Origin of the sequence: Pseudomonas fungipugnans (genome assembly GCF_029955235.1) — a bacterium.
Taxonomy (GTDB): domain Bacteria; phylum Pseudomonadota; class Gammaproteobacteria; order Pseudomonadales; family Pseudomonadaceae; genus Aquipseudomonas; species Aquipseudomonas fungipugnans.
Genome location: NZ_JARBWL010000001.1, coordinates 3383620 through 3496110, shown reverse-complemented (window position 1 = coordinate 3496110; position 112491 = coordinate 3383620). Strand labels below are relative to the sequence as shown.

At 59.9% G+C, this 112491-nt stretch carries 110 protein-coding genes, 1 other RNA gene and 2 pseudogenes (2 of these 113 cut by a window edge); 63 read left to right on the top strand and 50 right to left on the bottom strand.

The features are described from left to right. From POF45_RS14960 to POF45_RS14950, 3 genes and pseudogenes are all read right to left on the bottom strand, one after another. Positions 1 to 1139, bottom strand: the 5' portion of a protein-coding gene (locus tag POF45_RS14960; RefSeq protein WP_282314678.1) for an ATP-binding protein. The gene continues 943 nt to the left of window position 1, outside the view; 1139 of the gene's 2082 nt are visible here — the first part of the coding sequence; its start codon is at positions 1137 to 1139; its stop codon lies off the left edge, out of view. Between the two features lie 38 nt (positions 1140 to 1177). Next, positions 1178 to 2398 carry an ApeA N-terminal domain 1-containing protein gene (locus tag POF45_RS14955; RefSeq protein ID WP_282314679.1) on the bottom strand — a complete coding sequence of 407 codons (1221 nt, stop codon included), beginning with the start codon at positions 2396 to 2398 and terminating at the stop codon, positions 1178 to 1180. A 123-nt stretch (positions 2399 to 2521) separates the two neighbouring features. Continuing rightward, positions 2522 to 3430 (bottom strand): annotated as a pseudogene (locus POF45_RS14950) (YifB family Mg chelatase-like AAA ATPase); the annotation flags it as partial. 173 nt (positions 3431 to 3603) lie between these two features. On the opposite strand from POF45_RS14950, the gene POF45_RS14945 reads away from it, so the two are divergent. Further along, positions 3604 to 3918 (top strand): HigA family addiction module antitoxin, encoded by a 315-nt coding sequence (locus POF45_RS14945; RefSeq protein ID WP_282315976.1) that lies wholly within the window; start codon positions 3604 to 3606, stop codon positions 3916 to 3918. A 53-nt stretch (positions 3919 to 3971) separates the two neighbouring features. Here the strand turns inward: POF45_RS14945 and POF45_RS14940 are convergent, their stop codons facing one another. After that, entirely contained in the window at positions 3972 to 4232 is a 261-nt protein-coding gene (locus tag POF45_RS14940) for an accessory factor UbiK family protein (RefSeq protein WP_282315974.1), read from the bottom strand. A 415-nt stretch (positions 4233 to 4647) separates the two neighbouring features. Between POF45_RS14940 and glnK the strand changes: the two genes are divergently transcribed. The 4 genes from glnK to sutA all read left to right on the top strand — a co-directional run bounded on the left by glnK (position 4648) and on the right by sutA (position 7428). Beyond that, positions 4648 to 4986: a P-II family nitrogen regulator gene (gene glnK, locus POF45_RS14935; RefSeq protein ID WP_002555808.1), complete on the top strand. Its 339-nt coding sequence runs from the start codon at positions 4648 to 4650 to the stop codon at positions 4984 to 4986. 35 nt (positions 4987 to 5021) lie between these two features. After that, positions 5022 to 6359: an ammonium transporter gene (locus POF45_RS14930; RefSeq protein WP_259497500.1), complete on the top strand. Its 1338-nt coding sequence runs from the start codon at positions 5022 to 5024 to the stop codon at positions 6357 to 6359. A gap of 214 nt (positions 6360 to 6573) precedes the next feature. Continuing rightward, positions 6574 to 6999, top strand: a complete 426-nt coding sequence (locus tag POF45_RS14925) for a secondary thiamine-phosphate synthase enzyme YjbQ (protein ID WP_282315973.1) — start codon at positions 6574 to 6576, stop codon at positions 6997 to 6999. Positions 7000 to 7101: 102 nt separating this feature from the next. Beyond that, a complete protein-coding gene (gene sutA / locus POF45_RS14920; RefSeq protein WP_259497496.1) occupies positions 7102 to 7428 on the top strand; it encodes a dormancy-specific transcriptional regulator SutA in 327 nt (108 codons plus the stop codon). Positions 7429 to 7529: 101 nt separating this feature from the next. Here the strand turns inward: sutA and POF45_RS14915 are convergent, their stop codons facing one another. Genes POF45_RS14915 through lptM form a run of 6 tightly spaced genes read right to left on the bottom strand, consistent with a single transcriptional unit; the run spans position 7530 to position 12146 of the window. Next, positions 7530 to 8234 (bottom strand): HAD family hydrolase, encoded by a 705-nt coding sequence (locus POF45_RS14915; protein ID WP_282315970.1) that lies wholly within the window; start codon positions 8232 to 8234, stop codon positions 7530 to 7532. Next, complete coding sequence (xerC, locus tag POF45_RS14910) at positions 8234 to 9130, bottom strand: tyrosine recombinase XerC (protein WP_259497493.1); 897 nt, start codon at positions 9128 to 9130, stop codon at positions 8234 to 8236. Before xerC ends, POF45_RS14915 begins: the two co-directional genes overlap by 1 nt. Positions 9131 to 9132: 2 nt before the next feature. After that, complete coding sequence (locus POF45_RS14905; protein WP_259497490.1) at positions 9133 to 9858, bottom strand: DUF484 family protein; 726 nt, start codon at positions 9856 to 9858, stop codon at positions 9133 to 9135. A 13-nt stretch (positions 9859 to 9871) separates the two neighbouring features. Then, positions 9872 to 10702 (bottom strand): diaminopimelate epimerase, encoded by an 831-nt coding sequence (gene dapF / locus POF45_RS14900; protein ID WP_259497489.1) that lies wholly within the window; start codon positions 10700 to 10702, stop codon positions 9872 to 9874. A gap of 4 nt (positions 10703 to 10706) precedes the next feature. After that, on the bottom strand, positions 10707 to 11954 hold the full coding sequence (gene lysA, locus POF45_RS14895) for a diaminopimelate decarboxylase (RefSeq protein ID WP_259497488.1): 1248 nt from the start codon (positions 11952 to 11954) through the stop codon (positions 10707 to 10709). 9 nt (positions 11955 to 11963) lie between these two features. Further along, positions 11964 to 12146, bottom strand: a complete 183-nt coding sequence (gene lptM, locus POF45_RS14890; protein WP_259497487.1) for an LPS translocon maturation chaperone LptM — start codon at positions 12144 to 12146, stop codon at positions 11964 to 11966. A gap of 318 nt (positions 12147 to 12464) precedes the next feature. On the opposite strand from lptM, the gene cyaY reads away from it, so the two are divergent. From cyaY to rnk, 3 genes are all read left to right on the top strand, one after another. Further along, positions 12465 to 12797: an iron donor protein CyaY gene (gene cyaY, locus POF45_RS14885; protein WP_282315967.1), complete on the top strand. Its 333-nt coding sequence runs from the start codon at positions 12465 to 12467 to the stop codon at positions 12795 to 12797. 4 nt (positions 12798 to 12801) lie between these two features. After that, a complete protein-coding gene (locus POF45_RS14880) occupies positions 12802 to 13020 on the top strand; it encodes a DUF1289 domain-containing protein (RefSeq protein WP_259497485.1) in 219 nt (72 codons plus the stop codon). Between the two features lie 267 nt (positions 13021 to 13287). Next, a complete protein-coding gene (gene rnk / locus POF45_RS14875) occupies positions 13288 to 13698 on the top strand; it encodes a nucleoside diphosphate kinase regulator (protein WP_259497484.1) in 411 nt (136 codons plus the stop codon). A gap of 7 nt (positions 13699 to 13705) precedes the next feature. On the opposite strand, the gene POF45_RS14870 is transcribed toward rnk, so the two are convergent. The 3 genes from POF45_RS14870 to POF45_RS14860 all read right to left on the bottom strand — a co-directional run bounded on the left by POF45_RS14870 (position 13706) and on the right by POF45_RS14860 (position 17522). Beyond that, on the bottom strand, positions 13706 to 16552 hold the full coding sequence (locus tag POF45_RS14870) for a class I adenylate cyclase (RefSeq protein WP_259497483.1): 2847 nt from the start codon (positions 16550 to 16552) through the stop codon (positions 13706 to 13708). A gap of 181 nt (positions 16553 to 16733) precedes the next feature. Beyond that, positions 16734 to 16979 carry a TIGR02647 family protein gene (locus POF45_RS14865; protein WP_007942381.1) on the bottom strand — a complete coding sequence of 82 codons (246 nt, stop codon included), beginning with the start codon at positions 16977 to 16979 and terminating at the stop codon, positions 16734 to 16736. A gap of 258 nt (positions 16980 to 17237) precedes the next feature. Further along, a complete protein-coding gene (locus tag POF45_RS14860) occupies positions 17238 to 17522 on the bottom strand; it encodes a hypothetical protein (RefSeq protein ID WP_259497481.1) in 285 nt (94 codons plus the stop codon). A gap of 124 nt (positions 17523 to 17646) precedes the next feature. On the opposite strand from POF45_RS14860, the gene POF45_RS14855 reads away from it, so the two are divergent. Next, positions 17647 to 18306 carry a glutathione S-transferase family protein gene (locus POF45_RS14855; RefSeq protein WP_259497479.1) on the top strand — a complete coding sequence of 220 codons (660 nt, stop codon included), beginning with the start codon at positions 17647 to 17649 and terminating at the stop codon, positions 18304 to 18306. Between the two features lie 131 nt (positions 18307 to 18437). On the opposite strand, the gene argH is transcribed toward POF45_RS14855, so the two are convergent. Then, on the bottom strand, positions 18438 to 19832 hold the full coding sequence (argH, locus tag POF45_RS14850; protein ID WP_259497477.1) for an argininosuccinate lyase: 1395 nt from the start codon (positions 19830 to 19832) through the stop codon (positions 18438 to 18440). A 458-nt stretch (positions 19833 to 20290) separates the two neighbouring features. Here argH and POF45_RS14845 point away from each other — a divergent pair, with 458 nt between their 5' ends. The 7 genes from POF45_RS14845 to rsd all read left to right on the top strand — a co-directional run bounded on the left by POF45_RS14845 (position 20291) and on the right by rsd (position 26701). Then, the gene (locus POF45_RS14845; protein ID WP_259497475.1) at positions 20291 to 21037 is read left to right on the top strand and encodes a LytR/AlgR family response regulator transcription factor; all 747 of its coding nucleotides are present in this window, start codon (positions 20291 to 20293) and stop codon (positions 21035 to 21037) included. 138 nt (positions 21038 to 21175) lie between these two features. Beyond that, on the top strand, positions 21176 to 22117 hold the full coding sequence (gene hemC, locus POF45_RS14840) for a hydroxymethylbilane synthase (RefSeq protein ID WP_259497473.1): 942 nt from the start codon (positions 21176 to 21178) through the stop codon (positions 22115 to 22117). Continuing rightward, positions 22114 to 22881: a uroporphyrinogen-III synthase gene (locus tag POF45_RS14835; RefSeq protein ID WP_259497471.1), complete on the top strand. Its 768-nt coding sequence runs from the start codon at positions 22114 to 22116 to the stop codon at positions 22879 to 22881. The genes hemC and POF45_RS14835 overlap by 4 nt, the downstream gene beginning before the upstream one ends. 16 nt (positions 22882 to 22897) lie before the next feature. Continuing rightward, positions 22898 to 24040 (top strand): uroporphyrinogen-III C-methyltransferase, encoded by a 1143-nt coding sequence (locus tag POF45_RS14830; protein ID WP_259497469.1) that lies wholly within the window; start codon positions 22898 to 22900, stop codon positions 24038 to 24040. Further along, entirely contained in the window at positions 24037 to 25275 is a 1239-nt protein-coding gene (locus POF45_RS14825) for a heme biosynthesis protein HemY (protein WP_259497467.1), read from the top strand. The genes POF45_RS14830 and POF45_RS14825 overlap by 4 nt, the downstream gene beginning before the upstream one ends. Positions 25276 to 25516: 241 nt before the next feature. Next, positions 25517 to 26020: a disulfide bond formation protein B gene (locus POF45_RS14820; RefSeq protein ID WP_259497464.1), complete on the top strand. Its 504-nt coding sequence runs from the start codon at positions 25517 to 25519 to the stop codon at positions 26018 to 26020. 222 nt (positions 26021 to 26242) lie between these two features. Then, positions 26243 to 26701 (top strand): sigma D regulator, encoded by a 459-nt coding sequence (gene rsd / locus POF45_RS14815; RefSeq protein WP_282315966.1) that lies wholly within the window; start codon positions 26243 to 26245, stop codon positions 26699 to 26701. A gap of 79 nt (positions 26702 to 26780) precedes the next feature. Here the strand turns inward: rsd and POF45_RS14810 are convergent, their stop codons facing one another. After that, positions 26781 to 27446, bottom strand: coding sequence for an FKBP-type peptidyl-prolyl cis-trans isomerase (locus POF45_RS14810; protein WP_259497460.1), 666 nt, complete (start codon positions 27444 to 27446; stop codon positions 26781 to 26783). A 193-nt stretch (positions 27447 to 27639) separates the two neighbouring features. Between POF45_RS14810 and POF45_RS14805 the strand changes: the two genes are divergently transcribed. Beyond that, entirely contained in the window at positions 27640 to 28740 is a 1101-nt protein-coding gene (locus POF45_RS14805; protein ID WP_282315965.1) for an AlgP family protein, read from the top strand. Here the strand turns inward: POF45_RS14805 and POF45_RS14800 are convergent. Continuing rightward, complete coding sequence (locus POF45_RS14800) at positions 28737 to 29201, bottom strand: TIGR02444 family protein (RefSeq protein WP_282315964.1); 465 nt, start codon at positions 29199 to 29201, stop codon at positions 28737 to 28739. The genes POF45_RS14805 and POF45_RS14800 overlap by 4 nt on opposite strands. Positions 29202 to 29251: 50 nt before the next feature. Here POF45_RS14800 and POF45_RS14795 point away from each other — a divergent pair, with 50 nt between their 5' ends. The 3 genes from POF45_RS14795 (at position 29252) to POF45_RS14785 (ending at position 32735) form a co-directional block, all read left to right on the top strand. Next, on the top strand, positions 29252 to 31162 hold the full coding sequence (locus POF45_RS14795; RefSeq protein WP_282315963.1) for an ATP-binding cassette domain-containing protein: 1911 nt from the start codon (positions 29252 to 29254) through the stop codon (positions 31160 to 31162). Then, positions 31162 to 31743, top strand: a complete 582-nt coding sequence (locus tag POF45_RS14790) for a mechanosensitive ion channel family protein (protein WP_259497453.1) — start codon at positions 31162 to 31164, stop codon at positions 31741 to 31743. Before POF45_RS14795 ends, POF45_RS14790 begins: the two co-directional genes overlap by 1 nt. A 359-nt stretch (positions 31744 to 32102) precedes the next feature. Then, positions 32103 to 32735 carry a LysE family transporter gene (locus POF45_RS14785; protein WP_259497451.1) on the top strand — a complete coding sequence of 211 codons (633 nt, stop codon included), beginning with the start codon at positions 32103 to 32105 and terminating at the stop codon, positions 32733 to 32735. A 160-nt stretch (positions 32736 to 32895) separates the two neighbouring features. Here POF45_RS14785 and POF45_RS14780 read toward each other — a convergent pair whose 3' ends face one another. From POF45_RS14780 to POF45_RS14760, 5 genes are all read right to left on the bottom strand, one after another. Next, complete coding sequence (locus POF45_RS14780; protein ID WP_259497449.1) at positions 32896 to 33642, bottom strand: penicillin-binding protein activator LpoB; 747 nt, start codon at positions 33640 to 33642, stop codon at positions 32896 to 32898. A gap of 3 nt (positions 33643 to 33645) precedes the next feature. Then, positions 33646 to 34236 (bottom strand): penicillin-binding protein activator LpoB, encoded by a 591-nt coding sequence (lpoB, locus tag POF45_RS14775; RefSeq protein WP_259497448.1) that lies wholly within the window; start codon positions 34234 to 34236, stop codon positions 33646 to 33648. Between the two features lie 39 nt (positions 34237 to 34275). Beyond that, a complete protein-coding gene (locus POF45_RS14770; RefSeq protein ID WP_259497447.1) occupies positions 34276 to 34647 on the bottom strand; it encodes a YcfL family putative periplasmic lipoprotein in 372 nt (123 codons plus the stop codon). Positions 34648 to 34662: 15 nt separating this feature from the next. Next, positions 34663 to 36060, bottom strand: a complete 1398-nt coding sequence (locus tag POF45_RS14765; RefSeq protein WP_259497446.1) for a COG3014 family protein — start codon at positions 36058 to 36060, stop codon at positions 34663 to 34665. Positions 36061 to 36266: 206 nt separating this feature from the next. After that, a complete protein-coding gene (locus tag POF45_RS14760; protein WP_282315961.1) occupies positions 36267 to 37667 on the bottom strand; it encodes a COG3014 family protein in 1401 nt (466 codons plus the stop codon). Between the two features lie 151 nt (positions 37668 to 37818). Here POF45_RS14760 and POF45_RS14755 point away from each other — a divergent pair, with 151 nt between their 5' ends. Then, a complete protein-coding gene (locus POF45_RS14755) occupies positions 37819 to 39717 on the top strand; it encodes an FTR1 family protein (protein ID WP_259497444.1) in 1899 nt (632 codons plus the stop codon). A 107-nt stretch (positions 39718 to 39824) separates the two neighbouring features. Then, positions 39825 to 40280, top strand: a complete 456-nt coding sequence (locus tag POF45_RS14750) for a YaiI/YqxD family protein (protein ID WP_259497443.1) — start codon at positions 39825 to 39827, stop codon at positions 40278 to 40280. A 117-nt stretch (positions 40281 to 40397) separates the two neighbouring features. Here the strand turns inward: POF45_RS14750 and elbB are convergent, their stop codons facing one another. Continuing rightward, positions 40398 to 41066, bottom strand: a complete 669-nt coding sequence (gene elbB / locus POF45_RS14745; protein ID WP_259497441.1) for an isoprenoid biosynthesis glyoxalase ElbB — start codon at positions 41064 to 41066, stop codon at positions 40398 to 40400. Positions 41067 to 41181: 115 nt separating this feature from the next. Between elbB and POF45_RS14740 the strand changes: the two genes are divergently transcribed. Then, entirely contained in the window at positions 41182 to 42417 is a 1236-nt protein-coding gene (locus tag POF45_RS14740; protein WP_259497431.1) for a sterol desaturase family protein, read from the top strand. Here POF45_RS14740 and POF45_RS14735 read toward each other — a convergent pair. Further along, the gene (locus POF45_RS14735; protein WP_259497429.1) at positions 42398 to 43021 is read right to left on the bottom strand and encodes a DedA family protein; all 624 of its coding nucleotides are present in this window, start codon (positions 43019 to 43021) and stop codon (positions 42398 to 42400) included. The two genes, POF45_RS14740 and POF45_RS14735, sit on opposite strands and share 20 nt — an antisense overlap. A gap of 206 nt (positions 43022 to 43227) precedes the next feature. On the opposite strand from POF45_RS14735, the gene hemB reads away from it, so the two are divergent. Continuing rightward, the gene (gene hemB, locus POF45_RS14730; protein ID WP_259497428.1) at positions 43228 to 44241 is read left to right on the top strand and encodes a porphobilinogen synthase; all 1014 of its coding nucleotides are present in this window, start codon (positions 43228 to 43230) and stop codon (positions 44239 to 44241) included. Between the two features lie 18 nt (positions 44242 to 44259). Then, on the top strand, positions 44260 to 46482 hold the full coding sequence (ppk1, locus tag POF45_RS14725; RefSeq protein ID WP_259497427.1) for a polyphosphate kinase 1: 2223 nt from the start codon (positions 44260 to 44262) through the stop codon (positions 46480 to 46482). Between the two features lie 207 nt (positions 46483 to 46689). Here ppk1 and ppx read toward each other — a convergent pair whose 3' ends face one another. The 5 genes from ppx to POF45_RS14700 all read right to left on the bottom strand — a co-directional run bounded on the left by ppx (position 46690) and on the right by POF45_RS14700 (position 51299). Further along, on the bottom strand, positions 46690 to 48192 hold the full coding sequence (gene ppx, locus POF45_RS14720; protein ID WP_259497426.1) for an exopolyphosphatase: 1503 nt from the start codon (positions 48190 to 48192) through the stop codon (positions 46690 to 46692). 254 nt (positions 48193 to 48446) lie between these two features. Then, on the bottom strand, positions 48447 to 49184 hold the full coding sequence (locus tag POF45_RS14715) for an amino acid ABC transporter ATP-binding protein (RefSeq protein WP_259497425.1): 738 nt from the start codon (positions 49182 to 49184) through the stop codon (positions 48447 to 48449). Continuing rightward, complete coding sequence (locus POF45_RS14710; RefSeq protein ID WP_282315960.1) at positions 49171 to 49821, bottom strand: amino acid ABC transporter permease; 651 nt, start codon at positions 49819 to 49821, stop codon at positions 49171 to 49173. The genes POF45_RS14715 and POF45_RS14710 overlap by 14 nt, the downstream gene beginning before the upstream one ends. Next, the gene (locus tag POF45_RS14705; RefSeq protein ID WP_259497423.1) at positions 49818 to 50492 is read right to left on the bottom strand and encodes an amino acid ABC transporter permease; all 675 of its coding nucleotides are present in this window, start codon (positions 50490 to 50492) and stop codon (positions 49818 to 49820) included. Before POF45_RS14705 ends, POF45_RS14710 begins: the two co-directional genes overlap by 4 nt. 21 nt (positions 50493 to 50513) lie before the next feature. Continuing rightward, positions 50514 to 51299 carry a transporter substrate-binding domain-containing protein gene (locus POF45_RS14700; protein ID WP_282315959.1) on the bottom strand — a complete coding sequence of 262 codons (786 nt, stop codon included), beginning with the start codon at positions 51297 to 51299 and terminating at the stop codon, positions 50514 to 50516. A 255-nt stretch (positions 51300 to 51554) separates the two neighbouring features. Here POF45_RS14700 and POF45_RS14695 point away from each other — a divergent pair, with 255 nt between their 5' ends. The 9 genes from POF45_RS14695 to POF45_RS14655 all read left to right on the top strand — a co-directional run bounded on the left by POF45_RS14695 (position 51555) and on the right by POF45_RS14655 (position 62742). After that, the gene (locus tag POF45_RS14695; RefSeq protein WP_259497419.1) at positions 51555 to 52262 is read left to right on the top strand and encodes a FadR/GntR family transcriptional regulator; all 708 of its coding nucleotides are present in this window, start codon (positions 51555 to 51557) and stop codon (positions 52260 to 52262) included. A 123-nt stretch (positions 52263 to 52385) separates the two neighbouring features. Beyond that, positions 52386 to 52715 carry a thioredoxin TrxA gene (gene trxA / locus POF45_RS14690; RefSeq protein ID WP_259497418.1) on the top strand — a complete coding sequence of 110 codons (330 nt, stop codon included), beginning with the start codon at positions 52386 to 52388 and terminating at the stop codon, positions 52713 to 52715. Positions 52716 to 52954: 239 nt separating this feature from the next. After that, positions 52955 to 54214: a transcription termination factor Rho gene (rho, locus tag POF45_RS14685; protein ID WP_007942421.1), complete on the top strand. Its 1260-nt coding sequence runs from the start codon at positions 52955 to 52957 to the stop codon at positions 54212 to 54214. A 326-nt stretch (positions 54215 to 54540) separates the two neighbouring features. After that, a complete protein-coding gene (gene tli1a / locus POF45_RS14680) occupies positions 54541 to 55053 on the top strand; it encodes a Tli1a family immunity protein (protein ID WP_282315053.1) in 513 nt (170 codons plus the stop codon). Next, positions 55041 to 57362: a T6SS phospholipase effector Tle1-like catalytic domain-containing protein gene (locus POF45_RS14675; RefSeq protein ID WP_282315957.1), complete on the top strand. Its 2322-nt coding sequence runs from the start codon at positions 55041 to 55043 to the stop codon at positions 57360 to 57362. The genes tli1a (POF45_RS14680) and POF45_RS14675 overlap by 13 nt, the downstream gene beginning before the upstream one ends. 67 nt (positions 57363 to 57429) lie before the next feature. Beyond that, positions 57430 to 57921, top strand: a complete 492-nt coding sequence (tli1a, locus tag POF45_RS14670) for a Tli1a family immunity protein (RefSeq protein ID WP_282316042.1) — start codon at positions 57430 to 57432, stop codon at positions 57919 to 57921. Between the two features lie 313 nt (positions 57922 to 58234). After that, the gene (locus POF45_RS14665) at positions 58235 to 60238 is read left to right on the top strand and encodes an acyltransferase family protein (RefSeq protein ID WP_282315956.1); all 2004 of its coding nucleotides are present in this window, start codon (positions 58235 to 58237) and stop codon (positions 60236 to 60238) included. A 69-nt stretch (positions 60239 to 60307) separates the two neighbouring features. Further along, positions 60308 to 61774, top strand: a complete 1467-nt coding sequence (gene ubiD / locus POF45_RS14660) for a 4-hydroxy-3-polyprenylbenzoate decarboxylase (RefSeq protein WP_259497416.1) — start codon at positions 60308 to 60310, stop codon at positions 61772 to 61774. After that, positions 61774 to 62742, top strand: a complete 969-nt coding sequence (locus POF45_RS14655; protein WP_259497415.1) for a CDP-6-deoxy-delta-3,4-glucoseen reductase — start codon at positions 61774 to 61776, stop codon at positions 62740 to 62742. Before ubiD ends, POF45_RS14655 begins: the two co-directional genes overlap by 1 nt. 40 nt (positions 62743 to 62782) lie before the next feature. Here the strand turns inward: POF45_RS14655 and POF45_RS14650 are convergent, their stop codons facing one another. Further along, positions 62783 to 63259 carry a sn-glycerol-3-phosphate transporter gene (locus POF45_RS14650; RefSeq protein WP_282315954.1) on the bottom strand — a complete coding sequence of 159 codons (477 nt, stop codon included), beginning with the start codon at positions 63257 to 63259 and terminating at the stop codon, positions 62783 to 62785. A gap of 353 nt (positions 63260 to 63612) precedes the next feature. Between POF45_RS14650 and POF45_RS14645 the strand changes: the two genes are divergently transcribed. Continuing rightward, positions 63613 to 64281, top strand: a complete 669-nt coding sequence (locus tag POF45_RS14645; RefSeq protein ID WP_282315953.1) for a gamma-glutamylcyclotransferase — start codon at positions 63613 to 63615, stop codon at positions 64279 to 64281. Here POF45_RS14645 and glpT read toward each other — a convergent pair. Further along, positions 64257 to 65606 (bottom strand): glycerol-3-phosphate transporter, encoded by a 1350-nt coding sequence (glpT, locus tag POF45_RS14640; RefSeq protein WP_282315952.1) that lies wholly within the window; start codon positions 65604 to 65606, stop codon positions 64257 to 64259. The genes POF45_RS14645 and glpT overlap by 25 nt on opposite strands. Before the next feature lie 209 nt (positions 65607 to 65815). On the opposite strand from glpT, the gene POF45_RS14635 reads away from it, so the two are divergent. Next, positions 65816 to 66445 carry a flagellar basal body-associated protein FliL gene (locus POF45_RS14635; RefSeq protein WP_259497411.1) on the top strand — a complete coding sequence of 210 codons (630 nt, stop codon included), beginning with the start codon at positions 65816 to 65818 and terminating at the stop codon, positions 66443 to 66445. Positions 66446 to 66480: 35 nt separating this feature from the next. Here the strand turns inward: POF45_RS14635 and POF45_RS14630 are convergent, their stop codons facing one another. Then, on the bottom strand, positions 66481 to 67458 hold the full coding sequence (locus tag POF45_RS14630; RefSeq protein WP_282315951.1) for an NADPH:quinone oxidoreductase family protein: 978 nt from the start codon (positions 67456 to 67458) through the stop codon (positions 66481 to 66483). 150 nt (positions 67459 to 67608) lie between these two features. On the opposite strand from POF45_RS14630, the gene POF45_RS14625 reads away from it, so the two are divergent. After that, on the top strand, positions 67609 to 68019 hold the full coding sequence (locus POF45_RS14625; RefSeq protein WP_259497409.1) for a flagellar basal body-associated protein FliL: 411 nt from the start codon (positions 67609 to 67611) through the stop codon (positions 68017 to 68019). Positions 68020 to 68058: 39 nt separating this feature from the next. On the opposite strand, the gene POF45_RS14620 is transcribed toward POF45_RS14625, so the two are convergent. From POF45_RS14620 to POF45_RS14605, 4 genes are all read right to left on the bottom strand, one after another. Continuing rightward, complete coding sequence (locus POF45_RS14620) at positions 68059 to 69177, bottom strand: ABC transporter permease (RefSeq protein ID WP_259497408.1); 1119 nt, start codon at positions 69175 to 69177, stop codon at positions 68059 to 68061. Further along, positions 69177 to 71900 carry a ribosome-associated ATPase/putative transporter RbbA gene (rbbA, locus tag POF45_RS14615; protein WP_282315950.1) on the bottom strand — a complete coding sequence of 908 codons (2724 nt, stop codon included), beginning with the start codon at positions 71898 to 71900 and terminating at the stop codon, positions 69177 to 69179. The genes POF45_RS14620 and rbbA overlap by 1 nt, the downstream gene beginning before the upstream one ends. Further along, positions 71897 to 72862 (bottom strand): HlyD family secretion protein, encoded by a 966-nt coding sequence (locus POF45_RS14610; RefSeq protein ID WP_259497404.1) that lies wholly within the window; start codon positions 72860 to 72862, stop codon positions 71897 to 71899. Before POF45_RS14610 ends, rbbA begins: the two co-directional genes overlap by 4 nt. A 128-nt stretch (positions 72863 to 72990) precedes the next feature. Beyond that, the gene (locus POF45_RS14605) at positions 72991 to 73443 is read right to left on the bottom strand and encodes an EVE domain-containing protein (protein WP_259497401.1); all 453 of its coding nucleotides are present in this window, start codon (positions 73441 to 73443) and stop codon (positions 72991 to 72993) included. A 195-nt stretch (positions 73444 to 73638) separates the two neighbouring features. Between POF45_RS14605 and POF45_RS14600 the strand changes: the two genes are divergently transcribed. Further along, positions 73639 to 73791, top strand: coding sequence for a hypothetical protein (locus POF45_RS14600; protein ID WP_008024268.1), 153 nt, complete (start codon positions 73639 to 73641; stop codon positions 73789 to 73791). Positions 73792 to 73826: 35 nt separating this feature from the next. On the opposite strand, the gene POF45_RS14595 is transcribed toward POF45_RS14600, so the two are convergent. The 4 genes from POF45_RS14595 to POF45_RS14580 form a co-directional block, all read right to left on the bottom strand. Continuing rightward, entirely contained in the window at positions 73827 to 74432 is a 606-nt protein-coding gene (locus POF45_RS14595) for a 5-formyltetrahydrofolate cyclo-ligase (RefSeq protein WP_259497399.1), read from the bottom strand. Between the two features lie 85 nt (positions 74433 to 74517). Then, a non-coding RNA gene (gene ssrS, locus POF45_RS14590) (6S RNA) lies at positions 74518 to 74696 on the bottom strand. Between the two features lie 30 nt (positions 74697 to 74726). Continuing rightward, positions 74727 to 75044, bottom strand: coding sequence for a cell division protein ZapA (locus POF45_RS14585; RefSeq protein WP_007942435.1), 318 nt, complete (start codon positions 75042 to 75044; stop codon positions 74727 to 74729). Continuing rightward, positions 75041 to 75250: a TIGR02449 family protein gene (locus POF45_RS14580; protein ID WP_003213954.1), complete on the bottom strand. Its 210-nt coding sequence runs from the start codon at positions 75248 to 75250 to the stop codon at positions 75041 to 75043. The genes POF45_RS14585 and POF45_RS14580 overlap by 4 nt, the downstream gene beginning before the upstream one ends. Positions 75251 to 75378: 128 nt before the next feature. On the opposite strand from POF45_RS14580, the gene POF45_RS14575 reads away from it, so the two are divergent. From POF45_RS14575 to gcvH, 9 genes are all read left to right on the top strand, one after another. Beyond that, a complete protein-coding gene (locus POF45_RS14575) occupies positions 75379 to 75936 on the top strand; it encodes a YecA/YgfB family protein (RefSeq protein ID WP_259497398.1) in 558 nt (185 codons plus the stop codon). 27 nt (positions 75937 to 75963) lie between these two features. Further along, complete coding sequence (pepP, locus tag POF45_RS14570) at positions 75964 to 77298, top strand: Xaa-Pro aminopeptidase (protein WP_259497396.1); 1335 nt, start codon at positions 75964 to 75966, stop codon at positions 77296 to 77298. Beyond that, positions 77295 to 78482, top strand: a complete 1188-nt coding sequence (ubiH, locus tag POF45_RS14565) for a 2-octaprenyl-6-methoxyphenyl hydroxylase (protein ID WP_259497395.1) — start codon at positions 77295 to 77297, stop codon at positions 78480 to 78482. Before pepP ends, ubiH begins: the two co-directional genes overlap by 4 nt. Then, positions 78475 to 78960 carry a DUF4442 domain-containing protein gene (locus POF45_RS14560; protein ID WP_259497393.1) on the top strand — a complete coding sequence of 162 codons (486 nt, stop codon included), beginning with the start codon at positions 78475 to 78477 and terminating at the stop codon, positions 78958 to 78960. Before ubiH ends, POF45_RS14560 begins: the two co-directional genes overlap by 8 nt. A gap of 9 nt (positions 78961 to 78969) precedes the next feature. After that, positions 78970 to 80187, top strand: coding sequence for a 2-octaprenyl-3-methyl-6-methoxy-1,4-benzoquinol hydroxylase (locus tag POF45_RS14555; protein WP_282316040.1), 1218 nt, complete (start codon positions 78970 to 78972; stop codon positions 80185 to 80187). A 229-nt stretch (positions 80188 to 80416) separates the two neighbouring features. After that, a complete protein-coding gene (locus POF45_RS14550) occupies positions 80417 to 81421 on the top strand; it encodes an extracellular solute-binding protein (RefSeq protein ID WP_259497392.1) in 1005 nt (334 codons plus the stop codon). A 233-nt stretch (positions 81422 to 81654) separates the two neighbouring features. Continuing rightward, the gene (locus tag POF45_RS14545) at positions 81655 to 83271 is read left to right on the top strand and encodes an ABC transporter permease (RefSeq protein WP_282315946.1); all 1617 of its coding nucleotides are present in this window, start codon (positions 81655 to 81657) and stop codon (positions 83269 to 83271) included. A 156-nt stretch (positions 83272 to 83427) separates the two neighbouring features. After that, positions 83428 to 84510: a glycine cleavage system aminomethyltransferase GcvT gene (gcvT, locus tag POF45_RS14540; RefSeq protein ID WP_259497389.1), complete on the top strand. Its 1083-nt coding sequence runs from the start codon at positions 83428 to 83430 to the stop codon at positions 84508 to 84510. Between the two features lie 51 nt (positions 84511 to 84561). Continuing rightward, entirely contained in the window at positions 84562 to 84945 is a 384-nt protein-coding gene (gene gcvH / locus POF45_RS14535) for a glycine cleavage system protein GcvH (RefSeq protein ID WP_259497388.1), read from the top strand. Between the two features lie 98 nt (positions 84946 to 85043). Here the strand turns inward: gcvH and POF45_RS14530 are convergent, their stop codons facing one another. After that, entirely contained in the window at positions 85044 to 86183 is a 1140-nt protein-coding gene (locus tag POF45_RS14530; protein WP_282315944.1) for a DegT/DnrJ/EryC1/StrS family aminotransferase, read from the bottom strand. Between the two features lie 145 nt (positions 86184 to 86328). On the opposite strand from POF45_RS14530, the gene gcvP reads away from it, so the two are divergent. After that, positions 86329 to 89202 (top strand): aminomethyl-transferring glycine dehydrogenase, encoded by a 2874-nt coding sequence (gene gcvP / locus POF45_RS14525; RefSeq protein ID WP_282315943.1) that lies wholly within the window; start codon positions 86329 to 86331, stop codon positions 89200 to 89202. Positions 89203 to 89313: 111 nt separating this feature from the next. On the opposite strand, the gene POF45_RS14520 is transcribed toward gcvP, so the two are convergent. From POF45_RS14520 to POF45_RS14510, 3 genes are all read right to left on the bottom strand, one after another. Continuing rightward, on the bottom strand, positions 89314 to 89631 hold the full coding sequence (locus tag POF45_RS14520; protein ID WP_409077909.1) for a DUF2388 domain-containing protein: 318 nt from the start codon (positions 89629 to 89631) through the stop codon (positions 89314 to 89316). Between the two features lie 69 nt (positions 89632 to 89700). Continuing rightward, positions 89701 to 90150 (bottom strand): NfeD family protein, encoded by a 450-nt coding sequence (locus POF45_RS14515; protein ID WP_259497384.1) that lies wholly within the window; start codon positions 90148 to 90150, stop codon positions 89701 to 89703. A 7-nt stretch (positions 90151 to 90157) separates the two neighbouring features. Continuing rightward, positions 90158 to 91078, bottom strand: coding sequence for an SPFH domain-containing protein (locus POF45_RS14510; protein WP_008150402.1), 921 nt, complete (start codon positions 91076 to 91078; stop codon positions 90158 to 90160). A 169-nt stretch (positions 91079 to 91247) separates the two neighbouring features. Between POF45_RS14510 and POF45_RS14505 the strand changes: the two genes are divergently transcribed. Beyond that, positions 91248 to 91475, top strand: coding sequence for a hypothetical protein (locus tag POF45_RS14505; RefSeq protein WP_259497383.1), 228 nt, complete (start codon positions 91248 to 91250; stop codon positions 91473 to 91475). Further along, entirely contained in the window at positions 91472 to 92200 is a 729-nt protein-coding gene (locus POF45_RS14500) for an ATPase (protein WP_259497382.1), read from the top strand. Before POF45_RS14505 ends, POF45_RS14500 begins: the two co-directional genes overlap by 4 nt. 9 nt (positions 92201 to 92209) lie before the next feature. Here the strand turns inward: POF45_RS14500 and tfpB are convergent, their stop codons facing one another. Together tfpB and POF45_RS14490 are read right to left on the bottom strand one after the other, a co-directional pair. After that, positions 92210 to 93994: a type IV pilus assembly ATPase TfpB gene (tfpB, locus tag POF45_RS14495; RefSeq protein WP_259497380.1), complete on the bottom strand. Its 1785-nt coding sequence runs from the start codon at positions 93992 to 93994 to the stop codon at positions 92210 to 92212. A gap of 90 nt (positions 93995 to 94084) precedes the next feature. Continuing rightward, positions 94085 to 94423, bottom strand: a complete 339-nt coding sequence (locus POF45_RS14490; RefSeq protein ID WP_282315942.1) for an ACT-like domain-containing protein — start codon at positions 94421 to 94423, stop codon at positions 94085 to 94087. A 126-nt stretch (positions 94424 to 94549) separates the two neighbouring features. Here POF45_RS14490 and POF45_RS14485 point away from each other — a divergent pair, with 126 nt between their 5' ends. Then, positions 94550 to 95020 carry an Lrp/AsnC family transcriptional regulator gene (locus POF45_RS14485; RefSeq protein ID WP_018927598.1) on the top strand — a complete coding sequence of 157 codons (471 nt, stop codon included), beginning with the start codon at positions 94550 to 94552 and terminating at the stop codon, positions 95018 to 95020. A gap of 147 nt (positions 95021 to 95167) precedes the next feature. Here the strand turns inward: POF45_RS14485 and POF45_RS14480 are convergent, their stop codons facing one another. Further along, positions 95168 to 96535 (bottom strand): CYTH domain-containing protein, encoded by a 1368-nt coding sequence (locus POF45_RS14480; RefSeq protein WP_282315941.1) that lies wholly within the window; start codon positions 96533 to 96535, stop codon positions 95168 to 95170. 157 nt (positions 96536 to 96692) lie between these two features. On the opposite strand from POF45_RS14480, the gene argE reads away from it, so the two are divergent. Next, positions 96693 to 97862: an acetylornithine deacetylase gene (gene argE, locus POF45_RS14475; RefSeq protein WP_282315940.1), complete on the top strand. Its 1170-nt coding sequence runs from the start codon at positions 96693 to 96695 to the stop codon at positions 97860 to 97862. 202 nt (positions 97863 to 98064) lie between these two features. Further along, positions 98065 to 99363: an amino-acid N-acetyltransferase gene (argA, locus tag POF45_RS14470; protein ID WP_259497371.1), complete on the top strand. Its 1299-nt coding sequence runs from the start codon at positions 98065 to 98067 to the stop codon at positions 99361 to 99363. Between the two features lie 168 nt (positions 99364 to 99531). On the opposite strand, the gene tauA is transcribed toward argA, so the two are convergent. Then, positions 99532 to 100518, bottom strand: a complete 987-nt coding sequence (gene tauA, locus POF45_RS14465) for a taurine ABC transporter substrate-binding protein (RefSeq protein WP_409077908.1) — start codon at positions 100516 to 100518, stop codon at positions 99532 to 99534. A 368-nt stretch (positions 100519 to 100886) separates the two neighbouring features. On the opposite strand from tauA, the gene POF45_RS14460 reads away from it, so the two are divergent. The 8 genes from POF45_RS14460 (at position 100887) to POF45_RS14425 (ending at position 108094) form a co-directional block, all read left to right on the top strand. After that, complete coding sequence (locus POF45_RS14460; protein ID WP_259497369.1) at positions 100887 to 102218, top strand: OprD family porin; 1332 nt, start codon at positions 100887 to 100889, stop codon at positions 102216 to 102218. 297 nt (positions 102219 to 102515) lie between these two features. Beyond that, positions 102516 to 103154: a peroxiredoxin gene (locus POF45_RS14455; RefSeq protein WP_259497368.1), complete on the top strand. Its 639-nt coding sequence runs from the start codon at positions 102516 to 102518 to the stop codon at positions 103152 to 103154. A gap of 263 nt (positions 103155 to 103417) precedes the next feature. Continuing rightward, positions 103418 to 104011 carry an NADPH-dependent FMN reductase gene (gene ssuE / locus POF45_RS14450; protein ID WP_259497367.1) on the top strand — a complete coding sequence of 198 codons (594 nt, stop codon included), beginning with the start codon at positions 103418 to 103420 and terminating at the stop codon, positions 104009 to 104011. 101 nt (positions 104012 to 104112) lie between these two features. Further along, positions 104113 to 105078 carry a sulfonate ABC transporter substrate-binding protein gene (locus POF45_RS14445; protein WP_259497366.1) on the top strand — a complete coding sequence of 322 codons (966 nt, stop codon included), beginning with the start codon at positions 104113 to 104115 and terminating at the stop codon, positions 105076 to 105078. Positions 105079 to 105103: 25 nt separating this feature from the next. Next, positions 105104 to 106252, top strand: a complete 1149-nt coding sequence (ssuD, locus tag POF45_RS14440; protein WP_259497365.1) for an FMNH2-dependent alkanesulfonate monooxygenase — start codon at positions 105104 to 105106, stop codon at positions 106250 to 106252. A gap of 8 nt (positions 106253 to 106260) precedes the next feature. Then, entirely contained in the window at positions 106261 to 107043 is a 783-nt protein-coding gene (gene ssuC, locus POF45_RS14435) for an aliphatic sulfonate ABC transporter permease SsuC (protein ID WP_259497364.1), read from the top strand. Next, a complete protein-coding gene (gene ssuB / locus POF45_RS14430) occupies positions 107040 to 107846 on the top strand; it encodes an aliphatic sulfonates ABC transporter ATP-binding protein (RefSeq protein WP_282315939.1) in 807 nt (268 codons plus the stop codon). The genes ssuC and ssuB overlap by 4 nt, the downstream gene beginning before the upstream one ends. 32 nt (positions 107847 to 107878) lie before the next feature. Beyond that, positions 107879 to 108094 carry a TOBE domain-containing protein gene (locus tag POF45_RS14425; protein WP_003229256.1) on the top strand — a complete coding sequence of 72 codons (216 nt, stop codon included), beginning with the start codon at positions 107879 to 107881 and terminating at the stop codon, positions 108092 to 108094. Between the two features lie 174 nt (positions 108095 to 108268). Here POF45_RS14425 and POF45_RS14420 read toward each other — a convergent pair whose 3' ends face one another. From POF45_RS14420 to POF45_RS14410, 3 genes are all read right to left on the bottom strand, one after another. Next, positions 108269 to 108907, bottom strand: coding sequence for a TetR/AcrR family transcriptional regulator (locus tag POF45_RS14420; protein ID WP_282315938.1), 639 nt, complete (start codon positions 108905 to 108907; stop codon positions 108269 to 108271). A 90-nt stretch (positions 108908 to 108997) separates the two neighbouring features. Continuing rightward, positions 108998 to 109747, bottom strand: coding sequence for a carbonic anhydrase (locus POF45_RS14415; RefSeq protein WP_282315937.1), 750 nt, complete (start codon positions 109745 to 109747; stop codon positions 108998 to 109000). Positions 109748 to 109955: 208 nt separating this feature from the next. Further along, positions 109956 to 111332 carry a glutamine synthetase family protein gene (locus tag POF45_RS14410; RefSeq protein ID WP_259497359.1) on the bottom strand — a complete coding sequence of 459 codons (1377 nt, stop codon included), beginning with the start codon at positions 111330 to 111332 and terminating at the stop codon, positions 109956 to 109958. Positions 111333 to 111610: 278 nt separating this feature from the next. On the opposite strand from POF45_RS14410, the pseudogene POF45_RS14405 reads away from it, so the two are divergent. Both POF45_RS14405 and POF45_RS14400 read left to right on the top strand, forming a co-directional pair. Beyond that, a pseudogene (locus POF45_RS14405) lies at positions 111611 to 111883 on the top strand (gamma-glutamyl-gamma-aminobutyrate hydrolase family protein); the annotation flags it as partial. An 81-nt stretch (positions 111884 to 111964) separates the two neighbouring features. After that, a protein-coding gene (locus POF45_RS14400; protein WP_259497358.1) for a glutamine synthetase family protein crosses the window boundary here: on the top strand, positions 111965 to 112491 show its 5' end (the start). Its footprint extends 832 nt past the window's final position; only the first 527 of its 1359 coding nucleotides appear in the window; it begins with the start codon at positions 111965 to 111967; its stop codon lies beyond the right edge, outside the window.

Sequence of the window (112491 nt, the reverse complement as noted above, 5' to 3'; positions counted from 1 at the left end):
TTGTTGCTGATGATATAAACATCACTAATTTCTTTAGTTGAATATCGAAACGGATGTTTTTCGATGTAGTTTAATGGTACTGATAGCGACAGCGTCCATAGCATGTTTAGATAGTTGTCGAAGACGATTGCTAGCTTAGGGTTTGTAGTTACATTTGTTAGTGAAAGTACCGAGTTGTATAATTTTAGTAGTTTGTCTTCGCTTTTATCAGTTTCATTCCAGGGTAGCTCTGGCTCTCTGTCTGTGCCATCGTAAAACTCAAATCCATCTTTGCCGAAATAGTTCCCAACATGAAATTTTGGTTTTTCTAATTTTGAGGAGTTAAGCAGGTCATCACTCGGAATACTCGACTCCAGCTCAGTTTCGGCGGCTTCTTGACCCCATATGTCGACACTTCTCAGTTGGTCTCTCGCACTCTTTTTTATATTTCTCAGTACAATGTCAGTGCCGTGCGCGTCAATATTTTCGGTGTTGTCTGTCCATATTTCTACCTCTCCTGTTTCGAAGCTTGCTCCTCTCGCTTCAACATCTCCGTCACCTCCGCCAGTCGCGGTGTTTTCATCGCTGGCTGAAACTTTGTCTTCAAACTCTTTTTCTTTTTCCCGGATATACTCTTCTGAGTAGTTATGAAGGCGTATCCGAGCTTTTAAATAGAAGTCATCGCCTTTTTGCTTTGTAATTATGTCGAAGTCGCGGGTTAGCTGAGCAACACTAAACAGGCCGATACCAATTTTGCCGATGAGCTTTCTTTTCTTGTTAAGGCTTAGGGAACTATCTTTCTCGTCTGTGACTTTTAATGAACCACCTTTGCCGCTTCTTTTGGCGCTTGCCCCGACATGATTGAGAAGATTAACTAACGTTTCAATAGACATCCCATTCCCATCGTCTCGGATAGTAATGGTTTGGAATCGAGGAACATCCGTGTTGATTGTGACGTTAACGGCGTCTGCGTCATACGCGTTTGATATAAGCTCTCGTATGGCTGAGCCGGGCAGCCTATAAATGCCATCTGTTACGCGTGCGAGTACTTTTTCATCTGTCTCTAGTTTGGTCTTTGCTGATTGACCCGTTTGACTATAATTTTTTATTTTTTCTACTAGATCTAGCTCACCCTTGTTAAGGATATCTTTAGATTCCATCCTGATTGCCTCCAGCTATGATCGGCTCTACATCATTATTAGTAATAACGTCGATTGTTCAGAAATTGTTCCAGTTTTTTCTTTCTCTCGAAGCGATCAGAGATCGAGTCGGTCTGAATTTTTTTAAAGTGCGCTCCATCGAAGCCTAATTTATCAAGCAAAAATAGATCTATAATTATATCGATCTTAGAATATAAGAATGGAAGATTTTCAGCATTAGCGGCTGCTGGAGGTTGTTCACGGCTGTAATGAGTGAAATAATTTCTCGAACGAGTGATGTCTCTACATAGTCCTTCAATCACTTGTGCTTCTTCGCTTTTTACGCGAAATAGGAGTGCCTTATATTTTTGCCTCGATACCACTTCGCGAACTCTTTCGAAGTAGTCCATTTCGTTATTGTTTTCTAGCTTCTTATGTAGCGCCTCTATGAGTTGGGCTCTTAATAAATACTTTGTATTTAGATCGGATTCACTAATTTTTGGTAGAAAGTACAAAATAATTAACGGAAGGATTTTGTTATACAATTTGTTCCAGCTGTTGAATCTATGTTGAAGTTGTGCGAGCGTGCTCCCGAATAATGGAGGGTTTTCCTCTTCGATTCGGGAACTAAAAAAAGCTGGTTTGTAATACAGACACCATTTTTCCTGTCCATCTGTTATTTCTGTTTTTCCTTGAAGTAAAATCTTTCCTGTTGCAAATGATATAAAAGTGACAGCTCTATGAAGAACAGTTTGAAACTGTTCAATTGTTGCAGGCCTGGGGCTGATTATGGTGGATTTTGTCGGACTATTTTCTTTAGCGGGCGAATATCGTAGATTTATTTTAAATCCAGAAAACATTAGAGTTGTTTCGTAACTTCCCTCAAGTGACGACGCATCTTCAAACCATGGTGCTAACCCTTTAATTTCAAATTCGAAGTTAGTGCCTTTTATGCTTTCTTTAGATTTTAGGTAAGTGTTACCAATAAATAAAATGGGAGAGCTTAATGTCGAAGGTGGTATCTCGCCCACACCGAAAGCTTTTTGATGGTACATCGCTTTATGTATTGATACGGCTTCTCCCGAGTCAAGCTCTCCATAGACCGTATCCTCAATGATGCAGTCGTCCCGGCTGAATGCTTTCTGTGTAGTTAAAATAAAGGACCCGTCGTGTTGGATCTTTATTTCTCCGGGGATCTTTCTATCGAGTTTTACGGGCACCCAAAACACGCCGTTTAAAATCTGGGCGGGTGTTTCTGTGCTTTCCACGCTTTTGTTCACGACTGCCACATCCTTTTGGGTCTTTGGGGACGGAGAGGATGAGTTTATAGCATGTTAGCGATCTGCCACCATCGACGATGGTAGTGGTACGAGGCGACAGTGTTGACATGTCCACCTAAGTTGGAGTTCGTCCAGAAACAGCACGCCATGGTGGGCGAGGGTGATCTCGCCGGGTTGTGGTTTCGAGCCGCCACCGACCAGCGCCGGCCCTGAGGCGGAGTGGTGCGGTTGACGGAAGGGGCGTTGCGGCCAATGGCTCAACGGCACACAACTGGCCACTGATTGAATCGCCGCAACCTCCAGCGCTTCGTTCTCGGCCAAGGGCGGCAACAGCCCGGGCAAACGGCTGGCCAGCAACGTTTTCCCGGTTCCAGGTGGCCCGCTGAACAACAAGTTATGAGCACCCGCCGCCGCGATCAGCAACGCCCGCTTGGCCGCGAGTTGGCCCTGCACCTCATTCAAGTCGGGGTAAGGTTTACTGGCGTGCAGCAAACCATTGGAAACATAGGGCTCCACGGGCGTATGGCCGTTGAAATGCGCCACCGCTTGCAGCAGGTGATCCACCGCAAACACCTTTAGCCCCGAGGCGAGACAGGCCTCCTCGGCATTGGCCCGCGGCACCAGCAGCGCCCGCCCGGCCTTGCGTGCTGCCAGCGCCGCCGGCAACACCCCGCGAACCGCCCGCACCTCGCCCGACAACGCTAACTCCCCCAGGCACTCCACATCATCCAGCGTCAGTGTCGGCACCTGCACGCTGGCGGAGAGAATCCCCAGGGCAATCGCCAGATCGAAACGCCCGCCGTCCTTCGGCAAATCCGCTGGAGCAAGATTCAGCGTGATGCGTCGCGCCGGAAATTGCAGGCCGGAGTTGATGATCGCGCTACGCACCCGATCTTTGCTTTCCTTCACGGCCGCTTCGGGCAGGCCGACCATCGTCAGCGATGGCAAGCCGTTGGCCAGATGAACTTCTACGGTGACGGCAGGGGCATCGACGCCGACTTGTGCGCGGCTGTGGACGATGGAGAGGGACATGGGTCGTTCCTTGAGCTGACAACGGGACCGCTTCCTGCGGGTATTTTCACGGTAGTCGAGCAGCGGGACGGCGCCTGAGTAGAGGTTTACAAGAAGTATCAATGACTGGTTTGCGGCCCGTCGTATGGAGCCTTAGCCTGCGATGCAAAATGTTCGCAGAGAACAGGGGAAGAATGAGCAAAAGTAAAATGCGACCGGTTCATCCTGCTGAAATCCACAAAGAGGAATTTCTTGAGCCGCCAGGTATCACCATTGCGGTGTTGGCTCGTTCGTTGAATGAGCAGGCGTGCGATCTGAGTGATCTGGTGATGCAAAAGGGAAGCGTCAGTCCTGAGCTGGCAAATAAGCGTTCGATTTACCTGAAAACTTCACCCGGGTTCTGGCTGAATTTGCAGTCGACCGACGATTTGCGAAAAGCCGAAAGCGAGCATGGCCATCGATTGGAAACCGGGTCTAGCCAACGTGGGACGGCAGATAGACCGAGGTGACGCTATTCGCGAGCAGGCTCGCTCCCACAGGGGGATTGCGTGGTCAGGTGGCGTTACTCGGCTGGCGGGTTCAGCCTCGCTTCCAGTTCTGCAACCTTCGTCTCGAGACTCTCCAGCCGTGCCCGTGTGCGCGCCAGCACAACCATCTGACTATCGAACTCTTCCCGGCTCACCAGATCCAGTTTGCTGAAGCCGCTTTGCAACAAAGCCTTGAACTGGCTTTCGATTTCGCTTTTCGGCAGTGGGGTTTCGCCGCTGAAGAGGCGGGAGGCGGTGCCGCTCAGGGCGTCGAGGAAGTCTTTGGGCGCGAGCATGGGAAATGTCCTGGAAACAATGGCGGGCAGTGTATCACGCAGTGTCTATAGTCATTTGCGCAGGCACGGATGCACGCTTTTCGCGCAGGCGGACGGACGGCAGCGCACTGTTGTTGTGCGTAACGGCGTCGGCATTGGCGGGAAGCGGCTTGCGGCAGCGACCAAAGGATTGAATTCAGTGGGTTCGGGCGAGATGGCAAGCTTTCTGCTTAGTCGCTAGTGACCCATGCACTGATGCAGTCGCTGTGACGAATGCAGTGCGCCGAGCGGAGCGGGGAAGTTTCGTGAGGAGTGGTTAGCTGGCGTCGGGCGGGCAATCAGGGCCGACGGTGCGTTACAAAGCCAGGCACTGCGCTTAGACTTGAGTCGGGTTTGTTTTCCTGGGGCAAGTCCACCAATTCGGGAGAGAGTTTTCATGAAGCTAGTCACTGCCATCATCAAGCCGTTCAAACTGGACGACGTGCGCGAGTCGCTGTCCGAGATCGGCGTGCAGGGCATTACCGTTACTGAGGTCAAAGGCTTCGGTCGGCAGAAGGGACACACCGAGCTGTATCGCGGCGCGGAGTACGTGGTCGATTTTCTGCCCAAGGTGAAGATTGATGTCGCCATTGACGACAAGGATCTTGACCGGGTTATCGAGGCGATAACCAAGGCAGCCAACACCGGCAAGATCGGTGACGGCAAGATCTTCGTGGTCAATCTGGAACAGGCGATTCGCATCCGTACCGGCGAAACCGATACCGACGCAATCTAAGCCGCCACAAACCCAACGCCCCAGGAGAAAACAATATGACTCTGCGTAAATTCGCAGGGCTAGGAGCCCTGTTGTCCATCGTAATGCCCGGCCTGGCTTTGGCGGCAGATCCGGTGGCGCCTCCAGTCCTCAACTCCGGCGATACCGCCTGGATGTTGACCTCTACTGCCCTCGTCCTGTTCATGACGATTCCGGGTCTGGCGCTGTTCTACGGCGGCATGGTTCGGTCCAAAAACATTCTTTCCGTGATGATGCAGTGCTTCGCCATTACCGGCCTGGTCACCATCCTGTGGTTCCTTTATGGCTACAGCATGGCGTTTGACACCACCGGGATGGAAGCCAACGTCGTCAACCTCAACTCCTTCGTCGGCAGCTTTGCCAAGGCCTTCCTCGCCGGTATCACCCCGGCCAGTATTACCGGCCCGACGGCGCTGTTCCCTGAAGCGGTATTCGTTACCTATCAGATGACGTTCGCCATCATCACTCCGGCGCTGATCGTCGGTGCATTCGCCGAGCGGATGAAGTTCTCCGCGATGCTGGTGTTCATGGGCATCTGGTTCACCCTGGTCTATGCGCCGATTGCACACATGGTCTGGAGCGGTCCGGGTTCGCTGCTGGGTGACTGGGGCGTACTGGACTTCGCCGGTGGCACCGTGGTGCACATCAACGCCGGTGTGGCGGGCCTGATCTGCTGCCTGGTACTGGGCAAGCGCAAAGGCTTCCCGACCACGCCGATGGCACCGCATAACCTCGGTTACACCTTGATGGGCGCGGCCATGCTGTGGGTCGGCTGGTTCGGCTTCAACGCCGGTTCCGCCGCCGCGGCCAACGGCACTGCCGGTATGGCGATGCTGGTCACCCAGATCGCGACCGCTGCCGCTGCACTGGGCTGGATGTTCGCCGAGTGGATCACCCACGGCAAACCAAGCGCACTGGGTATCGCATCGGGCGTGGTCGCCGGTCTGGTGGCAATCACGCCGGCTGCCGGCACCGTGGGCCCGATGGGCTCGCTGATCATCGGCCTGGCCGCAGGCGTGGTGTGCTTCTTCTGCGCCACCACCCTGAAACGCAAACTCGGCTACGACGACTCCCTGGACGCCTTCGGCGTGCACGGTATCGGCGGTATTCTCGGCGCGATCCTGACCGGTGTGTTCGCCGCACCGGCCCTGGGTGGCTTCGGCACCGTGACCGATGTTGCCGCGCAAGTCTGGATTCAATGCAAAGGCGTGGGCTTCACGGTGATCTACACCGCGATCGTCACGTTCATCATCCTCAAGGTACTGGACGCCGTCATGGGGCTGCGTGTGACCGATGAAGAAGAGGCGGTTGGCCTCGATCTGGCACAACACAACGAACGCGGCTACAACTTGTAAGACGCGTACCCAAAAACTTGCCCGGCTTGCCGGGCATTTTTTTGTCTGGCGTTTGTCACTGAAGGCATGGCTGGAAGGTTTTTTCTTACGGCTTAAGTCGCGTTTACAGCAGGTGTTTTTGTACGGCCAATGGCTTACATGATTGAAGGAATATTAGGGCCTTTGTTTTTTCCCAGAGCGCGCTAGAATGCGCCCCGAACGTGCGGAGAACTGTATGTGGCAACAGACTCTGATTACCCTGCGGCCAAGGCCTCGGGGCTTTCATCTGGTAACGGACGAGTTACTCGCCGGCCTGCCTGAACTCAAGGCTTGCCGGGTCGGTCTGTTGCATTTGTGGCTGCAGCATACCTCGGCGTCGTTGACCATCAACGAGAACGCCGATCCGGCGGTACGTCGCGACTTCGAACGATTTTTCAATCGACTGATCCCACAAGGATCAGACGGCTATGAGCATAACGACGAAGGCCTGGACGACCTCCCGGCGCACTTCAAGGCCAGCGTGCTTGGCTGTCAGCTCAGTCTGCCGATTTCGGCGGGCCGACTGGCGTTGGGAACCTGGCAAGGCGTTTATCTGGGCGAGCACCGTGATCATGGCGGTGCCCGTAAAGTCCTCGCCACCGTGCACGGTGAAGGGGCATAGGCCGCTGGTCAGCAGCGGTTGTTGAATTTTTTCCGGCAGCCTTCGACAGATGGCGAAGCTGGGCTATAACTAATCTGCTTTTCGCAAGTCATGAGGTAGAACATGAGCGACGATGATCTGGAAAACGACGACCTCGAAGTAGGCGACGAAGACGAGGCCGAAGAAGGCCTGGAAGCAGCAGCGGAAGACGTTGCTGAAGACGACGGTGGTGACGATACACCGGCCCCGACCGCCAAAGGCAAAGCCAAGGCAGCGGTGTCGGTTGACGAACTGCCGAGCGTCGAAGCCAAGAACAAGGAACGCGATGCCCTGGCCAAGGCCATGGAAGAGTTCCTGGCCAAAGGCGGCAAGGTGCAGGAAGTGGAGGCCAATGTGGTCGCCGATCCGCCCAAGAAGCCTGACAACAAGTATGGCAGCCGGCCTATCTGAGCCACTGCCCTTGCTTGCTGAAAAAGCCCGCCGTCGCTGCGGGCTTTTTCATGGGTGAAATAAAACCCAGGGCTGGGCACTGTTCCCCTGTGGGAGCGGGCTCAGTGCTGGGCATTCCACCGCGCCAACAACGCTGGCAAGTCGGTCAGGCTGCGAATCTCCGCATCCGGCAGTCGGTCCGCCTCCCAGGCCTTGCCCGCCGGGTTGAACCAGATGGCCCGTAACCCCGCCTCCTGCGCCCCGGCAATGTCATCACCCGGATGATCACCGATATGCACTGCCGTCTCAGCCGTCGCTGCGCCCCGGTGCAGCGCCTCGTGGAACAGGCGTGCATCCGGTTTGGCGATACCGATGTCTTCAGCGCACAACGCAAACTTGAAGTAATCCGCCAGCCCCAGCCGACGCACATCGGCGTTGCCGTTGGTAACCACGCCCAGTGCGTAGTGGTTGGCGAGTATTTCCAGGGTCGGCACGACCTCGGGGAACACGTCGATCTGATGCCGAGCATGCAAAAAGACTTCAAACGCCTGATCGGCCAAATCCGATGCCTGAACGTGATCGTAGCCGGCTTCTTCCAGTGCATGAAACAACACCCGTCGGCGCAGCGCGCTGATGCGATGCTTGAGACCAGGTTCATTGCTCAGCACCCGCTCGCGAATCGCCCACAGATGCTCCACCGGCACTGCGCCCAGATTCGGCGCCTGAACGCCCAGCCATTCACGCAATATCGCTTCGGCGCTGACGATCACCGGGGCGGTGTCCCACAGCGTGTCGTCGAGGTCGAAGGTGATCAGTTGCACAGTCATCAATCGTCGCCTTTCATGCGTTTGGCCCGTGGGTGGGCGCTGTCGTAGACCGTCGCCAGGTGCTGGAAGTCCAGATGGGTATAGATCTGAGTGGTCTTGATGTCCGAGTGCCCGAGCAATTCCTGCACGCCGCGCAGGTCCTGAGAGGATTCGAGCAAGTGGCTGGCGAACGAATGTCGCAGCATGTGCGGGTGCAGATTCTGGCCCAGTTCGCGCTCGCCAGCGGCCTTGACCCGCAGTTGAATCGAACGCGGACCGAGGCGTCGACCCTGCTGGCTGACAAACACCGCGTCGTCCGTCGGGTTGCTCATGGCGCGTAGCGGCAGCCACAGCTCCAGTGCTTCACGCGCTTTTTTACCCACTGGCAGCAGTCGGGTTTTGCTGCCTTTACCGAGTACCTGAACCATGCCGTCGGCCAGGTCCAACTGATCAAGGTTGAGCCCGGTCAGCTCCGAAAGGCGCAGGCCCGAGGAATAGAACAGCTCCAGAATCGCCTGATCCCGACGGGCGAGAAAGTCGTCTTCCACAGCGCCTTCCAGCAGTTGCAACGCCCGGTCGGTGTCGAGGGTTTTCGGCAGTCGGCGTTCACCCTTGGGCGGCGCCAGGCCATTGGCCGGGTCGTGATCGCACAGGCCTTCGCGGTTCAAATAATGATAAAGCCCGCGCACTGCGGACAGCAGGCGCGCCAGGCTGCGGGACGACTGGCCCTGCGAATGCAGGCGCGCAATCAGGCTGCGCAAGCGCTGGATGTCCAGTGCGGCCCAACTGCCGATATTCTGTTTGATGCACCAGCCCAGCACTTTGTCGAGGTCGCGGCGGTAGGCGTCCAGCGTGTGCGGCGACACCTGCCGCTCACTGCGCAGGTGTTCGCAGTAAGCGTCCAGTTGCCGTTCCATGGTCAGCGTACCGAGCGCAGGGAATTATTGACCCGTGGCAGCACGCGGCCCATGACCTCGGCGATGTAGCTGAGGAACAGCGTGCCCACCGAACTCTTGTAGTGCTGCGGATCGCGGCTGGCAATGGCCAGGACACCGTGGATGCCCTGATAGCTGATAGCGACGACAGCGGTCGAGCCGATCTGCTTGCGCTGGTCTTCGCCGAACAGGAAGTCCAGTTCGTGTTCGCGCAAGCTGCCGCACACACTTTTGTCTTCCGAGAGCAGCCCGCCGATGGCGGTTTGCGCGTCGGCGTGGGTGGCCCAGCGGCCCACGGGCAGGGCGTTGTCACCCAGCAGGATCAGGCTGACGAAGGGCACCTGGAAGTCTTGGCGCAAGCTGTCTTCGACACTGATCACCACTTCTTCCAGGCTGGTGGCGTCCATCAGCGCGAGAATCAGGCGGCGGGTCTTGTCGAAGAGCCGGTCGTTGTCGCGAGCGACGTCCATCAAGTGCGAGAGGCGATGACGCAGTTCGATATTGCGGTCGCGCAGGATGGTCATCTGGCGTTCTACCAGCGACACGGTGTCGCCGCGCTGGTGCGGAATGCGCAGGGCCGGGAGCAGTTCTTCGTGGTCGACGAAGAAATCCGGATGAGCCTCCAGGTACGCGGCAATCGCCGCCGCCTCAAGGCTTTCGGAAGGGGATTCGTCGGGCTGTCGGGCGGGGACCTGGGGCTTATCTTTCATGGATTTGGCTCTCTCAAAGACGCACTTGTCCTTCGTATACGCGCACTGCCGGGCCGGTCATCATCACCGGTTGGCCAGGGCCTGCCCATTCAATGGACAGACGCCCGCCGGGCAGGTCGATCAACAGCGGCGAATCCATCCACCCCTGGCTGATCGCAGCCACCGCAGCTGCACAGGCGCCGGTGCCGCAGGCCTGGGTTTCCCCTGCGCCACGTTCCCAGACGCGCAATTGCGCGCGGTTCCGGTCGATGACCTGGAGAAAACCGACATTGACCCGCGCCGGGAAGCGCGGATGGTGTTCGATTTTCGGTCCCAGTTCATGCACCGGTGCGTTGTTGATGTCGCTGACCCGCAGCACGGCATGGGGGTTGCCCATGGACACGGCGGCCAGTTCCACGGTGGTGCCATCGACTTCCAGCGGGTAGCTCAGGGCCTGGCCCTGGGCTTCGAACGGGATGTCGGCCGGCACCAGGCGCGGCGCGCCCATGTCGACGCTGATCTGACCGTCGCTGCGGATATCCAGTTCGATAATGCCGCTTTTGGTCTCGACGCGAATCTGCCGTTTGGCGGTCAGGCGTTTGTCGAGCACGAAACGGGCGAAGCAGCGCGCACCGTTGCCGCACTGTTCCACTTCGGAGCCGTCGGAGTTGAAGATCCGGTAACGGAAATCCACGTCCGGGTTGCTCGGCGCTTCGACGATCAGCAACTGGTCGAAACCGATACCGGTGTGCCGGTCGCCCCATTGCTTGGCGTGTTTGGGCAGGATGTGCGCGTGCTGGCTGACCAGGTCGAGGACCATGAAGTCATTGCCCAGGCCGTGCATCTTGGTAAAACGCAGCAGCATGGTTTTACTCCGGCAGCAGGCTTTCGCCAGCAAACAACTCGGCTACCGTTTCACGGCGACGCACTTCGAATGCCTGATCACCGTCCACCAACACTTCGGCGGTACGGCCGCGCGTGTTGTAGTTGGAACTCATGACAAACCCGTAGGCACCCGCCGAATGCACGGCCAGCAAGTCGCCTTCTTCCAGGGCCAGCTGACGATCCTTGGCCAGGAAGTCGCCGGTTTCGCAGATCGGGCCGACGATGTCGTAGGCGCGCGTCGCGGTATCGCGAGGGCGCACGGCAGTGACGTCCATCCAGGCCTGATACAGCGCCGGGCGGATCAGGTCGTTCATGGCCGCATCGACGATGGCGAAGTCTTTGTGTTCGGTGTGCTTGAGGTACTCGACCTGGGTCAGCAGCACGCCGGCGTTGGCGACGATGAAGCGGCCTGGCTCGAACACCAGCGCCAGGTCACGACCGTCGAGACGTTCGCGCACAGCCTTGATGTAGTCGCCAGCCAATGGCGGCTCTTCATCGCGATAACGCACGCCCAGGCCACCACCGAGATCGATGTGACGCAGGTAGATGCCGCAGTCGCCCAGCCGATCGACCAGACCCAGCAGGCGGTCGAGCGCATCGAGGAACGGAGGCAGGCTGGTCAGTTGCGAGCCGATGTGGCAATCGACACCGACGACTTCCAGGTTGGGCAATTGGGCTGCGCGGATGTACACGTCTTCGGCGTCGGCAATGGCGATGCCGAACTTGTTCTCTTTGAGACCGGTGGAAATGTACGGGTGGGTGCCAGCATCGACGTCCGGGTTCACGCGCAACGAGATCGGCGCGCGAACGCCCAGTTCGGCGGCGACCACTTGCAGGCGTTCCAGCTCGTCGGTGGATTCGACGTTGAAGCAGTGCACGCCGACTTCCAGGGCGCGACGCATGTCGTCACGGGTCTTGCCGACACCGGAGAAGACGATCTTGTCGGGGCTGCCGCCAGCGGCCAGTACGCGTTCCAGTTCGCCACGGGAAACGATGTCGAAACCGGCGCCGAGACGGGCCAGGACATTCAGGACGCCGAGGTTGGAGTTGGCCTTGACCGCAAAACAGACCAGGTGCGGCATGCCGGCCAGCGCATCGGCGTACGCCAGGTACTGGGCTTCGATGTGAGCGCGGGAGTAGACGTAGGTCGGCGTGCCAAAGCGTTCGGCGATGGCGGACAGGGCCACGCCTTCCGCGAACAGCTCCCCGCCACGGTAGTTAAAAGCGTCCATGGCGTTCCCTTAGTAAGAGGAGGTTTCGGCGTCGTGCTGATGTGCTTTCGACGGCGATTTCTGCGACGACTTGGCCTGCTCTGCAGGGTCCTGGCTGGGATCTGGCAGGTACAGCGGGCCTTTTTGACCACAGGCCGATACAAGGCAGGCAACCGCGACGAGCGCAGCAAGGGAAGAGATCAGGCGCTTCATGGCGAAATCCTTGAAAATGCGTTAATTGCGCCGGAGTATACCGGCCACCCGGCAGCTTGCCTATGTGACGCGGCTCCCGTCCGGCGGGCCTTGACTTGATGCGGATCGATCACTGTGGGAGCGGGCTTGCCCGCGAAGGCGTCGGTTCAGTCGACAAAGATGTTGAATGGGCCGGCCTCTTCGCGGGCAAGCCCGCTCCCACAGGTACACTGTTTGATGTACCGGCAGGCCCCTTGGTCGTTATCCTTTGCAATCGCCGGGGCTCGCCCGTATCTTGCGGCGCTTGAGCGTGATCAGACATTTTTTGAGGTTGCCACAATGAGTTTGACCGAAGCCCGTTTCCACGACCTCGTCGATGCCACCCAGCAAACGCTGGAGGACATTTTTGACGAGAGTGACCTGGATATCGACCTGGAGAGCTCGGCCGGTGTGCTCGCCGTCAAGTTCGAAAATGGCAGCCAGTTGATCTTCAGCCGCCAGGAGCCGCTGCGTCAGCTGTGGCTGGCGGCGGTGTCCGGTGGCTTCCACTTCGACTACGACGAAGAGAGCGAGCGCTGGATGTGTGACAAGAGCGAAGAGCAACTGGGCGAGATGCTGGAACGCATCGTCCAGCAGCAGGCCGGCGCCGAATTCGATTTCGAAGGCCTGTGAGACCGTGACTCAGCCTGCCACCGTTCGCCCGCCCAAGCCGCTTTACAGCAACGTCAGCCCTGCAGTTGCGTCGCCGTGCAGCGGTGTGTGTCGGCTGGATGAGCAAAAGGTTTGCCTGGGGTGTTTTCGCCATGTCGAGGATATTCGCGAGTGGCGTTCGGCGGACGATGAGCGTCGGCGGGTGATTTGTGCCCAGGCTGTGCAGCGCAAAGCTTCGGTATAAAGGGCTTTTGTGGTGAGGGGGCTTGCCCCCGTTCGGCTGCGAAGCAGTCGTAAGTTTATGGGGCCGCTTCGCGACCCAGCGGGGGCAAGCCCCCTCGCCACAGGGTTTCTCGATTCGCCTCGAGCTGCGCTTTGTGCCCCGCTTGTATATTTATTGAGCTGTGATAGTGTCCAGAAATGCCTCAACTCATCGAGGCCCGTGAAAACCCCGCCTGTTTCTGGCGGGGTTTTGCTTTTTCTGTGCAGAAGAAAGGAGTCTGCCTCAATCATGACCGCACCTTCCATCACCCTTACCCGTCTGGACGTGCAACGTCTGGAACGCCTGATCGACAGCCTGGATGACTCGCTGCCGGGCGTTATCGCGCTGCAAACCGAACTGGATCGCGCCGATACTCTGGTCGGTCACGAAGATGTGCCAGCCGATGTCGTGACCATGAACTCCACAGTGCATTGCCGTGAAGAAAGCAGCGGCAAGGACTACCACCTGACCCTGGTTTATCCAAAGGACGCCAATGCCGACGAAGGCCGGATTTCCATCCTGGCACCTGTGGGCAGTGCGTTGCTGGGCCTGAAAGTCGGCCAGCACATCGACTGGCCGGCTCCGGGCGGCAAGACGCTGAAGCTGACCTTGCTGGAAGTCGAGTCGCAGCCGGCCAATGGCGGCGAATTCCGCGAATGACCCTGCGTCAGACCTGTTCGAGCGCCTCGTTCAGTGCGCGCTCAAGGTCGGCCTTGTAACGCAGGTACAGATTGCTTGAACTCTGACCATCACCGAGCAGGCCCGACAGGTCCAGGTCGGTGATGTAGCAGCGATAGCGTTCGGTCTCCCGGCGTTGTTCGATGATTTGCCGGGCGACCACGCTGAACAGCTGGTCACCATGCTCCAGCTCTGAAAATTCCCGTTGATTGCAATACAGCGTGACCTGCACCTGTCCCGGTGCGGCTTTGCCGATGATCGCCTGTACGTCGTAGAACGGCTTGTTGACCGGCGTCTGCGGCGCTGGCCGGGCTTCGACTCGCCGCGCGCGTCCAGGGCCGGATGGCAACAGTTGGTAATACAACGTGTCGAGGCTCAGGGGCTGGGCGGCGTCCATTGGTAACAGCGCGTCCCGGCGATAGAGTATCGACTGCAGGAAACGTTGTAGCGGCACCAGCAGGCTTTGCTCATCGTGGAAGGGCAGGCGCTGTTGCCACAGGGCGTTGAACTCATCCAGTACATACAAATCGGCCTGCTGCTCGTTGATTCGGTAGAACACTTGCACGCACTCCGGCTGACCCATGGGCAGGATCAGCGCCAAGTCGTGTTCTTCCAGGGCCATCGGGTCCAGGTGCAGCGGGCTGTAGCTCGCCAGCTCTTCCCCGAGGTAATCGAACAGCGCAGGCAGGGTGGCCAGGGCGACGTGGTTGACCTGGCCGGGCACCAGTTCCAGTACGTGATAATGCTGCTGGACCTGCACCAGGTAGCGGTGATTGAGGTTGCTCAGCAGCAGATTCTGCGCAGTGTCGAGAATTTCCTCGACCCGCTGCGCGATGAATTGCGCGCGGTTGTGGCAAAAACAACGGACCCGCAAACGCGGTTGCTGGGCGCCCTTTGGCAAATTGTTGAGGTAGTCGCACAGGCAGTCGAGCAGGGCGTGAGGCCCGTCGAAGCGGTTGACCAGCACTTCGTTCCAGCTGTTAAGGGTGACCTGATCGAGCGTCAGCACCAGATTTTCCCGCACGCCGGCGTAGCTCAGGGAGTCGGTGCGTTCGGTGGTCATCAGGATATTCAGGTCGCGATGATGCTTGAGCGGATCAACGCCGACGTTCACCAGGATCAGCACTTCGCTCGGCACGCTGGCGCGCAGCAGCGGCTCTTCGGCGACAGTGGCCAGGGGCAGGGCGATGCTCTGTTGCAGGCTGCCAAGCAGGTTGAACAGTTCGAACTCGCTCAGGTCGCTGGTGCCAGGGTGCAAGGCCAGCCGGGTGCTGCTGTCGATCACGCCGTTGCGGTGACACCAGGTCAGCAGTTCCAGCAACTGACGGCTGCGCTTGATCGGCGCGAAGTGCTCCCATTCATGGGCACTCAGGCTGCCGTTGTACAGGCCCCACTGGGTTTGTCCCGGTTCCTTTTTGTTCGGCGCCTGTACCAGCGTCAAGGTGTCTTCGGCCAGGTCCGGGGCGATGCCGGGGTTGATGAATTCGACCTTGTCGGCCTTGCGCTCGAAAGCGGCGTACAGCCGGCGACCCAGCACATTGAGGTCGCGCTTGTTGATCAGGCTGACGGTTTGTTCGGTGCGGGCGAATTGGGTCAGGAAGCGGTAGCTGTAATTCAGTTCGTTGACCAGCGCCCGGCGCTCGGCGCTGACCTGGCGCACTTTCCACTGGCTGCGACTGTCGAGCAGCGCCAGTTGTCGCTGATCCCAATGCCACTCGTGGGCCAGGCGCTCCAGCAGCGAACGCTGCCAGCTCTGGGTGCGACTGCTGTTGCCGGTCAGCTTGCGATTGACCTTCAGGTACAGCGCTCGGCGCACCAGCTCCAGCCGCTCCGGCTCGCCACGGGCGGTCAGGTATTCCTCGATGCGCCGGTATACCACGATGTACGGGTCGAGTTCGTCGAGGTCCAGCTGGTTGGCAAACACCGCCCGTTTGAAGCGCAGGCTCAGGCACTGCACCTTGGGGTGTTCGCTGGCATAGACCTCGGTCAGCAGCAGCTTGAGCACTGACTTGTAGGGCGACTCGATGCCCTTGAACAACTGCCAGAGCCCGGCACCGATGAATTCGCCCGGCGGAATGTGCGCCAGATGCCCCAGATCGAGCGTTTCATCGGCGCGGATAAACCGCTTGGAAATCAGCGTGTGGGTGTACTGGTCGTAGCCGGACTCTTCGTAGACCGGCACCAGCCACCAGATCGGCGTGCGTCCGGCGAGCCAGATGGCCGTGCGGTAAAACTCGTCCAGCAACAGATAGTGCTGGGTGGTGCCGCAGTCTTCCGAACTCAGTTGCGTGTCGCGCTCGCCCCGCACGAAACGGCTCGGGTCGATCATGAAGAAATGCGCCTCGGCGCCCTGGCTGGCGGCCCAGACTTCCAGCAGTTGGCACTTTTTGCGCAGTTCGGCCAGTTCGTTTTCGCTGAGGTCCGGTGCATGGCAGACCCACACGTCCATGTCGCTTTGATCGGCCTGCGCCAGGGTGCCGAGGCTGCCCATCAGGAACAGGCCGTGGATCGGTCGCGGGGGATTGCTGCCGTGCCGGGTCTTGTAGGAGAACGAGCGGGTCAGGCGCTGGGCTTCGGCGAGGACGTTGGCGTCGGGCTCGAAATTCGACAGGCCCGCCGGGGTGCTGCCGGAGACGTAGCCGGGCAACAGCGGATGATTGACGTGGAAAAACAGCGGCAGCAGGGTCAGGACGCCTTGCTGACGGGTCGATAGCCCTTCCATGGCGCGGGCCATGCGGCCTTCGTTGAGCTTGAGAAAACGTGCGCGCAGTTGGCTGAGTACCTTGCGGTCGATTCCCTCGTCCAGATCGGGGCGGATTTCATGGGTGCGGGTCATGTCGGCTCAAACCGGCGCGTGAGGCTCGGACGTAGGGGCTCAGAATGACGGGCAGTTTAGCGCCTCGGCCCTTGGACTTTTAAGCTGTATTTGTATTTCTGGCGTCAGATTTCTATCGCGTGGCGACAGATGGCCCGCGGAAATCCCGTAACAGGGGTTTCCGTGGGCGATTCGGTATGGATCAGGCGGTTTCTTCGACGCTGAGAATGGTCAACAGGGTTTGCACATTTTGCGCGGCGTCACGACCCAGGCTGGTCAGATAACCACCATCGGGCTGGTCGATCAGCTCTTTCTCAAACAGGCGTTGGGCAGCAGCAATGGCTTTCGGGGCAGCGGTCTGATGAATTTTCAAACCTTCCTGGGAACTGTCCAGGTTGAAGAGTGCGAGGATTTCCAGTTCGGCAACCAGCTCAGGGGTAAGCGACATAAGGACTCCAGACTTTCTAGGAATTGGTCGATAGCGCTCCTAAGGTGAGCCCACTTGCGCGGCATGTCCAGTGCTGGAAGCAGGGTTTTTCGCCTCGGGATGCGTTCCCCGGCGGGAGGTGCGGCAGCGGGGTGCGTTGCAGTGTAGTCAGGGTCTGGGGCAAGGCAGGAAGGATTAGTGACAATCTGTGTGTGGATGGCCATCTGTGGCGAGGGAGCAAGCTCCCTCGCCCCAAGAGCCCGTTTTGTCAGGCAGGGCTTACTTCTTTTCCGGCGGCAACTCAGGCAGCGCACGCAGGGCTGTTTCATACCATTGGGTATTGAACGCGCGGTCTTCTTCGAGGATTGCGTCGATTTCCACTGCCAGCACGTGGGCCATCAGGTTGAGAATTTCTTCACGCTCGTAGCCGACCAGGGTCAACTTGTTGAACGTTGCCTTCGCCGCTGGTGGATTGTCACTTTCGATCTGGTTCTCAATCGCTTCGATCAGGGTGTTCTCGGCGAACTCTTCTTCGTCCATTTCGATATCAGTTGGCTCGCTCATGGCAGGCTCCTCAAGTTAAGGCAGCCAGTTTACCTGCATTCAGCGCTGTGATGCTGCTGGCAAGAAACGCTGCAGCGTTCTATAAACAGCCACTGCCAACCCCGCACGGCCTGGAGGCTTTGTGATGCTCAAGCTTTATGGATTTTCCGTCAGCAACTACTACAACATGGTGAAACTGGCGCTGCTGGAGAAGGGCTTGCCGTTCGAAGAAGTGCTGTTTTACCCGGGGCCAAGTCCCGAGGCGCTGGCCATCAGCCCGCGCGGCAAGGTGCCGGTACTGGGCATCGATCAGGGCTTTATCAACGAAACGGCGGTGATTCTCGAGTACATTGAGCAGAGCCAGGCAGGCACGCCACTGCTGCCGAAAGATCCGTTTGCTCGCTCGCAGGTGCTGGCGCTGGCCAAGGAGATCGAGCTGTATATCGAGTTGCCGGGCCGTGCTTGCTATGGCGAAGCGTTTTTCGGCATGCCGGTGCCGGATGCGATCAAGGACAAGACCAAGGCCGAGTTGCTGCTCGGGTTTGCCTCGTTGGGCAGGCACGGCAAGTTTGCCCCTTATGTGGCGGGCGACAGTCTGAGCATTGCCGATGTTTACTTTTTGTACAGCGTGCCGCTGGCCTGTGCCGTGGGGCAGAAGCTGTTCGGGATTGATTTGCTGGCCGAGATACCAGCGGCGAAGGCGTTGCTGGAGCGGCTGGAGCAGAACCCGCATGTGCAGCGGATTGCCAGGGACAAGGAGGCGGCGATGCCGGCGTTCCTGGAGATGGTTGCGAGCAAGAAGTAAGGTTTTGCAGCGTTCTCAAGATTGCATTCGCGAGCGGGCCCGCGCCCACATTGGATCTTCAGTGAACACAGATTTTGTGTACGACGCAGATCCAATGTGGGGGCGAGCCTGCTCGCGAAGCTCTTGGCGATTTAGCGGATTGCGATCAGCGCCTGACCGCGCGCCACAGCCTTCTTGACCTGCGCCGGCGCAGTCCCGCCGATATGGTCGCGCGCATTCACCGAGCCTTCCAGGGTCAGCACCGCAAATACGTCCTGATCGATCTGGTCGCTGAACTTGCGCAGTTCTTCCAGGCTCATTTCGGCCAGGTCCTTGCCGCTTTCCACGCCGTATTTCACCGCGTGGCCAACGATTTCGTGGCAGTCGCGGAACGGCAGGCCACGGCGTACCAGGTAGTCCGCCAGGTCAGTGGCGGTTGAGAAGCCACGCAGGGCTGCTTCGCGCATCACCGCGTGCTTGGGTTTGATCGCCGGGATCATGTCGGCAAATGCCCGCAGCGAATCGCGCAGGGTGTCGGCGGCGTCGAACAGCGGTTCCTTGTCTTCCTGGTTGTCCTTGTTGTAGGCCAGCGGCTGGCCTTTCATCAGGGTCAGCAGGCCCATCAGTGCGCCAAACACGCGGCCAGTCTTGCCGCGAACCAGCTCCGGCACGTCCGGGTTCTTCTTTTGCGGCATGATCGAGCTGCCAGTGCAGAAGCGGTCCGGCAGATCGATGAACTGGAATTGCGCGCTGGTCCACAGCACCAGCTCTTCGGAGAAGCGCGACAGGTGCATCATCGCGATGCTGGCGGCCGAGCAGAATTCGATGGCGAAGTCGCGGTCCGAGACGTTGTCCAGCGAGTTGCCACCGACGGCGTCGAAGCCCAGCAACTGCGCGGTGTATTCGCGATCGATCGGGTAGGTGGTGCCCGCCAGCGCGGCGCTGCCCAGCGGCATGCGGTTGGTGCGCTTGCGGCAATCCACCAGACGCTCGTAGTCGCGGCTGAGCATTTCGAACCAGGCCAGCATGTGATGCCCGAAGGTCACTGGCTGTGCGGTTTGCAGGTGCGTGAAGCCAGGCATGATGCTGCCGGCTTCGCGCTCGGCCTGTTCCAGCAGGCCTTTTTGCAGGCGAGTGATTTCGGCCAGGATCAGGTCGATCTCGTCGCGCAGCCACAGACGGATGTCGGTGGCGACCTGGTCATTCCGGCTACGGCCGGTGTGGAGCTTTTTACCGGTCACGCCGATGCGGTCGGTCAGGCGCGCTTCGATGTTCATGTGCACGTCTTCCAGGTCGATGCGCCAGTCGAACTGGCCGGCCTCGATTTCGCCCTGGATGGTCTTCAGGCCATCGGCAATGCTGTCGCGCTCTGCATCGGTCAGCACGCCGACCTTGGCCAGCATCGTGGCGTGGGCGATGGAGCCCATGATGTCGTGGCGATACAGGCGCTGGTCGAAGGTGACGGAGGCGGTGAAGCGGGCGACGAAGGCGTCCACGGGTTCACTGAAGCGGCCGCCCCAGGACTGATTGGTCTTGTCAGTGCTCATGAATTCGCTCGTATCGGCTGAAGAAAGATGGCGTTTAAAGCTGTTGCGAATAATAACAGGGTTGCCAATCCTGTCGCTGACACTGGTCGATACGTTTTTTTCTCATCACTGGGGCCATACTCGAGGCGAAGCCTGCGGAAAATGCGCAACGATATTTTTCAATTGAGCAATATCGTCCCGGCAACCGTCTACAGTTGGACAGTAGAACAGCGTGCGTTTAGAACGGCGGCTGACTATAAGAAGAGGGGGGTGTTCATATTGTGTATCGGCAAACCCTATGGCGACGCCTCGCGAACGCAGGCCCGGGCCGCCCAGTGCCCGGCAGATGAAAATTTAGCCGCTGGTCTCGCGGCACTTTTTGGCCCTCGCGCCAGTCTTAGCGTGGATCGCGGTGACGGATGTCACTTCACCTGTCTACGCTATCCTTGTGCGAGACTCACGCAGGAATCCAGCGCAATATGAATGTCCTGATCGTTGATGACGAACCCCTGGTCCGCGAGCGCCTGAACCGCATGGTCGGCGAGCTCGAGGGATACAGTGTCCTGGAGCCCAGCGCCACGAACGGCGAAGAGGCGTTGGCGCTGATCGACAGCCATAAGCCGGATATCGTTTTGCTCGATATCCGCATGCCCGGCCTCGACGGCCTGCAGGTGGCTGCCCGGTTGTGCGAGCGCGAATCACCGCCCGCCGTGGTGTTTTGCACCAGCCCCGAAGAATTTGCCATTGAAGCCTTGCAGGCCAGTGGCGTCGGTTATCTGCTCAAACCGCTTCGCGCCGAGCAACTGCTTGAAGCCTTGAAGAAGGCCGAGCGCCCCAATCGTATCCAGCTCGCTGCCCTGACCCGTCCAGCCGCCGAAACCGGTAGCGGTCCACGCAGCCATATCAGTGCCCGCACCCGCAAAGGCATCGAACTGATTCCCTTGGGTCAGGTGGTCTATTTCATCGCCGACCACAAGTACGTGACCTTGCGCCACGAAGGCGGCGAAGTGCTGCTGGACGAGCCGCTCAAGGCCCTTGAAGACGAATTTGGTGACCGTTTCGTGCGTATCCACCGCAACGCCCTGGTCGCCCGTGAACGTATCGAACGCTTGCAACGTACGCCGCTGGGGCACTTCCAGCTGTTTCTCAAAGGCCTTAATGGCGATGCGCTGATTGTCAGCCGGCGTCATGTGGCGGGCGTGCGCAAGATGATGCAACAGCTTTAATCCGCTGCTTATCGGCGGACTCACTACTCAATACCCGGACGTTCAAGGCCAGGGAGGCCGCGCAGTTTCTGATACAAGTCAAAGTGGATTTGGCTGAGCTGTTATTATCCGCCGTATCTATTCAGTACGGATTGATCCATGTCCTCTCGCGAAATCCGCATCGCCACCCGCAAAAGTGCTCTGGCCCTCTGGCAGGCCGAATACGTCAAGGCTCGTCTGGAACAGGCTCATCCTGGTCTTCTGGTGACGCTGGTGCCCATGGTCAGTCGCGGCGACAAGCTGCTGGACTCGCCGCTGTCGAAAATCGGCGGCAAGGGCCTGTTCGTCAAGGAACTGGAAACCGCGTTGCTGGAACACGAAGCCGACATCGCCGTGCACTCGATGAAAGATGTGCCGATGGACTTCCCTGAAGGCCTTGGCCTGTATTGCATCTGCGAGCGCGAAGACCCGCGCGATGCCTTCGTCTCCAACACCTATGCCAGCCTCGACGCCCTGCCAGAGGGCAGCATCGTCGGCACCTCCAGCCTGCGCCGTCAGGCCCAGTTGCTGACCCGCCGACCGGATCTGCAAATCCGCTTCCTGCGCGGCAACGTCAATACTCGGTTGGCCAAACTCGATGCGGGCGAATACGACGCCATTATTCTCGCGGCGGCGGGTTTGATTCGTCTGGGCTTCGAGGATCGCATCACCTCGGCAATCAGCGTCGACGACAGTTTGCCGGCCGGTGGCCAAGGTGCGGTGGGTATCGAATGCCGCACTGCCGACAGCGAAATCCACGCCCTGCTGGCCCCGCTGCACCATGTAGACACGGCTACCCGCGTCACCGCCGAACGTGCGCTCAACAAACACTTGAATGGCGGCTGCCAGGTACCAATCGCCTGCTACGCCGTGCTCGAAGGCGAGCAGATCTGGTTGCGTGGTCTGGTCGGTGACCCGAGTGGCGGCCTGCTGCTCAGTGCCGACGCCCGTGCGCCGCGCAGTGATGCCGAAGCCTTGGGCGTGCGAGTCGCCGAAGATCTGCTGAGTCAGGGCGCCGACGATATTCTGAAAGCGGTGTACGGCGAGGCAGGTCACGAGTGACAGACTGGCGCCTGCTGCTTACGCGCCCCGCCGACGAATCGGTGGCGCTGAGTAACGTACTGGCCGAAAACGGGATTTTCAGCAGTTGTCTGCCGCTTTTGGAAATAGCGCCAGTTGCAGCCTCTGACACAATGCGCAAAGTGATTCAGGATCTGGATCACTACTGCGCGGTGATTGTGGTCAGCAAGCCAGCAGCCAGAATCGGCGTTGAGCTTGTCAGCCAGTACTGGCCGCAGCCACCGCGCCTGAAATGGTTCACCGTGGGCGCCGCAACCGCGCAGATTCTTGATGATCATGGTCTGGATGTCAGCTTCCCGGCGGATGGCGACGACAGCGAAGCCTTGCTTGAACTTGCGGCTTTGCGCGAGGCTATTGCGCAGCCTGGGGCGAGGGTCTTGATCCTGCGCGGAGAAGGCGGGCGTGAACTGCTCGCTGAGCGTTTGCGCGAGCTTGGTGCTAGTGTCGAGTATCTGGAACTGTATCGTCGTAGCCTGCCGCACTACGCGACGGCGGTGCTGCCGGACCGGATCGAAGCGGAACGCTTGAACGGGCTGGTGGTCAGCAGTGGACAGGGTTTTGTGCACCTGCGGCAATTGGCCGGCGATGCCTGGCCCCGATTGGCGCAACTGCCGTTGTTTGTTCCAAGCCCCAGAGTCGCCGAGCTGGCACATGCCGCCGGGGCTCAAACAGTTGTGGATTGTCGTGGCGCCAGTGCCACGGCTTTGCTGACGGCGTTACGGGAGCACCCCGTGCCCGTTCTCTAATGCAAAGGATGGATACGTGAGCGAAACAGCCTTGCCGAAAGATGATGCCCAACCCGTGCTGGACGCACCCGTTGAAACTCCTCCACCTGCGGTCGTGCAGCGTCGAGGCAATGGCCTGGCAATCGTCGCATTGTTGCTGGGCGCCGCGGGTGTCGCGGTGGGCGGTTGGGGTGTCTGGCAGGTGCGTCACCTGCAAGCCGAGAGCCAGCAGCAGTTGAACCAGTTCCAGGCCTTGAATGATCAGGCCCAGAGTTTGAAGCTTAACGACCAGCGCTTGACTGCGCGCCTGGAGCAGCTGCCCGCCGCCGAAGAACTGGATGCCCGCAGTCGCCTGGTGACGCAGTTGCAAGGCGATCAGCAGCGCTTGAACCAGCGTCTGGAAACCGTCCTGGGTGCCAGCCGCAAGGACTGGCGTCTGGCTGAGGCCGAGCACTTGCTGCGTCTGGCCAGCCTGCGTCTGTCGGCCCTGCAGGACATCAGCAGCGCTCAGGCACTGGTGCAGGGCGCCGACGAAATTCTTCGTGAACAAAACGACCCCGGTTCCTTTGCCGCCCGCGAACAAGTGGCGAAAACCCTGGTGGCGCTGCGCAGCACAGAGCAGCCGGACCGCACCGGGCTGTTCCTGCAATTGGGCGCCTTGCGTGATCAGGTGATCAACCTGACGGAACTGGCACCCGAATACAAAGACCACGGCGAATCCCTGCTCGGCCTGACTGCCGACGGCGATGGCGCGAGCCGTTGGGAGCAGTGGTGGGACAAGATTTCACGTTACATCCGCATTGATTTCAACGCCGATAAAAATGTGCGCCCGTTGCTGGCCGGCCAGGGCCTGAGCCAAGTGCGTCTGGCCCTTAGTCTGGCACTGGAACAAGCGCAGTGGGCGGCGCTCAATGGTCAGGCGCCGGTGTACACCCAAGCGTTGACGGAGGCGCGGGATGTGCTCAAGGGCAACTTCAACCCGGACAACCCGCAAAGCAAAGTGATGCTTGAGCAGGTGGGCGAACTGGGCAAGCAACCGGTGACGGTGGTTACGCCTGATCTGACCGGCACGCTGAGCGCGGTTCAGGCTTATCTCGAGCGGCGTAACGTCAATGCCGAGGACTCCATCAAGCCAATGGCCAGACCCGCCACTAACACGGCGCAGGAGGCCACGCCATGAAACGCCTCTACGTGATCCTGTTCCTGGTCATCGCGGCCGCAGCGGCGTTGGGGCTGGCGATTGCCGAGCATTCCGGTTACGTGCTGATCGCCTACAAGAGCTTCCGTTACGAGTCGAGCCTGTGGGCAACCCTGGCGCTGGTGGCCGTGTTGTGGCTGGTGTTCTGGGGAATCAAGGCGCTGATCGAACTGGTCACGACCTCAAGTGGTGTGGTCAATCCGTGGTCGCGGCGCAACCGCAGTCGGCGGGTGCAAGTGGCGATTGAACACGGTCAGCTGGACCTTGCCGAAGGACGCTGGGCCAGTGCCCAGCGCCATCTGCATCGCGCTGCCGAGGCCGAACGCCAGCCGCTGCTGTACTACCTCGGCGCCGCGCGTGCGGCGAACGAACAGGGTCATTACGAGGAATGCGACAGCCTGCTGGAGCGCGCGCTTGAGCGCCAACCCCAGGCCGAACTGGCGATTGCCTTGAGCCACGCACAATTGCAGACCGATCGCGGTGACACGGATGGCGCCTTGGCAACCCTGCAAGCCATGCATGAGCGTCACCCGCATAGCGTGCAGACCCTGCGCCAGTTGCAGCGTCTGCATCAGCAGCGCGGCGACTGGCCGGCAGTGATTCGCCTGCTGCCGGAACTGCGCAAGGACAAGGTCCTGCCGTCGACAGAACTGGCGGAACTGGAGCGTCGGGCCTGGGGTGCAAATCTCAGCCTGGCCGCGCACCGCGAAGAGGACGGAGCCGCGCGGTTGCAGTCTCTCAAGCGTTCGTGGGAGCAACTTACCTCGCCCCAGCGTCAGGAGCCGCAGCTGGTGCTGGCCTATGCCGAGCAGCTACGGCAACTGGGGGCGCAGGTCGAAGCCGAAGAAGTTCTGCGGGCCGCACTCAAGCGCAACTACGACAGCCATCTTGCCCGCTTGTACGGTCTGGTTCGCGGTAGCGATCCGGCGCGGCAACTGCAAACAGCCGAGGGTTGGCTCAAGGCACATCCGGCGGACCCAAGCCTGTTGCTGACCTTGGGTCGTCTATGCCTTCAAAGCAGCCTGTGGGGTAAAGCCCGGGATTATCTGGAAAGCAGTCTGCGTTTGCAGCGTAACCCAGAAGCCTGTGCGGAACTTGCGCGGTTGCTGGCGCAGCTCGGTGACACCGAGCGCAGTAACCAGCTGTTCCAGGAAGGCCTGGTGTTGCTCGATGAGCGCTTGCTGGCAGCACCGCTGCCGGTGCCTACCCGCGTCTGACAACTGTCTTCACCGGTGGCGAGGGAGCATGCTCCCCCGCCACACAATGTGTGTTTTATTGTCGAGTGTTTAGCCTTTGCAGTCCTTGGCTGGCAATCTCCTACAAAGAATTACATTCAATCCTCTCGCTCCTGTCGGGAATTCCCTACGCCTCTGGTGAAGTGTCCGTGGCTGGCCGCCTTGAAAGGCTGGCGCGCTTTCCTCTACCGTAACTGCTTGTCTCTTTTGTTACGGATAAGCCATGTCTTTGGCCTGCTCACGCTCCTTGTTCTTCATGGTTTTCATGGCGGGTACCCTGGCCTTGGGAGCTTCCTGGTACCTCGAATATGCGATTGGCCTGACGCCGTGCGGACTGTGCCTGGTGCAGCGGGTTTTCCTGGTAGTGCTGACGGGTGTTTGCCTGCTGGCGTCGGTACACGGTCCGCAGCGCCTCGGTTCTTTTGTTTACTGGATGCTCGCTCTGCTGGCCTGCCTGGGCGGTACTGTTACGGCCTGGAGGCAGGTATTGCTGCAAAGTGACCCTGAGCAATTTGCCGACTGCTCGCCCGAGCCGGGTACGTTGTCTTCAAGCGCGCAGTGGATGTGTGCCTTGCAGCGCTGGTTCAAGGGGGACATCGATTGCGCGGAGATTTCCTGGACCCTGTTCGACCTGAGCATCCCGGAGTGGAGCCTGCTGTTCTTCGTTGCGCTGCTGATCCTGACGGTTTATCAGTTGCTGCGTCTTGTCTGGATCGCTTGCCGGTGACCGTCCAGCGGCGTGTCGTCGCACCGGGCGCGGGTGGGCGATTAAACACTTGTATGAACTTTATCTCCTGCGTACCTTGAAGCCACAGTCGCGCGGGCATAATCTGGCCCGCACGTGTCATTGGAATTATGTTGCTCGATGGCGCTCTGCCTGACCGGCTCTTGACCCTCAAGTGCGCGGCAGGTGTAGGGCAGCATGACCCACAAGGGAAGAGAGATCACCATGCTCGAAAGTTGTCAGAATGCTCAGGAACGCTGGGGTGGAGTGCATCTGCTGATCGATCGCTGGTTGCAGGAGCGTCACGAACTGGTTCGGGCTTATGATGCTCTCGGCGCCAAGCCTGAGGCACTGAGCGAGAACCGCACGCCGTTGCAGGAGTTCTGTGGTGTGTTGGTCGACTATGTGTCCGCCGGGCATTTCGAAATCTACGAACAGCTGACCGGAGAGGCCAAGGCTTTTGGCGATACCCGCGGTCTGGAGCTGGCCGAGACGATCTATCCGCGTATCGACGTCATTACCGAGAAACTGCTCGCGTTCAACGATCTGTGCGATGAAGGCAAGTGTGTGGCGGAAAAATTCAAAGAGCTGGGTGGCCTGTTGCACGAGCGTTTCGAGCTGGAAGACTGTCTGATCGAAGTGCTGCACACCGCTCACAAGGAAGAAGATACGGCTCAGGCTTGAACTCTTTCCTGCAAGATTGCGTCTTGCTGCAACAAACTGAAAACGGTGCGCATTGCGCACCGTTTTTCGTTTCCGTCGTTCAACTGGTAGCGCCGCGCAATTCCACTTCGAATACCAGCGGTGTGAACGGTGCGATCAGGTCGCCGGCACCGTCGGCGCCATAAGCCTGAGCCGATGGAATCACCAGTCGCCACTTCGCGCCCACCGGCATGTTTTGCAGCGCGGTACGCCAGCCAGTGATCACGCTATCGAGGCTGAACCATTGCGGCTGGCTGTTCTGGTCGAACACCGTGCCGTCCGGCAAGCGACCGATATAAAGCACCTGCACCTTGCCATTCGGCCCGGCCTTGGCGCCCGTGCCTGGCGTCAGTTCCGTCAGCAGAATCCCGTCGCCCAATTCGCGAACGCCCGGTCTGGCTTTTTCTTCGGTGAGAAAACGCTGCTCCTTTTCCATGGCCACTTCACTTTGCGGCACGGCGGGTTGCTCGGCGACCTGGGCTTCGTGCTCGGCCAGAATCTGTTCGATCTGCGCGTCTTTCAGTGCCAGGGGCTTGCCTTGATAAGCCTGTTGCAAACCTTCGATCAGCGCCGCCAGTTGCAGGTCCGGAACCTCCAGGCGCAAGCGTTCGCCCAGGCTTGCACCCAAGCTGTAGGCGAGATCGTGAGCGTTATTTTCCGTGGGTTTTTCGTCGGCCTGAGCGGCAGAAAAAAACAGGAACAGTGATAAAAAAAAGTAACGCGACATGGGCAATCTCCCCCCCTGAGATGCGGTGGATTATGCCAGTCGGAACGGCTTCAACGGTGAACTGGTTTTACCCAGGAGCAGAACATTTTCAATCCGTTGCAACGCAGTGCTTTGGATACTGTCAACATGACCTAGCGGCAGTAGCAGCAGAGGTCTAGTATGAGCCGCACCCACGTCAGCCAGGAGGTAAACCATGTCGGCCACCAAGAAGCCTGTAAACACTCCGTTGCACTTACTCCAACAGCTCTCGGGCAGCCTGCTCGAACATTTGGAAACCGCTTGTTCCGAAGCCTTGGCTGATGCTGAAAAACTGCTCGCCAAGCTGGAAAAGCAGCGCGGAAAAGCGCAGGAAAAATTGCACAAGTCGCGTACCAAATTGCAGGACGCTGCGGCGGCCGGCAAAGCCAAGGCTCAAGCCAAGGCCAAGGGCGCGGTGAAAGAACTTGAAGACCTGCTCGATGCCCTCAAGGATCGTCAATCCGATACTCGGGGCTACATTCTGCAACTCAAGCGTGATGCTCAGGAAAGCCTGAAACTGGCCCAGGGCATTGGTCGTGTACAAGAGGCTGTCGGCAAGGCGTTGCACCTGCGCTCGGCCAAGCCTGCTGCCGCACCTGCCAAGAAAGCTGCTGCCAAGCCGACTTCTGCCAAAGCACCGGCCAAGGCTGCTGCCAAACCGGCTACCAAGGCGCCGGTCAAAGCGGCTGCAAAACCTGCTTCGAAAAGAACGGCTGCTGCCAGCGTGGCAAAACCGGCCGCTAAAACCACTGCTGCCAAGCCTGTCGCCAAAGCGGTTGCGGCAAAAACCGCAGCTGCAAAACCGGCGGCGAGAACGGCTGCCAAGCCAGCGGCCAAAGCTGCCGCAAAACCGGCCGCCGCCAAACCAACTGCCAGAACCGCGGCGGCGAAACCTGCTGCCAAGCCGGCCGCCAAACCTGTCGCGGTTAAAACTGCTGCAAAACCTGCAGCCAAGACGGCGGCAAAACCTGCGGCCAAGCCCGTTGCAAAAACAGCTGCTGCCAAACCAGCGACCGCTGCAAAACCCGCAGCCAAGCCTGTTGCTGCAAAGCCGGCTGCAAAGCCAGCCACCAAACCCGCAACCAAGCCTGCCGTGAAAAAGCCGGTTGCCGCCAAGCCTGCCGCTGCTTCAACTGCCAAACCGGCTGCTGCCCCAGTTGCCAAGCCAGCGACAGCGACCACGCCATCTGCTCCAGCCTCCACCTCGGCATCGACCTCTGCGCCAACTCCGGCAGTTGCGTCGAGTACCGCTACTACGCCGACCAGCGCTTCCTAAGTGTCGGTTACCGCGATGCGCAGCTGATGCAGCGCATCGCGATTCAGGTTGGCGGCGCCTGCCGCCAAACCTTCAAGCCAGACCGATAGTCCGGTCGCCTCAGCCTGCGGCCAATCCTGTGCGCAACGTTCCAGTTGCAGTAACAGATGCCGTTCAGCTTCCAGCTCCAGCGATTTGACCCGTTCCCGTAATGCAGTGAGTTGCACATCATTCGCCGCGGCGGTTTTCCATTGCGTGCGTAAAAACCGAAGCGGTCGCACGACGTTCAGTTCCCAAGGGCTGGCCAACTGAAAAAGTTGCTGCAAGCGTTGTTCGTTGCAGGTGACGCCACGCTGCTCCAACCACAGTCCACACAACAACAGACACACATTGACTCCCGCCGCCTGCAAATCCAGGCAGGTGGCTTCGACGCCGGGGCGGGCGTACGTGTTCAGGGAAAAGCTCCACAGGTCAGAGGACATAGTGCTACTCGCGCCAGTTGCGAGCGAAGCTGGTAGACTCCGCCGCCATTATGATTCGACTTCAGAACCTGACTTTACAGCGTGGCCCGCAACGTCTGCTAGAAGACGCCGAGCTGACCCTGCACGCCGGCCACAAAGCCGGCCTCATCGGTGCCAACGGCGCCGGCAAATCGAGCCTGTTCGCCTTGCTTCTGGGTGAACTGCACCCGGACTCGGGTGACTGCTTCCTGCCGGCTGACTGGCGCATCGCCCACATGCGCCAGGAAATCGACACCCTCGATCGCCTCGCAGTCGACTACGTGCTCGATGGTGACCTGCGCCTGCGTGAGGTGCAACGTGACCTCGCCGCCGCCGAAGCGGCCCATGACGGTGCCGCTCAGGCCCGTCTGCATGCCGAACTCGACAGCGCCGACGGTTACACTGCCGATGCGCGGGCGCGCAAGTTGCTGGCCGGCCTGGGGTTCACCAATGAGCAGATGGATCGGCAAGTAGGAGATTTCTCCGGTGGCTGGCGGATGCGTCTGAATCTGGCGCAGGCATTGATGTGCCCCTCCGACCTGTTGCTGCTCGACGAACCGACCAACCACTTGGACCTCGACGCCATCATCTGGCTCGAGGACTGGCTCAAAAGCTACCCCGGCACCTTGTTGCTGATTTCCCACGACCGGGATTTCCTCGATGCCGTGGTCGATCACGTGGCCCATGTCGATCAGCGCAAGATCACCCTGTATCGCGGTGGTTATAGCGCTTTCGAACGCGCCCGCGCCGAACGTCTGGCCCAGCAGCAACAGGCCTACGAGAAGCAGCAGGTGCAACGGGCGCACATGGAAAGCTACATCGCCCGCTTCAAGGCGCAGGCGACCAAGGCCCGCCAGGCCCAGAGCCGGATCAAGGCCCTGGAGCGGATGGAAGAACTGTCTGCCGCTCACGTCGACTCGCCGTTCGACTTCGTCTTCCGTGAATCGACGAAAATCTCCAGCCCGCTGATCGATCTGTCCGATGTGCGTTTGGGCTATGGCGATAAAACCGTGCTGGAGAAGGTCAAGCTGCAACTGACTCCCGGCGCGCGGATCGGCTTGCTCGGCCCGAACGGTGCCGGTAAATCGACCCTGATCAAAAACCTCTGCGGTGAGCTGACACCCCTCTCTGGTCGCGTGACCCGTGGCGAGAACACCGTGGTCGGCTACTTCGCCCAGCATCAGCTGGATTCTCTCGACTCCAAGGCCAGCCCGTTGCTGCATTTGCAGCGTCTGGCGCCGACCGAGCGCGAGCAGACCCTGCGCGATTTTCTCGGCGGTTTCGACTTCCGTGGCGCGCGCATCGATGAGCCGGTGCTGAACTTCTCCGGTGGCGAGAAGGCCCGTCTGGCACTGGCGTTGATCGCCTGGGAGCGGCCTAACCTGTTGCTGCTCGACGAACCGACCAACCACCTGGACCTGGAAATGCGCCTGGCGCTGACCATGGCCTTGCAGGAATTCAGTGGCGCGGTATTGGTGGTCTCCCACGATCGTCATTTGCTCAAAAGCACCACTGACAATTTCTATCTGGTGGCGGACGGCAAGGTCGAGGAGTTCGACGGCGACCTCGAAGACTATGCCCGCTGGCTGGTGGAATACCGTCAGCGCAACGCGCCGGTCAGCAACACCCCGGTGAACCCGGACAAGACCGACAAGAAGGCCCAGCGCCAGGCAGCGGCGGCGTTGCGTCAGCAACTGGCACCGCACAAGCGTGAAGCCGACAAGCTCGAAGCCGAGTTGGGCAAGCTGCACGAGAAGCTGGCGAAAATCGATACCAGCCTCGGCGACAGCGATATCTACGAGCCGGCGCGCAAGAACGAACTGCGTGACCTGCTGGCTGAACAGGCCAGGTTGAAAGTGCGTGAAGCGGAACTGGAAGAAGCCTGGATGGAAGCGCTGGAACTGCTGGAAAGCATGCAGGCGGAGCTGGAGGCGCTGTCCTGATGGACGCCTTCAAATTGCCGTTGCCAGCGGTATGGGTCGAACCGATCTTGCTCGGCGTGCAAATCCTGCTGATCCTGCTGGCCGGTTACTTCGCCCAGCGCTTCGTTGCCAAGGGCCTGACCCGTCTGGGCGAGCGTTACCCGTTTCCGCCGCAGTTGCTGATGCCCCTGCGTGGTGGGTTGCGCTGGCTGATCATGGGCAGTGCACTGATCTTTGTGCTGGAGCGCCTGGGCGTTTCGGCGACGGTGTTGTGGACCGCGTTGTCCGGCTTCGTTGCCGTGGCAGCCGTGGCGTTCTTCGCCATGTGGAGCGTGCTGTCCAATCTGTTGTGCGCGATTCTGATCTTCACCGTCGGCCCGTTCCGCATCGGTGATGTGGTCGAGTTGGTGGACACCCTCGACAAGCCTGGCGTCAAAGGCCGGGTGGTGGCGATCAATCTGCTGTACACCACGCTGATCGAAGCCGAGGAAGCGGGCACCGGGAGCGCCATGGTGCAGGTGCCGAACAGCCTGTTCTTCCAGCGTTCGGTTCGGCGGTGGCGGGGGAGTGATGTGTTTCCTTCGAGCGGGTTTGAAAAGTAGGCCTTCTGCTGTCTGATCCACCGCTTTCGCGAGCGGGCTCGCTCCCACAGGTTATCTCGGTTGCTCACAGATTTTGTGTTCACCGACGATCCAATGTGGGAGCAACTGTCTTAGCCACACCATTCGTCAGCCACCATTGCCGTTGACTGACCCACCGCCTTCGCGGGCAAGCCCGCTCCCACAGTGATCTTGGGTGAACACAGCACTGGCGTTCGACAGCGATCCAATGTGGGAGCGGGCTTGCCCGCGAAGGGGCCTGCAGCCATAGGCAGTAACCCCCTCCGACAAAAAATCGATAGCCATCAGCCCCAAGCCGCATTAGCTTTGACGTCTGTCACGAGTCCGAGTCGAGGTGTGCAATGGTGCTACATACATGGCTGGCGTTTTTCGCCGCTTGCTGGGTAATCAGTCTGTCTCCTGGTGCTGGCGCCATTGCGTCGATGTCCAGCGGTCTGCGCTACGGTTTCTGGCGCGGTTACTGGAACGCCCTGGGCCTGCAACTGGGCCTGGCGTTGCAGATTGCGATTGTCGGTGCTGGTGTCGGCGCGGTCCTCACTGCCTCGGCCACGGCCTTCCATGTCATCAAGTGGTTTGGCGTGGGCTATCTGGTTTACCTCGCGATCAAGCAATGGCGTGCGCTGCCAACGGACATGAGCGATGACCCGGCGGTGCGGCCGATCGGCAAACCCCTGGCGCTGGTGTTCCGTGGTTTCCTGGTGAACATCAGTAACCCCAAGGCCCTGGTGTTCATGCTTGCGGTGTTGCCGCAGTTCATCAATCCGCATGCGCCGCTGCTGGCGCAGTACCTGATCATCGGTGTGACGATGGTGGTGGTCGACCTGATCGTCATGGCCGGCTACACCGGGCTTGCGTCCAAGGTGTTGCGCCTGTTGCGTACACCCAGGCAGCAGAAACGCATGAACCGCACCTTTGCCGGGCTGTTCATCGGCGCGGCGGCGTTCATGGCGACGTTGCGTAAAGCGGCGGAGTAAGGACGTCGGGCAAAAAAAAGGCGACCCTTGGGGTTGATGCCGGTCAGTCAAGGATTTGAACACCGTAAACCTTGTGGGAGCGAGCAGGCTCGCTCCCACAGGTTTTGTGTCTTGACTGATCGGCATTAAACCCAGGGGTCGCCTTTTTTCGTTTCAGGGATCAGCGCAAAATCACCGGCGCCGTATCCCGTGGCAGGTTGTTGCGCAGTGGCGCTTGCCCCGGCTGCTCATAGCCACCGCCACCACCGAGCTGTTGACGCAGTTGCGCGGCAACGTCTTCACCCAACGCCTTGGACACATCACGTACCACCCGTGGGCGGTTCAGCGAAATCTTGATGTCCCGGCCATTCACCAGTTTGGTGTCCTGACCTTCGCCCATCGCCGTGAAGGCCGAGGTGATTTCGAAGGTCTTGGTGTTGATCAGGCTGAAATCCGCCACCAGCGTCAAGGCCAGCACCGCCGAATAGCTGTCGGTGTTGGCCAGCTCGTTCATGTCGCGAGTGAAGTCGATGTCCGACACGGTGCCGAACAGCACGTAGTCGGCACCCTTGAAGCTGCCAGCCTTGATCCGCTTGATCACGTCATAGACGTCACCCTTGGACGACGCGGTGTAGGGCGTGCCCTGAATCAACTGGAACATGCCGGTGCGCAAAATCTCGCCCTTGATGTCGCCCGTGAATTTACGCAGCTCGCCTTGCTCGATGTAACTGCTGGTTGCTTCGATCTCGTTGTAGTTCGAAGAACCGCTGGCGCCGTAGTAACTCTGGTTGTAGTTGCTCTGTGCCGAAACGATGTGGATGTACTGCTCCACCCGTTCCTGATACGCCAGGTCCGCTACCGCGACTTTCGGGGCCGCTTGCACGCTGAACGCGCAAGCCAGGGCCATCATGCCAATCCATGCGCGCATTGCTTAACGCTCCGTGGTTTTGCGGATCTCTTTTTCGTCCATCCACTCGGCCAGACCGCTTTCAACGTCGATCAATTGCAGGCTGAATTTGTAGAAGACGTCTTTGTAATCGCTGCTGCGCTTGACGATCGAGCTGATCGAACCTTCAAGACGATACTTGGCGGCGATCATGTTGCCGGTCTTGGCCACGGTGGCTTTCTTGTACAGGCCGCTCTGGTTTTGCAGCTTGAGCTGGTCAACCTGGCTCTGCATGGCGGTGTTGTCGCTGGCGAAGCGGGCAGTGCCGCTCTTCATCAGCTGGGTCTTGATGCTGGTGGTGATTTCACGGGTATCGATGTACTCGCTGGTCTTGTTCTTCACGTCGTAGACCTGAACCACCGGGCGACCCTGCAGAACGCCGGACTGGGCCAGGGAGCGGGTCATGGACTCGGCGATCATCTGCAGGTCGGTGGAACCGAATTCGTTGGTCACGGTTTCCACGGCCTTGGTGTCACCGTAGCTGATGTTCTTGCTGCCCAGGGTCGGAGAGGTGTTGTTGGCGCAGCCGCTGGCCAGCAGGGCGATGACGGCGATGAACGAAAAGCGTGCAAACATGTGAGTGTTCTCTGGAAATGAGCGAATAGGGTGTCGGGCTTAAGGCGTCTTGATTTCGAGACGGAAGTCCACGGCTTTGGCGGTCGGAGCAATGGCTTGAACGAAGCTGGTCTGCGCGCCGTACATAGTCATGCTTTTCCAGACCTCTTCATCGGCCACCGGAAAGCCTTCCTGGCCAAGCCAGGCGAAGCGGTAGTACATGGTCTTGTTGTAGTAGCTGGTGTTGCTCAGCTGCACATTGACGGTCATGAAGCCGTTTTCACGGGCGACGCGCATGGCACCGACCACAATGTTCTTCTGCGCACCCATGGCCACGACTTTACTGGCGGCACTGCCGGGTTCCGGCGGTGGCGGGGAGGCGCAACCGGCCAGCAAGGCCAAGGCGATAACGGTGATGAGTTTGAAGCGCATGCAAAGACTCCGTTCTTAAGGTTGTTTGAGGCTGGCGACGGCAGTCGCATTGGCACTTGGCATCACGTGCGCGGCCAGGCCGCTGGCGAATACCTGATTGCCCACGGCCCGCAGGCTGATCACCTGATAACGCTGGTCGACAGTGACCTTGACCACTGAACCGCCCACGGCGCTTGGCAGCGTGACCTGGTGCTCGCCCTTCTTGAGGCGCAGACGCACCACCTGGGTGTTGTCCGGCAGGGTGCGCCACGTACGGGTATCGGCACCTTCAAGCACCGCTGAAGAAATACCCATCGCCAGACCCGCCAGCGGGTTGGTTTCGTTGATCTTCTTCTGTGCCACGCCTTTGGTGATTGCGCGTACGGTGGTGCGCAGGATGATGCCCGGCATGTCGTCACGCAGGGCGCGGCGGGACATGGCGGTGGTGCTGTTGAGCTGCGTCAGGTTCACCTGCCGACCGTCGACGCCGATCTGGGCGAATGGAGCGGTGGAGGTGTCAGGCTTGATGATCGGGAACGACAGCGGCGTGATGACCAGCTGATTGCTGATCGGCAACGGCAGCGGAATACGGATCGAATCCCGGGACGGTGCCAGGCCACTTTGCACGACGATCAGGATGTCGCTGTCCTCGTCCTTGCCGGCTGGCTTGTCGAGATTGACCAGCGCCTGCTCCAGCAATGGGGTGTTCGGACGCAGTTCGGCGGCCTGGCGATAGCCCGGCGCGGCGAGGTCTTTTTCACCCAGGGCCTCGTAGACGAAACCGGCCAGGTAATGGCTGAACGCGCTCTGGTAGCTGTTTTTCAGGCTGACCACGTCCGGTGCATCCAGGCTGGCGACCGGGTAACCCTGAAGGTCTTTGTACTGGGTCTTGACGCCTTCTTTCTCGGCTTGCTGTTCGCTCTTGAGGTATTCCTTGTCGCGCAGATCGGCGATCACGGCCTCGCGTTCATGGGTCTTCTTGATCGACATGCGTGCGCCGTCGAAGTCATTGACCGCCAGCAGGTTGAGCGCCATTTGCGTGGTCAGCATGACTTTTTCGTAGTCATAACCTTCGTAGCGACGGATCTTGTCGTTGACCACGAAGCTGCCGAACTGCGCCAGGTACTTGTCGGTGTCGAACTTGACCGAGTCTTCCCACTTGCCCACCACCTGATCGGCGTGGGTCCAGGCGTTCTGGCTGCCGGACAGATCGCCCTTGGCGCGCAGCAGCTCACCTTTCTCGAAGTAATAGAGCAGGTCTTTGTCTTCGCCGGTGTTGTTCTTTTCCAGCAGGGTCAGTGCGGCATCGACATTGCCGGCGGCCAGTTGCTGGTTGGTCTGTGCCAGTTCCGAGTCGTAGTTGCGAAAAGCCGAACAGCCGGAGAGCAAGGTGACCGCGCTGAGTGCGATCAAGGTGAGGGCGCGAGAGGCCATAGGGGGTACTTCTTCCCTGGGTTTAAGCAGCCGAGCGTGCTGGTCGGGCTGTTGGGACCATCGGCAGGGAGACTGGCGTCCTGCCAATTCCTCATAAAAAGAGGAGCTTAAATGCCGTCTCGCGATAACGAGGGCGCGGCATTATAGACAGGGATACTGGCTATGTAATGGCTTTTTAATTACATAAATTCACAACATGCCACTACTTATTTCAGATCAGACACCAAACGGTTTACCGGCGCAGAAGGCGATGCGAACGCCGTTCCGTTGCCGTAAATTCGCTCACCCAGCGCCCGGAGACCGATCACCTGATGGTTCTGGTCGATCCGGATCTTCAGCGGTGCGGCGCCCACGGCGTTCGGCAGGTTGAGCAGGTGTTCGCCTTTTTTCAGGCGCAACCGCGCTACCTCAGTGATGTTGGGCAAGGTGCGCCAGGTCCGGGTGTCCGCGTGCTCGAAGCCATCGTGCCGGGTCACATATGAGGCCTTGGCCGGATTACGGCGGTTGTCCTCACCTTGAACCGAGGCGGCCAGATAGGCCCGATAGGCCGTGCGCTGAATGATCCCCGGCATGTCATCGCGCAAGGTGCGCAACGACATGTCGGTGATGCTGTTGACGGGAATCAGCGCCTGCTTGCGTCCGTCAATGGTCATCTGGGTGAAGGCCGGGGTTGACGTGTCGGGCACCATCACCGGAAACGAAACGTTGGCGACGATCACCTGATTGTCCTCAAGCTTTACCGGATACGGCACGCGAACCGAACTGCGGGCCGGCGCCAGACCACTTTGCACGATGATCAACACATCGCTCTCATCGGCTTTGATCGTGGTTTTGTCGAGCTCGCGCAAGGCCTGCTGGAAAAAGGGCAGGTCGGGTCGCAGTTCGATGGCCTGGCGATAACCGGGCGCGGCGAGATCCCGTTCACCCAGTGCTTCATAGGTGAACCCGGCGAGGTAATGGCTGAATGCACTTTGATAGCCGTTCTTCAGCGCAATGACGGCGGGTGCTTCCAGCGTCATCACCGGGTAGCCCTGCAGATCCTTGTAGTGCACCTGCGCGCCCTGGGCTTTGGCCTGTTCTTCGAGCTGTTCGTATTGCTTCTCCCGTTGGCGGGCGATCAGCGCTTCACGTTCGTGGGTTTTCTTGATGTCAGCCCGCGCGCCATCGAAATCATTGACCGCCAGCTGGTTCAGGGCCATTTGCGTGGTCAGCATGACTTTTTCGTAATCGTAGCCATCGTAGCGGCGCAGCTTGTCGTTGATGATGCTGCCAAAGTGATTGCCCATCGCGGACAGGAGCTGGGTGCCGGTGGACTCGACCGTATCCTGGCGTTCAATCACCCTCTGCTCGGCGCTGCGCCAGGCCACCTGGCTCTGGGGCAGGGCGCCGTCGAGGTTCAACAGGGCGCCTTTTTCGAAGTAATAGAGCAGGTCCCGATCTTGCGCCGGATTGTGCAGTTCCAGTAATTGCAGGGCGCCCTGTGGGTTGCCCGCTTTCAACTGGTCGGTTGTTTGCGCCAGTTCCAGATCGTAGTTGCGATACGCCGCGCAACCGGACAGTTGCAGGACGAGACAAGCAAGCAGCGGCAAAAAGAGGCGTGGGGTCATGGACGTTGATTCTTCCCTGAACAAACCGGCGGATGGTGGCAATTGGCCGCTAACTGTACACGCCGTGATACAGGAAATGCCAACAAAGCTTGAGTGAAACTCATTGGAAGTGAACAATGTAATACTTCGTATTTTCCCTTGAGATTCATTCATGACTGCCTCCTCCCGTTTTCTGGCGTGGCTAGTGCTGCCGGTGATCGCGCTCTGTAGCTTCAACGCGCTCGCTGAAACCGCCGAAGGTGCGCCAAAAGCGCTGCATTTGATCGACTATATAGGCGCCGATTACCCGGCAACGGTCGAGGCGGGCAAAGTCATCGATGAGTCGGAGTACCGCGAGCAACAGGAGTTTCTCGGCGTTCTGCAGGGTTTGATCGCCGAGTTGCCGGCCAAACCGGAGCGAGCAGCACTGGAGCAAGGCGTCAGCAGTCTTCGATCCGCCATCGACGCACGCCAGGATGGCGCGGACGTTGCCCGCCAGGCGCGGCAACTGGGGGCTAAATTGGCAGTGGCCTATGAAGTCAGCCAGGCGCCGATCATCACCCCGGACCCGACTCGCGGCGCGCCGCTGTATGCCCAGCAGTGCTCGGTGTGCCACGGCGATGCAGGCGCGGGCGACGGCCCGGCGGGTGTTGGCATGACGCCGCCACCGGCCATTCTGCGCGATGCCGCGCGACTGGACCGTCTGAGCCTCTACGGGATCTACAACACACTGGGCCAGGGCGTCGAAGGCACTGACATGCCGTCCTTCGCCGATCAACTGGATGATCGTCAGCGTTGGGACCTTGCCACCTACATCGCCGGGTTCAGCGCCGATCCAGCCGCAGCGAAATCCGAAAAGACCTATAACATCGCTGACCTGGCCCGCCAGACACCTGCCGAAGTGCTGGCCGCCGAAGGCCCACAAGCTGCGGCGACTTTCCGTGCCCAGCGTGCGCAACCGCCGCAGGTCAAACGTGGCCCGGCGCAGTTGCTCGACTACACCGCCGCAACGCTGGACAAGAGTATCGCCGCCTACCGTGCCGGCGATCATGATCAGGCCTACGACCTGTCGGTGGCGGCTTATCTTGAAGGCTTCGAGCTGGTGGAAAGCTCGCTGGATAACGTCGACGCCAACGTGCGCAAGGACACTGAAAAGTCTCTGATGGCTTACCGTCAGTCGTTACAGGATGGTTTGCCGGTGGCTCAGGCGCAGGAGCGTCTGGACCTGGCCAAGGCCAAGCTGAAGGAGTCCGCCGGCCTGCTGGGCAATGATGGGTTGAGCTGGTCCTTGAGTTTCCTTTCCGGTTTGCTGATTCTGCTGCGCGAAGGCCTGGAAGCGATTCTGGTGCTGGCGGCGATTCTCGCCTTCCTGCGTAACACCGGCCAGCAATCGGCGGTGCGCAGCGTCAACATCGGCTGGGGCCTGGCGTTGTTGGCTGGCCTTGGGACTTGGGCGCTGGCCGCTTACGTGATCGATGTCAGCGGCGCCCAGCGTGAGCTGCTCGAAGGCTGCACCGCGCTGTTCGCCAGCGTGATGGTGCTGTGGCTCGGCGTGTGGATGCATGATCGACGTCACGCGGCAGCCTGGCAGGACTACATCAAGAGCAGCCTGGTGGGCGGTGGCGGGCGTTTCGGTTTTGCGATCCTGGCGTTCTTCTCGGTGTATCGCGAGTTGTTCGAGGTGGTCCTGTTTTACGAAACCCTGTGGCTGCAGGCCGGCCCCGCCGGGCACAACGCTGTGCTGGCAGGCGGCGCCACGGCGATGGTGTTGCTGATCGGTCTGGCCTGGGTGATTTTGCGCGGCTCGGCGAAACTGCCACTGGCGCTGTTCTTCGGTATCAATGCAGGGCTGCTGTGCGCGTTGTCGGTGGTGTTTGCCGGGCATGGCGTGAAGGCATTGCAGGAAGCCGGGATCTTCGGCACGCGACCGGTGCCGTTCTTTGATTTCGACTGGCTGGGGATTCATGCGGATGCGTATTCGTTGAGTGCGCAGGCGGTGGCGATTCTGGCGATTGTGGTGCTTTATAGCCGTAGCCGGATGGCCGAGAAGCGGCGGGTGGCGGTGTCTTAAAAAGCATTCGCTTCGCTCACATTCGCGAGCAGGCTCAATCCCACAGGATCGCGTATAACCTGTGGGAGCGAGCCTGCTCGCGAACGCTTTTGAAAGAGGTAAAAAACATGCGTGTCTGGATCGATGCCGACGCCTGCCCCCGGGCAGCCAAGGACCTGGTGGTGAAATTCGCCCTCAAGCGCCAGTTCGAAGTGGTGCTGGTGGCTGGGCAGCCGCAGATCAAGCCGGGCCTGGCGCTGGTAAAGCTGATCGTGGTGCCCAGCGGGCCGGATGCCGCCGACGATTATCTGGTGGAACACGCGGTGCCAGGCGAACTGGTGATTTGCAGTGATGTGCCACTGGCCGATCGGCTGGTGAAAAAGGGCGTGTCGGCGCTGGACCCTCGGGGCAAGGAGTTCGACGCGCAGAACATGGGCGACCGCCTGGCGGTGCGTAACCTGTTCACCGATCTGCGTGAGCAGGGCCAGATGAGCGGCGGGCCGGCACCGTTTGGCGAGCGGGAGAAACAGGCGTTTGCCAATGCGCTGGACCGGATTCTCACCCGGTTGACCCGCAAGGCCTGAGTCAGACGCTGAACCCTGTGGGAGCGAGCTTGCTCGCGATGAGGCCATATCATTCAACCGTTGTGTTGACTGTCAGACCGTTATCGCGAGCAAGCTCGCTCCCACAGTTGTTTTGTGTCAGGCGTCGTTCTCGTGAGTCAGCTCTAGCACGCGGTCCACCAGCTTGTTGATCCCCGAAGCCGCTTCACTGATTGACTGCGCCAGCATGTAAGCTGGCGTGCTCACCAACTTGCGCGCCTTGTCTTCAACAATGTCGCCCACTGCGCAATTGGTGTGGGTCGCGCCCATCTTGTTCATGGCCGCTGCGGTATCGGTATCGTTGCCGATGGTGCAGGTCACGCCCGGTCCGTAAATCTTCGCCGCCAGTGCCGGCGAAATGCAGATCAGCCCGACCGGCTTGCCCGCTTCGGCAAAGGCTTCAGTCAAGGCCAGGACGTCCGGTTGAACAGAACAACCTGCGCCTTCAACCGCGAAATTCGACAGATTTTTCGCCGCCCCGAACCCGCCCGGCACGATCAGCGCATCGAAGTCTTCAACGCTGGCCTCGCGCAAATCCTTGATGTTGCCTCGGGCAATGCGCGCCGACTCCACCAGCACGTTGCGCGACTCGGGCATTTCGTCGCCTGTCAGGTGATTGATCACATGCATCTGCGCGATATTGGGTGCAAAGCACTGCACCTCGGCGCCACGCTGGTCCAGGCGCAGCAGGGTGATCACACTTTCGTGGATCTCGGCGCCGTCGTACACGCCACAGCCGGAAAGGATCACTGCAATTTTTTTGCTCATGGGCTTTTCTCCAGATTCATGGCGTTAAATGTCCACTAATTTGTCATTCGTTGCCATAGGGTTAATTCGCGGCTACACCTAGGATCTGTCATCACAATTGTGTTCAGGGCGCGTCATGAACTTCATTCTGTATGCGGTGCCGTTCTTCTTTGTATTGATCGCCATTGAGCTGCTGGCCGACCGTTGGCGCGGGGTCAGCAATTATCGCGTGGCCGATGCGATCAACAGCATGAGCACCGGCATCCTGTCGACGACCACGGGCCTGTTGACCAAAGGTGTGGGGCTGGTCACTTACGCCTTCGCCCTCGAACACCTGGCCGTGATCCGGCTGTCTGCCGACAGTGTCTGGGTCTGGGTGTTTGCCTTTGTCCTCTACGACTTCTGCTACTACTGGCTGCACCGCCTGGGGCACGAGCGCAATATCCTGTGGGCCGCGCACTCGGTGCATCACCAGAGCGAGGACTACAACCTGTCCACGGCCCTGCGCCAGACCAGCACCGGGTTTCTGCTCAGCTGGATCTTCTACCTGCCGATGGCGGTTCTCGGCGTGCCGCTGCTGGTGTTCATCAGCGTGGCGGCGCTTAACCTGCTGTATCAATTCTGGGTGCACACCCGGCACATTCCCAAGCTCGGCTGGTTCGAATGGTTTTTCGTCACGCCGTCCAATCATCGGGCCCACCATGCTCAGAACGCTCTCTACATGGATCGCAACTACGGCGGCGTGTTCATTATTTGGGACCGCTTGTTTGGCTCGTTCCAGGAAGAAGACGACAACGAGCCAGTGATTTTTGGCGTGACGACGCCGTTGGCGAGCTGGAACCCGTTGTGGGCCAACCTGCAGTTCTACGCGCAGTTATGGGACGACGCGCGACGTGCGCAAAGTGTGTGGGACAAGCTGCGGATCTGGTTCATGCGCACCGGTTGGCGTCCGGCGGATGTCGCCGCCAAATACCCGATGAACAAGCCGGACCTGACTCAATTCCGTAAATTCGAAGTGCCGCTGGACGGCCGCCAGCAGCTGTATGTGGCGGTGCAGTTCTGCGCGTATATCGCGCTGGGCAGCTATTTGATGAATCTGGAGCAGAGCCTGCCGACAGCGGCCTTGGTGCTGGGCTGGAGTGCGGTGGCGCTGGGGTTGTTTACCTTGGGCGTGGCACTGGAGAATCGCCCGTGGGCGTTGAAGCTGGAACTATTGCGGCTGGTGTCGAACCTGCCGCTGGTGTGGCTGGCGCCGCTGGTCGGGCTGTGGCCGGCCAGCGCGGTGGGCTGGGTCGGCTTGCTCAGTTACAGCCTGCTCAGCGGGATCGGTCTCTATTGCTGCCGAAACCGTCTTACTCGACTGGCGTCTTAGTCTCGCGGACCCTGGCCAGTTCAGCCTGCTCGTCGGCGTAGATCTTCTTCGCCAGACGGGCATTCTTGAAGCGCCTGCGCAGCCACAGCACCAGGCCCAGCACCAGCAAGGCGCCGAGGACCCACAGCTCGTATTTCTTGACGCTGCCGAGCATGCCCTCCAGCACCGCACCGAAGTGATACGCCGCAGCGGCCAGGGCGCTGGCCCAGATGGCCGCGCCAATCCCGTTGAGCAGCAAATAGCGTCCCGGTGGATAGCCCGACAGGCCAATCGCCACCGGCATCACCGTGCGCAATCCATAGACAAAACGGAAGCTCAAGACCCAGATGTCCGGATGCTTGCGGATATGCTCCAGCGCCCGATCGCCCATCATTTGCCATCGCGGTTTGCGCGCCAGCAATTTACGGCCGTGCTTGCGTCCCAGGAAGTACCACAGCTGGTCGCCGGCATAACTGCCGAAGAACGCCACGACCACCACCAGGTTGATGTCCATGTATCCACGGAACGCGAGGAAGCCCGCGAGCACCAGGATGGTTTCGCCTTCGAAGAACGTGCCGAGGAAAAGGGCAAAGTAACCGAAGTCATGCAGAAATTGTTGGAGCATTGTCTGGGTGCTGGCGAAATGAACGCGCAGCCTAACCCTTCGGGCACATTGAGGAAAGTGTCCAAATGTGTCTCGACGTGAACAATTCCTACAAGGACAATGGAATGCGGCTACGTGTCACAGGGAGACACATAAGTGTCATACGTTAGTCATAATGGCCGCTTATAACTGTCACGCTCGCACGCCAGCGGGCTCAGGAGTCTGCCGTGAGCTTCACCCCTGCCAACCGTTTGTTCCCTGCAACCCGCCTGCGCCGCAACCGTCGTGATGATTTCTCGCGCCGACTGGTCCGTGAGAACGTGTTGACCGTCGACGACCTGATCCTGCCGGTGTTTGTGCTGGACGGCGAAAACCGTCGCGAAGCGGTGGCCTCGATGCCGGGCGTTGAACGCCTGACCATTGATCTGTTGGTTGAAGAAGCGGCCAAGTGGGTCGAGCTGGGCATTCCGGCGCTGGCACTGTTTCCGGTGACGCCACCGCAGCTCAAGTCGCTGGATGCCGCCGAAGCCTGGAACCCCGACGCTATCGCCCAGCGCGCCACCCGTGCCCTGCGTGCGCGCTTCCCGCAACTGGGGGTGATCACCGACGTTGCGCTGGACCCGTTCACCACCCACGGTCAGGACGGCATTCTCGACGAAGACGGTTATGTGCAGAACGACATCACTGTCGACGCTTTGGTCAAACAAGCGCTGTCCCATGCCGCAGCCGGCGCGCAGGTAGTCGCCCCGTCTGACATGATGGACGGTCGCATCCAGGCGATTCGCGAAGCCCTGGAGCTGGCCGGTCACGTCAATGTGCGAATCATGGCTTATTCTGCCAAGTACGCCAGTGCCTACTACGGCCCGTTCCGCGATGCGGTGGGTTCGGCCCTCAATCTGGGCAAGGCCGACAAGGCCTCTTATCAGATGGACCCGGCCAACAGCAACGAAGCCCTGCACGAAGTGGCGGCGGACTTGTCAGAAGGCGCAGATATGGTCATGGTCAAGCCAGGCATGCCGTATCTGGACATTCTTTGCCGGGTCAAAGAAGAATTCAAAGTGCCGACGTTTGTTTATCAAGTCAGCGGCGAATACGCCATGCACATGGCGGCGATCCAGAATGGCTGGTTGAGCGAAGGGGTTATCCTCGAATCCCTGACCGCTTTTAAACGTGCTGGCGCGGATGGCATCCTGACTTACTTTGCCGTGCGTGCCGCTCAATTGTTACGAGAGCAAAAATAGCCCTCCCAGGAACATTCGATGAATACCGAAGGACTCTCTGAAGTTGCAGTAAAGGAAGCTCAACCCGTGGTCGAGCAAATCACCGAAACCCCGCCGGAACTGGAGCCTGCCCCGCCCGCGGCAGTGCCCGAGCCGGTCGCGGCGGCACCGGCGATTGTGATTCCCGGCCTGGATGACAGCAGCCTGTACATCCATCGCGAGCTCTCGCAACTGCAGTTCAACATCCGCGTGCTGGAACAGGCGCTGGACGAGTCCTATCCGTTGCTGGAACGGCTGAAATTCCTGCTGATCTTCTCCAGCAACCTGGACGAGTTCTTTGAAATCCGCGTCGCCGGTCTCAAGAAGCAGATTACCTTCGCCCGCGAACAGGCCGGCGCCGATGGCTTGCAGCCGCACCAGGCGTTGGCGCGGATCAGCGAACTGGTGCACGGTCACGTCGACCGTCAGTACGCGATCCTCAACGACATTCTGTTGCCGGAACTGGAAAAACATCAGGTCCGCTTCATTCGTCGTCGCAACTGGACCGCCAAGCTCAAGACCTGGGTTCGCCGTTATTTCCGCGACGAGATCGCGCCGATCATTACCCCGATCGGCCTCGACCCGACGCACCCGTTCCCGTTGCTGGTGAACAAGAGCCTGAACTTCATCGTCGAACTCGAAGGCATCGACGCCTTTGGCCGCGACTCCGGTCTGGCGATCATCCCGGCCCCGCGTCTGCTGCCGCGCATCATCAAGGTGCCGGAAGAAGTCGGCGGCCCTGGCGACAACTATGTGTTTCTGTCGTCGATGATCCACGCCCACGCCGATGACCTGTTCCAGGGCATGAAGGTAAAAGGCTGCTATCAGTTCCGCCTGACCCGAAACGCCGACCTGGCGGTAGACACCGAAGATGTAGAAGACCTGGCCCGCGCCCTGCGTGGCGAGTTGTTCTCCCGTCGCTACGGTGACGCGGTGCGTCTGGAAGTGGCTGACACCTGCCCGAAACACTTGTCGGACTACCTGCTCAAGCAATTCAACCTGCACGAGACCGAGCTGTATCAGGTCAACGGCCCGGTCAACCTGACGCGGCTGTTCAGCATCACCGGCCTGGACAGTCACCCCGAGCTGCAATACACGCCGTTCACGCCGCAGATCCCGAAACTGCTGCAAAACAGCGAGAACATTTTCAGCGTGATCAGCAAGCAGGACATCCTGCTGCTGCACCCGTTCGAGTCGTTTACCCCGGTAGTCGACCTGCTGCGCCAGGCTGCCAAGGACCCGCACGTATTGGCTGTTCGCCAGACGCTGTACCGTTCGGGCGCCAACTCGGAAATCGTCGATGCGCTGGTGGATGCCGCGCGTAATGGCAAGGAGGTCACCGCGGTCATTGAGTTGCGGGCGCGCTTCGACGAAGAATCCAACCTGCAACTGGCCAGCCGTCTGCAAGCGGCCGGTGCAGTGGTGATCTACGGCGTGGTCGGCTTCAAGACCCACGCCAAGATGATGCTGATCCTGCGTCGCGAGGCGGGCGAGATCGTCCGTTACGCGCACTTGGGCACCGGCAACTACCACGCGGCCAACGCCCGTCTGTACACCGACTACAGCCTGCTGACCTCTGACGATGCCTTGTGCGAAGACGTTGGCAAGCTGTTCAGCCAGTTGATCGGCATGGGCAAGACGTTGCGTATGAAGAAGCTGCTGCACGCGCCGTTCACCCTGAAGAAGGGCATGCTCGACATGATCGGCCGCGAGACCCAGTTCGCGCTCGAAGGCAAACCGGCGCACATCATTGCCAAGTTCAACTCGCTGACCGATCCGAAGATCATCCGCGCGCTGTACAAGGCCAGCCAGTCGGGCGTGCGGATCGACCTGGTGGTGCGTGGCATGTGCTGCCTGCGTCCCGGCATTCCGGGGGTTTCTCACAACATCCACGTGCGCTCGATCATCGGCCGCTTCCTGGAACACACCCGGGTCTTCTACTTCCTCAATGGCGGCGAAGAGCAGATGTTCCTCTCCAGCGCCGACTGGATGGAGCGCAACCTCGACAAGCGCGTCGAGACTTGCTTCCCGGTGGAAGGTCGCAAGCTGATTGTGCGAGTCAAGAAAGAGCTGGAAAGTTATCTCACCGATAACACCCACAGCTGGAGCCTGCAGTCGGACGGCCGTTACATCCGCAACACGCCAACCGGCAACCAGAACCCGCGCAGTGCGCAGGCGACATTGCTGGAGCGGTTGGGCAGCCCGATTCTTGCGGTGAATTAACCCCAAGGCCTGACGCAGGACCTGTGGGAGCTGGCTTGCTCGCGAAGGCAGTGGGTCAGGCAACATCTGTGCTGGATGTGCCGACCTTTTCGCGAGCAGGCTCGCTCCCACATGGGGGTTGCGTCATCTGCTCAATGGCGGCAAACAAAAAGGGCGGTCCTTGCGGATCGCCCTTTTTTGTTCTCACTGTCCCGTGCAGAGGTTGATTTAGCGCACGTTCAGCACGAACCCAACCCGCGTCAGCCACTCCGCCTCAAGGGCGAAATCGGCCTGGGTCAGTTGGTTCTCGTCCAGCCAGTTTTTCGGAAACAGCACGTCCAGGCTGTCACCACGGGCACGCAGCACCACTTGCGGCATTTCCTGGGTGCCACGGATGTGGTGGAACAGGATCGCGAAACGCAGCAGTACGCACAGGCGAATCAGCTTGATGCCATCGTCGCCGAAGTCGGCGAACTTGTCCTTGGGGATGTTGCGACGGTGGCCACGTACCAGCAGCGCGAGCATTTGCTGGTCTTCGCGGGAGAATCCGGCCAGGTCCGAGTGCTCGATCAGGTAGGCGCCATGCTTGTGGTAGTGATAGTGAGCAATGTCCAGGCCCACTTCATGGACCTTGGCGGCCCAGCCGAGCAGTTCGCGCCAGACGCCGTCATCCAGTTCCCAGTCTGTAGCCACTTGATCGAAGGCATGCAGGGCCTTGCGTTCAACCCGCGCCGCTTGTTCCAGGTCGACGTGATAGCGCTCCATCAACGAGCTGAGGGTGCGCTCACGAACGTCTTCATGGTGATGACGGCCCAGCAGATCGTAGAGTACGCCTTCGCGCAGGGCGCCTTCACAGTGGTCCATGCGTTGCAGTTCGAGGGCGTCGAAGATCGCTTCGAGAATCGCCAGGCCGGCGGGGAAGATCGCCCGGCGGTCGGGCTTGATGCCTTCGAAGTCGATTTTTTCGGCGTCACCGAGTTTGAACAGTTTGCGCTTGAGCCAGGCCAGGCCCTCGGCATTCACTTCGCCGGTGCCGTGACCACCAGCCTTCAGCGCCAGACCGATGGCGCGGATGGTGCCCGAGGAGCCGATGGCTTCATCCCAGGTCAGGCGATGCAGGGCGTGTTCGATGCTCATGATCTCCAGCCGCGCCGCCGTATACGCCTGGGCGTAGCGGGCCGGGGTGATCTTGCCGTCCTTGAAATAGCGCTGGGTGAAACTCACGCAGCCCATTTGCAGGCTTTCGCGCAGCAGCGGTTCGAAACGCTGGCCGATGATGAATTCGGTACTGCCGCCGCCGATGTCGGCCACCAGGCGTTTGCCGGGGGTGTCGGCGAGGGTGTGGGACACGCCGAGGTAGATCAGGCGTGCTTCTTCACGGCCGGAGATGACTTCCACCGGGTGGCCGAGAATTTCTTCGGCGCGGCGGATGAATTCGCCCCGGTTGCGGGCTTCGCGCAGGGCGTTGGTGCCAACGATCCGCACGGCGCCGAGCGGCATGCCGTTGATCAGCTGGGCAAAGCGCTTGAGGCAATCGAGCCCGCGCTGCATGGATTCTTCGTTGAGCTGGCGCTCGTCGTCGATGCCGGCGGCCAGCTGGACCTTCTCGCCGAGGCGCTCAAGAATACGGATTTCGCCGTTCTGGGCCTTGGCCACGACCATGTGAAAACTGTTGGAGCCCAGGTCGATTGCGGCGATCAGGGACAGATTCTTGGCTTGGGAATGCGGCATGGTCTGGGGGTCTCGGTCGATAACCCAGACATCGTGCCACGATCAAAGGCTGGCGCCAACGCACATGGTTTAAACCCTTGATGTGGCGCACGGACGGCATGCCTTCCCTGTGGCGAGGGAGCTTGCTCCCGCTCGGCTGCGCAGCAGTCGTAAACAGGCGACCAAATTGTTGCTGGCGCACCGCGTTTCCCCGGGTTGGGGCCGCTACGCAGCCCAGCGGGAGCAAGCTCCCTCGCCACAGGAGGGAGCGACGGTCAGCCCTTGGCTTCAACCGTCCCGATAAAATTCGCCAACTCCGCCGTCCTGGGCTGGGCAAACAACACCTTCGGATCCCCCACCTCATGCACCTTGCCCTGATGCATGAACACCAACTTGTCTCCAACCTCCCGGGCGAAGCGCATTTCGTGGGTGACCATGATCAGCGTCATGCCCTCCTTGGCCAGTTGCCGCACCACACTCAGCACTTCGTTGACCAGCTCCGGGTCCAGCGCCGAGGTGATTTCATCGCACAGCAGCACTTTGGGCGACATGGCCAAGGCCCGGGCAATCGCCACCCGCTGCTGCTGGCCACCGGACAGGCGGTCAGGGAACGCATCGAACTTCTCCCCCAGCCCGACCCGTTCCAGCATCTGTCGTGCCAGTTCGGTGGCCTTGGCCTTGGGCACTTTCTGCACCACTTGCGGCGCCAGCATCACGTTTTCGCCCACCGTCAGGTGCGGGAACAGGTTGAACTGCTGGAACACCATGCCGACTTTCTGCCGCAGGCTGCGCAGGTCGGCGCGAGCGGCGTCGAGGTACTCGCCGTCGACTTCGATCACGCCGTCGTTGATCGATTCCAGGCCATTGAGCGTGCGCAGCAGTGTGGATTTCCCCGAGCCGCTGCGCCCGATGATCGCCACCACCTGGCCTTCCTCGACGCTCAGGTCGATGCCTTTGAGGACATGGTGGTCGCCGTAATATTTATGCAGGGCCGAAATTCTAAGCAGAGGCATGCAGTCTCCTTTCCAGATAGCGCGCACTGAGGGACAAGGGGTAGCAGAGCAGGAAGTAACCGAGTGCCACGAGGCCATAGACCATGAACGGTTCGAAGGTCGCGTTGGCAAGCATGCCGCCGGTCTTGGTCAGCTCGGTGAAGCCGATGATCGAGGTCACGGCGGTGCCCTTGACCACTTGCACCGAGAAACCCACGGTCGGCGCCACAGCGATACGCAGCGCTTGCGGCAGGATCACGTAACGCAATTGCTCCAGCGGATTGAGCGCCAGGCTCGACGACGCCTCCCACTGGCCGTGGGGGATCGACTCGACGCAACCGCGCCAGATCTCCGCCAGATAGGCGCTGGTAAACAGCGTCAGGGCCAGCGCCGCCGCCATCCAGGGTGAAATCTCCACCCCGGCCAGCGCCACGCCGAAGAACACCAGGAACAGCTGCATCAACAGTGGCGTGCCTTGAAACAGTTCGATCCAGGTACGGGCGAAGTGGCGTGGCAGGGCCTTGTTCGAAATACGCATGACCATGATCAACAGTCCAATCACGCCACCGCCGATAAACGCCACCAGCGACAGCGCCACGGTCCATTGCAGGCCGGTCAGCAGGTTGCGCACGATGTCCCAGAAGGTGAAATCAGTCATGGGCGGCTCCCGCTTCTCGTGATGTAGCGGCGGCCGATCCAGTTCAGCAACTGGCGGATCAGCAACGCCATGCACAGGTAGATCAGCGTGGTCAGGGCATAGGTTTCAAAGGCGCGGAAGTTGCGCGACTGAATGAAGTTGGCGGCAAAACTCAGCTCTTCGGTGGCGATCTGCGAACACACCGCCGACCCGAGCATGACGATGATGATCTGGCTGCTAAGGGCCGGCCAGACCTTGCCCAAGGCCGGCAGCAGCACGATATGGCGGAACGCCTCGAATCGGCTCATCGCCAGTGCGGCAGCGGCTTCGAGCTGGCCACGAGGAATGGCCTGGATGCCGGCGCGGATAATTTCTGTGGAATAGGCGCCGAGGTTGATCACCATCGCCAGCACCGCTGCCTGCCATTCGGAAATCTGCACACCCAGCGATGGCAGGCCGAAGAAGATGAAAAACAACTGCACCAGGAACGGCGTGTTGCGGATCAACTCCACGTAAACCCCGAAAATCGCCGAGAACGGGCGGATGTTCCACGCCCGCACCAGCGCCCCGACGATGCCCAGGCCGACCCCGAATACGGCACCAATCGCCGTCAGTTCCAGCGTGAACAGCGCCCCGCGCAGCAGCAGATCGGTGTTTTGCAGCACCGGCATGAAGTCAAACTGATAAGCCATTTAGCGTCTCCCGGGCGGCGATCAGAGATCAGCTGGCAGCGGCTCTTTCAGCCAGGTCTGGGAGTTTTTCTCCAGCGCGCCGTCGGTCTTGGCAGTGGCCAGGATCTGGTTGACCTTGTCCAGCAGCGCCGGCTCGTTCTTGTTCACGGCCACGTACACCGGCGAGTCCTTGAGCTTCACTTTCAGCGCCGGCACGCGTTTCGGGCTTTTCTCGCTGATCGCCACCATCACCACGTTGCCGCTGGCGATGAGGTCGACTTGCCCGGCCAGGTAGGCGGCGATGGTAGAGTTGTTGTCTTCGAAGCGCTTGATGGTCACGCCTTCGGGGGCGACTTTGGTGAGCTCGATGTCTTCGATGGCGCCACGGGTGACGCTGATGGTCTTGCCCTTGAGGTCGTCGAGGGTCTTGATGTTGGCGTCTGGCGGACCGAATACCGCGAGATAGAAGGGCGCATAGGCGCTGGAGAAGTCGATGACTTTTTCGCGCTCGGGGTTCTTGCCGAGGCTGGAAATCACCAGATCCACTTTGCCGGTGGTCAGGAACGGAATGCGATTGGTGCTATTGACCGGGGTCAGCTCCAGCCTGACCTTGAGCTGGTCGGCCAGCAGTTTTGCGGTGTCGATGTCCAGGCCGCGTGGCTTCATGTCCGGGCCCACCGAGCCGAAGGGCGGAAAGTCCTGAGGCACGGCCACCTTCAGGGTGCCGCGTTTGACCACATCTTCCAGGCCGTCGGCGTGGGCGGGTGCCTGGCTCAGCATCAGACTGGCAAACAGGGCGGCGAGCAGGGCGCTGTAACGCGGGGTCATGGCAAATCTCCGAATCGGCGAGAAGTGATTTCTGCAGACCGACAGAGCATGGGCCATGCCAACATGGGGTTTCAGCGCCGCAGGGCGCGGGTTTACTGGCGGAGTACGGTCTTACTGGTCTGAACAGTCAGTCTGCATTTCGCACCTGGATCGCGCAGCCAGGGCAATCGCCGAACCTGCTTGGGGCACGACTTGCCGAGGGCCGCAAATAGCTTTAAAACTGGCCGCTTATTGGCCTGGTTCGTCTGAATAACCATGAACTCGATTTCTCGCGCCGTACCCGAAGTGGCGTTGCAAGCCATCCGTAAACTGATCACCGAACAGGGATTCGGTGCCGGGGACGCCTTGCCTTCGCAGCGGGATCTGGCCGTGCAGTTGGGGGTTAGCCGGGCGTCGCTGCGTGAAGCGTTGTCGTCCCTGAGTGCGCTTGGTGTGATCAGTATTCAGCCGGGCAAGGGCGTGTTTGTGCAGGCGCCGGTGGACTTGCCCCGTGGCGACGCAGCATTGAGTTGGCCGTTTGCCGCCCAGGCCTCACCGCTGGATATCTTTCAACTGCGTTACGCGCTGGAGAGCTTTGCCGCCGGGTTGGCGGCGGTGACGCTGACCACTGACGAACTCGATGTGCTGGAAGACAATGTCGCGGCCATGCGCAGCGAGCTGAAGTCCGGCGACTTCGAGGCGGCGGCCAGGCTGGATTTCGAGTTTCACCGGCGCATCCTGCTGGCGAGCGGCAACCAGGCGATGTTGAGCATCCTGACCGCCAGCGCCGAGATCTTCCTGGAGAGCCAGAAACTACCGTTCATCCGGGCGGAGCGCGCCATGGAAACCTGGCAGGAACACCGCAAGATTCTTCGCGCCCTGGCGCGGCGGGCCTCCGGGGCGGCCCAGAAGGCGATGCAGGAGCATGTACGCAATGCCGCGCTGCGAACCGGAATCGCCTTCGTCGCTCCCGCCGCTTCATGACCTGGGCTATACCCAAACTCATGGATCATCATAGCGAGACTCAATCATCTGCACCTTCCTGAACGAGGGAAGGGCGGCTATGATGGGCCACGTTTTTTTTTGCTTACAACCCCGGAGACATCCATGAGCAGCGATCTTATCAAGCACGTCACCGACGCTAACTTCGACGAAGAAGTACTTAAGGCCGAAGGCGCTGTACTGGTCGACTACTGGGCAGAATGGTGCGGTCCTTGCAAAATGATCGCTCCTGTTCTGGACGAAATTGCTGAAACCTACAAAGGCAAGCTGACCATTGCCAAACTGAACATCGACGAAAACCAGGAAACCCCTGCCAAGCACGGCGTGCGTGGTATCCCGACGCTGATGCTGTTCAAGAACGGCAACGTTGAAGCGACCAAGGTTGGCGCGCTGTCCAAGTCGCAACTGGCTGCATTCCTCGACGCCAACATCTAAGTCGGCGACGTTGTATAAAAAGCCCCGCAAATTGCGGGGCTTTTTGCGTATTCAGGGCTAGACGCTCTGAAACTCAGGTGGTACATTCGGCCCCGCACTGGTTTCTCCACTGCCCCCTGCTAGCCGTCGCCGACGCATTCCTTTTTCAAGTACGCGATCCTGTCGCCTTCTCTGCGGCGCGGCCTCATTAAGCCAAAAGCTTAATTTCCCCCCTCCATAAATGATTACGTCATTCCTATATGAATCTGACTGAACTCAAGCAAAAGCCGATTACCGAACTGCTCGAATTGGCCGAACAGATGGGCATAGAAAATATGGCCCGTTCGCGCAAGCAGGACGTGATTTTCTCCCTGCTCAAAAAGCACGCGAAAAGCGGCGAGGAAATCTCCGGTGATGGCGTGCTGGAGATTCTCCAGGACGGCTTCGGCTTCCTGCGCTCCGCTGACGCTTCCTATCTCGCCGGCCCGGATGACATCTACGTCTCGCCGAGCCAGATCCGTCGCTTCAACTTGCGCACCGGTGACACCATCGTTGGCAAGATCCGCCCTCCAAAGGAAGGCGAGCGTTATTTCGCACTGCTCAAGGTCGACACGATCAACTACGATCGTCCCGAGAACGCGAAAAACAAGATTCTCTTCGAGAACCTGACCCCGCTGTTCCCGACCGTGCGCATGAAGATGGAAGCCGGCAACGGTTCCACTGAAGACCTGACCGGTCGTGTGATCGACCTGTGCGCCCCGATCGGCAAAGGCCAGCGCGGTCTGATCGTTGCACCGCCGAAAGCCGGTAAAACGATCATGCTGCAGAACATCGCGGCCAACATTGCGCGTAACAACCCTGAAGTTCACCTGATCGTGCTGCTGATCGACGAACGTCCGGAAGAAGTAACCGAAATGCAGCGCACCGTGCGCGGCGAAGTGGTTGCCTCGACGTTCGACGAGCCGCCAACCCGTCACGTGCAGGTTGCCGAAATGGTGATCGAGAAGGCCAAGCGCCTGGTCGAGCACAAGAAAGACGTGGTGATCCTGCTCGACTCCATCACCCGTCTGGCCCGTGCCTACAACACCGTGATCCCGAGCTCCGGCAAAGTGCTCACCGGTGGTGTCGATGCCCACGCCCTGGAGAAACCGAAACGTTTCTTCGGCGCTGCGCGGAACATCGAAGAAGGCGGCTCGCTGACCATTATCGCCACCGCACTGGTTGAAACCGGTTCGAAGATGGACGAAGTGATCTACGAGGAATTCAAAGGCACCGGCAACATGGAACTGCCTCTGGATCGTCGTATCGCTGAAAAACGCGTCTTCCCGGCCATCAACATCAACCGCTCCGGCACCCGCCGCGAAGAGTTGCTGACCGCCGACGACGAGTTGCAGCGCATGTGGATCCTGCGCAAGCTGCTGCACCCGATGGACGAAATCGCTGCCATCGAGTTCCTGGTCGACAAGCTGAAAACGACCAAGACCAACGACGAGTTCTTCTTGTCGATGAAGCGTAAGTAAGACGAAGTACGCTTCACAAAAAAGGGCGCCCCTGACAGGGCGCCCTTTTTTTGTGCGCCATAGGTTTGTCTCCTGTGAGGCCTTACCACGCAACTGACTTCTCCTGCCTGAGCCGATCACCCGCAAAAACGTAGGAAAACGAATATTTTCCTTGAGGGAAATTTCCTGTTCGTCCCGATGACCCTGGCATTGGGGCGGCAGTCGTTGACTGCCCACTGCATCATTTGTTTTCCAGTGTTGCTGTTTCTCGAGCGCGAGGGCCACGCGTTCGGCGAATTGTCTGGTTTTTTGAATGACAGGACTTCAATGAAAAGGAAAATGACTTCATGCCCACGTTTTCGACGGCCAGGTGCCTTGTCGCAACGCTCGTGGGGGCCTTGTTAACTCAAGGCGCCCAGGCCAGCACACTTGAAGCCATCAACCACACCCATTGGGCGATCAACCGCTTCAGCGTCGACGGTCGTTCGGGGATCGACATCATCGGCCCGTATCAGGGTGGTGGGGGCGGTTGTTGTTATATCGCTCCGTCGCGCTGGAGCCCAGACATGACCGTGCGTGTCGATTGGGAAACAGGTGTGGCCTATCCCGATGGCTTTCCCGGTTTTGCTGACGAGGCCAAGTACGACGCCTGGCTAGACAAAATCGATGCCCAAAAACGCCAGCACAGCAAGGTAGTCCCCGTCCCGGACTACACCGGCCAGAAAGTCTGCGGCCTCACCGTGCACTTCCTGCCCTGCGATGAACTCCAGGTCACCACCTCCTGCTACGCCTACGGCAGCCCCGAATACCCGATCAAAACCCCATTGCACTTGCCGGAGCCTCAGTCATGTCCGAAGTGAAACATGCCAGTGTCTGGGTCCCACCGGAGTTTCCTATGGAGGGGCGTTTGCCTCGCCGCGTCGGCCAGGTCCAACAAAATATCCTGCGCCAGTGCGAGCAGGAGCGCGGCTACCACGATGCCCTTTGCCTGGCGGCCGGTCGCCGGGTGATGCCTCCGTGTTGCAAGACCGTGCACATCAGCCTGTTCTTCGACGGTACCGGCAATAACCTGAACGATGATTTGTACATATCCAGTACACCGCACCCGACCAATATCGCCCGGCTGTTTCGCGCCACCGTCGGGGACGGGTATGCCGGTGGTACCGGACACAGTGACAAGGCCCAGCGTTTGACCGACGCGGCGGGCACTGGCAATGGCCAGTACTTCAAGTACTACATGCCCGGCGTCGGTACGCCGTTTGCGGAAGTGGGCGACCTGGATTACACCGCTGCCGGGCTGGCGGGCGCCTGGTTCGGCGAAGAACGGATCAACTGGGGCCTGTTGATGCTCATCGACGCCCTGCGGCGCACGCTGGGGCTGCCCCGGCTGGACAACGCGAGCCTGAAGGCGGCGGTCCAGGCCATGGGCACGTTGCCAAGCCTGGAATTCAACGGCCAGGCCAACCGTGCTGGTGTGTTCAGCAAGCAGCTCAAGGCGATTGAAAAGCCGCTGCGCCTTGCGCTGGCACAACCAAACCCCGGTACGTCTAAGCTGTTGGGCATCAAGCTGTATGTCTATGGTTTTTCCCGTGGTGCAGCGGCAGCACGGGCCTTTGTCAGTTGGTTGAACGAGCTGATGCGTTACCGGCCGTTCCTGAAACTGGATGATCTGGAGATTCCCCTGAGCGTGGAGTACCTGGGGCTGCTGGACACCGTAGCTTCGGTGGGCATCGCTGATATCTTTCCAGGAGCAGATGGCCATATGGCCTGGGCCGATGGCAATCAGGAACTGCCCGGTGGTGGGCTGGTCAAGCGTTGCTTGCACCTTACGGCAAGCTATGAGCAGCGCCTGTGTTTTCCGCTGGAATCGATTCGTCGCGAGAGTGGCAGTTACCCGGTGAATAGTGTGGAGGTGGTTTATCCGGGGGTGCACTCGGATCTGGGCGGTGGGTATCCGCCAGGGGATCAGGGGAAGGCGTTAAGCAAAGACAATACCGAGGGCGACGGTCTGTTGCTGTCGCAGATCGCGCTTAATGATCTGTATGCCGATGCCTTTGCTCACGGAGCTCCGTTGAAGGTCCCTGAAGATGCTCTGCCAATAGGACTGCGCCATGAATTCTGGCGGGCAATGGCGCCAGAGGTGGTGGATGAGTTCGACGTTTCTCCTATTCTGGTCAACCGCTTCAATGCCTGGCGTCAGATGACTCTGGGTCTGCCCCTCGTTTCCCAACCGCTATCCACAGAACAGATAGAGCGTTATCAACCCCTCACATCCACCTCCACGTTGGAACAGTCAGCACGCACGCAGTTGGGCTGGATCACCGCCTGGCGCATCGACCGTTATGCCTTCGCCAGCTTGAAGCAGAAAACGTTCTACCTTCAGGCGACCGATACCGAAGCCGACGCGGTAGTACGTAAGCAAGCCGAGTCAGACCGGAACAAAAAACAGGCAGCTGTTAAATCAAGGCGCAAAGAGCAACTAGCCCTTGAACGCAGTGGCCGAGCGCAGCTAAAGCCACAGGAACCCGGCGTTAAGGACTTCGACGCGGACATGGGGCAAACCCAATTGCGCGAAGCCGCCGAGGAATTCGGTGACGCCTACCGTGACCCCGATCACTTAGCCTCCAGCCTGAGTCGAGTATTACCGGCGAACGCTCCGCCCGTGGTGGTGTTGCGCATCATCACCGCCGATGCACGCGTCGAGGGCAGGCAGATGAAAGCGGCGGGACGGGCCAGGGTCAGCCAGCTGTTTCCGCCGCCGGCTGGTCAGCGTAATCACTGGGACGAAAAGACCCGGGGCCCCGTGGACGAAACCAGCAACGCCTCGCAGCCTGCGGGACTGTTGCGAGCGCTGTTTGATGACCAGGTCCACGATTCCCGCGCCTGGTTCCTCTACTCACCATTATTTGGGCGTGAGCCGATGGGCAGCTATTTCCGAGAACGCATGGTGTTTTTTGGCGAAGCCAGCCGAAGAGAGGTTGCGCTTAACCCTGAAGCGAAAGCGACGATGCTCGCAGCCGGCACGTCTTTGCCAGCCTCGGAACCTGCCGTTGCGGCTCACCCTCCCGTCATGGACGCTCAACGTATGGCAGAAGCGCAGCAAGCCATCGAGGCGCACTGGGACGCCTATTACGCCAAGGTCGGCGAGGTGAACAATGCGCGGGCCTGAGCCTGTCTTTCAACGTCCTGATTCAGGAGTTAAACCCATGCCCGATCTCATTTCGTGCCGCGTGCTGATGGCTGCCCTCTGCGGCTTGATTGGGGCTGTGTTGGTGCAAGGCGTTCAGGCCAGCACCCTTGAAGCCATCAACCACACCCATTGGGCGATCAACCGCTTCAGTGTCGACGGTCGTTCGGGCATCGATATCATCGGTCCGTACCAAGGGGGCGGGGGCGGTTGCTGTTATATCGCGCCGTCGCGCTGGCAGCCAGGGATGACGGTACGTGTTGATTGGGAAACAGGTGTTGGTAGTTCAAAAGGTTTTCCCGGTTTTGCTGACAGGCCTAAATATTTGGCATGGAGGGACCAGATACGAGCCCAAAAACGCCAGCACAGCAAAGTAGTCCCCGTCCCGGACTACACCGGCCAAAAAGTCTGCGGCCTCACCGTGCACTTCCTGCCCTGCGATGAACTCCAGGTCACCACCTCCTGCTACGCCTACGGCAGCCCCGAGTATCCAATCAAAACCCCGTTGCACCTGCCGGAACCACAGTCATGCCCGAAATAAGCGACGCCGTATGACGGGTGATGAAACGATGTAACCACAGGTACATCAAGGCGACATGCCAAGTGATGGCGTGGGTACCCCGTAGGGCTACGGAAACCAAGGTGTTGGACAAGCTGAAAACGACCAAGACCAACGACGAGTTCTTCTTGTCGATGAAGCGTAAGTAAGACGGTTTTTCAACCGCTAAAAATGGCGTCCTTCGGGGCGCCATTTTTTTTGCAAAAAAAGGGAGGATTGCGGCTACGGTTTGTCAGTACAAAAGCGAAATGGGCCGGTGAGCCCACAACTTTATTCTGACGGGCATTTCTTGCTTATGACCACTCTTGCTTATCGAAGGGATATCGACGGCTTGCGGGCAATCGCCGTGATTGCCGTGGTGCTGTTTCATTTTGGTGTCCCGGGGTTTACCGGCGGCTTTGTTGGTGTCGACGTCTTCTTTGTGATTTCCGGTTACCTGATCACCTCGATCATCTGGAACCAGCGTCAGGCCGGGCGTTTCAGCTTTATCGACTTCTGGGCCCGTCGCGCCCGGCGAATCTTGCCTGCGTTGTTCGTGATGATGTTGGCTGTTCTGGCCGTGGGCTGGTTTCTGCTGGCGCCCAAGGACTATGAGGAGCTGGGACGTTCGGTGCGCTATCAGGCCACCTTCATCTCCAACCTGCTGTTCATGCGCCAGGACGGTTACTTCGACGTCGCCTCCGACCTGAAACCGTTGCTGCATACCTGGTCGCTGGCGGTGGAGGAGCAGTTCTACATATTCTTCCCGTTATTGCTGACATTGCTCTCCAGTCGCCTCAGACACTGGAGATTGGGATTGTTTTCGCTGTTGCTGGTGTCGTTCGGGCTGAGCGTCTGGGCGGTGGCCCATCATCCAGAACAGGCCTTTTTCCTGCTGCCAATGCGCGCCTGGGAGCTGCTGGCGGGGGCGATGCTGGCAGTGGCGCCGGCCCGAACGTTGCGCCTGACGCCGATGGCCGCGCAACTGATCAGCCTGATCGGTGCGGCGATGATTCTGCTGGCCGTGTTCTGTTACGACAAAACCACGCCATTCCCCGGCGCTGCGGCCTTGCTGCCAACCGTGGGCGTGATTGCCCTGATCTGGGCCAATGGCCATCGACAAACGCTGATCAGCCGGTTGCTGAGTACCCGCGTACTGGTCGGGTTAGGGCTGATTTCCTATTCCTGGTACCTGTGGCACTGGCCGGTGTTTGTGTTCTCCCGCTATGCCAGTGTCGATGAGCCCGGACCGATCGATATCGCCGGGCTGATTCTGCTGACATTGGTGCTGGGTTATCTGTCCTGGCAGTTCGTCGAGACGCCGTTTCGCGAGCGGCGGCTATTGGCCGGACGGCAACAGATTCTGGCGGCAGCTGGCATCGGCATTCTGGTGATCGGCCTGGCCGGGCAAGCGCTGCGTTGGACTGATGGTCTGCCCTGGCGCCTGTCCGATCAGGCGTTGCAGTACGCCAAGGCCCGTGAATGGCGGCCGGAACTGTTGAGGTGCCTGACAGACGACAAGACCCCGGACGACAAGCTGTTTTGTCATTATGGCGCTCCTGCGCAGGCATCCACCCAGATGCTGGTCTGGGGCGACAGCCACGCCACCGCGCTGATCCCTGTGTTCGATGACGGGGCGAAGGCCCATGGCATGAGGGTGATGCTGGCCAGTTCGGCGGGTTGTCTTCCGGTCGCGGGGATTGAGTACGATCAGCAGTGCGAGCGTTTCAATCGGCGGGTCGAACAGGCATTGAAGCCGCAGTCGGTGGCCGATGTGGTGCTGGTTGCCCGATGGAGCCTGTACTTGTATGGCGATGCGACGGGCGATCTTGAGCATGCCTTGAGGGCACATGACGGCCATTACGACCGTAAGACCGCCGAACAGCGGCTGAGTGAAGGATTGACTGCCCGGGTGCAGCAACTGCGCGCCGACGGGCATCGTGTCTGGCTGGTCAAGGAGGCGCCGCTGCAAGCGTTCAGTGCGCCGTACCGACTCAGTCGCCTGGCGATGCTGCACCGTCCGACTGGCGATGTGGGCCTGGACGTGGCGCAACACCTCAAGCGCCAGGTTTTCATCAGTCAGTTGTTTGCGCGGCTGGCCAAGGCGGATCCGGGCGTGACAGTGCTCGACCCGGCACCGCTGTTGTGCGATGCGAACGGGCTGTGCCGCGCCGAACTCGACGGGCATTCGCTGTACACCGATGACAATCACCTGTCCGAAGTCGGTGCGCGCTTCGTGGCGCCCGCGCTTGAGCCGCTGTTTCAGCACTCGCAGGCGCGGGCCGGACTGGGCAGCGTCAAGATGAATGCGGCCAACTGAGCAGCGATAAGCTGCCAGCGAGCGGCAGAGCAGGTAGGATGTACGCCTATTTTAGGGGTGCCATTGTCAATGAAATTCAAGGATCTTCGGGATTTCGTGCAGCAGCTTGAGCAGCGCGGAGAGTTGAAACGTATCCAGATCCCCGTCTCTCCAGTGCTGGAGATGACCGAGGTCTGTGATCGCACGCTTCGGGCCAAGGGCCCGGCGCTGCTGTTCGAAAAGCCCACCGGCTATGACATTCCGGTACTCGGCAACCTGTTCGGCACCCCCGAGCGGGTGGCCATGGGCATGGGCGCCGAGGCGGTCAGCGAGCTGCGCGAAATCGGCAAGCTGCTGGCGTTCCTCAAGGAACCCGAGCCACCGAAGGGCCTGAAAGACGCCTGGTCCAAACTGCCGATCTTCCGCAAGATCATTGCCATGGCCCCAAAAGTCGTCAAGGACGCGGTGTGCCAGGAAGTGGTCATTGAAGGCGACGACGTTGATCTGGGCATGCTACCGGTGCAGACCTGCTGGCCTGGCGATGTCGGTCCACTGATCACCTGGGGCCTGACCGTCACCAAAGGCCCGAACAAGGACCGGCAGAACCTCGGCATCTACCGTCAGCAAGTGATTGGCCGCAACAAGGTCATCATGCGCTGGCTCAGCCACCGTGGCGGCGCGCTGGATTATCGGGAGTGGTGCGAAAAGCACCCCGGCCAGCCATTCCCGGTGTCCGTGGCCCTGGGCGCAGACCCGGCGACCATTCTCGGCGCAGTGACGCCGGTGCCGGACAGCCTCTCCGAATACGCCTTCGCCGGCCTGCTGCGCGGTAACCGCACCGAGCTGGTGAAATGCCGTGGCAACGACCTGCAAGTGCCAGCCACCGCCGAGATCATCCTTGAAGGGGTGATTCATCCGGGCGAAATGGCCGATGAAGGCCCGTACGGCGACCACACCGGTTATTACAACGAAGTGGACAGCTTCCCGGTGTTCACCGTCGAGCGCATCACCCACCGCATCAAACCGATCTACCACAGCACCTACACCGGCCGTCCGCCTGATGAGCCGGCGATTCTCGGTGTGGCGCTGAACGAAGTGTTCGTGCCGATCCTGCAAAAGCAGTTTCCGGAAATCACCGACTTCTACCTGCCGCCCGAAGGCTGTTCGTACCGCATGGCCATCGTGACCATGAAGAAGTCGTATCCGGGCCATGCCAAGCGGGTAATGCTCGGTGTCTGGTCGTTTTTGCGACAGTTCATGTACACCAAGTTCGTTATCGTCACAGACGACGATATCAACGCCCGGGACTGGAATGACGTGGTCTGGGCCATCACCACACGCATGGACCCCAAGCGTGACACGGTGATGATCGACAACACGCCGATCGACTACCTGGACTTCGCCTCGCCGGTCTCCGGCCTGGGTTCGAAGATGGGGCTCGATGCCACGCATAAATGGCCCGGCGAAACCACTCGCGAGTGGGGCCGGGTGATCGTCAAGGATGATGCCGTGACCCAACGGATCGATGCCATCTGGAATCAGTTAGGAATAGATTGATGCGTGTAACCTTGCAGCCCTCCGGTGCAGTGCTTGAGATACGGCCCGGCGAGCGGATCCTCGATGGTGCGCGGCGGCTGGGCTATGACTGCCCGCAAAGCTGCCGCAACGGTAACTGCCATGTGTGTGCGGCGCTGTTGGTGGAAGGTCGGGTCGAACAGGCCGGCGATGTGCGCGATCACGGCGAGTTCTACACTTGCATTGCAGAGCCGCTGGAAGACTGCATCGTGTTGTGGGATGGCGTGCTCGCGCTGGGAGAACTGCCGGTGCGCAGCGTGTCGTGTCAGGTGATCGGGTGCGAGGACGTGGGTGGCGACACCTGGCGGGTTCGCCTGCGGGCGCCGGCCGGCAAACCGCTGCGTTATCACGCCGGGCAGTACCTGATGATCGAGCGCGAGAACGGCGAAAAATCGGCGTTCTCCCTGGCCTCGGCTCCGCATTCGGGGCGGGACCTGGAAATTCATGTGCTGGCGCGCGAAGCCAGCGCCCTGAGCCTGATCGAACAGCTGCAGCGCAATACGATGGTGCGCATCGAGATGCCGTTCGGGGACACCCATCTGGCCGAACTCCCGGACGGACCGCTGGTGCTGATTGCCGCCGGCACCGGTATGGGCCAGATTCACAGCCTGATCGAACACTGCCGCGCCGCCGGTTTCAAACACCCGGTGCACCTGTATTGGGGCGTACGCCGACCTGAAGATTTCTACGACATCGAGCATTGGGACGAATGGGTCAAGCTGCCCAATCTGTTCCTGCACAAAGTCGTCAGCGATCAATGTGGTTGGGAAGGGCGCTGCGGGATGCTGCATCAGGCGGTGTGCGAGGACTTTGCCGATCTGAAACCGCTGCATGTGTATGCCAGCGGCTCGCCGGCGATGGTCTACGGCACGCTGGATGCGTTGGTCGAAGCCGGGATGGACGCCCATCAGATGCGCGCGGATGTGTTTGCATATGCGCCGCGCTCTTGAGCCGCGCTCTTGAGCCTTGATCTCGGGCCAGCAAGCCCTTCTAGAAACGAACGCCCGTAGTCACCATGGCCGCATTGGCGCCGAGAAAAACCAGCTCGGCCGCCAGCGGGCCGTAATGCGTGCCAACGGACGGAATGATCACGGGTGCAACGCCGAAGTGATTGAGGGGAATCTTGTCCTTGTACTGGCCGCTATAGCCCTGAAGCAACCCGCCTGTCAGCTTGAAGTACACCGGATAATCAGCGCTCTCATAGCGCTTGCCGGCATAGGCGTAGTACGAACGCTGGCTGAACGAGTTACGAAAAGTCGCCCCGCCAAATACCCAGCCTGACGCCTGATTACGTTCAATGCCAATCAGGTCCTGATTATTGTTGTGGTCGGGATCAGGCGAATAATGTTTGGTATAGACGCTGGTCTGTGCGTACCAGAAGCCCTTGTCTTGTTGTGCGTCATCCTGCCCCAGCGTGTGGTCGGCAAAGATCATCAGCAACATGGCGTAAAGCCCGGGTTTTTTCATCAACAGCCTCTGTAGACGGTGTGGCTTGCGCCTGAGGGAGGCCGTTATACGTGGGCGTCCAGTAACATGAAAGTCAGAAAGTCCGAGAGTTTAGTAGGAAACGTCCTGAGCCTTCATGAACGTACCCTGAATGAATCGAATGCTTATGCATATGTCATTCAGGTATTTAAGACATTTCCAAAATGGTATTAGGCTATATAAAACCAGATCAAAGACAGTGTTGACTGGTATTTATCGGTATCACAACTGTCATACATCCTTTAGCACTTTTCGTTTTACGGTTACTGCTATATGTTCTATGAAGCGAATTTTGCTTACATCTTGTAATACTTGTGGGGCCGAACACTTCCGCCATGACAGCCATTGAATCTGCTTTTCTGAATCTGGCTTATCCTCCGCGACTCGATCTGGGGCCGCAGCTGACTCACGAACAATTGCTCAGCTCGATGCAGACCACCATGGCGCGCCACAAGGGTGGGCCGGTCTGGCTGTTCGCGTATGGGTCGCTGATCTGGCGTCCGGAATGCCCGGCGGTGGAACGCGTTCGCGGACGGGTGCATGGCTACCATCGCGGTTTGTACCTGTGGTCCCACGAGCATCGCGGTACGCCGGAAGTGCCGGGCCTGGTATTTGGCCTGGATCGCGGCGGCTCGTGCAGCGGGTTTGCCTATCGCCTGCCCGAAGAGCAACTTGATGCTTCGCTCTATGCCCTGTGGCAACGGGAGATGCCATTCCCTTCCTATCGCCCGCACTGGCTCAACTGCCGTCTTGAAGATGGCAGCCAGGTTCAGGCCTTGGGATTTGTATTGGAGCGGCACCTGCCCAGCTATGCCGGCAACTTGCCAGATCATGTGCTGAGCCAGGTCTTTGAGAGCGCTTGCGGGCGTTACGGCACCACTCGCGATTATGTCGAGCAGACCGCCCACGCCCTGCGTAGCCACGCCATGCCAGACCGGAATCTGGAGGCGCGGCTCAAACGCTGCAAATCAAAGGTCGATCAGGCGAGCGCTTCGCGGCCCTGACTGGCGACCTGCTTGTGCCATAGGGTCGGTGCCAGGCACACCATCGCCAGGATGCACGCGCCTACCAGCAGCACGAAACCGCCGTCCCAACCGAAGTGGTCCACGGTGTAGCCCATCGCGGCACTGGCCGCGACCGAACCGCCCAGGTAACCGAACAGCCCCGTGAAACCTGCCGCCGTACCGGCAGCTTTCTTCGGTGCCAGTTCCAGCGCTTGCAGACCAATCAGCATCACCGGGCCGTAGATCAGGAAGCCGATGGAGAACAGCGCAATCATGTCCACGGTCGGGTTGCCGGCCGGGTTGAGCCAATACACCAGCGTCGCCACAGTCACCAACGCCATGAACACCATGCCGGTCAGGCCACGGTTGCCACGGAAGATCTTGTCCGACATCCAGCCGCACAGCAGCGTGCCCGGAATACCGGCCCACTCATAGAAGAAGTACGCCCAGGACGTGGTGTCCACGGTGAAGTGCTTGGCTTCCTTGAGGTAGGTCGGCGCCCAGTCCAGTACGCCGTAGCGCAGCAGATAGACGAAGACGTTGGCCATGGCGATGTACCAGAGCATCTTGTTGCGCAGCACGTATTTGACGAAGATTTCCTTGGCGCTGAATTCGTCTTCGTGGCTGGCGTCATAGCCTTCCGGGTAGTCATTCTTGTACTGCTCGATTGGCGGCAGGCCGACCGATTGCGGGGTGTCGCGCATGGTCACGAAGGCGAACGCCGCCACGGCCAATGCTACCGCTGCCGGCACGTAGAACGCCGCGTGCCAGTCATTGAACAGGCCCATGCCGAGCAGGAACAACGGACCGATCAGGCCGCCGCCCACGTTGTGCGCCACGTTCCACACGGACACCACACCACCGCGTTCTTTCTGCGACCACCAGTGCACCATGGTCCGGCCACTTGGCGGCCAACCCATGCCCTGAGCCCAACCGTTGATGAACAATAGGATGAACATCATGGTCACGCTGGAGGTGGCCCACGGTGCGAAGCCGAAGATGAACATCACCCCGGCCGAAATCAGCAGGCCGAACGGCAGGAAATAACGCGGGTTGGAACGGTCGGACACCAGCCCCATGAGGAATTTCGACAGACCATAAGCGATGGCAATCGCCGACATTGCCAGGCCCAGCTGGCCACGGGTATAACCCTCGTCGATCAGATACGGCATGGCCAGGGAGAAGCTCTTGCGCAGCAGGTAATAACCCGCGTACCCAAAGAAGATCCCGGCGAAGATCTGCCAGCGAAGGCGTCGGTAAGTGCTGTCTATTTTTTCTTCAGGCAGGGGTGCCTGATGTGTGGCAGGGCGAAAGAAAGCAAACATTCAAGAGCTCCAAATTTCTTGTTTTGACTGCGGATGCGAATGTTACAGTTTCGTTACCGAAAATAGCACCGCTTCTCATTGGCAAAACAGTGGAAATGTGCGAGATCGAGTGTTCTCTAACGAACATCGCTAAAACCTGTGGGAGCGGGCTTGCTCCCACAGGTTGGTCTAGAGTCGATTGATCCGAACACTGACTAAAGGAAAGGACGATGGTCGCCAGGTTACGCACGCTTGTGTCGGGATTGTTGCTGGTGCCGGCATTGATGCTCTCGATTCAGACGTTGGCCCACGCACAGGAAAAAGAGGCGCGCGGCCTGAGCGATGTCACGGTGCTGATCGTTCGTCACGCCGAGAAACCCGACCAGGGCCCGCTATTGAATGCCAAGGGCGAACAGCGCGCTGGCGCCTACGCCAGCTACTTCGACCCGCTAACCCTCAATGGTCTGCCATTGACCCCGCAGCGCCTGATCGCCACCAGCGACAGCCCTGACAGCAGCCGACCACGGCTGACGCTGATGCCACTGGCGCAACGCCTGCAATTGCCTATTGAACAACCTTTTGCCGATGATGAAGTCGACAAACTGGTCAAATCCCTGCGCAAGAACAATCAGGCGCAAACGGTATTGATCGCCTGGCATCACAGTCGTATCAACAAGCTGATCGCGGCGTTCGGCGGAGATGGCCAGGCATTGACCGGTCAGAAAAAGTGGCCGGAAGACGTCTATGACTGGCTCATTGTGCTGCGCTTCGATCACCAGGGCCAACTGATCGAGTCCGGCAGCCAGAAAATTCAGGAACACCTGCTGCCGGGAGATATCGCCGCCACGACCGGAGGCTGACTGGTCCTTCAGAGAAGCCAGGTCGCTCACCGTTTTCAGCGCACCTGCACCACCACCTTCCCAACCGCCCGACGCTGACCAAGATCATCAATCGCCTTGGCCGCATCCCCCAGCGGATACACCTGCGATACCAGCGGTTTCAATTTGCCCTCGGCAAACCAGGCAAACAACTGTTGGAAGTTCGCTGCATTGTCCTGCGGCTGACGCTGGGCGAACGAGCCCCAGAATACGCCGACCACCGCTGCGCCTTTGAGCAGGGCGAGGTTGACCGGGAATTCGGGAATTCGCCCGCTGGCGAAACCGACCACCAGCAGGCGGCCGTTCCAGGCGATGGCGCGCACGGCCTGATCGAAGAGGTCGCCGCCGACTGGGTCGTAGATCACATCGGCACCGTTGCCGCCGGTCAGGCGTTTGATTTCGTCCTTGAGGCTGGTTTCGCTGTAGTTGATCAGTTCGTCGGCACCGGCTGCCTTGGCCACGGCGAGTTTTTCCGCGCTGCTGGCGGCGGCGATGACCCGGGCACCCATGGCTTTGCCGATTTCCACGGCGGCCAGGCCAACACCTCCGGAAGCGCCAAGCACCAGCAGGGTTTCACCCGGTTGCAGGTTGGCCCGTTGCTTGAGGGCGTGCATTGAAGTGCCGTAGGTCATGCTGAACGCGGCGGCGGTGTTGAAGTCCATCGAGGGCGGGATTGGCAGCACGTTGTAGCCCGGCACAGCGACCTGCTCGGCAAAGCTGCCCCAACCAGTCAGGGCCATGACCCGGTCGCCGACCTTGAGGTGGCTGATTTTTTCTCCTACCGCGCTGACCACGCCAGCTGCTTCGCCACCGGGCGAAAACGGGAAGGGCGGCTTGAACTGGTATTTGCCCTCGATGATCAGCGTGTCCGGAAAGTTGACCCCGGCGGCGTGCACCTCCAGCAGGATTTCGTTCTTCTTCGCCACAGGGCTGGCGACGTCTTCCAGCACCAGCAATTCGGCAGGGCCGAAGGCTTTGCACAGCACGGCTTTCATCAGGGCTATTCCTTTGGGAGTGATGGCCGATAAGTGTAGGTGTGTGAGTCAATGGGTCAACGAGCATGCCCGCCCCTGATAGCCAGCCATAAGCTTGTGCTTGCGCGACGGGTCGTTATGCTAGGCCGCAAACCGGATAAGGAGCGAATTGTGAAAGCGTGGATCATGTTGATGCTGGCCCTGTCTCTGCCCATGGCAGCGATGGCCGAAGAAGCAGCCAAAGAAGGTGAAGCCCCGAAGGTCAGCTATATCACCCTGAGCCCGCCGTTCGTCGGCAACTATGGCCTGGATGGCACGCCGAAGTTAAAGGTGTTCAAGGCGGACGTGGCGCTGCGCGTGACCGGCGATGAGGCGATCAAGGCGGTCAAGGCCAACGAGCCCTTCATTCGCAATCAACTGGTGGCGCTCTTCACTCAGCAGACCACCGAGGCGATGAACAGCATCGATGGCAAGGAAAAGCTGCGTCAGGAAGCCCTGAAACAGACCCAGCAAATAATGAATGATGAAACCGGCAAGCCGGTGGTTGAGGATCTGTTGTTCAACAACCTGATCATTCAGTAAGTCATAGGTTGTCTGGGCGGGCCTGCTCGCGAATGGGGGTCAGGACGCCAGGCTCTTGCGAAACCGCATCAGCGCAATCGCAAAGAACACCAGGCCGATCCCCGTCAACGCCAGCAAATCCGGCCACACCACACTCAACCCGGCATCGCGAAACAGAATCGCGGCGCTGAGGCTGACAAAGTGTGTCGACGGCGAGCCCTGCATCACCCATTGCAGCCATTGCGGCATGCTGTCCAGCGGCGTGCTGCCGCCGGACAGCAGCAACATCGGGATAATCACCGGGATCGCCAACAGGCCGAACTGCGGTGTCGAACGGGCCAGGGTCGCGAGAAAAATCCCCAGCGCAGTACTGGCGAACAGGTAAACCGCCGTCACCAGCAGGAACAACGTCATGGACCCGGCCAGCGGCACGCCCAGCGCACCTTTGACAATCACCTCCAGCGACACCCAGGTGCACAGCACCACCACCAGCATGTTGCTCCATATTTTCGCCAGCATGATTTCCAGCGCTGTCAGCGGCAACACCAGTAAATGGTCGAGCGTGCCGTGTTCGCGTTCACGCAGCAGCGCCGTGCCGGTCAGGATGATGGCGAGAATGGTGATGTTGTTGACGATCTGAATCACCGCCAGAAACCAGCCGCCCTCCAGATTGGTGTTGAACAATGCCCGGGTGGTCAGCAGCGCCGGCGCCTTGCTTGCCGCGTCGCTCTGGCCGCTGTAGCTCAGCAGTTCACGCTGGAAGATCCGCCCGATGTAGCCAGCGCCCATGAACGCCTGGCTCATGGCGGTGGCGTCGACATTGACCTGCACCGCGGGTTGGCGCCCGGCCAGCAAGTCGGTCTGGAAGTTGGCCGGCACGTTGATCACAAAAGTGTACTGGCCGCTGTCCATCACCTGATCGAGTTGCCCGTAAGGCAGCAGCACTGGATGCTGGAATTCCGGCGGTTGCAGCGCCTGGGCCAGTTCTCGGGACAGGTGGCTGTGGTCTTCATCGACGATGGCCACGCTGGCGTTGTGCACGCCGATCACCGAGCCCGCCGCCGGCATGTAGATCGCCACGGTAAAGGCGTAGAACAGGAACAGCAGCAACACGCTGTCGTGCTGCAGGCTGGTCAGCTCCTTGAGGCCCAGCCGCAGGATGTGCGCAAGCTTGTGCATCAGACCTCCTGCTTTTTCAGCATGACCAGGCTGAGCCCGGTAAACGCCAGAAAGAACCCGAACAGCGCCAGGCATTGCGGCCACAGCTGTCGCAGGTCCAGCGCTTTGGTGAAAGTGCCCACGGCGATGTCGAGGAAATAACCCGCCGGAAACAGCATGCCCGATACGGCCGCCGCGCCTTCGAGGGAGGAGCGCGGCACGATCAGCCCGGAAAACTGGATGGTCGGCAGGCTGGTGATGATCATGGTGCCGAGGATCGCGGCGATCTGGGTGCGGGTGAACGCGGAAATCAGCAGGCCCATGCTGGTCGTTGCCAATACATAAAGCAGCCCGCCGAAGGCCAGGGTCAGGGCGCTGCCCTTGAACGGCACGCCGAACAGCCAGCGGTTCATCGCCACCAGCACCGCGAGGTTGACCAGGCTGATCGCCAGATACGGCGCCTGCTTGCCGAGCAGGAACTCCAGGCGCGTCAGCGGCGTGGCGTAGAAGTTGGTGATCGATCCCAACTCCTTCTCGCGCACGATCCCCAGCGCCGTGAGCATCGCCGGGATGAACGCCAGAATCAGCGCCATCACGCCGGGGCCGATGGCGTTGACGCTGACCACGTCCTGGTTATAACGAAAACGGGTTTCCAGTTTGGCCGTTGCCTGCGGACGCAAGGCCGGGCTGCTCTGTTCGGCCAGCTGTTCGAGATTGGCCTGGTGCACGGCTTCCACGTAGTTGCGGCTGGTTTCGGCGCGAAACGGCATGCCGCCATCCAGCCATGCCGCTACGGTCGGCTGGCGTCCGGCATACAGGTCGCGGCCAAATCCTGGCGGGATCTCCAGCGCCAGTTTGATTTCCGAGCGTTGCAGACGTTGGTGCAGCTGTTTCGAATCGTGAATCGGCGGCTGTTCGGCGAAGTAGCGTGAACTGCGAAAGGCTTCCAGATAAGCGCGGCTTTGCGGCGTCTGGTCCTGATCGAAGACGGCAAAGGCGAGCTTTTCCACATCCAGCGAAATGCCGAAACCAAAGATCACCATCATGAACACCGCCCCGAGCAGGGCGAAGGCCATGCGCACCTTGTCGCGCAGCAACTCCTTGCCTTCGCGACTCGCTACCGCCACCAACCGGCCAACGCTGAAGGCCCGGTCCTTGATCGGTTTGCTCGGGCTCGTCGGCGTATCAATCGGCGCTTCAGGTGTCGGTGTGTCAGGTGTGCCTTGAGCCTGTTCCAGGCAGGTGACGAACGCTGCTTCCAGTGTCTGGCCCTTGAACTGTTGTTGCAGCGCGGCCGGGGTATCGCAAGCCAGCACCTTGCCGGCATGCATCAACGAGATACGGTCGCAGCGCTGGGCTTCGTTCATGAAGTGCGTGGAGAGGAAGATCGTCACACCCTGTTCGCGGGACAGTTCGATCAGCAGCCGCCAGAAGTCGTCTCGTGCTGCCGGGTCCACGCCGGAGGTTGGCTCGTCGAGGATCAGCACTTCCGGGCGATGCAGCACCGCGACCGCGAGCGACAGACGCTGGCGCAAACCCAGCGGCAGGGCGCCGGACTGTTGCTCGGCGACGCTGCCGAGATTGAAGCGCTGGATCAGCTCGTCAATACGCTGGGCGCTCTCGGCTTTGGGCAAGTCGAACAGCCGGGCGTGCAAGTCGAGGTTCTGCCGCACGCTGAGTTCGCCGTACAGCGAGAAACTCTGCGACATGAAACCGACGCGTTTACGGGTCGCCAGGTCCTTGGCATTCACCGGGTTGCCCAGCAGCGTGGCACTGCCTTCGCTGGCCGGCATCAGCCCGGTGAGGACTTTCATGGTGGTGGTTTTGCCGCAGCCGTTGGAGCCGAGAAAACCGAAAATCTCGCCCCGGCCAATGGCGAAGCTGACCTTGTCCACGGCGGTGAAATCGCCGAAGCGCAGGGTCAGGTCGTGGGCTTCGATGGCGACATCGGTGTTGGTTCCGCTGCGGGGCGGAATCACCAGTGGCTGGTTGTCGTGACCGCTGTCGCCCTGGAAATGGGTAAAGGCTTCGTCGAGTTTGCCGCTGGGCGTGGCGGCGGCCAGTTCGCTGCTCAAACCGGTGGCAATCAGCTTGCCACCGTCGAGCATCAGGCAATGTTCGAACTGTTCGGCTTCTTCCATGTACGCCGTGGCTACAAGCAGCGTCAGTTGCGGGCGTTGCCGGCGCACATCGTCCACCAGCTCCCAGAAGCGCCGGCGGGACAGGGGATCGACGCCGGTGGTCGGCTCGTCGAGGATCAACAGATCCGGTTCGTGGATCAGTGCGCAACACAGGCCGAGTTTCTGTTTCATGCCGCCGGACAGCTTGCCCGCCGGGCGGTCGGCAAAGCGCAGCAGATCGGTGGCCAGCAACAGGCTGTGCATGCGCTGATCGCATTCGGCTTTCGGCAGCCCGAACAGCGTGGCGAAAAAGTGGATGTTCTCGCTGATCGACAGCTCTGGATAAAGGTTGCCGCCCAGGCCTTGGGGCATGAAGGCGATGCGCGGATAGAGGCTGTTGCGATGGCGACGATCCTGGATCGAGCCGCCAAGCACCTCAAGCTGACCCTGTTGCAGGGTCTTCACGCCTGCGATCAGCCCCAGCAAGCTTGACTTGCCGGCGCCATCGGGACCGATCAGCCCGCAACGGGTGCCGGCGGGCAGGCTGAACGTGATGTCGCTCAGGGCCTGCTGCTTGCCGTACCGATGAGCAATACCCGTCGCTTGCAGCGCCGGGCCGGTCATTGCAGGTTGACCGGCCAGCCGACAGGCGCGGTCCGCACATAACCGCCGCCGGGCATGCCCGGTTTGGCCTGGGGCATGGCGGCGGGATCGGTCAGGCGCAATTTGACCCGGAACACCAGTTTCTGGCGTTCGTCACGGGTCTCGACTTCTTTGGGGGTGAACTGCGACTTGGCCGCCACGAAGCTGATTTTCGCCGGCAGCGGGTGGTCGGGCAGCGCGTCGAGCAACACTCGCGCTTCATCACCCACCGCCAGACGCCCGGTGGTCGAGGCGGGCAGGTATACATTCATGTACTGGTCGTTGGGATCGATCAGCAGCAATACCCGTCCGCCGGCCCCGAGCACTTCGCCGGGTTCGGCCATGCGCAGTTGGATCACGCCATCGATGGGGGCGCGCAGGCTGCTGTCGTCGATTTCGCTGGTGAGCATCGCCACTTGAGCCTGGGCGGCGCCGATGGTCGCACTGACGGCCGACATTTGTGCGCGCGCCGCGGCCACTGCTGCGCTGCCGGTGTCCAGCCGTGCTTGTTGTTGATCGATGATCTGGCCGCTGACGAAACCGTGCTTGAACAGCTCCCGGGAGCGCTTGAGTTCCTGTTGCGCCAGCAGCAGTTCACTCTGGCGCAACTGCACGTTGGCCTGGGCGGCGCCGAGATTTTCCCGGGCGCGCAGCACTTCGGCGTCGGCCTGGTTGCGCTGGGCTTCGAGGGTGCGGGTGTCCATGCGGGCCAGCAGCTGGCCCTTGGTCACTTTGTCGCCTTCATCGACCAGCACTTCGGCCAGACGGCCGGGCGTCTTGCTGGCAATCTGCACTTCGGTGGCTTCGAGGCGGCCGTTGCCGACGTACAGGCCTTCGGGCAGGCGATCATGCATCGATTTCCAGTAACCGAAGCCCCCGGCACCCGCCAGCAGAACCAGCAGGGAACAGGCGAAGAAAATCGAAGAGCGGCTGTGCGTAGACATGCGGGCATCCTGCGGCTGTTGAGTCCTAGTCTGGCGGATCAAGCGCTTGAGCGACTTGATGCCAGTCAACTGAGGGGCAAGCCTAACCCTATTGGCAGGGTAAAAGAGGATGACCGAGCAGTTCTGCTTTATTCAGGCAACTGAAGCACCGCCGCCCACTGCTCGGCGGTCACCGGCATCACCGACAGTCGCGAGCCTTTTTGCACCAGCGGCATTTCGGCCAGCGCCGCTTGCTGTTTCAGGTAATCGAGTTTCAACACCTTGGCGAACGTTTTGACATGGGCGACATCAATCGCGCTCCAGGCGTTTTTCTCCGGCGTGGCCTTGGGGTCGTGGTAATGGCTTTCTGGATCCAGCGCGGTCGGGTCCGGGTAGGCGGCTTCGATAATCTTGCCGATCCCGGCAATGCCCGGTTCCGGGCAACTGGAGTGGTAGAAGAAAAACGCGTCGCCCACCGCCATGGCCCGCAGGAAATTACGCGCCTGATAGTTGCGAACCCCATCCCAGCGGGCTTTGCCGAGCTTCTCAAGGTCTTTGATCGAGAGCTCGTCGGGCTCGGATTTCATCAGCCAATAGGCCATGGTTTTGGCTCCTTGCGAGGTGAGTGGGAAAGTTGTCGGGCAATTTTATGACAAACCGACGGTCGGTTGACGCCAGCGTTTGCGTGTCGGTTCACGTTGTCGCAAAATGCCGGCCTTCTTAGCTTGACGCTGCTGCACGGCCTACAACGGAAACCGCTGCTGTCATCGTGTTGATATGCCTTTGGGGGGCAATCGATGAAACGCAAACCGGATTTACTATGGATTTTGGTTATTTTGTTCGGTCTTGGCGTCGTGACCACTGGCTATGCCCAAAGCTTATGGTCCAACAAGACTGACGCGCCGATCGAAATCGCCCAGCAACAACAGCCGTCGGCCTTCAAACGCTGAACCTGCCTTATGGACGCCACTGAATTCAGCGGCGTCTAGTCTGCGACATACCACGCCTTGTCGGTCACCGTTCCCTGCAACGGTACATCCCAGCTCGCTTGAGCCAGTCTTTCGACTTTCTGACATTCATGGGCCAGCCCCAACAGCGTCGGCTTGCGCCAGCTTTTGCGCCGGGCCAGATACGCCAGGCTGCGGTCGTAGAAGCCGCCGCCCATGCCCAGTCGCCCGCCAACATCATCAAACCCGACCAATGGCAACAGCACCAGGTCCAGCGCCCAGACCTGGCGCTGCCGGGCGATGTTGGCCCGAGGTTCGAGAATGCGGAAACGGTTGGGCTTGAGCGGTTCGCCGGGGCGAATGCGCTGGAACACCATTTTGGTCCGTGGCCAGGCGCTGAGTACCGGCAGGTAAGTCGCCTTGCCCCGACGCTGAGCCGCACGCAGCAAAAGGCGCGGATCGATTTCACCGTCGGTGGGCAGATAAAGGGAGATGTGTCTTGCGCGGCGAAACAGCGGGTGCTGGGCCAATTGCTGGTACAGCCCGCGAGCGGCCTCGCGTTGCTGACGGGGTGTCAGTGCGCGGCGGGCCTTGCGCAGCATGCGTCGAAGTTGCGGGCGGGGAAGCAGCGCAGGTTCGGTCATGGATTCGGGCTTCAACAGTGCGGGTACACAAAGCGTACCCGTAAAAAAGCCGATGCCGGCATAAAACCGGCATCGGACTGGAATCAGGCTCCCCGGATGAACCGCTGCTGACTTAGCCCTTGAACCCGAAAGTTCAAGGTGGAAGATGCAGTAGGCTTTAAGGCTTTCCGTCTAGCGGACATGCACACCAGCCCAACGTGCAACCTCCAGGGTAGTGCGAATCGGCTCAGGGACATCGTCAACTGGCAAGCACCCCAGGGAGTGCCGCGAGTATACCGCAAGCCGCCGCACGAATCAGCCCTTGGTGACGTCCGGATCGGTTGCGAGCACCAGATCGACGCGATCGAGCAGGTCGCGTACCTGCTCACGGGTCGAGCCGCTGGCCTGCACGTCCGGGCGTTCTTCCTTGTGCAACAGGTCGTGGGTGATGTTCAACGCGGCCATCACGGCGATGCGGTCGGCGCCGATGACTTTGCCGCTGCTGCGGATTTCGCGCATCTTGCCGTCCAGGTAACGGGCGGCACTCACCAGATTGCTGCGCTCTTCCTGGGGGCAAATGATCGAATATTCTTTGTCGAGGATCTGCACGGTAACGCTATTGCTTGAACTCATGAGTCTTGCTCCAGGGCCTTGAGGCGCGAAATCATCGATTCGACCTTACGCCGGGCGATTTCGTTTTTTTCAATGAGGTGAGCGCGTTCCTCGCGCCAGGTCTTTTCCTGAGCTAATAGGAGTCCGTTTTGACTCTTAAGTTGCTCGACTCGGTTAATTAGCAGTTCGAGTCTGGCCATCAGCGCTTGCAGGTCGGTGTCTTCCATTGTGTCCACTAGAGTTGTGTCTGATGGTGAGTAGCTGGCGGACAGCCTTTAATAGTCTTGGCGAGTCTGTCGATGTAGGATACAAGGCCTTCATTCTAGACATAGCGCCGTCTGGCGCCTAGCTGCCCATGCCCATTCAGAATTCTCCGTACCAAGCCTTCGCCACCCTGCTGAACACCAGCGGCCATCCCGTCTCACCTGCCGAACTGCACGGCCTGCTGCTCGGCCGCAGTTGCGCCGGTGCCGGCTTCGATGCCGACGGCTGGCTGGCCGATGCAGCTGAACTGCTCGAAGGCGAACCGCAGGACAACGTTCGCAATGCCTTGATCGGCCTGCAAGAGATGGTCAAGGGCGAACTGACCAGCGACGACATGACCGTGGTCCTGTTGCTGCCGACCGACGATGCACCGCTCGCCGAGCGCGCCGCCGCACTGGGCCAATGGTGCCAGGGCTTCCTTACCGGTTTCGGTCTGACCCGTCGCGAGTATGCCCTGAGCGCCGAGGCCACCGAAGTGCTGCAGGATCTGGCGGCCATTTCCCAGGTGCAAGACGCCCTGGAAGAATCCGACGACGGCGAAAGCGACTACATGGAAGTCATGGAATACCTGCGCGTCGCGCCGCTGCTGCTGTTCACCGAAACCAAGAAAACCGACGAAACGGCCGCCGCCAAACCGTCGCTGCATTAATCGCATGCCAGGGAAAGCCATCTGCCCATGATCCATATCCCGAAATCGGAATACAGCCGTCGCCGCAAGGCCCTGATGGCGCAGATGGAACCCAACAGCATCGCGATTCTGCCCGCCGCCGCAGTGGCCATTCGCAACCGCGACGTCGAGCACGTTTATCGCCAGGACAGCGACTTCCAGTACCTCAGCGGCTTTCCCGAGCCGCACGCCGTCATCGTCCTGATACCGGGGCGAGAACACGGCGAGTACGTGCTGTTCTGCCGCGAACGCAATGCCGAGCGTGAGTTGTGGGACGGCCTGCGCGCCGGCCAGGAAGGCGCGATCCGCGACTTTGGCGCCGACGACGCATTCCCCATCACCGACATCGACGACATCCTGCCGGGCCTGATCGAAGGCCGTGACCGGGTGTATTCGGCCATGGGCAGCAACCCCGAATTCGACCGGCACCTGATGGACTGGATCAACGTGATCCGCTCCAAAGCGCACCTCGGCGCCCAGCCGCCGAACGAATTCGTTGCCCTGGATCATCTGCTGCACGACATGCGCCTGTATAAATCGGCGGCAGAAGTGAAGGTGATGCGCGAAGCCGCGCGGATCTCCGCCCAGGCGCACATCCGTGCGATGCAGGCCAGTCGGGCCGGGTTGCACGAGTTCAGCCTCGAAGCCGAACTGGACTACGAATTCCGCAAGGGCGGGGCGAAGATGCCGGCTTATGGCTCCATCGTCGCGGCCGGGCGCAACAGCTGCATCCTGCATTACCAGCAGAATGACGCGGTGCTCAAGGACGGCGACCTGGTGCTGATCGACGCCGGTTGCGAGATCGACTGCTACGCCAGCGACATCACCCGCACCTGGCCGGTCAACGGCAAGTATTCACCCGAGCAGAAGGCGATCTACGAGCTGGTGCTGGCTTCCCAGGAAGCGGCATTTAACGAAATCGCCCCGAACAAACACTGGAATCAGGCCCACGAAGCCACGGTCCGGGTGATTACCGCCGGTCTGGTAAAGCTGGGCCTGTTGCAGGGCGAGGTCGATGAACTGATTGCCAGCGAAGCGTACAAGGCGTTCTACATGCACCGTGCCGGCCACTGGTTGGGCATGGATGTGCATGACGTCGGCGAGTACAAGGTCGGCGGCGAATGGCGCGTGCTGGAGGTTGGCATGGCGCTGACGGTCGAGCCGGGCATCTACATCGCCCCGGACAACCAGAACGTGGCGAAGAAATGGCGCGGCATCGGCGTGCGCATCGAGGACGACGTAGTGGTCACCAAAACCGGTTGTGAAATCCTGACCAAAGGCGTACCGAAAACGGTCGCCGAGATCGAGGCCCTGATGGCCGCCGCACGGACACAAGCGGCATGAGTCGAGTCAATCTGGCAATCATCGGTGGCGGCCTGGTCGGCGCCAGTCTGGCGTTGGCCTTGCAGGCCGGGGCCAAGGCACGCGGCTGGAAGATCGTGCTGATCGAACCGTTCGCCCCCGGCGACACCTATCAGCCGAGCTACGACGCCCGTTCTTCGGCGCTGTCCTACGGCGCCCGACAGATTTATCAACGGCTGGGCGTATGGCAGGAAATCTCCCGCCGCGCCGAGCCGATCAAGCAGATTCACGTATCCGACCGTGGGCGCTTCTCCACGGCGCGACTGTCAGCGATGGAAGAGGGCGTTCCGGCGCTCGGCTATGTCGTTGAAAATGCCTGGCTCGGGCAATGCCTCTGGCAAGGCCTGGACAAGGACGTGATCAGTTGGCGCTGCCCGGCGCAAGTCACCCGCATGGAGCCACTGACCGATGGCTATCGCCTGACCCTCAATGACGAGACGACGCTGGAATGCGACCTCGCGGTACTCGCCGATGGCGGCCGTTCGGGCCTGCGCGAGCAACTGGGCATCGGCATCAAGAAACGCCCGTATAACCAGAGCGCATTGATCGCCAACATCACCCCGAGCGAAGCCCATAACGGCATGGCATTCGAGCGTTTCACCGATGACGGCCCGATGGCGTTGCTGCCGCTGCCGGACAATCGCTGCGCGCTGGTCTGGACCCGTCTGGGGATGGACGCGCAACGGCTGGCGGCGCTGGATGAAAAAAGCTTTCTCAGCGAATTGCAGGGCGTGTTCGGTTATCGCCTCGGCACCCTGAAACAGGTCGGCGCCCGGCATTTGTACCCCTTGACGCTGATCGAAGCCGAAGAGCAGGTGCGTCCGCATCTGGCGATCCTCGGCAACGCTGCCCACAGCCTGCACCCGATTGCCGGGCAGGGCTTCAACCTGTCGTTGCGCGATGCCCAGGCCCTGGCCGATGCGTTGCTGGCGAGCGATACATCGCCCGGCGATTTTGCGACATTGCAGGCTTATCGCGAACGCCAGCGCATGGACCAGAACCTGACCGTGGGTTTTTCCGATCAGGTCACCCGTCTGTTCGGCAGCACCCAGCCGCTGGTATCCCTGGGCCGCAACATCGGCCTGCTTGGTCTCGATCTGCTGCCGCCGGCCAAACGCTGGTTCGCCCGGCAGGCCATGGGCCTGGGTACGCGCCCCGATGCTTGATTGGCTGAGCAAAAAAATCGGCAAGGCGCGACTGATGCGCTGGGTGATGAATTTTTATCCGCCCTACCTCGGTGCCGGGGTGCGGGTGCGGCACATCAGCGATGATTTTCGCGACATTCAGGTGTCCATGGGCCTGGGCTGGTACAACCGCAATTACGTGGGCACCCAGTTCGGTGGCGCCCTGTATGCGATGGTCGACCCGTTTTTCATGCTGATGCTGATGGAGAACCTTGGGCCTCGCTACGTCGTTTGGGACAAGGCCGCCGACATCGATTTCATCGCGCCGGGCAGAGGCCCGGTGTTCGCCCGGTTCACCGTCGACGACACCTTGCTCGACGAAATCCGCCGGCAGACCGCCAGTGGCGAAAAATACCTGCCACAGTTGCAGGTCGATATTCACGACGGCGCCGGCAATCTGATTGCTCGGGTCGGGAAAACCCTTTACGTGCGGCTCAAGCCGCAAGCGAGACAGGCTTAAAGCATGGACATGCGCGCAGATCTGCTGATTGTCGGGGCCGGAATGGTCGGCAGCGCCCTGGCGCTGGCGTTACAGGACAGCGGGCTGCAAGTCCTGCTGCTGGACGGCAGCCCGATGAGCGTCAAACCCTTTGATGCCCAGGCACCGTTTGAACCACGGGTGAGCGCCTTGTCGGCTGCCAGCCAGCGGATTCTTGAGCGACTGAGCGTGTGGGATGGCATCGCCAAGCGGCGCAGCAGTCCGTACACCGACATGCACGTCTGGGACGGCAGTGGCACCGGGCAGATCCACTTCTCGGCAGCCAGTGTGCACGCCGACGTGCTGGGCCATATCGTCGAGAATCGCGTGGTTCAAGACGCCTTGCTCGACCGTTTGCACGATTGCGACCTGGGGATGCTGGCCAATGCGCGGCTGGAACAGATGCGCCGCTCCGGCGATGACTGGCTGCTGACTCTGGCTGATGGCCGTACGCTGCGGGCGCCGCTGGTGATCGCGGCGGATGGCGCCAATTCCGCCGTGCGCCGTTTGACCGGCGTCGCCACTCGCGAGTGGGATTACCTGCACCACGCAATCGTCACCAGCGTGCGCAGCTCCAAACCCCATCAAATGACCGCCTGGCAGCGCTTTACCGATAACGGTCCGCTGGCGTTCCTGCCGCTGGAGCGAGACGGTCAGCAGGACTGGTGTTCGATTGTCTGGTCGACCACGCCGAGCGAAGCTGAACGCCTGATGGCGCTGGACGACAACAGTTTCTGTCGCGAGCTGGAACGGGCTTTCGAAGGCAGGCTCGGTACCGTGCTCAGCGCCGATCCGCGTCTGTGCGTGCCGCTGCGCCAGCGCCATGCCAAGCGTTATGTGGCTGAAGGCCTGGCGCTGATTGGCGACGCGGCGCACACCATTCACCCGCTGGCCGGGCAGGGCGTGAACCTCGGTTTCCTCGATGCCGCCGTGCTGGCCGACGTGCTGCTGCAAGCGGCAGAGCGTGGCGAGCGCCTGGCGGACGTCAAAGTCCTGAGCCGTTACGAGCGCCGACGCATGCCGCACAATCTGGCGTTGATGGCGGCGATGGAAGGCTTTGAACGACTGTTCCAGGCCGATCCGCTGCCGGTGCGCTGGTTGCGTAATGCCGGGCTGAAGATGGTTGAGAAGATGCCAGAGGCCAAGGCGCTGTTCGTGCGTGAGGCGCTGGGCTTGACCGGGGATTTGCCGGCGCTCGCCAAGGCCTGAGATTTTCGCTGCGGCTGATGCCTCATCGCGGGCAAGCCCGCTCCCACATTGGATGTGTGAACACTGACGATCCCCTGTGGGAGCGGGCTTGCCCGCGAAGGCGTCAGCACAATCATCACAAGTTTCAGGCTGTGCAACATCTGGTAACTCACCCGCGAACTGTTTGATTGAGAAGCTAAATGTGAGTCCTTATCATTTGGCCTCATTTTTCAATCGTGAGACCGCTCCTATGTTGGCACCGAAGCGTCTACTGACCGCACTGGCCCTGACCCTGATCGGCAGCACCGCCGCCCAGGCCGCCGACGAGGTGGTGGTCTACTCCTCGCGTATCGACGAGTTGATCAAACCGGTCTTCGATGCCTACACCGCGAAAACCGGTGTGAAGGTGAAGTTCATCACCGACAAGGAAGCGCCGCTGATGCAGCGGATCAAGGCCGAAGGCGAAAACGCCACCGCCGACCTGCTGCTGACTGTCGATGCCGGCAACCTGTGGCAAGCGGAGCAGATGGGCATCCTGCAGCCCTTCACCTCGAAAACCATCGACGCCAACATCCCGTTGCAATACCGCGCCTCTTCCCACGCCTGGACCGGCCTGAGCCTGCGGGCACGGACAATTGCCTACTCCACTGACCGGGTAAAGCCCGGTGAGCTGACCACCTACGAAGCGCTGGCCGACAAGAACTGGGAAGGTCGCCTGTGCTTGCGCACGGCGAAGAAGGTCTACAACCAATCGCTGACCGCCACCATGATCGAAGTTCACGGCGCGGAAAAAACCGAACAAATCCTCAAGGGCTGGGTGAATAACCTGTCCACCGACGTGTTCTCCGATGACATCGCGGTGCTGGAGGCGATCAAGGCCGGCCAGTGCGACGTCGGCATCGTCAACACCTACTACTACGGCCGCCTGCACAAACAGAAACCGGACCTGCCGGTGAAGCTGTTCTGGCCGAACCAGGCCGACCGTGGCGTGCACGTCAACCTGTCGGGCATCGGCCTGACCAAAAATGCGCCACATCCGGAAGCGGCCAAGGCATTGGTGGAGTGGATGACCACGCCTGAGGCACAGAAAATCTTTGCCGACGTGAACCAGGAGTTCCCGGCCAACCCGGCGGTACAGCCGTCTGCGGAAGTGGCGAGCTGGGGCAAGTTTGTCGCTGATACGCTGCCTGTGGAAATCGCCGGCAAGCGTCAGGCTGAAGCGATTCGCATGATGGATCGCGCTGGCTGGAACTGACGCCACTCCTTTGTGATTGGGCGCTTGTTCGTGGTGAGGGGGCATGCCCGCGGCGAGGGCGCTTGCTCCCGCTGTGCTGCGAAGCGGCCCCAAAACCATGCGGCGCGGTGCATCAGTCAAACGGCATCCGCTGCTTGACGACTGCTGCGCAGCCGAGCGGGAGCAAGCTCCCTCGCCACAAAATGGAGCCGGCCGCAGACCTGCGGTTGTTCAAAATTTTCTAGAGAATCCCCTTGGCCCACCCCGCCCAACGCCGCTGGTATCCCCTGGTCTTCGCCATCGCTGCGCTGGTCCTGCTGCCTCTTAGCGTTCTGCTGCTGTCCTGGCAGACCATCGACCAACAGATCTGGTCCCACCTGTGGGACACCCAGATGCCCCGCCTGCTGGGTAACACCCTGACGCTGGTGTTCGGCGTCGGTGTCGGCGTGACGCTGTTGGGCGTGAGCCTGGCCTGGCTCACCAGCCTCTGCGAATTTCCGGGGCGACGCTGGCTGGACTGGGCGCTGATGCTGCCATTCGCCATTCCCGCTTACGTGCTGGCGTTTGTCTTTGTCGGCCTGCTGGATTTCGCCGGCCCCGTGCAAACCCTGCTGCGGGAATGGTTTGGCATGGGTTTGCGACTGCCCAGGGTGCGCTCCACGGGCGGCGTCATTCTGGTGCTGGTGCTGGTGTTCTATCCCTACGTTTACCTGCTGGCCCGTACGGCGTTTCTGGCTCAAGGCAAAGGCCTGATGGAAGCGGCGCGGGTGCTGGGACAGTCGCCGTGGCAGGCGTTCTGGCGGGTGGCGTTGCCAATGGCGCGTCCGGCCATCGGCGCGGGTGTGGCGCTGGCGCTGATGGAAACCCTGGCGGATTTTGGCGCGGTCTCGGTGTTCAACTTCGACACCTTCACCACCGCGATCTACAAGACCTGGTACGGCTTCTTCAGCCTCTCCACCGCCGCGCAACTGGCCAGCCTGTTGCTGCTGGTGGTGATGCTTGTGTTGTACGGCGAGCGTCGGGCCCGCGGTGCCAATCGGGCCAGCAACGAGCGGCCTCGGGTCAAGGCGCTGTACCACCTGCGTGGCTTCAAGGCGTTGGCCGCCATGAGCTGGTGTGGCCTGGTGTTCGCCTGTGCCTTTGTCATCCCGATGCTGCAATTGCTGGTGTGGTTCTGGCAGCGCGGGCGCTTCGACCTGGATGAGCGCTATGCCGGGTTGATCATGCACACCCTGTATCTGGGTGGCATGGCGGCGCTGATTACCGTCAGTGTCGCGCTTCTACTGGCCTTTGCCCGCCGTCTGGCACCGACCCGGGCGATCCGTTCCGGGGTCAGCCTGGCGAACCTCGGCTACGCATTGCCCGGCTCGGTGCTGGCGGTGTCGATCATGCTGGCGTTCAGCTATCTGGACCGTGAACTGGTGATTCCGCTGTCAGGCTGGCTCGGCGGCGCTGGCAAGCCGCTGCTGTTGGGCAGCCTGTCGGCGCTGTTGCTGGCCTATCTGGTGCGATTTATCGCGGTAGCTTATGGACCGCTGGAAAGCAGTCTGGCGCGAATCCGCCCGTCGTTGCCCGAAGCGGCACGCAGCTTGGGTGTCAGTGGGCCACGACTGTTTTTCAAAGTGTATCTGCCGCTGTTGTTGCCCGGCACCTTGAGCGCGGCGCTGCTGGTGTTCGTCGATGTGCTCAAGGAAATGCCCGCCACCCTGCTGATGCGCCCGTTTGGCTGGGATACGCTGGCGGTGCGGATCTTCGAAATGACCAGTGAAGGCGAGTGGGCGAGGGCGTCATTGCCGGCCCTGACGCTGGTTCTGGTCGGGTTGTTGCCGGTCATCGGATTGATCCGCCGCTCGGCGCATCGAAACGCCTAGGTGTCAGTCCTACACCTTGCAGCTACAATGCGCGGCATTCGGTGCGGTCCGTCTGACAGACCCGGTAGCTGAAATCAGCTGAAAGCCTTGTATTTCAAGGCTTGCACGTTGTGCAGTGCCTGTCCGCACCTTCGCCACGCCCGGAAGGAGAAACCCATGGGACAGCGTACGCCTCTGTATGACCTTCATCTCGCCCTCGGCGCGAAGATGGTCGATTTTGGCGGTTGGGATATGCCATTGCATTACGGCTCGCAGGTCGAGGAACACCATCAGGTGCGCCGCGATTGCGGGGTTTTCGATGTATCCCACATGACCGTGATCGATGTCGGCGGCCCCCAGGCCAAGGCCTGGCTCCAGCATTTGCTGGCCAATGATGTCGAACGCCTGCACAGCCCCGGCCGTGCGTTGTACAGCACCATGCTCAACGAGCGCGGCGGCATCGTCGACGACATGATCGTCTACCGTCTCGATGACGCTTATCGCCTGGTGGTCAACGCCTCCACCCGGGATCAGGATCTGGCCTGGATGCAGGCGCACCTCGGTGCTTTCGACGTGCAACTGGTCGAGCGTTCCGAACTGGCGATGCTGGCCATTCAGGGCCCTCAGGCCCGGCACAAGATTGCTGAGCTGGTCACGCAATCGCGTGGCAACCTGATTCAGCTACTTAAACCGTTCGAAGGCCTGGCCGATGGCGACTGGTTCATCGCTCGCACCGGTTATACCGGCGAGGACGGTCTGGAAATCATTCTGCCAGCCGATCAGGCGCCGGGCTTTTTCAATGACCTGGTGGGCGCGGGCATCTCGCCAATCGGCCTTGGTGCGCGCGATACCCTGCGGGTAGAAGCCGGGATGAACCTCTACGGCCAGGACATTCATCAAGACGTTTCACCACTGGCTTCCAACATGGCCTGGAGCATCGCCTGGGAACCGGCTACCCGCCAGTTCATCGGCCGCACTGCCCTGGAAGCCGAACGCGCCGGGGGTGTGCAGCACAAACTGGTGGGGCTGGTGCTTGAGGAACGTGGGGTTTTACGCGCTCATCAGGTGGTTCGCATCGCCAATGTTGGCGAAGGGGAGATCACCAGTGGTAGTTTCTCTCCTACGCTGAGCAAATCGATTGCATTGGCGCGTGTACCGATGGCAACTGCCGACCGCGCCGAAGTGGAAATTCGTGGCAAATGGTATCCGGTTCGAGTGGTCAAACCGAACTTCGTACGCCATGGCAAAACCTTGATCTAACCCTTTTCTGGCGGGTAACAACCGCTGACACTCTTCTTGAGGACACAGAATATGAGCAAAATCCCTGCCGACCTGCGTTTTGCCGAAAGCCACGAATGGGCCCGTCTGGAAGCTGATGGCACCGTGACCGTGGGCATCAGTGATCACGCTCAGGAAGCCTTGGGCGATGTGGTGTTTGTTGAGCTGACGGAAGTGGGCAAAGTGTTCGGTGCTGGCGATCAAGCTGGCGTGGTCGAGTCGGTCAAAGCCGCTTCCGACATTTACTCCCCGGTTGCCGGTGAAGTGATCGCGGTCAACGAAGACCTTGGCGCGTCGCCTGAATTGCTCAATAGCGAACCGTACAGTGCCTGGATCTTCAAGATCAAACCGGCCAACGCCGGCGATCTGGACAAGCTGCTCGACGCAGCAGGCTACAAGTCCGCTATCGGCGAGTAATCCATGTGGGAGCGAGCCTGCTCGTGAAAGCGGTGTATCAGCCAACACTCATTTGACTGACACACCGCCTTCGCGAGCAAGCCCGCTCCCACAGTGTTTCAGGGTTTCAGCACGGCCTTCACGGCAGCCACCGAACGCTCCACATCCGCCTTGGTCATGGCAGTAAACATCGGCAACGAAACGATCAAACGTCCCACCCGTTCGGCCACCTCGAACATGCCTTCCTTGAAACCGCGTTCGCGGTAAAGACTCAGCAAATGAATCGGCGGGTAGTGATAGCCGATGCCGACGCCCAGTGCCTGCATCTGCTCCATGAACGTGGCCCGTGCCGGCTGGCCGTCCTTGCGCTCAGGCAAGACCAGCTGGAACAAGTGCCAGTTGCTTTTCTCGAAATCCGCTGGCGGCAGTTGCGCCCCGTACTGCGCTTCGAAGTCTGCGCCAAAGCACTCAAAGTAATGCCTGGCCAGTTCACGACGATGAGCGGTGATCGCTTCGATGTGCGCGAATTGTCCCAGGCCGATGGTCGCTGCAACGTCGGTCATGTTGAACTTGCCGCCCAACACATCCACGTCCAACCCGTCGAAGCCGTTGCGGGTTACGCCCTGCAGACGATACTTTTCCGCCAGCCGTACTTCTTCAGCGTTATTCAACACCAGACAGCCGCCCTCGGAAGAGGTGACGTTCTTGTTCGCCTGGAAACTGAAGGACACGAAGTCGCCGGTCGCGCCAATACGCTGGCCGTTCCAGCTCGAACCCAAGGCTTGGGCGGCGTCTTCGACAACGCGCAAATTGTGTTTTTTGGCGATGGCGTAGAGGCGGCTCATGTCCACCGGCAACCCGGCGAGGTACACCGGAATGATCGCCTTGGTGCGTGGGGTGATGGCGGCTTCCAGCTTGTCCAGGTCGATGTTGCGGGTGATCGGGTCGATGTCGGCAAACACCGGTGTGGCGCCGACTTCCAGAATCACGTTAGCGGTGGCAACCCAGGAAATCGGCGTGGTGATGACTTCATCCCCAGCCCCGACGCCGGCAATACGCAAAGCAATTTCCATGGTGCAGGTGCCGGAGTTGAACGTGCGTACCGGACGCCCGCCAAAGAACTCCGAGAGCTGTGCTTCGAACGCCTGGACCTTGGGGCCGCTGGTGATCCAGCCCGAGCGCAATACATCACCGACCGCCGCAATGGTGGCTTCATCGATGACAGGTTTGGAAAACGGTAGAAACGGCAGTTGGCTCATAAACGGTAGACACCTGATTGGCGGACGTTAGGCATGCGCCGGACATGATGATCCGGTTTGCCCACAAGGTCACTAGTGCAGCGACTGCTATGCTGGTTTGACCGTGTTGCATCGACGCTGAGCGCCAGTCAAGAGAGAGCCCGTCATGTCCCAGTTGCCGTCCCTGAGCCAGTTACGCGACCCCAATGCCTTCCTGCGCCGCCACTTGGGGCCGGATGCCGCCGAGCAACAGGCGATGCTCGACAGCCTCGGTCTTGGCAGCCGTGTTGAATTGATCGAGCAGACGGTGCCACCGGCGATCCGCCTCAACCGCACGCTGGACCTGCCGCCGGCGCTGGACGAAGAGGCCGCGTTGGCCAAACTGCTTGGCTATGCCGAACAGAACCAGGTCTGGACCAGCCTGATCGGCATGGGCTATCACGGCACGCTCACGCCAGCAGTGATTGCGCGTAACGTGCTGGAAAATCCCGGTTGGTACACCGCCTACACGCCTTATCAGCCCGAGATTGCACAAGGCCGTCTCGAAGCGTTGCTCAACTTTCAGCAACTGACTATCGACCTTACCGGCCTGGACCTGGCTAACGCCTCGTTGCTGGACGAAGCCACCGCTGCCGCCGAAGCCATGGCGCTGGCCAAGCGAGTTGCCAAGTCCAAAAGCAATCTGTTTTTTGTCGATGAAAACTGCCATCCGCAGACGCTTTCCGTGGTGCGGACCCGGGCCGATGGCTTTGGCTTCGAGTTGATCGTCGATGCTGTGGATAACTTGTCGCAGCATCAGGTGTTCGGGGCATTGCTGCAATATCCCGATACCCACGGCGAAATTCGTGATTTGCGGCCGCTGATCGATCAACTGCACGCGCAACAGGCGCTGGCCTGTGTGGCGACGGATCTGTTGAGTCTGTTGTTGCTGACGCCGCCGGGTGAGCTGGGGGCGGATGTGGTTTTCGGCTCGTCTCAGCGCTTTGGTGTACCGATGGGATACGGCGGTCCCCACGCGGCGTTCTTTGCCAGCCGTGATGAGTACAAGCGAGCGATTCCAGGGCGGATCATCGGTGTGTCGAAAGATGCGCGAGGCAACGTCGCCCTGCGCATGGCCCTGCAAACCCGCGAGCAACATATCCGCCGGGAAAAGGCCAACTCGAACATCTGTACCGCCCAAGTGCTGCTGGCCAACATCGCCAGTTTCTACGCGGTGTATCACGGCCCCGAAGGGCTGAAACGGATTGCCCAGCGGGTCCATCGCCTGACCTGCATCCTTGCCGCTGGTTTGGAGCGTCACGGCATCAGTCGTATCAACCAGCAGTTTTTCGACACCTTGACCCTGGAGGTAGGGGGTACCCAGACCGCAATCATTGAAAGTGCCAAAGTGGCGCAAATCAATCTGCGCATTCTGGGACGCGGACGGCTGGGACTGAGTCTGGATGAAACCTGCGACGAAACCACCGTCGCGAAACTGTTCGATGTATTTCTTGGCGCCGATCATGGGCTCAACGTCGACGAACTGGATGCTGAAACACTGCCTGGCGGCATTCCTGACAGCTTGCAGCGCACCTCGCCCTACCTGCGTCACCCGGTGTTCAGCGCCCATCACAGCGAAACCGAGATGCTGCGCTACCTCAAACAACTGGAGAACAAGGACCTGGCGCTGAACCAGTCGATGATCCCGCTGGGCTCCTGCACCATGAAGCTCAATGCCACCAGCGAGATGATCCCCATCACCTGGCCACAGTTCGCCAATCTGCATCCGTTCGTGCCGAAAGAGCAGGCCTTGGGGTATTCGCGGATGATCGAGGAACTGGAGCGCTGGCTCTGCGCGATCACCGGGTTTGATGCCATCTGCATGCAGCCCAACTCCGGTGCTCAGGGCGAATACGCCGGGTTGCTGGCGATCGGCAAATACCATGAAAGTCGTCATCAGGGCGGCAGGGATATCTGTCTGATTCCGTCTTCTGCTCACGGCACCAACCCGGCGTCGGCACAAATGGCCGGGATGCGGGTGGTGATTGTCGAGTGTGACGAGGCGGGCAACGTCGATCTTGAGGATCTGAAGCAAAAGGCCTCGGCGGCGGGGGACAAACTCGCGTGCCTGATGGCGACTTACCCTTCGACCCACGGAGTGTATGAAGAAGGCATCAGCGAAATCTGTGAAGTTATCCACAAGCACGGCGGCCAGGTGTACATGGACGGCGCCAACCTCAATGCCCAGGTTGGCCTGGCGCGACCGGCCGACATTGGCGCCGACGTGTCCCACATGAACCTGCACAAGACATTCTGCATCCCGCACGGTGGCGGCGGGCCGGGCATGGGACCGATTGGCGTACGGGCGCATCTGGCGCCGTTCGTCGCCAATCACCCAGTGGTACCGATTGACGGACCGTTGCCGCAGAACGGCGCAGTCAGCGCGGCGCCGTGGGGCAGTGCGAGTATTTTGCCGATCAGTTGGATGTACATCGCCATGATGGGGCCGCAGCTGGCGGATGCCAGCGAGGTGGCGATTCTGTCGGCGAATTACCTGGCGCGGCAATTGTCCGGTGCGTTCCCGGTGCTCTATACCGGGCGCAACGAACGGGTGGCTCACGAATGCATTCTCGACCTGCGTCCACTGAAAGCCCTGACCGGCATTACCGAAGAGGACGTGGCCAAGCGCCTGATGGATTATGGCTTCCACGCGCCGACCATGTCCTTCCCGGTGCCGGGGACTTTGATGGTCGAGCCCACCGAGAGTGAATCGAAGGCTGAGCTGGACCGGTTTATCGGCGCAATGTTGAGCATTCGGGCGGAAATTACCGAGGTGCAGAACGGCAACTGGGACCCTGAGGACAACCCGCTGAAACATGCCCCGCACACGTTGGCTGACATTACCGGGGTGTGGGAGCGGCCCTACAGCATCGAGCAGGCAGTGACGCCGGACGCTCACACCAAGGCGCATAAATACTGGCCGGCGGTGAACCGAGTGGATAACGTTTACGGCGACCGCAATCTGTTTTGTGCCTGTGTGCCGGTGGATGAATACCGCTGAGCCTGCAAAGCACGCATAAGCCCTGTGGGAGCGAGAGGCTCGCTCCCACAGGGTTTTGCAATTGGCAAAAAAATGCCGCTCATGTGAGCGGCATTTTTGGTTTTGAGTCGCTTAGTCCGAAGCGACGGCATTTTTCGCCAGGATCGCGTTCGCCAGTTCCATGTCCGTGGCTTGCAGGCCAGGGTTGTCGGCGCGGACTTTCTGCATCGCCGCTTCCAGGTAAGGACCGCGAATGCCACCGTCACTGGCGACGAAACTGCCGGCATCGTCCTGGGCAGCCACGATCAGTTTGTGATCCTTGAAGGTCAGGTAGGTCGAACCGGTGGTCGCACCGGACGAAAGAACGTTACGCCAAAAGCCGTCAGCCATTGCCGAACCGATGGGCAGGGAAAGCAGGGCAAGGGTAGCGACAGCAAATTTGAGACGCATGATGGGTGACTCCACTGGATTATCTACGGGCGTTTGATCGTCAATCGCCCGATTGGGTTCCGTGACTGTTCAGTCAGCCCGCTCAACCAATAAAATAGCGCCTTGCTGGCTGACCACCCGCACCCGGCTGCCGAGCGCGGCATCCGGGCCTCGGGCCATCCATACGCCGTCGGCAACCTTGATCTTGCCCCGACCATCGACAATCGCTTCATGCACCACAAATGTTTTGCCGATCAGCTCCTGGCCGCGCAGATTGAGGTTGGGCTGGTCACTTTCACGAACCGCACTGCGTTGGCGGCGCCACCAGTACAGCGCGGTGGCGATGGAGAGCAGGCCGAACAGCAGAAACTGCAACGCCCACGGCATGCTCGGCAGTACGAACGTCAGTACGCCAACCGTGGCGGCAGCCATGCCGATCCACAGCAGATAGCCGCCAGCGCCGAACACCTCAAGAATCAGCAGCACCGTGCCCAGTGCCAGCCAGTCCCAGAATGACAGATGCTGCAAAAATGCCCACATGACGGCCTCAGGCTTTCTTGTTGTCGAATGTGGCCTTGACGATTTCGCCGATACCGCCGACTGCGCCAATCATCGAGCTGGCCTCCAGCGGCATCAGGATCACCTTGCTGTTGTTGGCCGACGCCAGCTTGCCCAGGGCATCGATGTACTTTTGCGCGACGAAGTAATTCACCGCCTGCACGTTGCCGCCGGCGATGGCTTCAGACACCACTTTGGTGGCCTGGGCTTCGGCTTCGGCCTGACGTTCACGGGCTTCAGCTTCAAGGAACGCCGCCTGACGGCCACCTTCGGCCTCCAGGATCTGCGCCTGCTTCTTGCCTTCGGCAGTAAGGATTGCGGCGGCTCGCAGGCCTTCGGCTTCGAGGATTTGCGCGCGCTTGATCCGCTCGGCTTTCATCTGCCCGGACATCGCGGCCATCAGGTCAGCCGGCGGGCTGATGTCCTTGATCTCGATACGGGTGATCTTGATGCCCCACGGCGCCGTGGCTTCATCGACGGTGCGCAGCAGCTTTTCGTTGATGCCATCGCGCTGGCTGAGCATCGCGTCCAGTTCCATGGAGCCGAGCACCGTACGGATGTTGGTTTGCAGCAGGTTACGAATGGCGTGTTCGAGGTTGTTCACCTCGTAGGCGGCCTGGGCAGTGTTGACCACCTGGAAGAAGCACACCGCATCGATTTGCACCGTGGCGTTGTCGGCAGTGATGACTTCCTGCGGCGGAATATCCAGCACGCTTTCCATCACGTTGATCTTGCGCCCGATGCGGTCCATGACTGGAATGATGATGTTCAGGCCAGGCTTGAGGGTGTTGGTGTAGCGGCCGAAACGCTCGACCGTCCACTGATAACCCTGAGGCACGACCTTGAAACCCATGAACAGAATGGCGACCACCAGGCCGACAAAAAGTAAAAGCACGCTACCGATCTGCATAACGATTCCCTGTTGAAATGTGGATCAATGAATGAGGATAGGCCGGAGTGTAAGGCTAAAAGGCGGGTGGAATTGAATCTGGCTGATTTCATCCATCGCAAAATGTAACCATGGCTGGCTATAGGTTAAGCGCATCGGCTATTTTGGATGCCTGATTGAGGACGCAAGCATGATCAAGCAAGAGAAAACGCTGAGTTATCTGGAGTCGCATATTCCTGAAATGGCGGCCAGCGCCGTTACTCAGGCGTATTGGCAAGCGTTGGCTTCCGGCAATACTGTGCTGGAAAGCCAAAACGGTGCGATTTACGAGATATCCCCGGATGGCTCTCGAAAAAAACTTAAAAACATAGCAGCTCCAACCACGGTCGTTCGCGGTGAAAAACGGCGCCTGAAATGACTGCGGTACCTCGTATGCGCATGTTTGCCGGTCCGAATGGATCCGGTAAGAGCACCATGAAATCAGTTATCGGTCCTGAGCTTTTGGGGGTCTATATCAATCCGGATGATATTGAGAAAGAAATCCGGGATAGCGGTTTTTTGGATCTGAAAAAATATGGTGTGAGTGCTGCCGGTCACGAGTTATCGGACTTCTTCAAGCAATCAGTGTTATTGAAGAAAGCAGATTTGGTGATGACGTCTCAAGCGATTCAGTTGAATGACGATGTCCTGGACTTTTCCGGGGTTTCGGTCAATTCCTACTACGCCTCTGTAATATCGGACTTCTTGCGTCACAAGCTTCTGGACAGTGGAATATCGTTTACTTTTGAAACTGTCATGTCGTCTCCCGATAAGGTAGCGCTGCTACGTAAAGCTCAGGAACGTGGCTTTCGTACCTACCTCTATTTTGTGGCCACGGATGATCCGATGATCAATATCTCTCGAGTCAGAAACAGGGTTCGCCTTGGCGGTCATCCTGTGCCGGAAGATAAAATCGTGAGTCGCTACGGCCGCTCTCTGGGCCTGCTTCTTGACGCCATTCGTCACAGTGATCGCGCCTACATATTTGATAACTCCAGTCATGAAAGCACCTGGCTGGCGGAAGTTACCAATGGCGAGGACCTGGAACTGAGGACGGAGCAAATTCCGGCCTGGTTCAAGTCGGCAATCTGGGACAGGATTTGAATCGAGCAGTCACCTCTGCTCACTCTGCGGCGTCACACGCAACACCTCCTCGATTGTCGTCAATCCAGCCGCTACCTTCTGCGCCCCCGACAACCGCAAACTGCGCATGCCTTCCTTGAATGCCTGACGGCGGATCGCTGCCAGGTCGGTGTCCGGGTTGATCAGTGCTTTGATGCCGTCGGTCATCTGCATGATTTCGTAAACCCCGGCGCGACCGCGATAACCGGTGTCGCGGCATTCCAGGCAGCCGATGGCGCGTTGTGCGTTGCCGGGCAGCGGCGCTTGCCAAGGGCGGGTCAGGGTTTGCCAGTCGTCTTCGCCAAGCGTCAGCGGCGCTTTGCAATGCGGGCATAAAGTACGGACCAGGCGCTGGGCCATGACCCCGAGCACCGTGGCTTTGATCAGGTAATGCGGCACGCCGAGTTCCAGCAGGCGGCTGACGGCGCTCGGCGCGTCGTTGGTGTGCAGGGTCGAGAGCACCAGGTGGCCGGTGAGGGCGGCCTGGATCGCCATTTCGGCGGTTTCAAGGTCGCGAATCTCGCCGATCATGATGATGTCCGGGTCCTGGCGCATCAGGGCGCGCACGCCGGCGGCGAAAGTAAGGTCGATATTGTGCTGGACCTGCATCTGGTTGAACGCCGGTTCGACCATTTCAATCGGGTCCTCGATGGTGCAGAGGTTGACCTCCGGCGTCGCCAGTTTTTTCAGGGTCGTATAGAGGGTGGTGGTCTTGCCGGAACCGGTCGGCCCGGTCACCAGGATGATGCCGTTGGGTTGGCGAGTCATGTCCTGCCAGCGGCGCAGGTCGTCGGCGGAGAAGCCCAGTTGATCAAAATTCTTGAGCAGCACTTCCGGGTCGAAGATCCGCATGACCATTTTTTCGCCGAACGCGGTGGGCAACGTGGAGAGCCGCAGTTCCACTTCACCGCCATCCGGGGTCTTGGTCTTGACCCGACCGTCCTGGGGTTTGCGTTTTTCCGCGACATTCATCCGGCCCAGGCTTTTCAGGCGGCTGACGATGGCCATGGTCACCTGAGGCGGAAATTGATAGACGTTGTGCAGCACGCCGTCGATGCGAAACCGCACTGTGCCTTGCTCGCGCCGGGGTTCAATATGGATATCGCTGGCCCGCTGCTGGAACGCGTACTGGAACAGCCAGTCGACGATATTGACGATGTGCGCGTCATTGGCGTCCGGCTCCTGATCGCTGGCGCCGAGGTTGAGCAGCTGTTCGAAGTTGCCCAGGTTGCTGCCTTGCTGGTCGCCGTTGTTGGCGCCGCTGACCGATTTGGCCAGGCGAAAGAACTCGACGCTGAAGCGCTGGATGTCCACCGGATTGGCCACCACGCGTTTGATCGGCAGCTTCAAGACGTGGGCCAGGTCGGTTTCCCAGCCGTTGACATAGGGCTGAGCGCTGGCGATGGTCACGGCTTCACGGTCAATGGACACCGCGAGAATCTTGTGGCGCTGGGCGAAGGCGTAGGACATCAGCGGTGTGATGGCTGCGACGTTGATCTTCAGTGGGTCGATGCGCAGGTAAGGCTGCCCGGCCTGCTGCGACAGCCACAGGGTCAGGCTTTCCAGGTCCAGGGGTTTGCCCGGACGGCTGAGGTCGTCCAGTTGCTGGCTGGCGATGAACTCCAGAGGGTGCATTTGGCCGTTGGCGGCATGGCGGCGGCGGGCATTCAGCGCGAGCTCGGCCGAGTCCTGGCTGATAAAGCCCTGGGCGACCAGTTCGCGCAGTAAATCATTGAGATCCAGCCAGCGGTCCTGAGTGGCAGGTTGAACGGACATGCGGGCTCCTTATGAACAACAGTCCGCAAAGGATAGCCGTGCTCCCGCCGACCGTTGGGCCACTACCCGGCCAAGCCGTTACCGGTTCTTTCAGCCGGCCGCCTGCGCCGGCTCATCCCAAGCAGAATCAGCCGCTTGCAGATTTACCGAACAGACGCTGATCAGGTTGCGTAATTTTTCCGCGATCACCTGCGCCCGGTGCCAGCTTAATCCGTCCATGACGATATCGACTGACAGCATGTCGTCCATGCGTTGGACATTGACCTGTTGCGGCGTCAGGAACTGCAAGGCGAACAGATTGAGCGCACGGCACAACAGATCCGGCTCGGCCTCGGCCAGCAATTGGTACTGCACACGGCAGTGGCTGTTGCTGACGTTCCAGACATCGGCGCGAGCGGGCGCGGTGTTGACGGCTTCGAGGTGGGGCATGGTCGGTCTCCAAAATCATTGGAGGAATTTTTACATTCGGTGTGGGGTATTTCTTGGCTATGATCGGGCATATTACGCATTTATCGAATCGTTTGATTCGGCCAAGCACAAATCAAAGGTTTTTTTATGCACAGCGAGCTGGATGGCTATGACCGCAAGATTCTCGCGTTGCTGCAAGAGGACGCCTCGCTTTCCAGCGCGCAGATCGCCGAACAGGTAGGGCTGTCTCAATCGCCGTGCTGGCGGCGAATTCAGCGGATGAAGGAGGAGGGGATCATTCGCGGGCAGGTGACGTTGCTGGATCGCAAGAAAATCGGCTTGAACACGCAGATCTTCGCCGAAATCAAACTCAACGCGCACGGGCGTTCGAACTTCACGGAATTCACCGAGGCGATTCGCGGCTTTCCCGAAGTGCTGGAGTGTTATGTGCTGATGGGGTCGGTGGATTTTTTGCTGCGGATTGTGACGGCGGACATCGAGGCGTATGAGCGGTTTTTCTTTGAAAAGCTGTCGATGGTGCCGGGGATACAGGAGGTCAATTCGATTGTGGCGCTGTCGGAGATCAAGTCCACGACGAGTTTGCCGGTGTTGCGCTGACACTTTGTGGTGAGGGGGTTAAGGACTCCCAAAACCAGCCATCGCGGTGAATCAGACATAACGCGTTGGCCGGATTGGCGACTGCTGCGCAGCCGAACGGGGGTAAACCCCCTCGCCACAGGGGGCCACTTGTCCCAGGTATTCTTTTTACATACGCAGCAGCATTTTCCAGGCACGGTTCTGGTACACCGCAATCGCCTGCTGCTTGCGCGCATCCAGCGATTCATCGGTGATCGGCTCGTTGGCCAGCTGCGCCAGTTGTTTCAGCTCGCCATACAGACGGTCCATTTCCGGGACGTCCAGCACGTTGCGGGCATGGTGCAGCCAGGCCTGGATGCGTTCGATACGCGGCAGTTGCTCGGCCAGGTCTTCGGGCTGTTGCTGGTAACGCTGCAGTTGCAAGGACGTGGCTTCTTCGCCCAACAGGCGCGGCAACCAGCTGCCCAGTTGCGCAGCGCCCTGGCGGTTGCCACGGGTGTTGCGGTCGCCGGTCCAGGTGCGGGCCAGCAGCCAGCGCGAAGTGTTCAGCGAGAACAGGCCCCAGCGCGGGTCTTCAAGCTCTTCGAGGAATTGCTCTGGCGCGGCCTTGCGCACGTCTTCATCGTCCACACCGGCCTGCACCAGTGGGCGCCAGTCTTCCAGCAACGCATCCAGCGCTACCCGCAGATCGTGGGTTGATTGACGCGGTGCGGCCTGGCCCAGGCTGCTGAGCAGAGCGCGCATTTCAGCGAGGTTCTCGACCCAATCCAACAGCAAGCGCCAGTGGCCATTGAAGCGATATTGTTCGGCCAGGCGCTGGCTGCTGCCCAGCAAATGCCAGGTCAGTGCGGCGAACGCGTCATCCAGTGGCATTTCGGCGTTGATTTGCGGGGCCGGCAGGCTCAGGGAGTAACTGTTGGCGTCGTACAGGCGGTAGCCACGCTCAGCCTTGCTGATGTCACAGGGCATCAGCGCCAGGGTTTCAGCCAGTTCAGCGGCCAGCTCCAGCAGAGCGGACGGATCGCCTTCGCGCAGTTCCAGTTCCAGTTCGCAGATTTCTTCTTTCTGCTTGCCGACCACCACGTGGCCCAGGTCCAGCGCGGCTTCGATGACCACTTTGGTCTTGCCACGGCCCCAGGCGATTTCCGCGCGTTCGCGGACGAAATCGGTGGTGAAGATGGCCTTCAGGGTTTTCTTGTCCAGCTCGGCCAGTTCTTCGGGCCAGCATTCGCCGTCGAGTTTTTTCACGTCGAGCTTGGCTTTGGGCAGGTTCCAGTCGTACTCGTTACGCTCGGACAGACCGGCGATGCTCTGGCCGCGGGTCTTGAGGGTCTGGATCACTTCTTCGCCATCACGGCGCAGGCGCAGGGCAACCTTGGCGCGGGCCAGGTCGCGCTCAGGCGTGTCGAAGTACTGGTTCATCAGCTCACGGCGTTCCCAGCCACTTTTGTTGCGTTTTTTCAGTAGCGGGTGCTCGCGCAAGGCGGCGAGGGTTTCGCGGCTGACGCGGAGTTTGATTTCGGTTTCTTTCTGCATGGCCGGAAAATCCAGGATCGGGAGCGCAGCCGGGGGGAATGTGTGGCTGCCAAGGCCGTGCAGTGTACAGGACTGAACGTTCCTACGCGCCGCGACGGTTTATTCCGCAAGCCAGATGGTTCTATGATGGGTTTCAAATCGGAGTTGGGAGTCAGCGATGCCTTTGCCGTCCATGAAAGATCAGTTCGCTGCGCTGATCGCCGCACCGTCCGTCAGTTGCACCCAGCCCAGCCTCGATCAATCCAACCGTGCGGTGATTGATTTGCTGGCGACGTGGCTGGGTGACCTGGGTTTTTCCTGCGACATTCAGCAGGTCAGCCCCGGCAAATTCAATCTGCTGGCCAGTTTCGGCTCCGGCCCCGGCGGCCTGGTGTTGGCGGGTCATAGCGACACCGTGCCGTATGACGGCGCACTGTGGCAGACCGATCCGCTGAAACTCACGGAGGTGGATGGCCGCTGGGTCGGGCTGGGCAGTTGCGACATGAAGGGCTTTTTCGCTCTGGCGATCGAAGCCGTCAAGCCATTGCTCGACCAGCCGTTCAAGCAGCCGTTGCTGATCCTCGCCACTTGCGACGAAGAAAGCTCAATGTCCGGCGCTCGCGCCTTGGCGGCAGCCGGCCGGCCACTGGGGCGGGCAGCGGTCATTGGCGAGCCGACCGGGCTCAAACCAATCCGGCTGCATAAAGGCGTGATGATGGAGCGCATCGACATTCTCGGTCGCAGCGGTCATTCGTCGGATCCGAGCCTGGGCCACAGCGCGCTGGAAGCCATGCACGATGCCATCGGCGAGCTGCGCGGTTTGCGGCTGCAATGGCAGCGCGAATTCCGTAACCCGCAGTTCAGCGTGCCGCAGCCGACCATGAACTTCGGCTGTATCCATGGTGGCGATAACCCCAACCGGATCTGCGGCCAATGCTCGCTCGAATTCGACCTGCGCCCGTTGCCCGGCATGGACCCCAAAGCCCTGCGCGCGGCAATTTTGCAGAAGCTCAATCCGATTGCCGAGCGGCATCAGGTGAAGATCGATTACGCGCCGCTGTTCCCTGAAGTGCCGCCGTTCGAGCAAGCCGAAGACGCGGAATTGGTGTGGGTCGCGCAAAAGCTCACCGGTCATCGTGCCGAAGCAGTAGCGTTCGGCACCGAAGCACCTTATCTTCAGCGCCTTGGCTGCGAAACACTGGTGCTCGGCCCAGGCGATATTGCCTGCGCCCACCAACCGGGGGAGTACCTCGAAATGTCACGTCTGCAGCCTACCGTGCATCTATTAAGGCAACTGATTGAACATTACTGCCTGACACCGGCCAAAACGCCATTGCCAGCCAGTTAAGCGAAACCCATGTGGGAGCAGGCCCGCTCCCACAGGGTTCTGTGTTTTAACGGACCGAACGGTATAAATTGCCGATGTCCCAAGCCGTATTCATGAGGAGAGCGCGCGTGTCGCCAAGCCTGTTCCGACGATAACCATCAGCCCGCTGTGCGTTTCCCGTTTCGCCCATTTTTTGGCTGCTATTTATTACAGGCCCAGGTTCATGCCCGAATACGTTAATTGGCTGCGTCATGCATCTCCGTATATCAATGCCCACCGCGATTGCACGTTTGTCGTCATGCTGCCCGGCGACGGTGTTGAGCATCCGAACTTCGGCAATATCGTTCACGACCTGGTACTGCTGCACAGCCTGGGCGTGCGATTGGTGCTGGTTCACGGCTCACGTCCCCAGATCGAAACCCGTCTCGCCGCTCGCGGTCTGACTCCGCACTACCATCACGGGATGCGCATCACCGATGCCGCGACCCTGGAATGTGTGATTGATGCAGTGGGTCAGTTGCGGATCGCCATCGAAGCACGGCTATCCATGGACATGGCGTCATCGCCGATGCAAGGCTCGCGCCTGCGGGTGGCCAGCGGCAACCTGGTAACGGCGCGGCCGATCGGCGTGCTGGAAGGTGTCGACTATCACCATACCGGCGAAGTGCGCCGGGTCGATCGCAAGGGCATCAACCGCCTGCTGGACGAACGCTCCATCGTGCTGCTATCGCCGCTGGGCTACTCGCCGACCGGTGAAATATTCAATCTGGCCTGCGAAGACGTCGCCACCCGTGCCGCCATCGATTTAGGCGCGGACAAGCTGCTGTTGTTTGGTGCCGACCTCGGCTTGATCGATGAGCATGGTCGTCTGGTGCGTGAGTTGCGTCCTCAGCAAGTGCCCGCGCATTTGAAGCGTTTGGGCAGCAACTACCAGGCCGAACTGTTGGACGCTGCGGCCCAAGCGTGCCGTGGCGGCGTGGCGCGCAGTCATATCGTCAGCTACGCCGAAGACGGCGCGCTGCTGACCGAGCTGTTCACCCGTGACGGTGGCGGCACGCTGGTGGCCCAAGAGCAATTCGAAGTGGTGCGTGAAGCCGCCATTGAAGATGTCGGTGGTTTGCTGGATCTGATCAGCCCGCTGGAAGAGCAGGGGATTCTGGTGCGCCGTTCGCGTGAAGTGCTGGAGCGCGAGATTGAGCAGTTCAGCGTGGTGGAGCGCGAAGGGATGATCATCGCGTGTGCGGCGCTGTATCAGATTGCCGATTCGGACGCGGGTGAGCTGGCCTGTCTGGCCGTGAACCCCGAGTACCGCCATGGCGGCCGTGGTGATGAACTGCTGGAGCGCATCGAAACCCGCGCCCGGGCCCAAGGGCTGAAAACCCTGTTCGTACTCACGACACGTACCGCGCACTGGTTTCGCGAGCGCGGCTTCGAGCCGAGCAGCGTCGAGCGTCTGCCCTCGGCGCGGGCGTCGCTGTACAACTATCAGCGTAACTCGAAGATCTTCGAAAAGACCCTCTGACCCGCTGCTGGTCTGCATGTGCTTTTGTGGCGAGGGAGCTTGCTCCCGTCGGGCTGCGTAGCGGCCCCAGAACCGGTAACGCGGTGTGTCTGATTTCACCGCGTTGCCGGATTTGGAAGTCCTTCGGCCTTCAGCGGGAGCAAGCTCCCTCGCCACAGGGTTTGCGTGTTATTGAGCGACGAACTTCGCACTCACATACGGCGAATAGTCGGGCAGCACCGTTTCAACCTTGCCTTGTTCCTTTAAAAACTTCGCCGTTTCACCAATCGCCTTCGCCGTGCCGCCCTCCAGCAGCGCGCTGCTCTGTTGTGCCTTGGCGTCCGGGAATGCCGAACCGGCCAGTAACTCAGGCACATCGGCGGCATTGGCACCGGTCAATTTGGCGATTTTTTGCACCGGTGCCGATTCAGCCGTCCAGCTCTCTTTATGCGCGGCGTAATCAGCAAACGAGTCCAGTGTCACCTTGGCAAATTTGGCCACCACCTCCGGGTGTTTCTCGGCGTAGTCCTTGCGCGCTACCCACACCTCAAAGGTTGGCGCGCCCCACTGGCCGACCTGTGCGGCATCAGTCAAGGTCTTGCCAGTCTTGCGAATTTCCCCCAAGGCAGGCGACCAGACAAACGCGCCATCAATGTCGCCACGTTTCCAGGCGGCGGCGATTTCGGCTGGTTGCAGGTTCACTACTTTGACTTTCGAGGTGTCCAGGCCCCAGTGCTTCAAGGCGCCTAGCAAGCTGTAATGAGAAGTGGAAACGAAGGGCGTGGCGATGGTCTTGCCGATCAGATCTTGAGGTTTATCAATGCCGCTGCCGTTGCGCACCACCAGCGCTTCGGCAGCGTTGATCTGGGCGGAGACTATAAAAGCGACGATCGGCAAATTGCGCGAAGCGGCGGCTGCGAGCGGGCTGGAGCCCAGGTTGCCAATCTGCACGTCCCCGGAGGCGATGGCGGTGACCACTTCCGGGCCACTGTTAAATCTGCGCCAATCTATCTTCTGGCCGATAACTGTCTCATAAGTGCCATCTGCCTGAGGTACTTTGCTCGGGTCGATACCGGTCTGGTAGCCGACCGTGAGGTTCGCCGCCTGAGCACCACAAGAAATTAATACCGATATACAAACTGTAACAATTTGACTGGATAGTGCGCGTTTGGCCATGATGGCGTCGCCTTTTCGATAGGGATTGACGATTGGGGTGTACGTCAACGCTAATCGATCTAAAAAAAGGCCAACAAATACCATTTAGTAATTAGCTTATGAGCCGATACAGAATGTCCAGGTACGGTTCAGCTGTGATGAGCTATATTCCATAGCGGTATGAAAAAGAATGAAATAATTCTTTTTGGGTTTATGAGTAATTCATTACCCTGCAGGGACCAAATAAAGGTGGTTAGACCTTGGTCGTAGGCTCGCAACGTTGAGATTGACTTGTCAGTCACGGTCTGGCGCTAATCGCGCATCTTAGGATCCAGGGCATTCGACCCAGGACCAGGTACACAAGAATTAGAAACGAGAGGAGCGAGACAATGAACAAGTCAACCTTGGCCCTGGCAGTGGCCGTAGGGGTTTTGGCGCAGCAGGCAAGCGCTGAAGGTTTCATCGACGACAGCAAGGCTACCTTGGGTCTTCGTAACTTCTACATCAACACCGATAACCGCACCGGTACTGGCGCGAACAAGAACGAAGAATGGGGCCAAGGCTTCGATCTGCGTTTCATCTCGGGTTACACCCAAGGTACTGTTCAGTTCGGTGTTGATGCTATCGGCCTGTACGGTGTGCGTCTGGACTCCAGCCCGGCCAAGAGCGGTAACCCATCGGGTACAGCTTCCGGCGGTACTGTTTTCCCAAGCGATGGCGCCAATGGCGCTGTGCCTGACTTCGGTAGCCTGGGCCTGACCGGTAAGGTCAAGATCTCCCAGACCGAACTGAAGGTCGGCACCCTGATGCCGAACAACCCGGTCATCAAGTACAACGATGGTCGTCTGCTGCCACAAACCTTCACCGGTGGCGAGCTGAAGTCCAACGACATCAAAGACCTGACCCTGACTGCCGGTCAGATCGAGTCCGCGAAGGGCCGTAACTCCAGCAACGATGCAGATCTGTCGATCAACGGCGCCAACAAAGGCTCCAACTACGACACTGGCAAGTTCAGCAACAAGTTCTACTACGCGGGTGCTGACTACAAGATCACCAAAGACCTGACCGCTTCGTACTACTACGGTGAGCTGAAGGACTTCTACTCGCAGAACTTCCTGGGCCTGGTACACAACTGGTCCATCGGTCCTGGCATCCTGAAAAGTGACCTGCGCTACTATCGCAGCCGTGACAACGGTGCCAACGGCAGCGAGCCGGCGTACTACACAACCGGTTACTACTCGGACAACAAGCCTGTAACTGCTGGCAAAGTCGACAACGACCTTTACAGCTACCTGGCCTTGTATTCGGTTGAAGGTCACACCTTCGGTGGCGGTTACCAGTACACCAAGGGCGACAGCGATTTCCCTTGGCTGAACCAGGGTGACGGTTCGTCGAACAGCACCATCACCGACATGCAGATCCAGAAGTTTGCCCGTGCTGGCGAACGTACCTGGCAAGCTCGCTACGCCTATGACTTCGCCAAAGTCGGCCTGCCAGGCCTGACCGCTGGTGTGATCTACCTGCGTGGTAACAACATCGCAACCAACGATGGCGACAAGACCGAGTGGGAGCGCGACATCACCCTGGGTTACGTTGTCCCAGAAGGCCCGCTGAAAAACCTCGGTGTTGCATGGAAAAACGCCATGTGGCGCACCGACGTTGCTACTCGCGACCAAGACGAAAACCGTCTGATCGTCAGCTACTCGATCCCGCTGTTGTAATAGCGTGATTCTGTAAGTCCGAGTAAAAAAGGCCCCGCCCGGCACCTCGCCGCGCGGGGCTTTTTCGTTTTCAAGGAGTGCTCACCCCCGTAAACCCTCCTTGAAAATTCCCCTCATTTGCAGCTACTCAAGGCCTTCTCGAACCTTGGGCGAATCTTGGCGGCGTTCCCGATTCGGGTCCAGTGAACAGATGTTTAATATTCATTTATGATCTAAATAAATCGATATTTATTCTTTTTAATCCGGCGCAAAGGCAGGCACAGTTAAGCTCATCACGCACTCACCAGGAGCAGCACCATGAGCCTCAGACTTGGCGACATCGCCCCCGATTTCGAACAGGATTCCAGCGCCGGCACTATCCGTTTCCACGAATGGCTGGGTGATAGCTGGGGCGTGCTGTTTTCCCATCCGGCGGACTTCACCCCGGTGTGCACCACCGAGTTGGGTTTTACCGCCAAGCTGAAAGACGAATTCGCCCAACGCGGCGTCAAGGCCATCGCGCTCTCCGTGGACCCGGTCGACTCGCACCACAAATGGATCGAGGACATCAACGAAACCCAGCACACCATCGTCAACTTCCCGATCCTGGCGGATGCTGATCGCAAGGTTTCGGACCTGTATGACCTGATTCACCCCAATGCCAATGACACGCTCACTGTGCGCTCCCTGTTCGTGATCGACCCGAACAAGAAGATTCGCCTGACCATCACTTACCCGGCCAGCACCGGGCGCAACTTTCATGAAATCCTGCGGGTGATCGATTCGCTGCAGCTCACCGACAACTACAAGGTGGCCACCCCGGCCAATTGGCAGGACGGTGATGAAGTGGTGATCGTGCCGTCGCTCAAGGATGAAGATGAAATCAAGAAGCGCTTTCCCAAGGGCTATCGTGCGGTGAAGCCGTATCTGCGCCTGACGCCGCAGCCCAATAAGTAAGCCATCAACTTTTTTGGTGTGGACTGAATCGCCTTCGCGAGCAGGTCGGACACTGCAAGAATTCAGGATCCACATAGCAGGGGATTTCGGGCCGTTTCGACGGCCTTTTTTTATGCCTGGAAAATAGTTATTCGCTTATATCCATAACGAATAACCAAATGAATAAATATGATTTATGGATATATAACTCACCTGTTAAGGTCATCCCATCAACGCGAGATCGCAACCCGCGAATCGCCAATACTGCTCAAGGAATTGTCTGAATGCTGGTCGTCTCACTCGGTGGCAGTCCCAGCCTACGCTCGCGCTCCGGGGTGCTGCTGGAGCGCTCCCAGCGCTGGTTGCAGCAACACGGGGTGGAAGTGGTGAGCTACCAGATACGGGACTTCCCGGCTGAAGACTTGCTCCACGCCCGTTTCGGCAGCCCGAAGGTGATCGACCTGTTGCAACAGATTGAAAACGCCGACGGCCTGCTGATCGCCACGCCGGTCTACAAGGCGTCGTTCTCCGGCGCTCTGAAAACCGTGCTGGACTTGCTCCCCGAACGCGCCCTGAGCCACAAAGTGGTTCTGCCAATGGCCACCGGTGGCAGCATCGCGCACATGCTGGCGGTGGATTACGCGCTCAAACCGGTGCTGTCGGCATTGAAAGCCCAGGAAATGCTCCAAGGGATTTTCGCCGAAGACAGCCAGATCGCTTACGGCGAAGGCAGTGCCCAGGCGCAACTGGCGCCGGAGCTGGAGCAACGCTTGAACGAAGCGCTGGAGCAATTTCACAGCGCCATGGCGAGACGGCCCAAGCCGCTCGATCCCAACCTGTTGAACGAACGTTTGTTGAGTGCTCGCTGGAGCATTTGAGCCTGCACTCAAGCCACACCTGAATTTGAAGTACTCGCCTTACTCAGCCGCCAACGGCCAAGCAGGTGCAGCCAAAACCCAACAGCAAATAGGAGAGCGCTATGCGCACTGTCATTTTGCGTCGTGGTCTGGTCGCTCTGTTTGTTGCGGCTGTGTCCCTCGGCGTTATTTCTCAAGCACAGGCTGAGGCGTTACGAATCGGCTACCAGAAGTACGGCACCCTGGTGCTGCTCAAAGCCAAGGGCACGCTGGAAAAGCGCCTCGCCGCTCAAGGCGTGGACGTGCAATGGACTGAATTCCCTGGCGGCCCGCAACTGCTCGAAGGCCTGAACGTCGGCTCCATTGACTTCGGCGTGACCGGCGAAACCCCACCGGTATTCGCCCAGGCGGCCGGCGCCGACCTGCTCTACGTCGCCTACGAACCACCGGCCCCGAGCAGCGAAGCGATCCTCGTACCGAAGGACTCGCCGATCAAATCGGTGCAGGACCTCAAGGGCAAGAAAGTCGTGCTCAACAAGGGCTCCAACGTCCATTACCTGCTGGTCCGCGCCCTCGAAGACGCCGGCCTCAAATACACCGACATCCAGACCGTGTTCCTCGCACCTGCCGATGCCCGCGCCGCGTTCGAGCGTGGCAGCGTCGATGCCTGGGTCATCTGGGATCCGTACCAGGCCGCCGCCGAGAAGCAGCTGCAAGCGCGCACCCTGCGCGATGGCCAGGGCATCGTCGATAACCATCAGTTCTACCTGGCGACCAAGCCCTATGCGCAGAAAAATCCCGAGGTGATCAAAGCCCTGGTCGAAGAAGTGCGCGCGGTCGGCGAGTGGTCGAAGGCCAATCCTGAAGAAGTGACCCAACAAGTTTCACCGCTGCTCGGTTTGCCGGCAGACATCACCCTGACCTCGGTGAAACGCCAGGGCTATGGCGCCTTGTTCATCACTCCGGAGGTGGTCGCTGCGCAACAGAAAATCGCCGACAGCTTCTACCAGCTCAAATTGATCCCCAAACCCTTGAGCATCAAGGACGTGATCTGGACACCACCGGCAGCCGTTGCCAAAGCGCAGTAATTCGATTCCCCAAGGAGACCACTCCATGAGCCTCAATATTTTCTGGTTCCTGCCTACCCACGGCGACGGCCATTACCTTGGCACCGCCGAAGGCGCTCGCGCCGTTGACCACGGCTATCTGCAACAAGTCGCGCAGGCGGCGGATCGCCTGGGCTTCGGCGGGGTGTTGATTCCCACCGGGCGTTCCTGCGAAGACTCGTGGCTGGTGGCCGCGTCGCTGATCCCGGTGACCCAGCGTCTGAAATTTCTTGTCGCCCTGCGCCCCGGGATCATTTCCCCGACGGTCGCGGCGCGGCAGGCGGCGACGCTGGATCGTTTGTCCGGGGGCCGTGCGCTGTTCAACCTGGTCACCGGCGGCGATCCGGAAGAACTGGCCGGCGACGGTCTGTTCCTCAGCCATGAAGAGCGTTATCAGGCGTCCGTGGAGTTCACCCGCATCTGGCGCCGCGTGCTGGAAGGCGAAACCGTCGATTACGACGGCGAGCACATCAGCGTCAAAGGTGCGAAATTGCTCTATCCGCCAATCCAGCAACCGCGTCCGCCGCTGTATTTCGGTGGTTCTTCCGAAGCTGCGCAGGATCTGGCCGCCGAGCAGGTGGAAATGGTGCTCACCTGGGGCGAACCACCGGCCGCCGTGGCCGAGAAGATTGAACAGGTTCGCGCCAAAGCGGCGAAGCTGGGTCGCACGGTGCGTTTCGGAATTCGCCTGCATGTGATCGTGCGCGAAACCAACGACGAAGCCTGGCAAGCGGCAGACCGGTTGATCTCGCATCTGGACGACGACACCATTGCTCGCGCTCAAGCCTCGCTGGCGCGCTTTGATTCTGTTGGGCAGCAACGCATGGCAGCGTTGCACGGTGGTAGCCGCGACAATCTGGAAGTCAGCCCCAACCTCTGGGCCGGTGTCGGTCTGGTGCGTGGCGGTGCCGGTACGGCGTTGGTGGGTGATGGTCCGACCGTGGCTGCTCGTGTGAAGGAATACGCGGACCTGGGTATCGACACCTTCATCTTCTCCGGTTATCCACACCTGGAAGAGTCGTACCGCGTCGCCGAACTGCTGTTCCCGCACCTCGATATCGAGCGTCCGCAGCTGCCGCAAGGCGCCAACTATGTCAGCCCGTTCGGTGAGATGGTGGCCAACGACATCCTTCCCAAAGCCGCGTCCCAGAGCTGAGGCGCGCCATGAAGAAATTTATTCACAACCTCGCGCCGTGGGCGTTGCCGGTGTTGTTGCTGGCGGTGTGGCAGTTGTCGGTGTCGGCGGGCTGGTTGTCGACGCGGATTCTGCCCTCGCCGGTGGCGGTGATTGAAGCCGCCGTGAACCTGGTCCGCAGCGGTGATATCTGGACCCACCTGGCGATCAGCAGTTGGCGTGCCGCCGTCGGTTTCCTGATTGGCGGCGGTATCGGTCTGGCGCTGGGCTTTATCACCGGCCTGTCGAAATGGGGCGAACGCCTGCTCGACAGTTCGGTGCAGATGGTGCGCAACGTGCCGCACCTGGCGCTGATCCCGCTGGTGATCCTGTGGTTCGGCATCGATGAATCGGCGAAGATTTTCCTGGTGGCGCTGGGCACAGTGTTCCCGATTTATCTCAACACCTATCACGGCATCCGCAATGTCGACCCGGCGCTGGTGGAAATGGCGCGCAGTTATGGGTTGTCCGGTTTCAGCCTGTTCCGCCAGGTGATTCTGCCGGGGGCGCTGCCATCGATTCTGGTGGGTGTGCGCTTTGCGCTGGGCTTCATGTGGCTGACGCTGATCGTCGCGGAAACCATTTCCGCCAGCTCCGGCATCGGCTATCTGGCGATGAATGCCCGGGAGTTCTTGCAGACTGACGTCGTGGTCGTAGCGATTCTGTTGTACGCGGTGCTCGGCAAACTGGCTGACGTTGCGGCCCGTGGACTTGAGCGCGTGTGGCTGCGCTGGCATCCGGCGTATCAGGTTGCCAAGGGAGGCGCTGCATGACGGCTCAACAACCTCCACGCCTGCTGCGCGGGATTCCGCTGGCGGTGCGCAAGCTGCAAAAGACCTTCGGTTCGCGGCAGGTGCTGCGCGAGATCGACCTGCACATTCCGGCCGGTCAGTTCGTTGCCGTGGTGGGCCGTAGCGGGTGCGGCAAAAGTACTTTGCTGCGTTTGCTCGCCGGCCTCGATCTACCCACAGGCGGTGAATTGCTCGCCGGCGCGGCGCCGCTGAGCGATGCGCGTGAGGACACCCGGCTGATGTTCCAGGAAGCGCGTCTGCTGCCCTGGAAAAAGGTCATCGACAACGTCGGTCTCGGGCTCAAGGGCAACTGGCGACCGCAAGCGCTGGAGGCTCTGGAGTCGGTGGGCCTGGCTGATCGCGCCAACGAGTGGCCAGCCGCATTGTCCGGTGGCCAGAAGCAGCGTGTGGCGCTGGCTCGCGCATTGATCCACCAGCCGCGTCTGTTGCTGCTGGACGAACCGCTGGGTGCACTGGATGCCCTGACCCGAATCGAGATGCAGCAACTGATCGAGCGGCTCTGGCGCAAACATGGTTTCACCGTGTTGCTGGTCACCCACGACGTCAGTGAAGCGGTGGCAATTGCCGATCGGGTGATTCTGATCGAAGAGGGCGAAGTCGGCCTTGACCTGCATGTGGAGCTGCCACGCCCTCGGGTACGCGGTTCGCATCGCTTGGCGGCGCTGGAAACCGAAGTCCTCAATCGCGTGCTGTCACTGCCCGGCGAACCGCCGGAACCGGAACCCGTTTCACCATTGCCTACGCAATTGCGCTGGGCTCAATAACTCAAGCCTCATCAACGACAGGAATCAACATCATGACTATCAAAGCCATCAACGTTCGTAACCAGTTCAAAGGCTCGATCAAGGAAATCGTGCTGGGTGACGTGCTGTCGGAAATCGACGTGCAGACCGCGTCCGGCATCGTCACTTCCGTCATCACCACCCGTTCGGTGAAAGAGCTGGAACTGGTGGTCGGCAGCGAAGTGATCGCGTTCGTGAAATCCACCGAGGTGTCGATCGCCAAGTTGTAAGCGCGTGCGCCAACAACAACCCCGAAAGGTTTGAGCCCTTCGGGGTTTTTTTATGCGTTTGAGTCAGTGAGTTCGGCAGAGCGGCCTTCGCGAGCAGGCTCGCTCCCACAGTGGAATGCATACTCCTGTGGGAGCGAGCTTGCTCGCGAAGGGGCCGGTCAGGCCAATAAAGAATCAGGCTGGAATAGCGCGCTTGGGCAAATACGGCGGCAGATACAGCCCCAGATACGCATCAAACACTCGCATCCCTTCCTCGGCCATGCGCGGCGTGATCTGCCCGTGCAACTGCACTGAGCGCGCGTAAACGCGGTCGCCCAGCTCCATCGCCAGGGCAAACACATCGACGTCCGTCGGCAGTCTTGGCAACTCGAAATGATGATCGAACAGCTTGTGCATCAGGTCGCCCAGTTCGATGTCGTGCTGACGGTCGGCCTGGGTCACCTCGGTCAGGCCGTGCTGCGCGAGGATCAGCTGGCGGGCGGCGGCGTCTTCGTCATAGATATCGAGCATGCGCTGTTCCACCAGCCGCGACAGGTCGCGCCAGCCGTTGAGGGCTTCGTGGTCGATAGGGGCTTGCAGGCAGGCGCGAAACGCGGCGTGAACATCGGCAGTCAGCGCTTCCAGCAGCGCCGGAACGCTGGCGAAGAAGTGGTAGACGGAGGAGGGCGGAATCTGCGCGCGCTCGGCGACACTGTAGATCGACAGACTGGCCACGCCTTCGGTCGCCAACAGCGTGCGGGCGGCATCAAGGATCGAATCGATCCGGGCCTGGCTGCGGGCGCGGGGTTTGCGTGGGGTGGCGAGTCGGGTCATGGGTGTCTCCTGCAAGGCAGCGGGCATTGTACGAGGCGCATTGCACCTTGTCTGTACAGGGCCCGCTGCCCGTGTCACCCCTCAGACACTTTAGCCACCGATATGCACCTGCCGGCCATTGAGGGGTTGAACAGGGCGGGCATTCATCGGGTACAGCGCCTGGAAGGCCTGCAGTTGCGCCGGGGAAAGTTGCATGACGGTGGAAAGCACATGCCAGCGTACGTCTTCGGTACAGGGGGGCGTCGTCAGGGATCCGCTGTAGGCGTAGTGTTCATGGCGTGTGGGCAACAGATCGCTGACGCTCAGCCCTTCTAGGTTCGCAACACCGCCCGTATTGCCTGGCATGTTTGCCAGGATCCGCTCCAGTGTCGGGTTGTGTGCACCTTCTTCAAACAGCAGCGCAACGACTGCGAGCTCACCAACTGCGTTGCGGTGGACGAGGTGCGCATTCAGCGGGTAGGTGCGCCCCTGGATTTTTTCTTCGCTGGGCGTATGGAAGTGCAGCTGCACGAGTGAATAGTTGCCAGAGGCCAGCGTGATGCTGCCCGCATTTACGGGAGACACTTCGATGGTATGGCCGTTGTTCAGGACAACCGCGTGGCCCGGCTGATAGGCGAACGTCAGCGGTCCAGATTCTGTCTGGACTGCAGTCTCTATATCGATGGGTGACTGGGCTTTGCCGGATGTGCAGCGTTCATATTCGCTGTGCAATTCGCCCCAGTTTTCCGGGCCGGTGGGCGCGGTGTAACTCCATGCCGGGGGCTGTCCCGTCGTTGCCCAAGCGATGTTGCACAAGCCGGCGATGATCAATGCAACTGCACCAGATAGCTGTTTTTTCATGGTTATTGTTCTCGACACTCTGGAAGAAGGCCGGGCAGGCCCCGGCGTTCTTGAGTGTGAGATTGCAGCCTGGGTGTCTCTATAAGCTTTGTCAGATGATTCCGTAAGCTATTTCCTTGTTATCCGGTGGAATTTTCGGCAGAGAATGGCAGGCATAAAAAAACGCCGCAGGCACTCAGGCCGGCGGCGTTTTTTTCACTGCAACCGCTTAAACGGTATGCAGGTACCAGTTGTACTCAAGGTCGGAGATGGAGTGTTCGAACTCCTCCAGCTCGCTTTCCTTGCAGGCCACAAAGATATCGATGTATTTCGGATCGATGTACTTGGCCATGACTTCGCTGTCGTCCAGCTCGCGCAATGCATCGCGCAGGTTGTTCGGCAGGCTTTGCTCGTTCTGCTCGTAGCTGTTGCCTTCCACCGGTGCGCCAGGCTCGATCTTGTTGGTCAGGCCGTGGTGCACGCCTGCCAGGACCGAAGCCATCAGCAGGTACGGGTTGGCGTCGGCGCCGGCTACGCGGTGTTCGATGCGCACGGCATCGGAGGAACCGGTCGGTACGCGAATCGCGACGGTGCGGTTATCCAGGCCCCAGCACGGCGAGTTCGGCACGTAGAACTGTGCGCCGAAACGACGGTACGAGTTGACGTTCGGGCACAGGAAAGCCATCTGCGCCGGTAGGGTCTCGAGCACACCGCCGATCGCGTGACGCAGTGCGGCGTTCTGCTCGGGATCCTCACTGGCAAAAATATTCTTGCCATCTTTGTCGAGAATCGAGATGTGGACGTGCAAACCGTTACCCGCCTGGCCTGGGTAAGGCTTGGCCATGAAGGTGGTGTCCATTTCATGGTCGTAGGCGATGTTCTTGATCAGGCGCTTGAGCAGGACGGCGTAGTCGCATGCCTTGATCGGGTCGGCCACGTGGTGCAGGTTCACTTCGAACTGCGCCGGGGCACTTTCCTTGACGATGGCGTCGGCCGGGATGCCTTGCTCTTTGGCACCTTCCAGAATGTCCTGGAGGCAGTCGACGTATTCGTCGAGGTCGTCGATCAGGTAGACCTGTGTCGAGTGCGGACGTTTGCCGGAGATCGGCGAGCGAGGCGGTTGCGGTCGACCGTTCACGTTCTCCTGGTCGATCAGGTAGAACTCCAGTTCGAACGCGGCGCAGATGGTCAGTCCCAGTTCATCGAACTTGGCCACGACCTGACGCAGCACTTCGCGAGGATCGGCGAAGAAAGGTTCACCTTCGAGTTCGTGCATGGTCATCAACAGTTGCGCGGTAGGGCGCTTCTGCCAGGGCTCATTGCACAGGGTGTCGGGGATTGGATAACAGATTCGGTCAGCGTCGCCGATGTCCAGGCCCAGGCCGGTGCTTTCCACCGTCGAGCCATTGATATCCAGAGCAAATAGAGAGGCCGGCAGGTTGATGCCTTTCTCGTAAACCTTGTGGAGGCTGGTGCGTTCGATGCGCTTGCCGCGCACCACACCATTCATATCCGCAATCAGAAGGTCAACGTACAGAACCTCAGGATGTTCCTTAAGGAACGCGTTCGCTTCGTTAAGCTGAACGGCACGCGGGGGTACCGACATGATGCAACACCTTTGTTGTTAAAAATATCAATCATTGATCTCTTCGGGTTTCAGTCAACCCGAACGGCATGCCGAAGTCAAGCGAGGCCTTTTTTGCCCTGAAAAAGGGCTCGAAGGGCTTTTTTGAGGCACTTTGGGGCATTTTTTAGCCGTTGGACGGGTTGGCGTCCGCGGGCTTGAGCGGGCCGTGTTGTATTTTTTACGGGGGTGTTGTGTAAAAAAATGAACAAGGCTAAGCTCGATTCAAACCCATAACAGCAATAATACCGGGGTGCTTCATGTCTCGCCTGCCGTTAATCGGCGCCACCGCTGGCTCTTTGAAGCCCGGTCTGGATGCTTATCACATCAGTGGCGATCTTTGCGTCCGCGCCGTGGCCATCGTTGCCAAGGGCCGGCCAGCGATACTTCCATCCCGTTCCGAACAGCGCAATCCGCCCGATATTATTGACGGTCTGGATGGCAGCCTGTTTACCGTTTGCCTCTCCAATATAGAACCTTTTAACGTGTGCGGTCTCGCCTGTGTGTATGGCCGTGCTCATGATTCTGCACGCCGTGGCGCGCAACACTCTGCGACGCCGATGCGTCCCAACGCCTGAGTCCCAATACTCAGGAAATCCAGCCTAGAGGCATTTATGAGTAACAACCTCGACCAGCTCACCGATTGGTTGAAAGACCACAAGATCACAGAAGTCGAATGCATGATTGGCGACTTGACCGGTATCACCCGGGGCAAGATCTCGCCGACCAACAAGTTCATCGCCGAAAAAGGCATGCGCCTGCCCGAAAGCGTTCTATTACAGACCGTGACCGGCGACTATGTCGAAGACGACATCTATTACGAACTGCTCGACCCGGCCGACATCGACATGATCTGCCGTCCCGACCAGAACGCCGTGTTCCTGGTGCCTTGGGCCATCGAGCCCACCGCGCAGGTGATCCACGACACTTATGACAAGCAAGGCAACCCGATCGAGCTGTCGCCGCGCAACGTCCTGAAGAAAGTCCTGAAACTCTACTCCGACCGCGGCTGGCAGCCCATCGTGGCGCCGGAAATGGAGTTCTACCTGACCAAGCGCTGCGAAGACCCGGACTTTCCGCTGCAACCGCCGATTGGCCGTTCCGGTCGCCCGGAAACCGGTCGTCAGTCGTTCTCCATCGA

Coding starts and splice junctions, on each gene's coding strand:
- POF45_RS14860 (WP_259497481.1), bottom strand. CDS start 17,522: ATGAGCGAGCCAACTGATATCGAAATGGACGAAGAAGAGTTCGCCGAG.
- POF45_RS14780 (WP_259497449.1), bottom strand. CDS start 33,642: ATGCGCGCATGGATTGGCATGATGGCCCTGGCTTGCGCGTTCAGCGTG.
- POF45_RS14695 (WP_259497419.1), top strand. CDS start 51,555: ATGAACTCGATTTCTCGCGCCGTACCCGAAGTGGCGTTGCAAGCCATC.
- POF45_RS14765 (WP_259497446.1), bottom strand. CDS start 36,060: ATGGCCTCTCGCGCCCTCACCTTGATCGCACTCAGCGCGGTCACCTTG.
- lpoB (WP_259497448.1), bottom strand. CDS start 34,236: ATGTTTGCACGCTTTTCGTTCATCGCCGTCATCGCCCTGCTGGCCAGC.
- POF45_RS14940 (WP_282315974.1), bottom strand. CDS start 4,232: ATGCTCGCGCCCAAAGACTTCCTCGACGCCCTGAGCGGCACCGCCTCC.
- gcvH (WP_259497388.1), top strand. CDS start 84,562: ATGAGCAAAATCCCTGCCGACCTGCGTTTTGCCGAAAGCCACGAATGG.
- POF45_RS14705 (WP_259497423.1), bottom strand. CDS start 50,492: ATGGCTTATCAGTTTGACTTCATGCCGGTGCTGCAAAACACCGATCTG.
- POF45_RS14945 (WP_282315976.1), top strand. CDS start 3,604: ATGAGCAAAAGTAAAATGCGACCGGTTCATCCTGCTGAAATCCACAAA.
- POF45_RS14645 (WP_282315953.1), top strand. CDS start 63,613: ATGACAGCCATTGAATCTGCTTTTCTGAATCTGGCTTATCCTCCGCGA.
- POF45_RS14460 (WP_259497369.1), top strand. CDS start 100,887: ATGAACAAGTCAACCTTGGCCCTGGCAGTGGCCGTAGGGGTTTTGGCG.
- gcvT (WP_259497389.1), top strand. CDS start 83,428: ATGGGACAGCGTACGCCTCTGTATGACCTTCATCTCGCCCTCGGCGCG.
- POF45_RS14580 (WP_003213954.1), bottom strand. CDS start 75,250: ATGGAAGACACCGACCTGCAAGCGCTGATGGCCAGACTCGAACTGCTA.
- glpT (WP_282315952.1), bottom strand. CDS start 65,606: ATGTTTGCTTTCTTTCGCCCTGCCACACATCAGGCACCCCTGCCTGAA.
- ppk1 (WP_259497427.1), top strand. CDS start 44,260: ATGAATACCGAAGGACTCTCTGAAGTTGCAGTAAAGGAAGCTCAACCC.
- lysA (WP_259497488.1), bottom strand. CDS start 11,954: ATGGACGCTTTTAACTACCGTGGCGGGGAGCTGTTCGCGGAAGGCGTG.
- POF45_RS14855 (WP_259497479.1), top strand. CDS start 17,647: ATGCTCAAGCTTTATGGATTTTCCGTCAGCAACTACTACAACATGGTG.
- POF45_RS14630 (WP_282315951.1), bottom strand. CDS start 67,458: ATGAAAGCCGTGCTGTGCAAAGCCTTCGGCCCTGCCGAATTGCTGGTG.
- ssuD (WP_259497365.1), top strand. CDS start 105,104: ATGAGCCTCAATATTTTCTGGTTCCTGCCTACCCACGGCGACGGCCAT.
- POF45_RS14925 (WP_282315973.1), top strand. CDS start 6,574: ATGTGGCAACAGACTCTGATTACCCTGCGGCCAAGGCCTCGGGGCTTT.
- POF45_RS14595 (WP_259497399.1), bottom strand. CDS start 74,432: ATGACCGAACCTGCGCTGCTTCCCCGCCCGCAACTTCGACGCATGCTG.
- POF45_RS14865 (WP_007942381.1), bottom strand. CDS start 16,979: ATGTCGCTTACCCCTGAGCTGGTTGCCGAACTGGAAATCCTCGCACTC.
- rnk (WP_259497484.1), top strand. CDS start 13,288: ATGACCGCACCTTCCATCACCCTTACCCGTCTGGACGTGCAACGTCTG.
- POF45_RS14675 (WP_282315957.1), top strand. CDS start 55,041: ATGTCCGAAGTGAAACATGCCAGTGTCTGGGTCCCACCGGAGTTTCCT.
- POF45_RS14700 (WP_282315959.1), bottom strand. CDS start 51,299: ATGACCCCGCGTTACAGCGCCCTGCTCGCCGCCCTGTTTGCCAGTCTG.
- POF45_RS14870 (WP_259497483.1), bottom strand. CDS start 16,552: ATGACCCGCACCCATGAAATCCGCCCCGATCTGGACGAGGGAATCGAC.
- POF45_RS14810 (WP_259497460.1), bottom strand. CDS start 27,446: ATGTCGCGTTACTTTTTTTTATCACTGTTCCTGTTTTTTTCTGCCGCT.
- POF45_RS14620 (WP_259497408.1), bottom strand. CDS start 69,177: ATGCACAAGCTTGCGCACATCCTGCGGCTGGGCCTCAAGGAGCTGACC.
- ubiD (WP_259497416.1), top strand. CDS start 60,308: ATGAAATTCAAGGATCTTCGGGATTTCGTGCAGCAGCTTGAGCAGCGC.
- POF45_RS14520 (WP_409077909.1), bottom strand. CDS start 89,631: ATGCGTCTCAAATTTGCTGTCGCTACCCTTGCCCTGCTTTCCCTGCCC.
- dapF (WP_259497489.1), bottom strand. CDS start 10,702: ATGCTGCTGCGTTTTACCAAGATGCACGGCCTGGGCAATGACTTCATG.
- POF45_RS14560 (WP_259497393.1), top strand. CDS start 78,475: ATGCTTGATTGGCTGAGCAAAAAAATCGGCAAGGCGCGACTGATGCGC.
- tfpB (WP_259497380.1), bottom strand. CDS start 93,994: ATGTCCGTTCAACCTGCCACTCAGGACCGCTGGCTGGATCTCAATGAT.
- POF45_RS14770 (WP_259497447.1), bottom strand. CDS start 34,647: ATGCGCTTCAAACTCATCACCGTTATCGCCTTGGCCTTGCTGGCCGGT.
- POF45_RS14445 (WP_259497366.1), top strand. CDS start 104,113: ATGCGCACTGTCATTTTGCGTCGTGGTCTGGTCGCTCTGTTTGTTGCG.
- POF45_RS14845 (WP_259497475.1), top strand. CDS start 20,291: ATGAATGTCCTGATCGTTGATGACGAACCCCTGGTCCGCGAGCGCCTG.
- POF45_RS14915 (WP_282315970.1), bottom strand. CDS start 8,234: ATGACTGTGCAACTGATCACCTTCGACCTCGACGACACGCTGTGGGAC.
- POF45_RS14420 (WP_282315938.1), bottom strand. CDS start 108,907: ATGACCCGACTCGCCACCCCACGCAAACCCCGCGCCCGCAGCCAGGCC.
- POF45_RS14715 (WP_259497425.1), bottom strand. CDS start 49,184: ATGCCTCTGCTTAGAATTTCGGCCCTGCATAAATATTACGGCGACCAC.
- POF45_RS14505 (WP_259497383.1), top strand. CDS start 91,248: ATGATCAAGCAAGAGAAAACGCTGAGTTATCTGGAGTCGCATATTCCT.
- elbB (WP_259497441.1), bottom strand. CDS start 41,066: ATGAGCAAAAAAATTGCAGTGATCCTTTCCGGCTGTGGCGTGTACGAC.
- ubiH (WP_259497395.1), top strand. CDS start 77,295: ATGAGTCGAGTCAATCTGGCAATCATCGGTGGCGGCCTGGTCGGCGCC.
- POF45_RS14805 (WP_282315965.1), top strand. CDS start 27,640: ATGTCGGCCACCAAGAAGCCTGTAAACACTCCGTTGCACTTACTCCAA.
- POF45_RS14930 (WP_259497500.1), top strand. CDS start 5,022: ATGACTCTGCGTAAATTCGCAGGGCTAGGAGCCCTGTTGTCCATCGTA.
- POF45_RS14610 (WP_259497404.1), bottom strand. CDS start 72,862: ATGTCTACGCACAGCCGCTCTTCGATTTTCTTCGCCTGTTCCCTGCTG.
- lptM (WP_259497487.1), bottom strand. CDS start 12,146: ATGAAGCGCCTGATCTCTTCCCTTGCTGCGCTCGTCGCGGTTGCCTGC.
- POF45_RS14795 (WP_282315963.1), top strand. CDS start 29,252: ATGATTCGACTTCAGAACCTGACTTTACAGCGTGGCCCGCAACGTCTG.
- ssuE (WP_259497367.1), top strand. CDS start 103,418: ATGCTGGTCGTCTCACTCGGTGGCAGTCCCAGCCTACGCTCGCGCTCC.
- rho (WP_007942421.1), top strand. CDS start 52,955: ATGAATCTGACTGAACTCAAGCAAAAGCCGATTACCGAACTGCTCGAA.
- POF45_RS14605 (WP_259497401.1), bottom strand. CDS start 73,443: ATGGCCTATTGGCTGATGAAATCCGAGCCCGACGAGCTCTCGATCAAA.
- trxA (WP_259497418.1), top strand. CDS start 52,386: ATGAGCAGCGATCTTATCAAGCACGTCACCGACGCTAACTTCGACGAA.
- POF45_RS14515 (WP_259497384.1), bottom strand. CDS start 90,150: ATGTGGGCATTTTTGCAGCATCTGTCATTCTGGGACTGGCTGGCACTG.
- POF45_RS14735 (WP_259497429.1), bottom strand. CDS start 43,021: ATGCTCCAACAATTTCTGCATGACTTCGGTTACTTTGCCCTTTTCCTC.
- argA (WP_259497371.1), top strand. CDS start 98,065: ATGCCCGAATACGTTAATTGGCTGCGTCATGCATCTCCGTATATCAAT.
- gcvP (WP_282315943.1), top strand. CDS start 86,329: ATGTCCCAGTTGCCGTCCCTGAGCCAGTTACGCGACCCCAATGCCTTC.
- POF45_RS14800 (WP_282315964.1), bottom strand. CDS start 29,201: ATGTCCTCTGACCTGTGGAGCTTTTCCCTGAACACGTACGCCCGCCCC.
- POF45_RS14490 (WP_282315942.1), bottom strand. CDS start 94,423: ATGCCCCACCTCGAAGCCGTCAACACCGCGCCCGCTCGCGCCGATGTC.
- argH (WP_259497477.1), bottom strand. CDS start 19,832: ATGAGCACTGACAAGACCAATCAGTCCTGGGGCGGCCGCTTCAGTGAA.
- rsd (WP_282315966.1), top strand. CDS start 26,243: ATGCTCGAAAGTTGTCAGAATGCTCAGGAACGCTGGGGTGGAGTGCAT.
- POF45_RS14455 (WP_259497368.1), top strand. CDS start 102,516: ATGAGCCTCAGACTTGGCGACATCGCCCCCGATTTCGAACAGGATTCC.
- POF45_RS14790 (WP_259497453.1), top strand. CDS start 31,162: ATGGACGCCTTCAAATTGCCGTTGCCAGCGGTATGGGTCGAACCGATC.
- POF45_RS14740 (WP_259497431.1), top strand. CDS start 41,182: ATGAACTTCATTCTGTATGCGGTGCCGTTCTTCTTTGTATTGATCGCC.
- POF45_RS14755 (WP_259497444.1), top strand. CDS start 37,819: ATGACTGCCTCCTCCCGTTTTCTGGCGTGGCTAGTGCTGCCGGTGATC.
- POF45_RS14650 (WP_282315954.1), bottom strand. CDS start 63,259: ATGAAAAAACCCGGGCTTTACGCCATGTTGCTGATGATCTTTGCCGAC.
- POF45_RS14785 (WP_259497451.1), top strand. CDS start 32,103: ATGGTGCTACATACATGGCTGGCGTTTTTCGCCGCTTGCTGGGTAATC.
- POF45_RS14425 (WP_003229256.1), top strand. CDS start 107,879: ATGACTATCAAAGCCATCAACGTTCGTAACCAGTTCAAAGGCTCGATC.
- hemC (WP_259497473.1), top strand. CDS start 21,176: ATGTCCTCTCGCGAAATCCGCATCGCCACCCGCAAAAGTGCTCTGGCC.
- tli1a (WP_282316042.1), top strand. CDS start 57,430: ATGGCTGCCCTCTGCGGCTTGATTGGGGCTGTGTTGGTGCAAGGCGTT.
- POF45_RS14500 (WP_259497382.1), top strand. CDS start 91,472: ATGACTGCGGTACCTCGTATGCGCATGTTTGCCGGTCCGAATGGATCC.
- POF45_RS14585 (WP_007942435.1), bottom strand. CDS start 75,044: ATGAGTTCAAGCAATAGCGTTACCGTGCAGATCCTCGACAAAGAATAT.
- POF45_RS14905 (WP_259497490.1), bottom strand. CDS start 9,858: ATGAAAGATAAGCCCCAGGTCCCCGCCCGACAGCCCGACGAATCCCCT.
- POF45_RS14555 (WP_282316040.1), top strand. CDS start 78,970: ATGCGCGCAGATCTGCTGATTGTCGGGGCCGGAATGGTCGGCAGCGCC.
- sutA (WP_259497496.1), top strand. CDS start 7,102: ATGAGCGACGATGATCTGGAAAACGACGACCTCGAAGTAGGCGACGAA.
- ppx (WP_259497426.1), bottom strand. CDS start 48,192: ATGCCGCATTCCCAAGCCAAGAATCTGTCCCTGATCGCCGCAATCGAC.
- POF45_RS14575 (WP_259497398.1), top strand. CDS start 75,379: ATGCCCATTCAGAATTCTCCGTACCAAGCCTTCGCCACCCTGCTGAAC.
- POF45_RS14485 (WP_018927598.1), top strand. CDS start 94,550: ATGCACAGCGAGCTGGATGGCTATGACCGCAAGATTCTCGCGTTGCTG.
- POF45_RS14665 (WP_282315956.1), top strand. CDS start 58,235: ATGACCACTCTTGCTTATCGAAGGGATATCGACGGCTTGCGGGCAATC.
- tli1a (WP_282315053.1), top strand. CDS start 54,541: ATGCCCACGTTTTCGACGGCCAGGTGCCTTGTCGCAACGCTCGTGGGG.
- POF45_RS14550 (WP_259497392.1), top strand. CDS start 80,417: ATGTTGGCACCGAAGCGTCTACTGACCGCACTGGCCCTGACCCTGATC.
- POF45_RS14635 (WP_259497411.1), top strand. CDS start 65,816: ATGGTCGCCAGGTTACGCACGCTTGTGTCGGGATTGTTGCTGGTGCCG.
- POF45_RS14760 (WP_282315961.1), bottom strand. CDS start 37,667: ATGACCCCACGCCTCTTTTTGCCGCTGCTTGCTTGTCTCGTCCTGCAA.
- POF45_RS14415 (WP_282315937.1), bottom strand. CDS start 109,747: ATGAAAAAACAGCTATCTGGTGCAGTTGCATTGATCATCGCCGGCTTG.
- ssuC (WP_259497364.1), top strand. CDS start 106,261: ATGAAGAAATTTATTCACAACCTCGCGCCGTGGGCGTTGCCGGTGTTG.
- POF45_RS14820 (WP_259497464.1), top strand. CDS start 25,517: ATGTCTTTGGCCTGCTCACGCTCCTTGTTCTTCATGGTTTTCATGGCG.
- POF45_RS14530 (WP_282315944.1), bottom strand. CDS start 86,183: ATGAGCCAACTGCCGTTTCTACCGTTTTCCAAACCTGTCATCGATGAA.
- cyaY (WP_282315967.1), top strand. CDS start 12,465: ATGAGTTTGACCGAAGCCCGTTTCCACGACCTCGTCGATGCCACCCAG.
- POF45_RS14410 (WP_259497359.1), bottom strand. CDS start 111,332: ATGTCGGTACCCCCGCGTGCCGTTCAGCTTAACGAAGCGAACGCGTTC.
- POF45_RS14510 (WP_008150402.1), bottom strand. CDS start 91,078: ATGCAGATCGGTAGCGTGCTTTTACTTTTTGTCGGCCTGGTGGTCGCC.
- pepP (WP_259497396.1), top strand. CDS start 75,964: ATGATCCATATCCCGAAATCGGAATACAGCCGTCGCCGCAAGGCCCTG.
- POF45_RS14750 (WP_259497443.1), top strand. CDS start 39,825: ATGCGTGTCTGGATCGATGCCGACGCCTGCCCCCGGGCAGCCAAGGAC.
- tauA (WP_409077908.1), bottom strand. CDS start 100,518: ATGGCCAAACGCGCACTATCCAGTCAAATTGTTACAGTTTGTATATCG.
- glnK (WP_002555808.1), top strand. CDS start 4,648: ATGAAGCTAGTCACTGCCATCATCAAGCCGTTCAAACTGGACGACGTG.
- POF45_RS14655 (WP_259497415.1), top strand. CDS start 61,774: ATGCGTGTAACCTTGCAGCCCTCCGGTGCAGTGCTTGAGATACGGCCC.
- xerC (WP_259497493.1), bottom strand. CDS start 9,130: ATGGAACGGCAACTGGACGCTTACTGCGAACACCTGCGCAGTGAGCGG.
- POF45_RS14710 (WP_282315960.1), bottom strand. CDS start 49,821: ATGACTGATTTCACCTTCTGGGACATCGTGCGCAACCTGCTGACCGGC.
- POF45_RS14600 (WP_008024268.1), top strand. CDS start 73,639: ATGAAACGCAAACCGGATTTACTATGGATTTTGGTTATTTTGTTCGGT.
- rbbA (WP_282315950.1), bottom strand. CDS start 71,900: ATGACCGGCCCGGCGCTGCAAGCGACGGGTATTGCTCATCGGTACGGC.
- argE (WP_282315940.1), top strand. CDS start 96,693: ATGCCTTTGCCGTCCATGAAAGATCAGTTCGCTGCGCTGATCGCCGCA.
- ssuB (WP_282315939.1), top strand. CDS start 107,040: ATGACGGCTCAACAACCTCCACGCCTGCTGCGCGGGATTCCGCTGGCG.
- POF45_RS14480 (WP_282315941.1), bottom strand. CDS start 96,535: ATGCAGAAAGAAACCGAAATCAAACTCCGCGTCAGCCGCGAAACCCTC.
- POF45_RS14825 (WP_259497467.1), top strand. CDS start 24,037: ATGAAACGCCTCTACGTGATCCTGTTCCTGGTCATCGCGGCCGCAGCG.